The 110033-nt window shown below is 65.6% G+C and carries 113 protein-coding genes and 2 pseudogenes (2 of these 115 running past the window's edge); 51 read left to right on the top strand and 64 right to left on the bottom strand.

Annotation, left to right across the window (positions count from 1 at the left end; genetic code table 11):
- A protein-coding gene (locus BDOA9_RS20415) for a TetR/AcrR family transcriptional regulator C-terminal domain-containing protein (RefSeq protein ID WP_025035824.1) crosses the window boundary here: on the bottom strand, positions 1-331 show its start. It extends 374 nt beyond the left edge of the window; only the first 331 of its 705 coding nucleotides appear in the window; it begins with the start codon at positions 329-331; its stop codon lies off the left edge, out of view.
- Positions 332-668: 337 nt separating this feature from the next.
- Here BDOA9_RS20415 and rpsF point away from each other — a divergent pair, with 337 nt between their 5' ends.
- From rpsF to rplI, 4 genes are all read left to right on the top strand, one after another.
- Positions 669-1136 carry a 30S ribosomal protein S6 gene (rpsF, locus tag BDOA9_RS20410; RefSeq protein ID WP_025035823.1) on the top strand — a complete coding sequence of 156 codons (468 nt, stop codon included), beginning with the start codon at positions 669-671 and terminating at the stop codon, positions 1134-1136.
- A 5-nt stretch (positions 1137-1141) separates the two neighbouring features.
- Complete coding sequence (rpsR, locus tag BDOA9_RS20405; RefSeq protein ID WP_007592020.1) at positions 1142-1381, top strand: 30S ribosomal protein S18; 240 nt, start codon at positions 1142-1144, stop codon at positions 1379-1381.
- Between the two features lie 134 nt (positions 1382-1515).
- On the top strand, positions 1516-2493 hold the full coding sequence (locus BDOA9_RS20400; RefSeq protein ID WP_025035822.1) for a hypothetical protein: 978 nt from the start codon (positions 1516-1518) through the stop codon (positions 2491-2493).
- A gap of 50 nt (positions 2494-2543) precedes the next feature.
- Positions 2544-3143: a 50S ribosomal protein L9 gene (gene rplI, locus BDOA9_RS20395; RefSeq protein ID WP_025035821.1), complete on the top strand. Its 600-nt coding sequence runs from the start codon at positions 2544-2546 to the stop codon at positions 3141-3143.
- A gap of 35 nt (positions 3144-3178) precedes the next feature.
- On the opposite strand, the gene BDOA9_RS20390 is transcribed toward rplI, so the two are convergent.
- The 3 genes from BDOA9_RS20390 to BDOA9_RS20380 form a co-directional block, all read right to left on the bottom strand.
- On the bottom strand, positions 3179-3646 hold the full coding sequence (locus tag BDOA9_RS20390; RefSeq protein ID WP_025035820.1) for a PaaI family thioesterase: 468 nt from the start codon (positions 3644-3646) through the stop codon (positions 3179-3181).
- 11 nt (positions 3647-3657) lie between these two features.
- Entirely contained in the window at positions 3658-4254 is a 597-nt protein-coding gene (locus BDOA9_RS20385) for a TetR/AcrR family transcriptional regulator (protein ID WP_025035819.1), read from the bottom strand.
- 105 nt (positions 4255-4359) lie between these two features.
- The gene (locus BDOA9_RS20380) at positions 4360-5247 is read right to left on the bottom strand and encodes a hypothetical protein (protein WP_025035818.1); all 888 of its coding nucleotides are present in this window, start codon (positions 5245-5247) and stop codon (positions 4360-4362) included.
- A 276-nt stretch (positions 5248-5523) separates the two neighbouring features.
- Between BDOA9_RS20380 and BDOA9_RS20375 the strand changes: the two genes are divergently transcribed.
- The 3 genes from BDOA9_RS20375 (at position 5524) to alr (ending at position 10346) form a co-directional block, all read left to right on the top strand.
- Positions 5524-6774, top strand: a complete 1251-nt coding sequence (locus BDOA9_RS20375) for an SAM-dependent methyltransferase (protein WP_025035817.1) — start codon at positions 5524-5526, stop codon at positions 6772-6774.
- 767 nt (positions 6775-7541) lie between these two features.
- A complete protein-coding gene (locus tag BDOA9_RS20365) occupies positions 7542-9047 on the top strand; it encodes a replicative DNA helicase (protein WP_025035814.1) in 1506 nt (501 codons plus the stop codon).
- A 51-nt stretch (positions 9048-9098) separates the two neighbouring features.
- Positions 9099-10346 carry an alanine racemase gene (alr, locus tag BDOA9_RS20360; protein WP_025035813.1) on the top strand — a complete coding sequence of 416 codons (1248 nt, stop codon included), beginning with the start codon at positions 9099-9101 and terminating at the stop codon, positions 10344-10346.
- 11 nt (positions 10347-10357) lie between these two features.
- Here the strand turns inward: alr and BDOA9_RS20355 are convergent, their stop codons facing one another.
- Positions 10358-10573 (bottom strand): cysteine rich repeat-containing protein, encoded by a 216-nt coding sequence (locus tag BDOA9_RS20355; RefSeq protein ID WP_025035812.1) that lies wholly within the window; start codon positions 10571-10573, stop codon positions 10358-10360.
- 40 nt (positions 10574-10613) lie between these two features.
- Here BDOA9_RS20355 and BDOA9_RS20350 point away from each other — a divergent pair, with 40 nt between their 5' ends.
- The gene (locus BDOA9_RS20350; RefSeq protein WP_025035811.1) at positions 10614-11384 is read left to right on the top strand and encodes an exodeoxyribonuclease III; all 771 of its coding nucleotides are present in this window, start codon (positions 10614-10616) and stop codon (positions 11382-11384) included.
- A 252-nt stretch (positions 11385-11636) separates the two neighbouring features.
- On the opposite strand, the gene BDOA9_RS20345 is transcribed toward BDOA9_RS20350, so the two are convergent.
- Positions 11637-13046 carry an outer membrane protein gene (locus BDOA9_RS20345; RefSeq protein ID WP_025035810.1) on the bottom strand — a complete coding sequence of 470 codons (1410 nt, stop codon included), beginning with the start codon at positions 13044-13046 and terminating at the stop codon, positions 11637-11639.
- A gap of 227 nt (positions 13047-13273) precedes the next feature.
- Here BDOA9_RS20345 and BDOA9_RS20340 point away from each other — a divergent pair, with 227 nt between their 5' ends.
- Complete coding sequence (locus tag BDOA9_RS20340; protein ID WP_025035809.1) at positions 13274-13741, top strand: MarR family winged helix-turn-helix transcriptional regulator; 468 nt, start codon at positions 13274-13276, stop codon at positions 13739-13741.
- 108 nt (positions 13742-13849) lie between these two features.
- Positions 13850-14575 carry a sulfite exporter TauE/SafE family protein gene (locus BDOA9_RS20335; protein ID WP_025035808.1) on the top strand — a complete coding sequence of 242 codons (726 nt, stop codon included), beginning with the start codon at positions 13850-13852 and terminating at the stop codon, positions 14573-14575.
- A gap of 12 nt (positions 14576-14587) precedes the next feature.
- Here the strand turns inward: BDOA9_RS20335 and BDOA9_RS20330 are convergent, their stop codons facing one another.
- Together BDOA9_RS20330 and BDOA9_RS20325 are read right to left on the bottom strand one after the other, a co-directional pair.
- Positions 14588-16657, bottom strand: a complete 2070-nt coding sequence (locus BDOA9_RS20330) for a putative bifunctional diguanylate cyclase/phosphodiesterase (RefSeq protein ID WP_025035807.1) — start codon at positions 16655-16657, stop codon at positions 14588-14590.
- The gene (locus tag BDOA9_RS20325; RefSeq protein WP_042336274.1) at positions 16657-17820 is read right to left on the bottom strand and encodes an ABC transporter substrate-binding protein; all 1164 of its coding nucleotides are present in this window, start codon (positions 17818-17820) and stop codon (positions 16657-16659) included. Before BDOA9_RS20325 ends, BDOA9_RS20330 begins: the two co-directional genes overlap by 1 nt.
- Positions 17821-17996: 176 nt before the next feature.
- On the opposite strand from BDOA9_RS20325, the gene radA reads away from it, so the two are divergent.
- From radA to BDOA9_RS20300, 6 genes are all read left to right on the top strand, one after another.
- Complete coding sequence (gene radA / locus BDOA9_RS20320) at positions 17997-19442, top strand: DNA repair protein RadA (protein WP_025035805.1); 1446 nt, start codon at positions 17997-17999, stop codon at positions 19440-19442.
- Between the two features lie 169 nt (positions 19443-19611).
- Entirely contained in the window at positions 19612-20241 is a 630-nt protein-coding gene (locus tag BDOA9_RS20315) for a CvpA family protein (RefSeq protein ID WP_025035804.1), read from the top strand.
- 28 nt (positions 20242-20269) lie between these two features.
- Positions 20270-21781, top strand: coding sequence for an amidophosphoribosyltransferase (gene purF, locus BDOA9_RS20310; protein ID WP_025035803.1), 1512 nt, complete (start codon positions 20270-20272; stop codon positions 21779-21781).
- A gap of 15 nt (positions 21782-21796) precedes the next feature.
- Positions 21797-21940, top strand: coding sequence for a hypothetical protein (locus BDOA9_RS38910; RefSeq protein ID WP_192859588.1), 144 nt, complete (start codon positions 21797-21799; stop codon positions 21938-21940).
- Between the two features lie 69 nt (positions 21941-22009).
- On the top strand, positions 22010-22750 hold the full coding sequence (locus BDOA9_RS20305) for an SDR family NAD(P)-dependent oxidoreductase (protein ID WP_025035802.1): 741 nt from the start codon (positions 22010-22012) through the stop codon (positions 22748-22750).
- Between the two features lie 266 nt (positions 22751-23016).
- Positions 23017-24240, top strand: coding sequence for an ABC transporter substrate-binding protein (locus tag BDOA9_RS20300; protein ID WP_025035801.1), 1224 nt, complete (start codon positions 23017-23019; stop codon positions 24238-24240).
- 65 nt (positions 24241-24305) lie between these two features.
- Here the strand turns inward: BDOA9_RS20300 and BDOA9_RS20295 are convergent, their stop codons facing one another.
- The 9 genes from BDOA9_RS20295 to BDOA9_RS20255 all read right to left on the bottom strand — a co-directional run bounded on the left by BDOA9_RS20295 (position 24306) and on the right by BDOA9_RS20255 (position 34138).
- The gene (locus tag BDOA9_RS20295) at positions 24306-25559 is read right to left on the bottom strand and encodes a TCR/Tet family MFS transporter (RefSeq protein WP_025035800.1); all 1254 of its coding nucleotides are present in this window, start codon (positions 25557-25559) and stop codon (positions 24306-24308) included.
- Complete coding sequence (der, locus tag BDOA9_RS20290) at positions 25556-26938, bottom strand: ribosome biogenesis GTPase Der (protein WP_025035799.1); 1383 nt, start codon at positions 26936-26938, stop codon at positions 25556-25558. Before der ends, BDOA9_RS20295 begins: the two co-directional genes overlap by 4 nt.
- Before the next feature lie 125 nt (positions 26939-27063).
- Complete coding sequence (locus tag BDOA9_RS20285; RefSeq protein ID WP_025035798.1) at positions 27064-27600, bottom strand: hypothetical protein; 537 nt, start codon at positions 27598-27600, stop codon at positions 27064-27066.
- Positions 27601-27631: 31 nt separating this feature from the next.
- Positions 27632-28285: a tetratricopeptide repeat protein gene (locus BDOA9_RS20280; RefSeq protein WP_025035797.1), complete on the bottom strand. Its 654-nt coding sequence runs from the start codon at positions 28283-28285 to the stop codon at positions 27632-27634.
- A 165-nt stretch (positions 28286-28450) separates the two neighbouring features.
- Positions 28451-30043 (bottom strand): class I adenylate-forming enzyme family protein, encoded by a 1593-nt coding sequence (locus BDOA9_RS20275; RefSeq protein WP_025035796.1) that lies wholly within the window; start codon positions 30041-30043, stop codon positions 28451-28453.
- Between the two features lie 153 nt (positions 30044-30196).
- A complete protein-coding gene (locus BDOA9_RS20270; protein ID WP_025035795.1) occupies positions 30197-30781 on the bottom strand; it encodes an NnrU family protein in 585 nt (194 codons plus the stop codon).
- Positions 30782-30851: 70 nt separating this feature from the next.
- Complete coding sequence (locus BDOA9_RS20265; protein ID WP_025035794.1) at positions 30852-31427, bottom strand: hypothetical protein; 576 nt, start codon at positions 31425-31427, stop codon at positions 30852-30854.
- A gap of 63 nt (positions 31428-31490) precedes the next feature.
- Positions 31491-32468: an ABC transporter substrate-binding protein gene (locus tag BDOA9_RS20260; protein WP_025035793.1), complete on the bottom strand. Its 978-nt coding sequence runs from the start codon at positions 32466-32468 to the stop codon at positions 31491-31493.
- Positions 32469-32515: 47 nt separating this feature from the next.
- On the bottom strand, positions 32516-34138 hold the full coding sequence (locus tag BDOA9_RS20255; RefSeq protein WP_025035792.1) for a peptide chain release factor 3: 1623 nt from the start codon (positions 34136-34138) through the stop codon (positions 32516-32518).
- Positions 34139-34293: 155 nt separating this feature from the next.
- On the opposite strand from BDOA9_RS20255, the gene sugE reads away from it, so the two are divergent.
- The gene (gene sugE / locus BDOA9_RS20250; protein ID WP_025035791.1) at positions 34294-34608 is read left to right on the top strand and encodes a quaternary ammonium compound efflux SMR transporter SugE; all 315 of its coding nucleotides are present in this window, start codon (positions 34294-34296) and stop codon (positions 34606-34608) included.
- Here the strand turns inward: sugE and BDOA9_RS20245 are convergent.
- The 7 genes from BDOA9_RS20245 to BDOA9_RS20215 all read right to left on the bottom strand — a co-directional run bounded on the left by BDOA9_RS20245 (position 34601) and on the right by BDOA9_RS20215 (position 41183).
- Entirely contained in the window at positions 34601-35605 is a 1005-nt protein-coding gene (locus tag BDOA9_RS20245; RefSeq protein ID WP_025035790.1) for an inorganic phosphate transporter, read from the bottom strand. The two genes, sugE and BDOA9_RS20245, sit on opposite strands and share 8 nt — an antisense overlap.
- Before the next feature lie 98 nt (positions 35606-35703).
- Complete coding sequence (locus BDOA9_RS20240; protein ID WP_008551979.1) at positions 35704-36348, bottom strand: DUF47 domain-containing protein; 645 nt, start codon at positions 36346-36348, stop codon at positions 35704-35706.
- A gap of 156 nt (positions 36349-36504) precedes the next feature.
- On the bottom strand, positions 36505-37473 hold the full coding sequence (locus tag BDOA9_RS20235) for a branched-chain amino acid ABC transporter permease (protein ID WP_025035789.1): 969 nt from the start codon (positions 37471-37473) through the stop codon (positions 36505-36507).
- A 2-nt stretch (positions 37474-37475) separates the two neighbouring features.
- Positions 37476-38339 carry a branched-chain amino acid ABC transporter permease gene (locus BDOA9_RS20230; protein ID WP_025035788.1) on the bottom strand — a complete coding sequence of 288 codons (864 nt, stop codon included), beginning with the start codon at positions 38337-38339 and terminating at the stop codon, positions 37476-37478.
- Between the two features lie 73 nt (positions 38340-38412).
- Positions 38413-39633: an ABC transporter substrate-binding protein gene (locus tag BDOA9_RS20225; protein WP_025035787.1), complete on the bottom strand. Its 1221-nt coding sequence runs from the start codon at positions 39631-39633 to the stop codon at positions 38413-38415.
- A 55-nt stretch (positions 39634-39688) separates the two neighbouring features.
- Positions 39689-40435, bottom strand: coding sequence for an ABC transporter ATP-binding protein (locus tag BDOA9_RS20220; RefSeq protein ID WP_025035786.1), 747 nt, complete (start codon positions 40433-40435; stop codon positions 39689-39691).
- Positions 40428-41183 (bottom strand): ABC transporter ATP-binding protein, encoded by a 756-nt coding sequence (locus tag BDOA9_RS20215; RefSeq protein ID WP_025035785.1) that lies wholly within the window; start codon positions 41181-41183, stop codon positions 40428-40430. Before BDOA9_RS20215 ends, BDOA9_RS20220 begins: the two co-directional genes overlap by 8 nt.
- Positions 41184-41519: 336 nt before the next feature.
- Here BDOA9_RS20215 and BDOA9_RS20210 point away from each other — a divergent pair, with 336 nt between their 5' ends.
- Positions 41520-42167 carry a PAS domain-containing protein gene (locus BDOA9_RS20210; RefSeq protein ID WP_025035784.1) on the top strand — a complete coding sequence of 216 codons (648 nt, stop codon included), beginning with the start codon at positions 41520-41522 and terminating at the stop codon, positions 42165-42167.
- Between the two features lie 3 nt (positions 42168-42170).
- Here BDOA9_RS20210 and BDOA9_RS20205 read toward each other — a convergent pair whose 3' ends face one another.
- Complete coding sequence (locus tag BDOA9_RS20205) at positions 42171-42530, bottom strand: ArsC family reductase (protein WP_025035783.1); 360 nt, start codon at positions 42528-42530, stop codon at positions 42171-42173.
- A gap of 100 nt (positions 42531-42630) precedes the next feature.
- On the opposite strand from BDOA9_RS20205, the gene BDOA9_RS20200 reads away from it, so the two are divergent.
- Positions 42631-43002: a tRNA-binding protein gene (locus BDOA9_RS20200; RefSeq protein ID WP_025035782.1), complete on the top strand. Its 372-nt coding sequence runs from the start codon at positions 42631-42633 to the stop codon at positions 43000-43002.
- 92 nt (positions 43003-43094) lie between these two features.
- Here the strand turns inward: BDOA9_RS20200 and BDOA9_RS20195 are convergent, their stop codons facing one another.
- Positions 43095-43799, bottom strand: coding sequence for a glutathione S-transferase family protein (locus tag BDOA9_RS20195; protein WP_025035781.1), 705 nt, complete (start codon positions 43797-43799; stop codon positions 43095-43097).
- Between the two features lie 391 nt (positions 43800-44190).
- Here BDOA9_RS20195 and BDOA9_RS20190 point away from each other — a divergent pair, with 391 nt between their 5' ends.
- Complete coding sequence (locus BDOA9_RS20190) at positions 44191-44394, top strand: hypothetical protein (protein WP_025035780.1); 204 nt, start codon at positions 44191-44193, stop codon at positions 44392-44394.
- A 6-nt stretch (positions 44395-44400) separates the two neighbouring features.
- Here BDOA9_RS20190 and BDOA9_RS20185 read toward each other — a convergent pair whose 3' ends face one another.
- Entirely contained in the window at positions 44401-45072 is a 672-nt protein-coding gene (locus BDOA9_RS20185) for a DUF429 domain-containing protein (RefSeq protein ID WP_025035779.1), read from the bottom strand.
- 1172 nt (positions 45073-46244) lie between these two features.
- Here BDOA9_RS20185 and BDOA9_RS20180 point away from each other — a divergent pair.
- A complete protein-coding gene (locus tag BDOA9_RS20180; protein ID WP_025035778.1) occupies positions 46245-47570 on the top strand; it encodes a TROVE domain-containing protein in 1326 nt (441 codons plus the stop codon).
- A gap of 110 nt (positions 47571-47680) precedes the next feature.
- Positions 47681-49021 (top strand): RtcB family protein, encoded by a 1341-nt coding sequence (locus BDOA9_RS20175; protein ID WP_025035777.1) that lies wholly within the window; start codon positions 47681-47683, stop codon positions 49019-49021.
- Between the two features lie 53 nt (positions 49022-49074).
- On the opposite strand, the gene BDOA9_RS20170 is transcribed toward BDOA9_RS20175, so the two are convergent.
- The 7 genes and pseudogenes from BDOA9_RS20170 to BDOA9_RS20145 form a co-directional block, all read right to left on the bottom strand.
- Positions 49075-49596 carry an RNA polymerase sigma factor gene (locus BDOA9_RS20170; RefSeq protein WP_025035776.1) on the bottom strand — a complete coding sequence of 174 codons (522 nt, stop codon included), beginning with the start codon at positions 49594-49596 and terminating at the stop codon, positions 49075-49077.
- Entirely contained in the window at positions 49593-49802 is a 210-nt protein-coding gene (locus BDOA9_RS20165; RefSeq protein ID WP_025035775.1) for a YgaP family membrane protein, read from the bottom strand. Before BDOA9_RS20165 ends, BDOA9_RS20170 begins: the two co-directional genes overlap by 4 nt.
- A 94-nt stretch (positions 49803-49896) precedes the next feature.
- A pseudogene (locus BDOA9_RS40035) lies at positions 49897-50037 on the bottom strand (penicillin-binding protein); the annotation flags it as partial.
- Positions 50038-50095: 58 nt separating this feature from the next.
- Positions 50096-50788 carry a GNAT family N-acetyltransferase gene (locus BDOA9_RS20160; RefSeq protein WP_025035774.1) on the bottom strand — a complete coding sequence of 231 codons (693 nt, stop codon included), beginning with the start codon at positions 50786-50788 and terminating at the stop codon, positions 50096-50098.
- Positions 50789-50792: 4 nt separating this feature from the next.
- Positions 50793-51140 (bottom strand): Lin0512 family protein, encoded by a 348-nt coding sequence (locus BDOA9_RS20155; protein WP_025035773.1) that lies wholly within the window; start codon positions 51138-51140, stop codon positions 50793-50795.
- A 208-nt stretch (positions 51141-51348) separates the two neighbouring features.
- The gene (locus BDOA9_RS20150) at positions 51349-53013 is read right to left on the bottom strand and encodes an acetolactate synthase large subunit (RefSeq protein WP_025035772.1); all 1665 of its coding nucleotides are present in this window, start codon (positions 53011-53013) and stop codon (positions 51349-51351) included.
- Between the two features lie 128 nt (positions 53014-53141).
- Entirely contained in the window at positions 53142-53600 is a 459-nt protein-coding gene (locus BDOA9_RS20145; protein WP_025035771.1) for a MarR family winged helix-turn-helix transcriptional regulator, read from the bottom strand.
- 147 nt (positions 53601-53747) lie between these two features.
- Here BDOA9_RS20145 and BDOA9_RS20140 point away from each other — a divergent pair, with 147 nt between their 5' ends.
- From BDOA9_RS20140 to BDOA9_RS20125, 4 genes are all read left to right on the top strand, one after another.
- Positions 53748-54149 (top strand): Ohr family peroxiredoxin, encoded by a 402-nt coding sequence (locus BDOA9_RS20140; protein WP_025035770.1) that lies wholly within the window; start codon positions 53748-53750, stop codon positions 54147-54149.
- Positions 54150-54226: 77 nt separating this feature from the next.
- Positions 54227-54640 (top strand): cupin domain-containing protein, encoded by a 414-nt coding sequence (locus BDOA9_RS20135; protein ID WP_025035769.1) that lies wholly within the window; start codon positions 54227-54229, stop codon positions 54638-54640.
- Between the two features lie 51 nt (positions 54641-54691).
- The gene (locus BDOA9_RS20130) at positions 54692-55564 is read left to right on the top strand and encodes a bifunctional helix-turn-helix transcriptional regulator/GNAT family N-acetyltransferase (RefSeq protein WP_025035768.1); all 873 of its coding nucleotides are present in this window, start codon (positions 54692-54694) and stop codon (positions 55562-55564) included.
- A gap of 99 nt (positions 55565-55663) precedes the next feature.
- Positions 55664-56050 (top strand): ester cyclase, encoded by a 387-nt coding sequence (locus BDOA9_RS20125; RefSeq protein WP_025035767.1) that lies wholly within the window; start codon positions 55664-55666, stop codon positions 56048-56050.
- Between the two features lie 21 nt (positions 56051-56071).
- On the opposite strand, the gene BDOA9_RS20120 is transcribed toward BDOA9_RS20125, so the two are convergent.
- Positions 56072-57292 carry an MFS transporter gene (locus BDOA9_RS20120; RefSeq protein ID WP_025035766.1) on the bottom strand — a complete coding sequence of 407 codons (1221 nt, stop codon included), beginning with the start codon at positions 57290-57292 and terminating at the stop codon, positions 56072-56074.
- A gap of 286 nt (positions 57293-57578) precedes the next feature.
- Between BDOA9_RS20120 and BDOA9_RS20115 the strand changes: the two genes are divergently transcribed.
- A complete protein-coding gene (locus BDOA9_RS20115) occupies positions 57579-58034 on the top strand; it encodes a cupin domain-containing protein (protein WP_025035765.1) in 456 nt (151 codons plus the stop codon).
- Positions 58035-58047: 13 nt separating this feature from the next.
- Here the strand turns inward: BDOA9_RS20115 and BDOA9_RS20110 are convergent, their stop codons facing one another.
- Positions 58048-58623: a DUF308 domain-containing protein gene (locus BDOA9_RS20110; RefSeq protein WP_025035764.1), complete on the bottom strand. Its 576-nt coding sequence runs from the start codon at positions 58621-58623 to the stop codon at positions 58048-58050.
- A 76-nt stretch (positions 58624-58699) separates the two neighbouring features.
- Positions 58700-59284 carry a TetR/AcrR family transcriptional regulator gene (locus tag BDOA9_RS20105; RefSeq protein WP_025035763.1) on the bottom strand — a complete coding sequence of 195 codons (585 nt, stop codon included), beginning with the start codon at positions 59282-59284 and terminating at the stop codon, positions 58700-58702.
- Positions 59285-59363: 79 nt separating this feature from the next.
- On the opposite strand from BDOA9_RS20105, the gene BDOA9_RS20100 reads away from it, so the two are divergent.
- Positions 59364-59864, top strand: coding sequence for a peptide deformylase (locus BDOA9_RS20100; RefSeq protein WP_025035762.1), 501 nt, complete (start codon positions 59364-59366; stop codon positions 59862-59864).
- A 122-nt stretch (positions 59865-59986) separates the two neighbouring features.
- On the opposite strand, the gene BDOA9_RS20095 is transcribed toward BDOA9_RS20100, so the two are convergent.
- Complete coding sequence (locus BDOA9_RS20095) at positions 59987-60349, bottom strand: ArsR/SmtB family transcription factor (RefSeq protein WP_025035761.1); 363 nt, start codon at positions 60347-60349, stop codon at positions 59987-59989.
- A complete protein-coding gene (locus tag BDOA9_RS20090; protein ID WP_025035760.1) occupies positions 60349-61011 on the bottom strand; it encodes an SRPBCC family protein in 663 nt (220 codons plus the stop codon). The genes BDOA9_RS20095 and BDOA9_RS20090 overlap by 1 nt, the downstream gene beginning before the upstream one ends.
- A 180-nt stretch (positions 61012-61191) precedes the next feature.
- On the opposite strand from BDOA9_RS20090, the gene BDOA9_RS20085 reads away from it, so the two are divergent.
- The gene (locus BDOA9_RS20085; RefSeq protein WP_025035759.1) at positions 61192-61536 is read left to right on the top strand and encodes an AraC family ligand binding domain-containing protein; all 345 of its coding nucleotides are present in this window, start codon (positions 61192-61194) and stop codon (positions 61534-61536) included.
- Between the two features lie 185 nt (positions 61537-61721).
- Here the strand turns inward: BDOA9_RS20085 and BDOA9_RS20080 are convergent, their stop codons facing one another.
- From BDOA9_RS20080 to guaA, 5 genes are all read right to left on the bottom strand, one after another.
- Positions 61722-62603: an AraC family transcriptional regulator gene (locus tag BDOA9_RS20080; protein WP_025035758.1), complete on the bottom strand. Its 882-nt coding sequence runs from the start codon at positions 62601-62603 to the stop codon at positions 61722-61724.
- A 177-nt stretch (positions 62604-62780) separates the two neighbouring features.
- Positions 62781-64019 (bottom strand): serine hydrolase domain-containing protein, encoded by a 1239-nt coding sequence (locus BDOA9_RS20075; protein ID WP_025035757.1) that lies wholly within the window; start codon positions 64017-64019, stop codon positions 62781-62783.
- Positions 64020-64120: 101 nt separating this feature from the next.
- Positions 64121-64363: a type II toxin-antitoxin system Phd/YefM family antitoxin gene (locus BDOA9_RS20070; RefSeq protein WP_025035756.1), complete on the bottom strand. Its 243-nt coding sequence runs from the start codon at positions 64361-64363 to the stop codon at positions 64121-64123.
- 124 nt (positions 64364-64487) lie between these two features.
- Entirely contained in the window at positions 64488-65003 is a 516-nt protein-coding gene (locus tag BDOA9_RS39475; protein WP_244521500.1) for an antibiotic biosynthesis monooxygenase family protein, read from the bottom strand.
- Between the two features lie 77 nt (positions 65004-65080).
- Positions 65081-66679, bottom strand: coding sequence for a glutamine-hydrolyzing GMP synthase (gene guaA, locus BDOA9_RS20060; RefSeq protein WP_025035754.1), 1599 nt, complete (start codon positions 66677-66679; stop codon positions 65081-65083).
- A gap of 262 nt (positions 66680-66941) precedes the next feature.
- Between guaA and BDOA9_RS20055 the strand changes: the two genes are divergently transcribed.
- Together BDOA9_RS20055 and BDOA9_RS20050 are read left to right on the top strand one after the other, a co-directional pair.
- On the top strand, positions 66942-67274 hold the full coding sequence (locus BDOA9_RS20055) for a DHCW motif cupin fold protein (protein ID WP_025035753.1): 333 nt from the start codon (positions 66942-66944) through the stop codon (positions 67272-67274).
- A 262-nt stretch (positions 67275-67536) separates the two neighbouring features.
- Positions 67537-67746 (top strand): cold-shock protein, encoded by a 210-nt coding sequence (locus BDOA9_RS20050; protein ID WP_015686739.1) that lies wholly within the window; start codon positions 67537-67539, stop codon positions 67744-67746.
- 153 nt (positions 67747-67899) lie between these two features.
- Here BDOA9_RS20050 and BDOA9_RS20045 read toward each other — a convergent pair whose 3' ends face one another.
- Genes BDOA9_RS20045 through BDOA9_RS20035 form a run of 3 tightly spaced genes read right to left on the bottom strand, consistent with a single transcriptional unit; the run spans position 67900 to position 70374 of the window.
- Complete coding sequence (locus tag BDOA9_RS20045; RefSeq protein WP_025035752.1) at positions 67900-69201, bottom strand: RsmB/NOP family class I SAM-dependent RNA methyltransferase; 1302 nt, start codon at positions 69199-69201, stop codon at positions 67900-67902.
- Positions 69202-69236: 35 nt separating this feature from the next.
- Complete coding sequence (locus tag BDOA9_RS20040; RefSeq protein ID WP_025035751.1) at positions 69237-69659, bottom strand: MAPEG family protein; 423 nt, start codon at positions 69657-69659, stop codon at positions 69237-69239.
- Between the two features lie 49 nt (positions 69660-69708).
- Positions 69709-70374: an NUDIX hydrolase gene (locus BDOA9_RS20035; RefSeq protein ID WP_052363097.1), complete on the bottom strand. Its 666-nt coding sequence runs from the start codon at positions 70372-70374 to the stop codon at positions 69709-69711.
- A 129-nt stretch (positions 70375-70503) separates the two neighbouring features.
- Between BDOA9_RS20035 and BDOA9_RS20030 the strand changes: the two genes are divergently transcribed.
- From BDOA9_RS20030 to BDOA9_RS19980, 11 genes are all read left to right on the top strand, one after another.
- Entirely contained in the window at positions 70504-71508 is a 1005-nt protein-coding gene (locus BDOA9_RS20030) for a radical SAM protein (protein ID WP_025035749.1), read from the top strand.
- A gap of 152 nt (positions 71509-71660) precedes the next feature.
- The gene (locus BDOA9_RS20025) at positions 71661-72275 is read left to right on the top strand and encodes a hypothetical protein (protein WP_025035748.1); all 615 of its coding nucleotides are present in this window, start codon (positions 71661-71663) and stop codon (positions 72273-72275) included.
- A 69-nt stretch (positions 72276-72344) separates the two neighbouring features.
- A complete protein-coding gene (locus tag BDOA9_RS20020) occupies positions 72345-73187 on the top strand; it encodes a metallophosphoesterase family protein (RefSeq protein ID WP_025035747.1) in 843 nt (280 codons plus the stop codon).
- A gap of 141 nt (positions 73188-73328) precedes the next feature.
- Positions 73329-74624 (top strand): alanine racemase, encoded by a 1296-nt coding sequence (locus BDOA9_RS20015; protein WP_025035746.1) that lies wholly within the window; start codon positions 73329-73331, stop codon positions 74622-74624.
- Between the two features lie 10 nt (positions 74625-74634).
- Entirely contained in the window at positions 74635-75294 is a 660-nt protein-coding gene (locus tag BDOA9_RS20010; RefSeq protein WP_025035745.1) for an amino acid ABC transporter permease, read from the top strand.
- 11 nt (positions 75295-75305) lie between these two features.
- Positions 75306-75956, top strand: coding sequence for an amino acid ABC transporter permease (locus BDOA9_RS20005; RefSeq protein ID WP_025035744.1), 651 nt, complete (start codon positions 75306-75308; stop codon positions 75954-75956).
- A complete protein-coding gene (locus BDOA9_RS20000; RefSeq protein ID WP_025035743.1) occupies positions 75943-76671 on the top strand; it encodes an amino acid ABC transporter ATP-binding protein in 729 nt (242 codons plus the stop codon). Before BDOA9_RS20005 ends, BDOA9_RS20000 begins: the two co-directional genes overlap by 14 nt.
- 41 nt (positions 76672-76712) lie before the next feature.
- Positions 76713-77507 (top strand): transporter substrate-binding domain-containing protein, encoded by a 795-nt coding sequence (locus BDOA9_RS19995; protein ID WP_025035742.1) that lies wholly within the window; start codon positions 76713-76715, stop codon positions 77505-77507.
- Between the two features lie 54 nt (positions 77508-77561).
- Positions 77562-77906, top strand: a complete 345-nt coding sequence (locus tag BDOA9_RS19990; RefSeq protein WP_025035741.1) for a RidA family protein — start codon at positions 77562-77564, stop codon at positions 77904-77906.
- 268 nt (positions 77907-78174) lie between these two features.
- Positions 78175-79203 carry a succinylglutamate desuccinylase/aspartoacylase family protein gene (locus tag BDOA9_RS19985; protein WP_025035740.1) on the top strand — a complete coding sequence of 343 codons (1029 nt, stop codon included), beginning with the start codon at positions 78175-78177 and terminating at the stop codon, positions 79201-79203.
- A gap of 40 nt (positions 79204-79243) precedes the next feature.
- The gene (locus tag BDOA9_RS19980; protein ID WP_025035739.1) at positions 79244-80308 is read left to right on the top strand and encodes a LacI family DNA-binding transcriptional regulator; all 1065 of its coding nucleotides are present in this window, start codon (positions 79244-79246) and stop codon (positions 80306-80308) included.
- 10 nt (positions 80309-80318) lie between these two features.
- Here BDOA9_RS19980 and BDOA9_RS19975 read toward each other — a convergent pair whose 3' ends face one another.
- The 3 genes from BDOA9_RS19975 to guaB all read right to left on the bottom strand — a co-directional run bounded on the left by BDOA9_RS19975 (position 80319) and on the right by guaB (position 83559).
- Positions 80319-80612 carry a hypothetical protein gene (locus BDOA9_RS19975; RefSeq protein WP_025035738.1) on the bottom strand — a complete coding sequence of 98 codons (294 nt, stop codon included), beginning with the start codon at positions 80610-80612 and terminating at the stop codon, positions 80319-80321.
- 183 nt (positions 80613-80795) lie between these two features.
- Positions 80796-81818 carry an NADP-dependent oxidoreductase gene (locus tag BDOA9_RS19970; RefSeq protein WP_025035737.1) on the bottom strand — a complete coding sequence of 341 codons (1023 nt, stop codon included), beginning with the start codon at positions 81816-81818 and terminating at the stop codon, positions 80796-80798.
- Positions 81819-82065: 247 nt separating this feature from the next.
- Positions 82066-83559 (bottom strand): IMP dehydrogenase, encoded by a 1494-nt coding sequence (gene guaB / locus BDOA9_RS19965; protein ID WP_025035736.1) that lies wholly within the window; start codon positions 83557-83559, stop codon positions 82066-82068.
- Positions 83560-83919: 360 nt separating this feature from the next.
- Here guaB and BDOA9_RS19960 point away from each other — a divergent pair, with 360 nt between their 5' ends.
- Positions 83920-85410: an MFS transporter gene (locus BDOA9_RS19960; protein ID WP_025035735.1), complete on the top strand. Its 1491-nt coding sequence runs from the start codon at positions 83920-83922 to the stop codon at positions 85408-85410.
- A 23-nt stretch (positions 85411-85433) separates the two neighbouring features.
- Here the strand turns inward: BDOA9_RS19960 and BDOA9_RS19955 are convergent, their stop codons facing one another.
- Together BDOA9_RS19955 and BDOA9_RS19950 are read right to left on the bottom strand one after the other, a co-directional pair.
- Positions 85434-86120 (bottom strand): RlmE family RNA methyltransferase, encoded by a 687-nt coding sequence (locus tag BDOA9_RS19955; RefSeq protein WP_025035734.1) that lies wholly within the window; start codon positions 86118-86120, stop codon positions 85434-85436.
- Between the two features lie 2 nt (positions 86121-86122).
- Positions 86123-87196 (bottom strand): Ppx/GppA phosphatase family protein, encoded by a 1074-nt coding sequence (locus BDOA9_RS19950; protein ID WP_025035733.1) that lies wholly within the window; start codon positions 87194-87196, stop codon positions 86123-86125.
- A 210-nt stretch (positions 87197-87406) separates the two neighbouring features.
- Between BDOA9_RS19950 and BDOA9_RS19945 the strand changes: the two genes are divergently transcribed.
- Positions 87407-89779, top strand: a complete 2373-nt coding sequence (locus BDOA9_RS19945) for a xanthine dehydrogenase family protein molybdopterin-binding subunit (RefSeq protein ID WP_025035732.1) — start codon at positions 87407-87409, stop codon at positions 89777-89779.
- Positions 89780-89960: 181 nt separating this feature from the next.
- On the opposite strand, the gene BDOA9_RS19940 is transcribed toward BDOA9_RS19945, so the two are convergent.
- The gene (locus tag BDOA9_RS19940) at positions 89961-90761 is read right to left on the bottom strand and encodes a hypothetical protein (protein ID WP_025035731.1); all 801 of its coding nucleotides are present in this window, start codon (positions 90759-90761) and stop codon (positions 89961-89963) included.
- Positions 90762-90868: 107 nt separating this feature from the next.
- Between BDOA9_RS19940 and BDOA9_RS19935 the strand changes: the two genes are divergently transcribed.
- The 3 genes from BDOA9_RS19935 to BDOA9_RS19925 are packed head-to-tail and all read left to right on the top strand — an operon-like array spanning position 90869 to position 94257.
- Positions 90869-91360 carry a YaiI/YqxD family protein gene (locus BDOA9_RS19935; RefSeq protein WP_025035730.1) on the top strand — a complete coding sequence of 164 codons (492 nt, stop codon included), beginning with the start codon at positions 90869-90871 and terminating at the stop codon, positions 91358-91360.
- Positions 91361-91362: 2 nt separating this feature from the next.
- Positions 91363-93174, top strand: a complete 1812-nt coding sequence (locus BDOA9_RS19930; protein WP_025035729.1) for an ABC-F family ATP-binding cassette domain-containing protein — start codon at positions 91363-91365, stop codon at positions 93172-93174.
- Positions 93175-93177: 3 nt separating this feature from the next.
- Entirely contained in the window at positions 93178-94257 is a 1080-nt protein-coding gene (locus BDOA9_RS19925) for a D-TA family PLP-dependent enzyme (RefSeq protein WP_025035728.1), read from the top strand.
- Positions 94258-94361: 104 nt separating this feature from the next.
- Here BDOA9_RS19925 and BDOA9_RS19920 read toward each other — a convergent pair whose 3' ends face one another.
- From BDOA9_RS19920 to BDOA9_RS19885, 8 genes and pseudogenes are all read right to left on the bottom strand, one after another.
- Positions 94362-95591 (bottom strand): NAD(P)/FAD-dependent oxidoreductase, encoded by a 1230-nt coding sequence (locus BDOA9_RS19920; RefSeq protein WP_082847925.1) that lies wholly within the window; start codon positions 95589-95591, stop codon positions 94362-94364.
- On the bottom strand, positions 95588-96505 hold the full coding sequence (locus BDOA9_RS19915; RefSeq protein ID WP_025035726.1) for an SDR family NAD(P)-dependent oxidoreductase: 918 nt from the start codon (positions 96503-96505) through the stop codon (positions 95588-95590). Before BDOA9_RS19915 ends, BDOA9_RS19920 begins: the two co-directional genes overlap by 4 nt.
- 120 nt (positions 96506-96625) lie before the next feature.
- The gene (locus BDOA9_RS19910) at positions 96626-97105 is read right to left on the bottom strand and encodes a MaoC family dehydratase (RefSeq protein WP_025035725.1); all 480 of its coding nucleotides are present in this window, start codon (positions 97103-97105) and stop codon (positions 96626-96628) included.
- Entirely contained in the window at positions 97106-98824 is a 1719-nt protein-coding gene (locus tag BDOA9_RS19905; protein WP_025035724.1) for an AMP-binding protein, read from the bottom strand. It lies immediately after the preceding gene.
- Positions 98824-99726 (bottom strand): annotated as a pseudogene (gene mmsB / locus BDOA9_RS19900) (3-hydroxyisobutyrate dehydrogenase); the annotation flags it as partial. The pseudogene mmsB and the gene BDOA9_RS19905, both read right to left, overlap by 1 nt.
- A gap of 13 nt (positions 99727-99739) precedes the next feature.
- Positions 99740-100807, bottom strand: a complete 1068-nt coding sequence (locus BDOA9_RS19895) for an enoyl-CoA hydratase/isomerase family protein (RefSeq protein WP_025035722.1) — start codon at positions 100805-100807, stop codon at positions 99740-99742.
- Positions 100804-101949 carry an isobutyryl-CoA dehydrogenase gene (locus tag BDOA9_RS19890; protein WP_025035721.1) on the bottom strand — a complete coding sequence of 382 codons (1146 nt, stop codon included), beginning with the start codon at positions 101947-101949 and terminating at the stop codon, positions 100804-100806. Before BDOA9_RS19890 ends, BDOA9_RS19895 begins: the two co-directional genes overlap by 4 nt.
- Positions 101950-102067: 118 nt before the next feature.
- Positions 102068-103564, bottom strand: coding sequence for a CoA-acylating methylmalonate-semialdehyde dehydrogenase (locus BDOA9_RS19885; protein ID WP_025035720.1), 1497 nt, complete (start codon positions 103562-103564; stop codon positions 102068-102070).
- Positions 103565-103666: 102 nt separating this feature from the next.
- Here BDOA9_RS19885 and BDOA9_RS19880 point away from each other — a divergent pair, with 102 nt between their 5' ends.
- Complete coding sequence (locus BDOA9_RS19880) at positions 103667-104575, top strand: LysR family transcriptional regulator (RefSeq protein ID WP_025035719.1); 909 nt, start codon at positions 103667-103669, stop codon at positions 104573-104575.
- A gap of 3 nt (positions 104576-104578) precedes the next feature.
- Here the strand turns inward: BDOA9_RS19880 and BDOA9_RS19875 are convergent, their stop codons facing one another.
- The gene (locus tag BDOA9_RS19875) at positions 104579-105196 is read right to left on the bottom strand and encodes a TetR/AcrR family transcriptional regulator (protein ID WP_025035718.1); all 618 of its coding nucleotides are present in this window, start codon (positions 105194-105196) and stop codon (positions 104579-104581) included.
- A gap of 69 nt (positions 105197-105265) precedes the next feature.
- Positions 105266-105796, bottom strand: a complete 531-nt coding sequence (locus BDOA9_RS19870; RefSeq protein WP_025035717.1) for a PaaI family thioesterase — start codon at positions 105794-105796, stop codon at positions 105266-105268.
- A gap of 156 nt (positions 105797-105952) precedes the next feature.
- On the opposite strand from BDOA9_RS19870, the gene BDOA9_RS19865 reads away from it, so the two are divergent.
- The 3 genes from BDOA9_RS19865 to BDOA9_RS19855 all read left to right on the top strand — a co-directional run bounded on the left by BDOA9_RS19865 (position 105953) and on the right by BDOA9_RS19855 (position 109583).
- Positions 105953-106723: an enoyl-CoA hydratase gene (locus BDOA9_RS19865; protein ID WP_025035716.1), complete on the top strand. Its 771-nt coding sequence runs from the start codon at positions 105953-105955 to the stop codon at positions 106721-106723.
- Positions 106724-106987: 264 nt separating this feature from the next.
- Positions 106988-108184 (top strand): acetyl-CoA C-acyltransferase, encoded by a 1197-nt coding sequence (locus BDOA9_RS19860; protein WP_025035715.1) that lies wholly within the window; start codon positions 106988-106990, stop codon positions 108182-108184.
- Positions 108185-108293: 109 nt separating this feature from the next.
- The gene (locus BDOA9_RS19855) at positions 108294-109583 is read left to right on the top strand and encodes an MFS transporter (protein WP_025035714.1); all 1290 of its coding nucleotides are present in this window, start codon (positions 108294-108296) and stop codon (positions 109581-109583) included.
- A 185-nt stretch (positions 109584-109768) separates the two neighbouring features.
- Here the strand turns inward: BDOA9_RS19855 and BDOA9_RS19850 are convergent, their stop codons facing one another.
- Positions 109769-110033: the 3' portion of a hypothetical protein gene (locus BDOA9_RS19850; RefSeq protein ID WP_244521498.1), read on the bottom strand. The gene runs 203 nt beyond the window's last position; only the last 265 of its 468 coding nucleotides appear in the window; its start codon lies off the right edge, out of view — the gene reads right to left on this strand; it ends in the stop codon at positions 109769-109771.

Genomic DNA, 110033 nt, shown 5'->3' with positions numbered 1-110033 from the left:
CCAGCGCATGCACGTAGTCCCGTGGCGTGCGCGCCTTCAGCGCCGCCTGCTCGGTCGCACGCGCCAGATACAAGAGGTCGCGGCAGGCGCATTCGACGAACAGCGCCTCCTTGGTGCGGAAGTAATAGGTGATCTGGCTCGGGAACGCGTCCGCCGCGGCCGCGATGTCGGCGATCGCCGTACCCGACAGCCCCCGCTCCCGGAATAGCGGGCTCGCCGCGTCCAGCAGCAGCGAACGCATCTTGCGCCCGGCCGACCGTGTGGCCCGCGCAGCGTGCTTCGGGTCGCCCGCCGACGCCCCAAAAGGAGCCTGGCCCGATTCACCCGTCATCAGCTATCTCCCGACCCCTTATTTGTATGACATACAAACAAATAGGTCAAGCTGGTACGGGAGGGTGGTTTGGACACCCCTGTCAGCACTGCCTGCCCGAAAACGAGACGCTCCAACCTTGCAAAGCCGGCCAAAATCCGTATAAGGCGCCCATCCGCAGACCCCGGCCGGGAGCTGAACGGACGGTCTCAGCAAATCATTCGTGATTTTGGTGTGGCAGGGCCAGTCGGCCCGTCGTCCCGTGTTTCCGCCTTCTGAGCTTGATCCCAGAGTCCTTTCCGAAGGCCTCTTAAGGGTTTGACGCCGGGCGATGCGCCAACATGAGGAAAGGACGACCATGCCTCTTTACGAGCATGTTTTTCTCGCGCGTCAGGACGCGAGCCCGCAGCAGGTCGAAGAGCTGACTGCGCAGATGACCGGTATCGTCGAAGGTCTCGGCGGCAAGATCACCAAGACCGAGAATTGGGGCGTGCGCTCCCTCACCTACCGCATGAACAAGAACCGCAAGGCGCACTTCGTGCTGCTCAACATCGACGCGCCGTCCGCTGCGATCGCCGAGATCGAGCGCCAGGAGCGCATCAGCGAGGACGTGATCCGCTATCTCAGCGTCCGTGTCGAGGAGCTCGAGGAAGGCCCGTCCGCGATGATGCGCAAGGCCGATCGCGACCGCGAGCGTGACGACCGTGGCGGCGGCTTCCGCGGTGAGCGCGAAGGCGGCTTCCGTGGCGACCGCGAGGGCGGTTTCCGCGGCGATCGCGGTCCGCGTCGCCCGCGCGACGAAGCTGAAACGACGGATGGGGAGTAAGAATCATGGCTGAAGCTGGTGCACGCCGCCCGTTTTTCCGTCGTCGCAAGAGCTGCCCGTTCACGGGCGCCAATGCTCCGAAGATCGACTACAAGGATTCCAAGCTCTTGATGCGTTACGTCTCCGAGCGCGGCAAGATCGTGCCGAGCCGCATCACCGCGGTGTCCGCGAAGAAGCAGCGTGAGCTCGCCCGCGCCATCAAGCGCGCGCGCTTCCTGGGCCTGCTGCCCTACGTTATTCGCTGACACGAGCAATTCGGCCGGCGGCGGTTAGCGCCGCCGGTCGCGACGTTTCGAACTCATAAGGCTTCCGGGTCGTCCGGTCGCCGATGGTTGGGGCAGACGATGCCTCTAACCGCTCGAAGGGAGCGGGACAGCTGATGATGGCTTTTGGACTGATAGCCCTGATCGCCGGCGCCGCGTCGGCCCTGATGTTCGCCTCGATCATTTCGGGCGCGATGATCGCGCTCGTCCTGTTCTATCTCGCTCCGCTCCCTCTGATGGTCGCCGCGATCGGCTGGGGGCCGCTTTGCGCGAGCCTCGGCGGCATCGCTGCCGCGATCGGCCTTGGCGCCCTGTTCGGCCTGCCCTACTGCATCGCCTTCGCCGTCACCGTCGCATTGCCGGCCTGGTGGCTTGGCCATCTCGTCCTGCTCGGGCGGCAGGTGGGAAGCGCCACTCCTGCCACCGGCACCACGCCCGCCGCGGAGCCTGACATCGAGTGGTACCCGGTCGGCCGTATCCTGCTCTGGATTGCGGGCTTCGCGATGCTGACCACGATGGCCGCTCTGCTCACGCTTGGGACCGACGCGGAGACCATTACCGGCACGTTGCGCCGCGGCCTGATGCGCCTCCTGCGCTCGACCGACCCGCAAACTTCGGGCGAAGCCAGTCAGTTCATCGACGCGCTGGTGCGCATCGCTCCGGCCGCCGCCACGGTCGCCGCGACGATGACGCTCACTCTCAACCTCTGGCTCAGCGCCAAGGTGACCGCGACGTCGGGCCGGCTGCGCCGTCCCTGGCCGGATCTCAAGACCACCGAGCTGCCGCAGATGACGCTGGTGGTGCTGTGCATCTCCCTCGCCTTTTGCTTCACCGGGGGAATGCTTGCCATCGTGGCCCAGATCGCCACCGCCGCGCTGATGATGAGCTATGCGCTGGCCGGTTTCGCCGTGCTGCATACGCTGACGCTCGCGCTGAACGGCCGCACGTTCTGGCTCGGCTCGACCTACGCCGCCGTCATCGTGTTCGGCTGGCCCGTGATCGCGATGGTGATGCTCGGGCTTGCGGATGCCGTGTTCGGCTTGCGCGAACGCTTCCTGCGCAGCCGGCAGCCGCCACCACTGCCTACCCCTTGAGTTCAACCCGAAACTGAAACCTTACAGAGCACTTCAAAAGGAGAACGAATATGGAAGTCATTTTGCTGGAACGCGTCAACAAGCTCGGCCAGATGGGCGAAGTCGTGAAGGTTCGCGACGGCTACGCCCGCAATTTCCTGCTCAAGCGCGGCAAGGCGCTGCGCGCCACCGCCGACAACCGCGCCAAGTATGACGGCATGAAGGCCGAGCTCGAAGCGCGCAACCTCGCCTCGAAGGCCGAGGCGTCCAAGGTCGCCGAGAAGATCGAAGGCAAGAACATCATCGTGATCCGTCAGGCCTCCGAAGCCGGCCAGCTGTTCGGCTCGGTCAACGTGCGTGACATCGTGATCGCGTTCGAAGCCGACGGCGTTGCGCTCGCCCGTCCGCAGATCCAGCTCGACGCGCCGATCAAGACCATCGGCAAGCACTCGATCACCGTTGCCGTTCATCCCGAGGTCGAGGTCGAGATCACCGTGACGGTCGCGCGCAGCCAGGACGAGGCCGAGCGCATCAACCGCGGCGAGGACATCTCGACCCGCAACGAGGATCGCGACGCGGCCGCCGAGGCGATCGCCGCCGCCGGCGAGTTCTTCGATCCGGAAGCCCGGCTCGACGAGGTCGAGCCGGCGCCGGCTGCGGAAGAGAAGTAAGCCTCGCGTCATGCGCGAAGCGAAGCCCGGTCGCCTCAGGCGGCCGGGCTTTTCGTTTTTGCAGCGACGTCATCGCTCAGCATCGCGATCGAGGCCAGCGCAGTGGCCGTATGCTTCTCGACACCATCGCTGACGCAGAACACGTCGGCCGCGACCACCGCGACCTGACGGCCCGGCTTGATCACCCGGGCGCGGCAGATCAGCTTCTCGCCGACCGCGGGCGACAACAGATTGAGCTTGTATTCGGCCGTCAGCGCCGGCTGGCCGCGCGAGGTGGCGGCTGCGATCGTGGTGGCGTTGTCGACCAGGAAGGCGGTGACGCCGCCATGGAAGAAGCCGTGCTGCTGCAACAGCTCCGGCCGGCGCTCCACGGCAATGGTGCAGTTGCCGCGCGACAATTCGGAGAGTCTTGCGCCGACCAGATTCATGAAACCCTGCCGGCCGATATTGGCGTGGATGCGCTCGGCAATCGGCGCAAATTCCGGATCAGCGTCGGCCCGCATGCGGTCTCCCCTTATTGCTCGTTGATGCGATCGAACGGCCTCAGCGCACGATTGGCGCAGGCAATCAGCGTGTCCGCCTCGATGCGCGGATCGGTGCGGTCGCGCCCCGACAGGAAGGCGCGGCAGAAGATCTGCGCCGGACCGATCAGCTGGCTGATGAACATCACCGGCGGCATCGGCAGAAGCGCGCCGCTTGCGACCAGCGGCGCGCGCCAGCGCTCGATGCCGTCGGCAAGCCGCGCATTCTGCGCCCGCTGGGCGTCACGCACGTCCTCGCCCCATTCGCTGCGCGATATCTCGAAGAGGTAGCGCGCCTCGCGCCGGCAGGTAACGACCCAGTCGAGATGCGCCCGGATCAGGCGATCGATGCCCTGCTCGGCGTCGGGGACGGGATCGAGCGCGGCCAGCACCGCGGAATGATAGTGCCGCAAGACCTCCAGAAACAACGCGCCGGCGAGCTCCTTCTTCGAGCCGAAGACGTGGAAGAAGCTGCCATTGGAGGCGCGCGCGCGGGTGCGGATCGCGGCCACCGTCGCGGCCTCGAAGCCGACGCGGTCGAACACGGCAAGGCCGGCCGCCAACAAATCGTCCCGCACGCTCGCCGTCATGGCGCCTCCTAGAGTCCTACTCTAGAGCACCACTCTAATTGCGGTCAAGACGATGCAAAGGCCGCGGATGGGCGGCCTTCATCGTGATCGAAAAATTCGGGTGCCTTAGCGCGAGATCGGCGGGGCCGGCGGACCGGAGGACGCGGGCGGGGCTGCAGCGGTCGCGGGGGCCTGTTCCTGCGGCTTGGCCGCGGGCGCCGGCTCGGCGGGTTTGGGAGCAGCCTCTTCCACCGGCTTGGGCGCGGCCGGCTCAGCGGGCTTGGCGGCGGCTGGAGCTGCCGGCGTCACCTGCGGGACCGGATCGGGTCGCAGCGCCGGCGTCTCGCTGCTGCGCGGCTCGACCTTGGCGCTGCTATCCGGTTTCGGTTCGGCAGGCCTCTCGGACGCCTTGCCGCTGTCCGGCTCGGCCTTCGGGGTTTCGGGCCTCGCGGTCTCGCCCTTCTTGTCGTCGGTCGCAGGTGCAGCGGCATCGACCTTCGGGGCTTCCTCAGTCCCGGGCTTGGCGCGCCGCTTGCTTTTGCGGGCCTCGGGCGCAGCCTGTTCATCTGGCTTCGTGCCGTCCTCGGCCGGCCGCGCAGCACGCTTCTGGCGCACGCCCTCGGCGGCAGGAGTAGCGCCCTCGCCCTCGGGCCTGGCGGCCTCCTGCGCGCGCGGGCGTCGGCCCTGCTGTTCAGGCGAGGCGCCGTCCTTCTTGGCGTCCTTGGCCTGGTAGCGGGTGTCGGTGGCACCGTTCGAGATCAGATAGGCGGAGAGGACGCCCGCCATGTCCGAGCTCGTGGTGTAGTGCTGGCGCAGGAAACCGGGCAGCGATCCGGGCGACACGGACTTCAGCAGTCCGCGCGGGCTCTTGTGGCAGGCATTGCAGGTCTGCGAGAACAGCTGGGACGGGGTCTTGCCGGCCTCGAGGTTCGTCGCCTGCGCAAGAACGGAATCGGCCGCACCGAAGCCGATCAGAAGCACCACCGTCGCGAGGCTGAGCGCTCGGCTCGACATTCCCATCATCTCCGTTGAATTTTACTGCGAAGCAGCCGGCATCCGGTGCGGCGGCGGTCACCTTTTAACCGATTGAGCCGCGAATGGAAGCAGGTCCACGCGCAAGGATGTGATTAAGCGGTTTTCGAATATCTACTTTGAATACAGTGCAATAGCGCAGCCGGAACCGGCTCGCTAGATTTAGATGCAAGCGCATAGGAACTGCTGCGGCGCCTGGGCGTCAGGTGTGAAGGCCGGGTAGTCGCATCTTTCGGGTTTGCCCCGAGAGGAGTGCCGATGGACCGTCTGTTGCGTCGATTCCTGTCTCAATTCATCCGCCGCGGGTCGCTGACGGTGACCGGCGCAAGCGGATCGAGGTTCACCGTCGGCGACGGCTCCGGCGAGCCGGTCGCAGTCCGCTTCGTTACCGCGGACGCCGAGCGGAAGGTCCTCATCAATCCCGAACTCGGGCTTGGCGAGGCCTACATGAACGGCGAGTTCGTGGTCGAGCGCGGCACCATAGCTGATGCCCTCGCGATCCTGCTCGATCAACCCGACCTATTGCCGCAGTGGGCAAAGCCGTGGTGGCGCCTGCGCTACCTGACGCGGCACCTCAAGCAGTTCAATCCCCGCCCCCGCTCCCGTCAAAATGTCGCGCATCACTACGATCTCGACGGCCGGCTCTATTCGCTCTTTCTCGATGCCGACAAGCAATACAGCTGCGCCTATTTCGAGACGCCTGAGATGTCGCTGGACGACGCGCAGCTTGCCAAGAAGCGGCACATCGCGGCGAAGCTTCTCGTCAGGAGTGGCCAGCGCGTGCTCGACATCGGCTCCGGCTGGGGTGGCCTCGGGCTCTATCTCGCCGAGATCGCGGGTGCCGACGTCACCGGCATCACGCTGTCGACCGAGCAGCTGCAGGTCGCCAATGCGCGCGCCGCCGAAAAGGGCCTGACGGGCTCGGCCAGATTCCAGCTCCAGGATTATCGCGACGTCGAAGGTACGTTCGACCGCATCGTCTCCGTCGGCATGTTCGAACATGTCGGGGCAAGGTTCTACGACGCCTACTTCCAGCGCTGCGCCGAGCTGCTGAAGGAAGACGGCGTCATGTTGCTGCATTCGATCGGCCGTTCGCAGGGCCCGGATTCGACCAATCCCTGGATCGCCAAATACATTTTCCCCGGCGGCTACATCCCCGCCCTCTCGGAGGTGCTGCCGGCGATCGAGCGCGCAGGCCTCTTGGTCTGCGACGTCGAGATTCTGCGCCTGCACTACGCCGAGACGCTGAAGGCCTGGCGCGAGCGCTTCATGGCACGGCGCGAGGAAGCCGTTCAGCTCTACGACGAGCGCTTCGCCCTGATGTGGGAATTTTACCTCGCGGCCTGCGAGATGACGTTCCGCAAGCAAGCCATGATGAACTTCCAGATCCAGATCACCCGTCGCCAGGGCGTGGTGCCGATGACCCGCGACTACATCCCGCGGGAGGAAACCCGGCTGCGGGCGCGGGAGGGCGCGGCCATGCCGAGGCTCAAGTTGGCTGGTGAATAAGTCTGAACTCTAATGACGAAGCGTCGAAATCCCGGACGTGCGGAAAGACGCCGTTAACGCCAATTGCGCCCGCAATTCCAGCATGATTTCGGGGGCGACCGGCTGGCGCCGCACCTCGGGCCGCTCCGCGTGCTTCATGGCCGCGATGAGCCCCGACAGCCAAAGCCGGCTGCCGGCATCGCTTCGCCAATTCTGGTGCTGCCGTTCTGGCTGCATCGCTCGCCTCGTATCCCTGTCGGCGGGGCTGAGATAACCCCCTGCCCATCTGCCTGTTCCGGCATGACCCCCGAAAGAATCCGGGGAGATGTGATCTGTTTCACATAAGTCCAGTCGGGCCTGGCTTAGACAGTCGCCATGAGCAAAGAGACCCAAACCTCATTCGACGTGCAGGACGACCTCCGCACCGATTACGCCCTGATGGTCACGGGCGTTGGGGCGGCCTTGGTTGCGCTGGTCTACCTCCTGCTGGTTTAGGGCCGAGCCCAATGCCAACAGCGTGCGTCATCTCGCGCGCCTCCCCATAGGTCTGCGCGCCAGCCCTCAGGGTTCACGGGTTTCAGGATTTTTCCATGGCGCGACCGCGGCCCCTTTGCGACGAGCGAGCTCCGCCAAAATCCAGTCAAGCGCGGCGCATGCTGCGGCTGCTAATCATCCACCATTTTAACTGAGCGGTTGATAGCGGTCAGCTTTTGCTTCCGCTTTGGCCTGCGGCGGCGCTTTATCCCGGCCCCGCATCCGCCCAAGAAAATTGCTAAGCACGTCCGACCATGGCCCTGACTGATTCGAACGTCCTCAAACTAACGCCCGATGCCGGAACTCCCGCCTATCGGAGCGCGCCGCACAATATCGAGGCGGAACAGAGCCTTCTGGGCGCGATCCTGGTCAACAACGACGCCTTTTACCGCGTCTCCGACTTCCTGGAGGCGAAGCACTTCTTCGAGCCGCTGCACCAGACCATCTTCGAGACCGCCGGCAGCCTGATCCGGATGGGCAAGATCGCGACCCCGGTCACGCTGAAGACGTTCCTGCCCGCCGATACCGATGTCGGCGGCATGACCATCGGCCAATATCTGGCGCGACTCGCGGCCGAAGCAACCACGATCATCAACGCCCAGGACTATGGCCGCACCATCTACGATCTGTCGTTGCGCCGCGACCTGATCGGCATCGGCGAGGACATGGTCAACGTCGCCTATGACGCGCCGGTCGACTTCCAGCCGCGGGCGCAGATCGAGGACGCCGAACGCAAGCTTTACGAGCTCGCGGAATCCGGCCGCTATGACGGCGGCTTCCAGAAATTCTCGCAGGCGCTGACGGTCGCGGTCGACCTTGCGGCGAAGGCGTTCCAGCGCGACGGAAAGCTGTCGGGCATCTCCACGGGCCTGCGCGATCTCGACACCAAGATGGGCGGCCTGCAGCACTCCGACCTCATCATCGTCGCGGGCCGCCCCGGCATGGGCAAGACCTCGCTGGCGACCAACATCGCCTACAACGTCGCGCAAGCCTACGTGCCGGAACTTCAGGCCGACGGCACCATGAAAGCCGCCAACGGCGGCGTGATCGGCTTCTTCTCCTGCGAAATGTCGGCCGACCAGCTCGCCACGCGTATCGTGGCCGAGCGCACCGGCATTCCCTCCTCCCACATCCGCCGCGGCGGCATTACGGAGGCCGATTTCGAGAAGATCCGGCAGGTCTCGATCGAGCTGCAATCGCTGCCGTTCTACGTCGACGCCACCGGCGGCCTCTCGATCGCACAGCTGATGGCGCGCGCGCGCCGGCTCAAGCGCCAGAAGGGTCTCGATCTCCTGGTGATCGACTACATCCAGTTGCTCTCGGGCTCGGGCAAACGCGCCAGCGACAGCCGCGTGCAGGAAATCACGGAGATCACGACCAGCCTGAAAGCGTTGGCCAAGGAGCTCAACGTTCCCGTGATCGCGCTCTCGCAGCTCTCGCGCCAGGTCGAATCCCGCGACGACAAACGGCCGCAGCTCTCGGACCTGCGTGAATCCGGCTCGATCGAGCAGGACGCCGACGTCGTGCTGTTCGTGTTCCGCGAGGAATATTACCTCGCCATGAAGGAGCCGCGTCCCGGCACCGAGGAGCACGCCAAATGGCAGGCCGACATGGAGCGCACGGTCGGCCGCGCCGAAGTCATCATCGGCAAGCAGCGCCACGGTCCGACCGGCACGGTCGAGCTGCATTTCGACGCCTCGGTCACGCGCTTCGGCGACCTCGCGCATGACGGGCAGCTGCCGGATCGCAGCGACTACTAAGTTCCCCGGGTTGAACGGGGCCGGCCTCTTGCGTAAAACGGCGCCATGACAATGGCGTCCGCTCCGAAGACAACCACCCAATCCGGCCCACTCTCCGCGGAGGCCAACCAGGCTGCCGCGCTCGCCGCCTTCGGCGGCGTGCTGACCGTCGATCTCGACGCGATCATCGCCAATTGGCGCAAGCTCGAGAAGACGGCGGTGCCGGCCGAATGTTCGGCGGTGATCAAGGCCGACGCCTATGGCTGCGGCGCCGAGCAGGTGTCGCGCGCCCTGAGCAAAGCCGGCTGCAAGACCTTCTTCGTCGCCACCATCGAGGAAGCGCGCAAGGTGCGCGCCGCCGTTCCCGAGCCCGCGATCTACGTGCTCGGCGGCTACTTCCAGAACACCGGCGAGCACTACGCCAGGATCAATTGCCGGCCGGTGATCGGCGATCTCAACGAGCTCGCCGAATGGGACGTGTTCTGCCGCCGCACCGGCTGGAACGGGGGCGCAGCCATTCACATCGATACCGGCATGAACCGGCTCGGGCTGACGCTGTCGGAGGCGCAGGCCATCATCCCCCGCATCAACGCCGGCGATCACGGCATCACGCTGGTGATGAGCCATCTGGTCGCGGCCGAGCAGCTCAACAGCCCGATCAATGCCCGACAGCTCGCGGCCTTCCGCAGCATCGCCAGCGAGTTCACAGGCGTGCCGGCGGCACTCTCCAACTCCTCCGGCATCTTCCTCGGCGCGCCGTTCCAGTTCGACCTGGTGCGGCCGGGAGCTGCGCTCTACGGCGTCAACCCGACGCCGGAGGCCGACAATCCCATGCAGCAGGTGGTCGACCTCAAGGCGCGCATCGTGCAGATCCGCAGCATCGATCGCGGCGAGACCGTCGGCTATGGCGGCACCTGGACCGCGCGGCGGCCGACCAAGCTGGCGATCATCGCGGTCGGCTATGCCGACGGCTATTTCCGTGCCGCCAGCTCCAATGACGGCACCCGCGGCGCCGAGGTCATCGTGGCCGGCAAGCGCTGCCCTGTCGCGGGCCGCATCTCCATGGACCTGATCGCAATCGACATCACCGATCTGCCGCCGAACACGACGCGGCGCGGCCACATGGTGACGCTGCTCGGCGAAGGCATCACCGTCGACGAGCTTGCGCATCATTTCGGCACGATCGGCTACGAGGTGCTGACCAGCCTCGGCCGGCGCTACGCGCGCGTCTACAAGGGCGGCATTGTGGAGGAGCCGCTGGTCAAGCCCGAGCCGGCGTCGAGTGCCGGGCAGCCGGCAGCCCCGCCGCTGCCGAGCTAAGCCACCCGCAGCTACTTCTTCTTCCGGCTGTCGAGTGCCGTCTTGCAGGTGGCGCTGAGCTGGTCGCGCTTGGCGTTGAGGCAGGCGACGATGCCGCTGCCCGGCGCGATGCCGGCGCAGAATTTGTCGTAGTCCGCCTTGCACGCGCCGCGCGTTTCGGCTGAGTGTGCCGTGGCCCCGGAGAACGCGACGACGAAGGCGATAGCGGCAAAGCTCAACTTGGACATTGTATCTCCGAGGACGGAAGGCAGGAGCCGGTAGCTCTACATGAAGATCGCGACGTTCAACATCAACAACATCAACCGCCGCCTGCCCAATCTCCTGGCATGGCTGCGCGCTGCGAAGCCCGATGTGGTCGCGCTTCAGGAGTTGAAGGCAAGTGATGGCGAATTTCCGGCGGCCGCGATCGAAAAGATCGGCTATGGCGCGGTCTGGCGTGGACAAAAAACCTGGAACGGCGTCGCCATCCTCGCCCGTAACGCCGAGCCCGTGCTGACGCGCGACCGGTTGCCGGGAAAACCTTCCGATCTCGAAGCGCGCTACATCGAGGCCGCCGTGCGCGGCGTCATCGTCACCAGCATCTACCTGCCCAACGGCAATCCGCAGCCGGGACCGAAATTCGACTACAAGCTCGACTGGTTCGCGCGGCTGCGGCGCCACGCCAAGACCTTCATCAAGCAGGACCTGCCGGTGGTGCTCGCCGGCGATTACAACGTCGCGCCAACCGAGATCGACATCTATCCGACGCGCTCATGGGACAAGGACGCGCTGATCCAGCCGAAGAGCCGCGCGGCCTTTGCCGCGCTGGTCGAGCAAGGCTGGTGCGACGCGATCCGCCAATTGCATCCGGACAAGCGCATCTACACCTTCTGGGACTACATGCGGAACCGCTGGCCGCGCGATGCGGGGCTGCGGCTCGATCATCTCCTGCTCAGCCCCGCCCTCGCCCCGCGTCTCGCCAAGGCCGGCGTCGACAAGAAGATCCGCGGCGAGGACGGCGCCAGCGACCACGCGCCGGCATGGGTGGTGTTGCGGTGAGCCTCACCACAAATTCCTGCCGTCGATCACGTTGACCGGCACGGAGTCGAGATCGACATTGTCGAACAGGCGCGCCTTGACGGCGGGATGCCCCACAACAAGAACATGAAAACAACCCCATGCACAGTAGCCCGCCTCCAGCCGATTCAACGGCTTAAGGAATCGCCCATGCGCCTTGCCATGGCGGACGAACGGACCGGCTCGTCATCGGGACACCCGCTCGCTGCCCAAAGCGGCAGCGGTTCGAGGAGCTCAATTCTTCGCCGCGACCAGCGGTGATGCGCCGAACCTGTAGTTCAAGCCGACGCGGTATAGGTTGTTGCTGATATCCGACTCGTATGTCGAGGCAACGATGCCGATATTGCCTTGAGAGCGAAACGTCCCGAGATTGATGTGCAGATATTCGAGCTTCGCGCTCCAGTTCTCGGCGATCGCGGCCTCGATACCGCCACCGACAACCCAGCCGCCGCGCTCAAAGCGGGCGGCAGAGAAGCTGCTAAGCGGTGGCGCAAATTGGCTGAGATTCTGCTCGACACGCCCAAAAGCACCGCCGCCCGTGACGTACAGCAGAGCGGGCCCAGCCCCGTAGCCGATGCGCGCACGCGCGGTCACCAACCACGGCAGTCGATGCTCGACAATGGACGTTCCAAACCCCGGCGTCGGCGGACAGCCACGGCAGATGCTGTCCTTCTGAGCGGACCACTGCACGTCCGCCTCCAAACCGGCAACAACGCGTCCGGCCTGCCAATTGAAACCGACCTGCCCGCCGCCGACCGCCCCGTCAGGCGCAACAACGCTGCGCAAGGTGGCCGCCGGGGTCGCCACGAGTTCCTGGGTCAAGGGAGTGCGCGCCGCCCCGAAACCGAGATTGACGCCGGCATAGGCGCCGGCCCAGTCGCGGGTCTGCGACCAGGAAGCCCCCGCAGTCTCTTGGCCAAATCGATAATTCACCCCGAGCCGCGCCAGATGGGCGTTAAACTCGCCACCCGCGCGCACAGCGTCCGGCGCGAACGGAGGCGCGAACGGCACCACCTGGAAAGCGGTCCCGAGATGGAGATACAGATACTCGGCTTTGACCGTCCAGTTGCCGCCAAGCGCGGCTTCGATGCCTGTTCCCGCCGTCCATCCCGTGCGGGTGGCCGCCAAATTCGAAACAAGCACCTGCCCGCCCACGCAGCAGTTCACGTCCACGCTAACGCGGCCGAATGCTGCGCCGGCCGTGCCGTAGAACAGCAGCGGCCCCGTGCCGAGCCCCGCGCGGCCGCGCACCGTCGCAATCCAGCTGACCCGCTGGGTCATTCCGCCGCCGGGATCGACCCCGCAATTGGTGCAGTAGAAATCGTCCGCGTCGGCTCCCTGCCAATCCGCCTCGACACCGAAGACCCAATGCGCAATCTGCTTGTTATAGCCGGCCTGAACACCGCCGATGGCACCGCGCGGCGCCAGCGTCATGCTTGCTCCCACCGGCGCGCTGTCCAGGGAATAATTGCTCGGATTGTGCCCAGTCAGATAACCGAGGTTGACGCCTGCATAAAAGCCGGTCCAGTCGTACACGGCAACCGTGCGCTGCGCTTTCACCGGCATGGCGTGATCTGCGGCGGACGCCGCGCTCATCCATCCTGCGATCGCGACGACGATCGGTCCGATCCGCCGCATGCTCATCCACCGTTCCATTCCCAGTGCCATTCCAAACATGTCAGGTGCGCCTGAAACGTGATCGCCAAGCACCTTGCTCGTGCGCCACATTGCCCCTCGAACTTTGCTTATGTGAAAATGTGGTAGCTGGATGTAGCAGGAGGGCCACGCTCGATGCCTGCCGGAGGTTGTATCTGCAACTTCCCACTCGACGGCTCTTGCGTTCCCACAACGGCCCAGCCGACATTGGCGACATGAAAAGGCAGAACGGCACGCGGACACTCCGCGAAGACGCGCAAACCGTGGTCGACAGCTGCGGCTCCCATCTGGCGCGGATCGCAGCCAGGCAGATCACGCGTTTCGTCGACCAGAAGATGCGGAAGACGGATCTGGCGATCGAGCAATTCACCCTGCTTGCGGTGATCGCGTCGGCAGAGGACGACAGCCTGTCCGCGATCGGCGAAGCCGCATGCCTCGACAAGTCGACCTTGTCGCGCAACCTTCGCGCACTCGAGAGTAAGGGTCTGGTCGAAATCGCCGCGAACCTCAGGGGCTCGCGGCGGCGGCTGGCGTGGTTGACGGAAGCCGGTGCCCGCAAGCTCGAAGAAGCCATGCCGGTGTGGCGCGCCGCCAACGCAGCCCTGAACCGGCATGTCGATCTCGTGGTCACGAAGAAGATTGCCGGCGAGGCGCGGCGGCTGAACCGAAACCGCAGTCCTTAAGCATCGGCTCTGGTGTGGGTTCCGGCCTCGTAGCCCCGGTCGGGTGGGACAGACATTCGCGCTCCGCGCCCGCTCCGGCTACACTCGATGATTCCCGGAGCGCGCCCCTTGGCCTTCCTGTTCGTCCTCACCGTCGGCCTCATTGCCGGCACCATCTCAGGCATCGTCGGCACCGGCTCGTCGATCATGCTGATGCCGGTGCTGGTCTACGCTTACGGGCCGAAGGAGGCCGTGCCGATCATGGCGGTGGCCTCGGTGATGGCGAACTTCTCGCGCATTTTGGCGTGGTGGCGCGAGGTCGACTGGCGGGCCTGTGCGGCCTATTCGGTCACGGGCATTCCAGCGGCCGCGCTCGGCGCGCGGACGCTGCTGGCGCTGCCCTCGCATGCCGTCGATCTCGCCATCGGCCTGTTCCTGATCGCGATGGTGCCGGTGCGGCACTTTCTGGCGCGGCACGACCTCAAGGCCAATCTCTGGCACCTTGCGATCGGCGGCGCGGTGATCGGCTATCTCACCGGCATCGTGGTCTCGACCGGGCCGCTCAGCGTGCCGCTGTTCCTGTTCTACGGCCTGTCCAAGGGCGCGTTCCTCGCCACCGAAGCGGCCGCCTCGCTCGGGCTCTATTTCGCGAAATCAGTGACCTTCGAGCGTTTCGGCGCGCTCACCGGCGAGGTCTTCATCAAGGGCCTGATCGCGGGCTCATCGCTGATGCTTGGTGCCTTCATCGCCAAACGCTTCGTGCTGCATCTGAGGCCGGATGTTTTCCGCCTCTTGATGGACGCGATCATGATCGCGGCCGGGGTCTCGATGCTCTGGACCGCAACGCAGCCGTAACCCGGCCGCGGCTCAGGCGGCGAATTCCGGGCTGATCGATGGGCTGTCAGCGACGACGCGGCCCGACACGGCCGGCTGGCCCTCGAGCCATTGCAGCACGGCCTCGAGCGGCTGCGGCCGCTGATAGAGGAAACCCTGCCCGAGCCTCACGCCCATCTCACGCATGGCCTCGGCCTGTTCGGCGCGCTCGATGCCTTCGGCGACCAATGTCAGCCCCAGCGTGGCGGCAAGCGATGCGATGACGCCGACGATGGCCTTGTCCTCCGCGCTGTCGGGGATTTCGCTGATGAACGCCTTGTCGATCTTCACCTTGTCGAGCGGAAACCGGCGCAGATGGGCAAGCGAAGAGTAGCCCGTGCCGAAATCGTCGAGCGCGATCGTGGCCCCCAGGCGCCGCAGGCGATGCAGCGTTTCGGAGGCGCTGGCGATGTTGTTGATCAGCGATCCTTCCGTGATCTCGAGCTCGAGCATCGATGCTGCGACGCCGAAGCGCGCGCAGGTCGCGCGCAACTCGGCGGCGAGCGAATGGTCGGCAAGCTCGGATGGCGGTAGATTGATGGCGACCCGGATCTGCGGCCTGCCCGCGGCAGCCAATTGCTGCAAAGCCCGGCAGGCATCGGTCAGCACGTAGCGCGTCAGCCGCGCATTATTGCCGCTGCGCTCGATCAGCGGCAGGAATTCGCCGGGGCCGATCACGCCGTGCTCGGGATGGCGCCAGCGGATCAGCGCTTCCAGACCGACCACCTCATGGCTGTCGAGATCGACCTGGCTCTGGTACCAGACCTCGAACTGGCCCTCGGCGAAGCCGGTGGGAATGGCGAGCTCGAGATCCCTGCGGCGGCGATAGTCGCGCTGGAGCGCTTCGTCCAGCACGGCGACCGTGCCGGGCGCCTTGCTCTTGGCGTGATAGAGCGCGATGTCGGCGAGCGTCGGCAGATGCGACAGCTCCGGATCGTCGGCGTGGCGCACGGCCAGGCCGATGCTGGCGCGCGGCACCACCTGCTTGTCGTGGAGGCGGATCGGTTCGGAAATGGCATCGAGCACGCGTTGAGCGAATGCATGCGCGGCCTGCTCGTTGCTCACCTCGGGGCGAATGACGACGAACTCGTCGCCGCCGAGCCGGGCGACCCAGTCCCCGGCTTCGACCGCGCGACGAAGACGCTGCGAAATCTGGACCAGGAACGCATCGCCGGCCTCGTGACCGAAGGTGTCGTTGATGCCCTTGAAGTCGTCGAGATCGATGAAGCAGAACGCGACCAGCGTATCCGGCGCGCCTCCATTCTGGCTCGTCACGGCGAGGCGCTCGGTCAGGGAGCGCCGGTTAGGCAGCCCAGTGAGCGGATCGTGGGTCGCCATGTGTCCGAGCCGGTCCAGCGCGCCCGAGGTCGTGTGCTGCATGGCATTGAATGCGCGCGCGAGCTGGCCGAATTCGTTCGAGGAGGTGACGTCGGCCGGATAAGCCCGGCCGTCCTGCTTGCTGCGCTGGATCGCCGACATCATGGCCGCGAGCGGCCTGCCGATGAAGATGTTGGCGGAGATCCGCATGGCTATCAGGGTCGCGAACGTTGCGAGCAGCCCGACGACGAGCAGCAGCAGCAGGCGGCTGCCCGCATCCGCGTACAGCGTCGCACGCGAATAGGCGATGGCGATGCGGCCGGCCTGAACGGCCATATTGCCGTTGCTGTAGTGGATCGGGTGCGAGACCTCGGCGACCGACTGGCCTTGGGGGCGCGCGACCACGCGGGCGATCGCAGCGCCGGTATCGTCATAGACGGCCGCCGCCGCAATGGTCTCGTCGTGCATGATCTCGTTGAGCACGCCCGTGACCTGGTCGTAGCGCATCTTCCAGAGCGGCTCGGCGATCAGCTCGGCCCGGCTTTCGGCGACGCGGGCCATGCGGGCGTCGAGTTGCCTGAGCTGCGACCAGAAGCTCGATGCCTCGACGCCGGCGGAGGCGAGCAATTGAACCAGCAGCAGAACGGGCACGGTGGCCCAGATCATCGCGTGGACGACCGAGCGCAAGCGCGGCGGCGCTGCCTGCACGCTGCGATCCGGATCGGTCATCGCCTCATCCTTGCGCATCAATCCGCCACGCCTTCGGCAACCGGCAGCGACGAGATGAGCGCATCGAGCGAGAAATCGTATTGGCCGCAGCGTCCGGCCTTCGCCCGGAACCGCGTGAAGTCGATCCGGTCGAACGCACGGGTCTTGATGAGGTCGCCGACAGACGCGAGATTGTCGCGCGTGATCGCCGAGGTCTTGACCTCGACGCGGGGCGAAACGGCTGCAAAATCGCAGCCATCGGCATAGTCGCGCAGCAGAACGACTGACCAGCCGCCGAGCAGGAAATGTCCGCCATCGGTCAGGAGCATGCGGCCCGCCTTGATCTCCCGCAGCGCATCCTCCGACCAGTTGAGGCCGACCACCTGGATGTTCTCGCCGGGCACGAGGCCGGCGGCGATCGCCGCGCGTACCGCGCCGAGCGCCATCGGATCGTTACCGGCCCAGATCCCGGCAGGCCGGATCTGCTTGCGCGCGGCCCAGCTCAGGTAGTTTGCCGTAACGCGCTCGGCCTCGGACTGCGTCCAGTTGGCGAACAGCATGCGGTCCACCACGACGTCGGACGCAGCATCCACCGCGCGCGTGAGGCCGGCGTTGCGGGCGATCGAAGCCGGCGTGGTCTCGTCGCCACCGATGCCGAGAATGTGGATCTTGCCGTCCGCGCTCTGCCATTTTTCGGCGCGCGCCGCCGTGATCAGCGCATTGGCCATCCGCGCGCCCGCGGTCTGAAGATCGGTCGTGATGTCGCCGAGCCATGTCTTGAGCTTTTGCCTCGGCGGTCCAAAGCGCACCGCGTCCTCGCCGATCAGCGTGTTCGAGAGCAGCAGCGTCTTGACGCCCGCGGCTTCGGCCGCCTCGAGGATGGGAACGGCGGCGGATTCCTCGTTCGACAGGATGAGGAAGTCGGGCTTGTCGGGACGGGCCACCACGCCGAAGCCGAGCTCCTGCATGGTGCGGTGGTTGCGTTCGCTGGTCAGCACCTCGACACGCGCGTCGAGCTTGCGGCCGGCGGCCTGCATGGCCTGCGCGACCATGTCCCAGTAGACCTCGCCGGCCTTGCCGGGATTGACGAAGACGATGTTGAGGGGCTTGGCAACGCTACCGCCAACGGACCCAAAAGCGCCGCAGACCATGCCCGCCGCGAGCAATATTCGCAGGAATCTCGTCAATTTCGCCGCCCCCATTGGGTTCCGAGATTGCACCCACGTCCGCTAAGAATTGGCAAAATCGCACCGGGCACAGCGGCGCAAGGCTAACGAAAGGTATATCTCGCCTGCCGAATTCAGATATTCGAAGCGCCGGCGATCGACCTGCCAATCCGTGCTATCAGCAGATCTGAAACCCGCGACTCGCTATCCTCATGGCCAAATCCACCCTCTCCTTCGTCTGCCAGAACTGTGGCGCGGCCTATAACCGCTGGCAGGGCAAGTGCGAGTCCTGCGGCGAGTGGAATACGCTCGCTGAGGAAGACACCAGCGGCAGTGTGCCGGTGTCGATCCGCTCCAAGCGTAAGGGCCGAACGTTCGCGCTGGAAAGCCTCGCCGGAAAAAGCCCGGATGCGCCGCGCCTGTCCTCAGGGATGAGCGAGCTCGACCGCGTCACCGGCGGCGGCTTCGTGCGCGGCTCGGTGCTGCTGGTCGGCGGCGATCCCGGCATCGGCAAGTCGACGCTGCTGACGCAGGCGACCAGCCTCTTGGCGCGGGCCGGCCACCGCGTCGTCTACATCTCCGGCGAAGAGGCGGTCGCGCAGGTGCGCCTGCGCGCCGAGCGGCTCGGGCTGTCGGACGCGCCGGTGCAGCTCGCCGCCGAGACCTCGGTCGAGGACATCGTCTCGACGCTGTCGGAGGGCGCGGTGCCCCGGCTGATCGTGATCGACTCGATCCAGACCATGTGGACCGACACGGTGGAATCGGCGCCCGGCACGGTGACGCAGGTGCGCGCCTCGGCGCAGGCGCTGATCCGCTTTGCCAAGAAGACCGGTGCGGCCATCATCCTGGTCGGCCACGTCACCAAGGACGGCCAGATCGCCGGCCCGCGCGTGGTCGAGCACATGGTCGATGCGGTGATGTCGTTCGAGGGCGAAGGCTCGCAGCAATTCCGCATCCTGCGCGCGGTGAAGAACCGCTTCGGCCCGACCGACGAGATCGGCGTGTTCGAGATGACCGGCCTTGGCCTCCGCGAGGTCACCAATCCTTCCGAGCTGTTCCTGTCCGAGCGCGATCTCGGCACGCCCGGCACCGCGGTCTTCGCCGGCATCGAGGGTACCAGGCCGGTTCTGGTCGAATTGCAGGCACTGGTGGCCCCGACCTCGCTCGGCACCCCGCGCCGGGCCGTGGTCGGCTGGGATCCGAGCCGGCTCTCGATGGTGCTGGCGGTGCTGGAGGCCCATTGCGGGGTCAAGCTGTCCGGCCACGACGTCTATCTGAACGTCGCTGGTGGCCTGCGCATCCACGAGCCGGCGGCCGACCTGGCCGCGGCCGCAGCGCTGGTGTCCTCGCTGGTTAATGCGCAGTTACCCACCGATGCCGTCTATTTCGGCGAAATCTCGCTGTCGGGCGTGGTGCGCCCGGTGGCGCAGACCCCGGCCCGGCTGAAGGAAGCGGCAAAGCTCGGTTTCCAGCGCGCCGTGCTGCCCGAATCGGCACGGGGCGATGCGGGCGGCGACGCCGGCCTGTCCCTGAACGCGGTGAACAGCCTGACGACATTGGTGGCCGAGATCGCAGCCAGGGGCTCCCGCCGGGGCGAATCCAGCGCGCAGCCAGAGAAAAATGCCACACCGGCAAGATTCCGCCGCGGAGAGGGTTAGGTGGAGGTGACGCCGGAGGCCCTCGCCGCTATACAGCCGTCACAAAAGCAGCATGGGATTGCGTGGTTGCGGCCTTGCCGGGAACGCCGTCTGCCCGTCTTTTAGGGCAGCGGCCAAGCACCGATTCGGCCAGAAGCACCTTTGAAGTACGAGCGGACCAGACCAGCCGATGCCAGTAACACTCCTCGACCTGATCCTGCTCGGTGTGATGCTGATTTCGGGCCTGCTCGCCATGGTCCGCGGCTTCATGCGCGAAATCCTGTCGATCGCGGCCTGGGGTGCGGCGGCAATCGTGACGCTGTATTCCTTCTCGAAGCTGCTGCCAACCGCCAAGACCTATTTCAACAACGACACGGTCGCGAGCGTCGTCGTGGTCGCGGGCGTGTTCATCGGCACCCTGGTCGTGGTCTCCGTCATCACGGTCCGGATCTCCGACATGATCCTGGATTCGCGCATTGGCGCGCTGGATCGCACCCTTGGCTTCCTGTTCGGCCTGGCTCGCGGGCTTTTGATCGTCGTGGTCGCGTTCCTGTTCTTCACCTGGCTGGTGCCGGACAAGCAGCGCCCCGACTGGGTCACCGGGGCCAAGTCCCGGGTCGTGCTCCAGGGAACCGGCGATTGGCTGATGGCCCTCTTGCCTGACGACCCCGAGAACACCATCTTGAAGAGATTCAAGAAAAACAAACCAGATGATGATCAAGCTGAATCCGAGCAGCAGCCTTCGGGCAGTGGCGACGGGTACAGTAAATCGGCTCGTGACGGCATGAAAAAGCTGATCGAGAAACCTGCGGCGCGTTGATTTGGCCCTAAAGAGAGGCGCGGACGAGATGCGACACCCTGACCAGGACGCCCACACTGAACGCGATCCCGGCTCGGCCGCGTTAGAGCTTCAGGACGACCTGGACGGAGACACGATCCGCGAGGAATGCGGCGTCTTCGGCATCTACGGCCATCCCGATGCGGCCGCCATCACCGCGCTCGGCCTTCACGCCCTGCAGCACCGCGGCCAGGAGGCCGCCGGCATCGTCTCCTACGACGGCAGCCGCTTCCATTCCGAACGCCGCCTCGGCCTCGTCGGCGACACCTTCTCCCGCCGCGAGGTGATCGACCGCCTGCCCGGCAATGTCGCGGTCGGCCATGTCCGCTACGCCACGACCGGCGCGACCATCCTGCGCAACGTGCAGCCGCTGTTCGCCGAGCTCAATGCCGGCGGTCTCGCCGTCGCCCACAACGGCAATCTCTCCAACGGCCTGACGCTGCGCCGCGAGCTCGTCAAGAGCGGCGCCATGATGCAGTCGACCTCCGACACCGAGGTGATCCTGCATCTGGTGGCGCGCTCGAGGCGCAGCCGTTTCATCGAGCGCTATATCGACGCGCTGCGCGAGATCGAGGGCGCTTATGCGCTGGTCTCGGTCACCAACAAGAAGCTGGTCGGCGCGCGCGATCCGCGTGGCATCCGCCCGCTGGTGCTCGGTGAGCTCGATGGCTGCCCGATCCTGACCTCCGAGACCTGCGCGCTCGACATCATCGGTGCACGCTTCGTGCGCGACATCGAGCCGGGCGAAGTCATCGTGTTCGACGAGAACGGCCAGGACATCCACAAGCCGTTCCCGCCGATGGCGCCGCGCCCCTGCATCTTCGAATACATCTACTTCTCGCGGCCGGATTCCATCGTCCACGGCCGCTCGGTCTACGAGGTGCGCAAGGCCTTCGGTGCGCAGCTCGCGCGCGAGAGCCATGTGCCCGTCGACGTCGTCGTGCCGGTGCCGGATTCCGGCGTGCCCGCGGCGGTCGGCTACAGCCAGCATTCGGGCGTGCCGTTCGAGCTCGGCATCATCCGCAACCATTATGTCGGCCGCACCTTCATCCAGCCGACGCAGGCGATCCGCGAATCCGGCGTGCGCATGAAGCACTCGGCCAACCGCGCCGCGATCGAAGGCAAGCGCATCATCCTGATCGACGATTCCCTGGTGCGCGGCACCACCTCGAAGAAGATCGTGCGCATGATGCGCGATGCCGGCGCCAAGGAGGTGCATTTCCGCCTCGCTTCGCCCCCGATCCTCTATCCTGACTATTACGGCATCGACCTGCCCGACCGCGGCGGCCTCCTGGCTGCGACGCATTCGCTGGAGGAGATGCGCGAGCTCATCGGCGCGGACTCGCTCGCCTTCCTGTCGATCGACGGCATGTACCGCGCCATGGGCGAGCCCGGCCGCGACCCCGCCAATCCGAAGTTCGCGGATCATTGTTTTACCGGGGCCTACCCGACCCACCTCACCGACCAGACCCAGACCGAGCCGCAGCCGCGGCAGCTGTCACTGCTGGCGGAGGCGAGCTGACGCGAGGCCGCGACCATGCAGCTGGCCATCGCCATCGTCTGCGGACTGGTGTTGATCGGCTTTATTGTGTTCGCCTTCAGGCAAGGCATGAAGGTCACCCCCGACGGCTCGGGAAACGGAACCAACAGCGACAATATTCAGTTGGGCGGCGGTAGCTAAAAGCTTGAGGGCCTAAATTCCGTCATGACCGGGCTTGTCCCGGCCATCCACGCCTGTAAAACCCCCGCCATGACCAAACCCCTCGCTGACCGTATCGCTCTCGTCACAGGCGCCTCGCGCGGCATCGGCTTCGCCACCGCTATCGCATTGGCGAAAGCCGGCGCGCACATTGTTGCGGTCGCGCGCACGCAAGGCGGGCTGGAGGAGCTCGACGACGAGATCCGCAAACTTGGCGGCAGCGCCACCCTGGTGCCGCTCAACCTCACCGATTCCGACGGCATCGCGCGGCTCGGCGCCGGCCTGCACGAGCGCTACGGCAAGCTCGACATCCTGGTCGGCAATGCCGGCGTGCTCGGCCCGTCCTCGCCGATCGGCCATATCGAGCTGAAGACCTTTAACGACGTGATGGCTGTGAACGTCTCCGCGAACTTCCAGCTGATCCGCTGCATGGAGCCGCTGCTGAAGCAGTCCGATGCCGGCCGCGCCGTGTTCATCACCTCGGGTGCCGCCAACAAGGCCACTGCTTACGTCAGCCCCTACGCCGCGTCCAAGGCGGCACTGGAGACGCTGGCGCGCGCCTGGGCGCAGGAAACCGCGAACATGAAGTTGCGCGTCAATTTGTTCAATCCCGGCCCGGTCCGCACCCGCATGCGCGCGACCCTGATGCCCGGCGAGGATCCCGAGACGCTCGACACGCCCGAGCAGGTCGCCGAATTCATCGTGCCGCTGTGCGCGCCCGACTGGACCGAGACCGGCAAGTTCTACGACTACAGGACCCGCACCCTGATGAGCTTCCGCGCGCCGGCCTGATTGCCATCGGACGCCATACCGGGGGTAACGTCTATACCGCCGTGTCGATACCGAAAAAACGCATTCAGAAATTCAAGCCGCATCGGACGCGCTGAATAGCGTCTCAAGGCATTTTGCCCAAAAGTTAACCGATGGATGACGCTAGGACGCAGCGTCATCCGGCTTTAGGTGCATTGCCGTCTGGCGTCGGACACGGTAGAGCGTCAATCGGAACAAGGCTCCCGAAGAGAGCCGTCCGCTTATTTGACAATGGAGGAAAGCCTTTTATGACGATGCCCTCACGCCGCACCGCGGCTCTTCTGGCCTGTGCCGCTTTCGGCTTTGCCACATCCGCGTTCGCGCAAGACAAGACCATCAAGATCGGCGTGCTCAACGACATGTCGAGCCTCTATGCCGACATCGGCGGCCCGAACTCGGTGGCGGCGGTGAAGATGGCGGTCGAGGATTCCGGCCTGAAAGCCAAGGGCTGGACCATCGAGGTGCTCTCCGGCGATCACCAGAACAAGCCCGACATCGGCGTCAACATCGCACGGCAATGGATCGATGCCGACAAGGTCGACGCCATCGCGGACACGCCGAGCTCCGGCGTCGCGCTCGCGGTGAGCAACCTCGTCAAGGAAAAGAATGCGGTGCTGCTCAATTCGGGTGCGGCCACCGCCGACCTCACCGGCAAGGCCTGCACGCCCAACACCGTCTCGTTCACCTACGACACCTACATGCTCGCCAACGGCACCGGCAAGGCGCTGACCAAGGCGGGCGGCGACAGCTGGTTCTTCCTCACCGCGGATTACGCGTTCGGCCATGCGCTGGAGCGTGACACCGGCGCCGTCGTCACCGCGACCGGCGGCAAGGTGCTCGGCGGCGTCAAGCATCCGTTGAACACGGCGGACTTCTCCTCCTTCCTGCTCCAGGCGCAGTCGTCCAAGGCGAAGATCATCGGCCTTGCCAATGCGGGCGGCGACACCACCAACGCGATCAAGCAGGCCGCCGAGTTCGGCATCGTCCAGGGCGGCCAGAAGCTCGCCGCGCTGCTGCTGTTCATCAACGACGTGCACTCGCTCGGCCTCAAGACCGCGCAGGGCCTGACCTTCACCGAGTCCTTCTATTGGGACCTCAACGACCAGACCCGCGAATGGTCGAAGCGCTTCCAGAAGGCCTCGCCCAAGGGCTCGATGCCCTCGATGACTGTTGCGGGCCTCTATGCCGAGATCCTGCATTACCTGAAGGCGATGGACGCGCTCGGCAGCAATCCGCGTGACGGCGCCAAGGTCGTCGCCAAGATGAAGGAGCTGCCGACCGACGATCCGCTGTTCGGCAAGGGTCCGTTGCGCCAGGACGGACGCCGCCTCATCCCGGCCTATCTGTTCGAGGTGAAGAAGCCCGAGGAATCGAAGGGACCGTGGGACTATTACAAGCTGGTCGCCACCATCGCGCCGGAAGATGCGGCCAAGCCGCTCAAGGACAGCGACTGCCCGCTGGTGAAGAAGTGACCGCGTAGCGGTTCTACAACGGTGTCGACGACGTCATGCCCGGGCTTGTCCCGGGCATTGGCGTTTCAGGCCGTCTTCGCGCCACCCAGCGACCGCACGGCGATCACCACGCACACCACCATCAGCACCGCCGCGAGCAGGAACGGCGCGCCGGGCAGATGCAGCGGCGCGCCGGCGCCGATGAAATAGGAAAACGTCAGCGTGAACAGGAACGGGCCGACGAGCTGCGACACGCTCTGCACGCTCGCGGTCGCGCCCTGCAGCTGGCCCTGCTGATCGGGCGCAACGAGCCGCGTCATCAGCGCTTGCGAAGCGGCCCCCGAGATGCCCCACAGCGCCAGAATGGGAATCCCGAGCCAAGACAGCGGTCCGGTCGGCGCAGCGCCGAGGACCACGAAGCCGACCGCGCCACAGCAGAGGCCGAGCAGCAGCGCGTTGCGCTCGCCGAGCGCATGCACGATGGGTCCGATCGCAAACCCCTGCACCACCATGGCGCAGATGCCGACCATCGCGAGCGTCAGGCCCACCGTCTTGGAATCCCAGCCATAGCGATAGGTCGCGTAGAGCACGAAGGTCGAGGGCAGCACGACGTGGGCGACCTGCGCGATGAAGTTGACGATCGACAACGCGGCCAGCACCGCGTTGGAACGCAGCAGCTGCAGCGCGCCGAGCGGATTGGCGCTGCGCCAGCGGAACGGGGCGCGCTTGTCGGGCGACAGCGACTCCGGCAGCACGAACAGGCCATAGAGCGCGTTGGCGAAGCTCAGGGCCGCCGCGGCCCAGAACGGCAGGCGCGGATCGACATCGCCGAGCAGGCCGCCGAGCGCCGGGCCCAAGATGAAGCCGGCGCCGAAGGCCGCACCAATCCGGCCGAAGACCGCCGCACGCCGCTCCGGCGGCGTGATGTCGGCGATATAGGCGAAGGCGGTCGAGATGCTCGCCGAGGTAATGCCGGAGATGACGCGGCCGATGAACAGCCACGCAAGCGACGGCGCCAGCGCCATCAAGACGTAATCGGCCGCGAGCCCGAAATTCGACAGCAGCACCACCGGCCGGCGTCCGAAACGATCCGACAGCGCCCCGAGCAGCGGCGAGAACACGAACTGCATCAAGGCCCAGGCGGTGCCGAACAGGCCGAAGATGCGCGCGGCATGTGCTGTGTCGTTGTCGACGAAGCTCTCGATCAGCTTCGGCAGGACCGGCATGATCACGCCGAGCGCGATCATGTCGAGCAGGATCGTGACGAAGATAAAGGCGACCGCGCCGCGCCGGACGGGCGCAGCGCCCTGCACCGCCGCCTCGCCGGCGCCGTCGCTCACGACGGCCGCTTGCGCTTGTGCGCGAAGGGATTGGCCTTCTCGCGCAGCGTGATGCGCACCGGCGTGCCCGGCAGCTCGAAGGTCTCGCGCATGGAATTGGTCAGGTAGCGCAAGTAAGACTGCGGCACGGCGTCCGCCCGCGAGCAGAAGAGAACAAAACTCGGCGGGCGCGCCTTGGTCTGAGTGATGTAGTTCAGCTTCAGCCTGCGGCCGGAGACCGCCGGCGGCGGGTTGGCCTGGATCGCCTGCTCGAACCAGCGATTGAGCGCGGCGGTCGGCACGCGCCGGTTCCAGATCGCATAGGCGTCCTGGATCGCCTGCATCAGGCGATCGATGCCCTCGCCCATCAGGCCGGAGACGGCGACGATGGGCACGCCCTTGAGCTGCGGCAGCCAATGGTCGGCGTCGCGGCGCAGGCCCGAGATCGCGCCGCCGCCCTTCGTCTCCATCAGGTCCCATTTGTTGACGGCGAGCACGACCGCCCGTCCCTCGCGCTCGATCAGGTCGGCGATGCGCAGATCCTGCTCCTCGAAGCGGTTCTGCGAATCCATCATCAGCACGACGACTTCGGCAAAGCGCACCGCGCGCAACGCGTCCGCGACCGAGAGCTTTTCCAGCTTCTCCTCGATGCGCGAGCGGCGGCGCAGGCCTGCGGTATCGAACACGCGGAAGTCGCGGCCCTTCCAGTTGATCTCGACCGCGATGGAATCGCGCGTGGTGCCGGCCTCGGGGCTGGTCAGCAGGCGCTCCTCGCCGAGCAGGTGGTTGATCAGTGTCGACTTGCCGGCATTGGGCCGGCCGACGATCGCGACCCGGATCGGGCGCGTCGCGGCCTCCTCCTCGGTGAGCGGCGCGTCGTCCTCATCCTCGTCTTCCTCGACGGGCTCGGGCATCAGCCCGGCGAGCGCGTCGTAAAGCTCGCCCATGCCCTCGCCGTGCTCGGCCGAGATCTGGATGGGATCGCCGAGGCCGAGCGCGAACGCTTCCATCGCGCCGGCATCGCCGTGCTTGCCTTCGCTCTTGTTGGCGACGAGCAGCACCGGCTTGTTGGCCTTGCGGGCGAAATCGGCGAAGGCGCGATCGGTCGGCGTCAGGCCGATACGGGCGTCGACGACGAAGAACAGCGCGTCGGCCTGTGCGATCGCGGTCTCGGTCTGCTCCTGCATGCGCGCGGTGAGCGAGCCCTTGGCGCCCTCGTCGAGGCCGGCGGTGTCGATGATGGTGAAGCGGAGATCGCCGAGCCTGGCCTCGCCTTCGCGGCGGTCGCGGGTGACGCCGGGCAGGTCATCGACGAGCGCGAGCTTCTGCCCAACCAGGCGGTTGAACAGCGTCGACTTGCCGACATTGGGCCGGCCGATGATGGCGATCGTGAAGGACATCGGTCATTCGTGCGCTGCCGGGGCTGCGCCTGTCAATGCAACGGGAAATATTGTTTGAGCATGATCTCTTCGGAAAACCGCCTCACACTTTGCGCTAACGCGGCCCTTCGGGTCCGGATCATGCTCTAGCGCGAGAAGCTGCCGCTCGGCAGTGGCGCCGGAAAGGCGCTCTGCGATTGCTGCTGCGTGGCGGGGGCGGGTTGCGCCTGCGGGGCCGGCTGATCCGGCGCGGTGGTGCGCCTGCGGACGATCTTGTGCTTGGGCGGCGGAGCGGAGGTCGCTGGTGCTGCCTCCGGTTGGGCCTCGCCGTCGACCTCGCCGGCGGGGGCTTCGGCCGGCGCGGCCGCCGTGGCGGGCTGCCTGGTCTGCTTTGCCTTGGCCCCCTTCGCCGGCTTGGCCGGCTCCGGCTCCGCAGGCAGAGCCGCGACAGCAGGTGCGTTCGGGTCGGGCTGCTGCTGCGCGCCCTTGTACAGATCCCTTGGCACGCCCTGCTCGAGCCCCGGCACGCCCTCGGGGAAGACCGGCTTACGGTCGCCCGGCAGCTTCTTCTTGGTGTCGAGGAAGTCGAGCAGGTCGCTCGGATCGAAGCTGGAGCAGCCGCCCAGGACGCCGGTGAAGGCGATCAGGACGGCGGCTGCGATCAAGCGTGGCGTGCGGCGCATCTTGGTGTCTCGTTACGTCAGAGAACCGTCGTCAGCTCTTGGCGACGGGTGGCAACAAAGCCTGGAGCGCCTCGGCGCGGGAGCGCAGGCCGGGCGGCGTTTCGCCGTCTCTGTCAATCGCCTCGAGCCATTTGCGGGCTGCAGTCATGTCGTTGTTACGCCAGGCCGACAGCGCCAGCATCTCGCGGGCGGTGTGGCGGAAGGTCGATTTCGGCGCGGCGGACGCCTCCAGCCGCTGCTGCATGTCGGCATAGCTGGCGCTGTCGAGCAGGAGGCCGGCGGCGCGGATCCTGGCCAGATCCTGCCACTCGCCGCCAATGCTGCGGTCGGCCGCGATATCGTCATACATCTTCGCGGCCGCCTTGGGATCGCGGCTCGCGGCCTCGGCCGCAGCACGCAGCCGCGCCAGGGTGCGATAGCCGGACGGCGCCTTGGCGGCGAGCTCGGTGAAGGCCTTCTCGGCGTCCTCGTGCTTGCCCTGCTCGGACAGCTCGGCGGCCTTCTCGAAAGCGGCACCTGCCTCGGCGGCCTTCTGGGCCTCGAAATATTGATGGGCGCGCCAGCCGCCGACGGCGACCACGATCAGCACCATCAGGGCGATGAAGTAGATCGAATACTTGTCCCACAGTCTCTTGAACTGTTCGCGACGGACTTCCTCGTCGACTTCGTCAAATAATTCAGACACTTATGCCAATCCCATGCCCGTCCGGGTGCGCGCGCCAAAGCGTTCGCGTCAGGAATCCCGTCCCCGTGTGGCGGCGAGGTAGCCTAACGATATGGCGGTGGCAAGGCAAAGCGAGCCCGATCAAGGCGTTAACCACCCGGGACAGCCCGGATGCCCCTGCCCGGCTCAAACTCCGAGCAGTTCCCGCAGCTGCCGCTTCAGCACCTTGCCGTTGGCGTTGCGCGGCAGCGGGTCTGCCGTGATCGCCATGGTTTCGGGAACCTTGTAGTCGGACAGGCGCTCGGCGCACCAGGCGCGCAGATCCGCATCGGCGACCGGCTGTCGCGTCACCACCACGGCATGGACGCGCTCGCCCAGCACCGGGCAGGCCTTGGCGATGATCGCGCTCTCGACCACGGCGGGATGACCGGCCAGCACGGATTCGACCTCGGCCGAATAGATCTTCAGGCCACCGCGGTTGATCATGTCCTTCTGCCGGTCGAACACGCGCACGAACCCGTCCGCATCGACAGAGCCGAGGTCGCCGGAGTGCCAGAATCCGCCGGTGAAGCTTTCGGCGGTGGCCTTCGGATTATTCCAGTAACCCTTGATGACGGAAGCGCTCTGGATCCAGAGCTCGCCGATCTCGCCGGGCGGCAGCTCGCGCCCGTCCGAATCTATTGCGACGATGCGCGCGCCCGGGCACGGCAGGCCGACGCTGTCGATATGGCTCTCGGTCAGCTCGCCCGGCATGATCGTCGAGGGCGAGGTCGTCTCGGTCGCGCCGTAGCAGTTCATCAGCTTCAGGCCCGGAATCTTCGCCTTGAGCTTCTCGATGGTAGCGACCGGCATCGGCGCGCCGCCGAAGCCGCCGATGCGCCAGCTCGACAGATCATAGACGTCGAAATCGGGCTGGAGCAGGCAGAGATTGTACATCGCCGGCACCATCACCGTGTAGGTGACGCGCTCGCGCGCGGCGAGCTTGAGGTAATCGGCGGCCTTGAACTCCGGCATGATGATCAGCGTCCCGCCGCAGCGGATCATGGTGGTGATGTTGGCGACGACGCCGGTGACATGGCCGAGCGGCACCGCCGCGATCGAGCGATCGGCCCCCGTCAATTGCAGGCAGGACGCGAACACCATCGAGGAATGCACGATGTTGCAATGGGCCAGCATCGCGCCCTTCGGCTTGCCCGTGGTGCCGGAGGTGTAGAGGATCATCGCGGTGTCCTCCTCGCTCACCTCGACCGGTGCCGATGCCGGAGCATTTTCGGCGAGCGAAGACAAGCACGATCGGGCGGGATCGTCATCGACGGCGATGCGATGGATCACATCGGGCACGTCCTTTGCGTCGGGCAGCCGCTCGGCGAGCGCGGCCTCGTGAATCAGGATCTTCGCGCCGCAATCGGCGAGCACATAGGCGATCTCCGTCTTCTGCTGGCGCGTGCTGAGCAGCACGGTGACCAGCCCCTCATGCGCGGCGGCGAACAGCAGCAGCGGAAATTCGATGCGGTTGCCGAGCAGGATGGCGAGGCGATCGCCGCGCTGTAATCCAAGCTTGCGAAACCCGGCCGCGATCCGCGCGGCCTGCTCCAGCGCTTGCCGCCAGCTCAGGCGGACGTTGCCGCAGATCAACGCCTCGCCATCGGCATTATGCTCGCGCGCCGCCGCGATCATCGCCCAGAGGCTCGCCGGCCGTTCCGAAAATGCCGGCACCACCCGATCGCCAAAGCGCGCCTCGAGCCGCATCGGCGGGATCTGAGATTGCGACCAGTCCATCGGGATGCCCTCGGCTTGTTGTTCTTGTTATCTTCCCCGCATGGACATCTGGGTTTCGTCTTGCGCTGACCGGCTGACTTTATTCTTGCGCATGATCTTATCGGAAAACCGCTGCACACTTTGCGCTGGGGCTGTTCGGGTCCGGATCATGCGCTAGACCCCGATCACGGGCACGCCGATCACCACCGGATGGAACGCGAACGCAAGGGCCAGATAGGCGACCACGCCGACCGCGACCGCGATCAGGTCGTTGCTGACGCCGCCGACCGGAATCGGCGGGCCACCGGCGTCGGTGCGAGCTTTGAGCGAGATGCGGTCAAACACCGCCCAGCCAAGGAACGAGCCAAACAGGATGATGGAGCCGAGATCGCCATTGGCCAAAAGATGCGCCGCCGCCCACAGCTTGATGCCGGCCAGCATCGGATGCTTCAGCGTCGCATAGATGCGGCCACGCATGTAGGACGCCACCACGAGGATGACTGCAGGCAGCATCAAGGCCAGCGTGATGTGCTTCATCGCTTTCGGCGGATACCAGACGTCGATCCAGCCGGAGCTGCGGTAATGGGCATAGCCCCAGACGATCAGCGCGAGGCCCGCCAGCGAGACCGCCGAATAGAGGATCTTGTAGGTCCCCTCGCCGAACTTCGCGATCGCCTGCGCGCGCGCCTCTCGTTTTGTTGTGAAAACATGGGCCGCAAAAAACAGCACCAGCCCCAGGATCATGACCAGCAGACCCACGACATCCTCCCCGCAAAGCAACCCCCGCCCCTGAGGTATCATCGATTGGCTGCCGCTCGCAACTCGCGCGCTATTTGCCGAGCTCCCGATTGTCGACATAACGGATGGCAATGGGTCGCCCGGCCAATGCCCCGCCGAGACCGCTGGTAAATTTCAACGGCAGGCAGGCCTTCAGCGATGCATTGATCGCGTTGAGATAGGTGGTTCGGATATCTGCCGGCACACCCGCGGTCGCGAAGGTCAGGCGCGGCGGGCCGATCAGGCCGCCGGTCTTGTTGAAGCTGAAGCGCACCGACATCTGCATGCCTGCGCGCGCATGGTCCGATGGCGGCGACCAGCAGCTGCGCAGCGCGGCAAAGAGGTCGCCGATCGTGTCGAGATCGTGATCGGGCCTCCGGTATTTGCCGCGGTCGGCCTCGGCAGGCACGCTCTCGATCGTGAGCTGGAGGTTCTGGCCATAAGGGTAATCCATCTCGGGAATGCAGGGGCCGGGCTCGAGCGGGCTGCAATAGGAGGGCGTGCAGGGCTCGCCGTCGAGCACGCTGCAAGGCTCGTGCGCGAACGGAATCGGGTTGATCTGGCGCGGCCGCGCATCGACGGCGATCGTCGATGCCAGCAAGGTAAGAGCAAGAATGCAGCGCCACATGTGCCGGGACCGCAATGGCATTTGCAACAGGTGGCGACGGTTATGAAAGGTTCAAGGCTGGCTTCACTCGACAATCTGATCCGCTTGCGCCACCAGCGTGGGCGGTAAACTCAGTCCCAACGCATTTGCTGTCTTGAGATTGAGCAGGAACTGGAATTCATTCGGCTGCTGGACTGGCAGGTCTGCGGGACGCGCTCCTCTCAAGACGCGGTCGACATAGTCCGCCGAGCGTCCGGCAAGGTGCGAAATCGAGACTCCGTACGACATCAGCCCGCCGTCGGTGACGAAGAACGGGAATGGATACATCGCCGGCAGACGGTGGGCGGCGGCCAAATCCAGAATCAATCTCCGGTGAACGATCGGAAATGCATCGGGAAAGATCAGCAGCCCGCCGTCTGGCTCCGCTGCAAAGCGGGAGATCGCCTGTTCGAGCTCGGCCGCGTCGTGCGCCGGCGCCGGAACGAGCTGGAGCTTGACGGCCGGAATGGCCGCCTCCACGGACGGCATCAAGATCATGGGCGCCGTCCGCGGATTGAAGACTGCGGCAACCCTTCGTATCGCAGGGGCCGCCTGCTTGAGCAGTTGCAGCCACTTGCCGGCCATTTCAGGCTCGAAAGTCGTGAAGCCCGTGATATTTCCGCCCGGCTTTCCCAGACCTTGAACGAAGCCGGCACCCACCGGATCGGCAACGACCGTGAAGATGATCGGCAAGCTCGGCGCGCGTCGCTTCAAGGCGTCCACGGACGGAGTGCTGATTGCCAGAAGCACATCCGGCCGCGACTCCACGAGCTCAGCCGCCAGAGTATCGGCGAGATTCCGATCGCCGCCCCACCAGCGATACTCGATATGGATGTTGCGTCCCTGTTCCCAACCAAGCTCACCCAGACGCTGTATCACTTTCTGGTAGCTGGCCTGACTCTCCGGATCGCCGGCCCTGCCTCCCGCCAACACACCGATCCGCCGTACATTCCCCTGCGCGGATGCGCTCAGCGGATAGGCCGCCGCGCCTGCAGCGAGCATGATGAATTCGCGCCGCCTCATGACCGTCGACCTCACTGTCCTGCATCACGGAAAAGGTCTGGGAAACATTACCCCTTTTTCTTGACGTCCTTGACGTTGCTGAACTCGATGCCCTCGGCGCGCTCCCTGGTGTAGCCGAGATAGAACTCGTTCCGCGCCAGATACACGGGATCGCCGTCGACGTCGTCGGCGATGCTGGAGGTGTTGGCGGCGATGAAGGTGTCGAGCTTCTTGCGGTCCTCCGAAGACACCCAGCGCGCCAGCTGGAACTCGCTGATTTCGAACTCGACCGGCAGCGAATATTCCGCCTCCAGCCGCGCCTTGAGCACGTCGAGCTGCAGCGCGCCGACCACGCCGACCAGTGCCGGGGCGCCGTCGCGCGGGCGGAACACCTGCACGACGCCCTCTTCCGACATCTGCTGCAGCGCTTCCTTCAGCTTCTTCGCCTTCATCGCGTCGGTGAGCCGCACGCGGCGGACGATTTCGGGCGCAAAGCTCGGCACGCCGACGAAGTTGAAATCCTCGCCCTCGGTCAGCGTGTCGCCGATGCGCAGCGTGCCGTGGTTGGGGATGCCGACGACGTCGCCGGCGAAGGCCTCGTCCGCAACCGAGCGGTCCTGCGCGAAGAAGAATTGCGGGCTCGACAGCGGCATGCTCTTGCCGGTGCGCACGAGCTTGGCCTTCATGCCGCGGCTGAGCTTGCCGGAGCAGAGCCGCGCGAACGCGATGCGGTCGCGGTGGTTCGGATCCATGTTGGCCTGGATCTTGAACACGAAGGCGCTCATGCGGGGATCGGTGGCCTCGACCTTGCGCTGGTCGCTGTCCTGCGCGCGCGGCTCGGGAGCGAACTTGCCGAGGCCCTCCAGGAGGTCGCCGACGCCGAAATTGCGCAGCGCGCTGCCGAAATAGACCGGCGTCAGATGGCCTTCGCGGAAGGCTTCGAGCTCGAACGGCTTCGAGGCCTCGGTGACCAGCTCGAGCTCGTCCTTCACGGCGGAGACGTCGAGATTGGCGTTGAGCTTGGCCAGCTCCTCGATCGCGATCTGCTGCGCCGCGCCGGTCTTGGCGCCGCCGCCTTCGAGCAGGCGCACGCCGCCATTGACGACGTCATAGGTGCCGAGGAAATCGCGGCCGCGGCCGACCGGCCAGGTCATCGGCGTGGTGTCGAGCGCCAGCGTCTTCTCGATCTCGTCGAGCAGCTCGAACACGTCGCGGCTCTCGCGGTCCATCTTGTTGATGAAGGTGATGATCGGGATGTCGCGCAGGCGGCACACCTCGAACAGCTTGCGGGTGCGCGCCTCGATGCCCTTGGCGGCGTCGATCACCATCACGGCGGAATCGACTGCCGTCAGCGTGCGATAGGTGTCTTCCGAAAAGTCCTCGTGGCCCGGCGTGTCCAGCAGGTTGAAGACGAGGCCTTCGAATTCGAAGGTCATCACCGAGGTCACGACCGAGATGCCGCGCTCGCGCTCGATCTTCATCCAGTCGGAACGGGTGTTGCGCCGCTCGCCCTTGGCCTTGACCTGGCCGGCGAGATTGATGGCGCCGCCGAACAGCAGCAGCTTTTCGGTCAGCGTGGTCTTGCCGGCGTCGGGATGGGAGATGATCGCAAAGGTCCGCCGCCGCGCCACCTCAGCGGCAAGCGGAGAACGGGCCGGCGATTCGGCTGTGGTGGTGGCGATGTCGGACATGGCGGGAGCGTGTGGCAGGGAAAACGGGCCTGATCAAGCCTCATTTGGTGATTGCAGGGCCTTCCGGCCAGCCCCATATCGGCCTTCGGGAGGGACGACCTTCCCGTTTCTCAGCACTTCAGCGGGGACGACCCTGCCTTGAATGGAGGGTCGTCATGGCCTGGAGCATCCTGTTCGTCGCCGGTCTTCTCGAGATCACCTGGGCGATCGGCCTGAAATACACCGAGGGTTTCAGCAAGCTTGTTCCGTCCGCGGTCACGCTTGCGGCCATGGCCGGCAGCGTCATCCTGCTCGGGCTTGCGCTCAAATCCCTGCCCGTCGGAACCGCCTATGCGGTCTGGACCGGCATCGGCGCGGTCGGCACCGCGACGCTCGGCATGGTCCTGTTCGGCGAGCCGGCCACGGCCTTCCGGCTTGCCAGCATCGGCCTGATCGTCGCCGGCATCATCGGGCTGAAGCTCGTCACCTGACGAGCTGGACCACCCACCAAGTCAGCGCGGCGACGATGGCCGAGGCCGGGATCGTGATCACCCAGGCATAGACGATGGAGCTGGCGACGTTCCAGCGCACCGCCGAGACGCGGCGGGCGGCGCCGACGCCGACGATGGCGCCGGTGATGGTGTGGGTGGTCGAGACGGGAACCCCGAGATAGGTCGCCATGAACAGCGTCGCAGCTCCCCCCGTCTCGGCGCAAAAGCCCTGCATCGGCGTCAATTTCGTGATGCGCAGGCCCATGGTGCGGACGATGCGCCAGCCGCCCATCAGCGTGCCCAGCGCCATCGCCGCCTGGCAGGACAGCACCACCCAGAACGGCACCGAGAACTCGCTGCCGAGATGGCCCTGCGAATAGAGCAGCACCGCGATGATGCCCATGGTCTTCTGCGCGTCGTTGCCGCCATGGCCGAGCGAATAGAGCGAGGCGGAGGCGAATTGCAGGATGCGGAAGGCGCGGTCGACCGCGAACGGCGTCGAGCGCACCGAGGCCCAGGACACGATCGCCACCAGCAACATGGCGAGCAGGAAGCCGACCAGGGGCGACAGCACGATCGCCAGCACGGTCTTGGACAGGCCGCTCCACACCGCGGCCGAGATTCCCGCCTTGGCCATGCCGCCGCCGACGAGCCCGCCGATCAGCGCGTGCGAGGACGAGGACGGAATGCCGAGCCCCCAGGTCACGAGGTTCCAGACGATGGCGCCAACGAGCGCTGCGAAGATCACCTGGGCGTCGACGACCGCGGGATCGATGATGCCGGTGCCGATGGTCTGGGCGACGTGCAGCCCGAACACCAGGAAGGCGATGAAATTGAAGAAGGCGGCCCAGAACACCGCGAATTGCGGCCGCAGCACGCGGGTCGAGACGATGGTCGCGATCGAATTGGCGGCGTCATGCAGGCCGTTCAGGAAATCGAACAGCAGCGCGACGGCGATCAAGCCGACCAGGATGGGAAGACCCAACGCGGCATCCACGACGAGGCCCTGCCCTAAAGCTTGCGCATGATCTTCGCGCAAACGCGTTCCACGTTTGTCGCGAAGGAAAACCGCTGCACACTTTTCCGGATCATGCGCTACACTTGCTCGATGACGATGCTGTTGATCTCGTTCGCAACGTCATCGAAGCGGTCGGCCACCTTCTCCAGATGATCGTAGATCTCGACGCCGACGATGAAATCCATCGCATTGCCGTCGCGGTGCTTGAGGAACAGCTCCTTCAGGCCGATGTCATGGAGGTCGTCGACACGGCCTTCCAGCTTGCCGAGCTCCTCGGTGATCGCGGTCAGCATGGCGACGTTCGGGCCGATCGACTGCATCAAGGGCAGCGCGCGTCCGACCAGATTGGCGCATTCGATCAGGAGCCCGCCGATCTCGCGCATCGGCGGCTCGAATGTGCGAACCTCGAACAGCATCACGGCCTTGGCCGTCTGCTGCATCTGGTCGATTGCATCGTCCAGCGAGGTGATCAGGTTCTTGATGTCGCCGCGGTCGAACGGGGTGATGAAGGTGCGGCGCACCGCCGTCAGCACCTCGCGGGTGATGTTATCGGCGTCGTTCTCGAACTGGTTGACGCGCTGGCAATAGACCGGCGTCTCCTCGCCCCCGTTGAGCATGCCCTGGAGCGCGATTGCGCCCTGGATCACTGTCTGGGCATGCCGATCGAACAGGTCGAAGAACCGTTCTTCCTTGGGCAGGAACGCACGAAACCATCGCATCATGGGGATAGGCTACCGGTTGGAAATGGTCGGGCCCGCGAGGGCTGTCACAAAACTGTCATAGACCATTTTCGATCCGCGCGCGTGTCGTCTCACGCCCGCGGAGCCGGATCATCCACCGCTTTCATGCATCAATGAAATTGATGCAATATCAGCCACTTAAAGCGACCGCCGGAAGTAATGCGCGATTTCGCCGATGACGCCGCGGCGGAAGGTGAGCACGCAGACCACGAAGATCGCGCCCTGGATCACCGTCACCCACTGGCCGAAGCCCGCCAGATATTGCTGCATGGCGATGATCACGAAGGCGCCGACCACGGGACCGAAAATGGTGCCCAGCCCCCCGACCAAGGTCATCAGCACGACCTCGCCCGACATCGTCCAGTGCACGTCGGTGAGCGAAGCGTTCTGCGCCACGAACACTTTCAGCGCGCCGGCAAAGCCGGCGAGCGTCCCCGACAGGACGAAGGCCAAGAACTTGTACTGGTCGGTGCGGTAGCCGAGCGAGATCGCGCGCTGCTCGTTCTCGCGGATCGATTTCAGCACCTCGCCGAACGGCGAGTTGATGATGCGGAAGATCAGCAGGAAGCCGGCGAGGAAGCCGACCAGCACGACATAGTACAGCACCGTCGGCTTGGACAGATCGAGCAGGCCGAACATGCGTCCCTGCGGGATGCCCTGAATGCCGTCCTCGCCATGGGTGAACGGGGCCTGGAGATAGATGAAGTACAGGAGCTGCGACAGCGCCAGCGTGATCATCGAGAAATAGATGCCTTGGCGGCGGATCGAGATGTAGCCGGTGATGATCGAGAGCACGAAAGCCGCAGCAATGCCAACGAGAATGCCGAGCTCGGGCGGCAGCGCCCACACTTTCAGCGCATGCGCGCTGCAATAGCCGGCTGTGCCCAGAAACATCGCGTGGCCGAACGACAGCAAGCCGCCATAGCCGATCAGCAGATTGAAGGCGCAGGCGAGCAGCGCAAAGCACAGCGCCTGCATCACGAAGAACGGGTAGACGCCCGTGAACGGCACCGCCGCGAGCAGCAGCGCCATCAGCACGAATACGATCATCTCGTCGCGCATCGCGCGCTGGGTCACAGGGAGCGTGTCGTCCGTCAGGGTTGTCATCTTTAGGCCGCCCTTCCCGTCAATCCCGTCGGCTTCACCAGGAGCACCAGCACCATCAGCACGAACACAACGGTGTTGGACGCCTCGGGGTAGAAATACTTGGTCAGCCCCTCGATCACGCCGAGCGCAAAGCCGGTGATGATGGAGCCCATGATCGAACCCATGCCGCCGATCACGACCACCGCGAACACGACGATGATGAGGTCGGCGCCCATCAGCGGGCGCACCTGGTTGATCGGTGCGGAGAGCACGCCGGCGAGCGCGGCAAGGCCGACGCCCAGACCGTAAGTGAGTGTGATCATGCGCGGCACGTTGATGCCGAAGGCCCGCACCAGGGTCGGGTTTTCGGTAGCGGCGCGCAGGTAGGCGCCGAGCTGCGTCTTCTCGATCAGGAACCAGGTCGCAAGGCACACCGCCAACGAGAACACGACGACCCAGCCGCGGTAGACGGGTAAGAACATGAAGCCGAGATTCATGCCGCCCCTGAGCTGGTCCGGAATCGCGTAAGGCAGGCCGGATGAGCCGAAATAGTTCTGGAAGACGCCCTGCACGATCAGCGCGATGCCGAAGGTCAGGAGCAGGCCGTAGAGATGATCGAGCCCGGTCAGCCATTGCAGCATGGTCCGTTCCAGGATCATGCCGAAAATGCCGACGATGATCGGCGCCAGCAGCAGCGCCCACCAATAATTGATGCCGCCGAGGTTCAACAGGAAATAGGCGACGAAGGCGCCCATCATGTAGAGCGCGCCATGGGCGAAATTGATGATGTTGAGCATGCCGAAGATGACGGCAAGCCCGAGACTGAGCAGCGCGTAGAACGAGCCGTTGATCAGTCCCACCAGTAGCTGAGCGTAGAGAGCCTGCATCGATCCCGCACCCGGTCCCTTCTATTCCTCAACAACAGGCCGGCGCCGTTGCGCACCGGCCTGCATCGTTCAGTTACTTCTTCACCAGGGGACAGGCGCTTTCCGACAGCGGCCGGAAGGCCTGGTCGCCGGGGGTCGTGCCGATCAGCTTGTAATAGTCCCAGGGCGCCTTGGATTCCTCGGGCTTCTTGACCTCGAAGAGATAGGCCGGATGCAGCTTGCGACCGTCCGCACGGATCGTTCCCTTGCCGAACAGCGGATCGTCGGTCGGCATCTCCTTCATCTTGGCGACCACCTTGGCCCCGTCATGCGGGTTGCCGCCCATCGCCTCCAGCGCCTTGAAATAGTGCAGCAGACCCGAGTAGACGCCGGCCTGCACCATCGAGGGCATCGCCTTGTTCTTCATGCGCTCGGAGAAGCGCTTGGAGAACGCGCGCGTGCCGTCGTTCATGTCCCAATAGAAGGTCTCGGTGAAGTTCAACCCCTGCGCCACCTTCAGACCGAGCGAGTGCACGTCGGTGATGAAGAGCAGCAGGCCCGCAAGCTTCTGGCCGCCCGAGACGATGCCGAACTCGGCCGCCTGCTTGATGGTGTTGGTGGTGTCGCCGCCGGCATTGGCCATGCCGATGATCTTGGCCTTGGAGGCCTGCGCCTGCAGCAGGAAGGACGAGAAGTCGGCAGTATTCAGGGGATGCTTGACGTTGCCGATCACCTTGCCGCCCGACTTCACCACGACCGCGGCGGTGTCGCGCTCGAGGGCATGACCGAAGGCGTAGTCCGCGGTGAGGAAATACCAGGTGTCGCCGCCCGCCTTCACCAGCGCCTGCCCGGTGCTGTTGGCCAGCATATAGGTATCATAGACCCAGTGGACCGTGTTCGGCGAGCATTGCGCGTTGGTGAGATCCGACGTCGCCGCGCCTGTGTTGATCAGGATGGAATTCTTCTCCTTGACGATGTTGTTCACCGCCAGCGCAACGCCGGAGTTGAGGACATCCATGAAGATGTCGACCTTCTCGACGTCGATCCATTGCCGGGCAATCGTGGAGCCGATGTCGGGCTTGTTCTGATGGTCGGCGGAGATCAGGTCGAGCTTCCAGCCCTTGGCTGCGAGCCCGGAATCCTCGATCGCCATCTGTGCGGCGACGGTCGAGCCAGCGCCACCGAGATCGGCATAAAGTCCCGAATTGTCGGTCAGCACGCCGATCTTGATGTTCTTGTCCTGCGCGACCGCGCCGCCCGCCGCACCGAGCGCCAGGGCCGTCCCGAGCAACATTGCCGAAATGCCGTGCTTCATAATCAGCCTCCCAATATTCCTTTGATAGTTGCTCTCGATCGTCCGGCCTGCACGGCTACACACCGAGATAGGTGTGCAGCTTGTCCATGTTGGCGGCAAGCTCGGAATTGGAAAATCCGTCAATGATCTTGCCGTGCTCGACCACGTAATAGCGGTCGGCGACGGTGGAGGCGAAGCGGAAATTCTGCTCGACCAAAAGGATCGTGAAACCTTCCTTCTTGAGCCGCGCAATGGTGTGGCCGATCTGCTGGATGATGACGGGGGCAAGGCCCTCGGTCGGCTCGTCCAGCATCAGGAAGCTCGCGCCGGTGCGCAGGATGCGCGCGATCGCCAGCATCTGCTGCTCGCCGCCGGACAGCTTGGTGCCCTGGCTGTTCAGCCGCTCCTTCAGGTTCGGGAACAGTTCGAAGATCTGCTCGAGCGACAATCCGCCTTCGCGGATCACCGGCGGCAGCATCAGATTCTCGCGGACGTCGAGGCTGGAGAATATGCCCCGCTCTTCCGGGCAGAAGGCGATGCCCATGCGTGCGATCCTGTCGGAGGTCGCGCGGATGATCTCCTGGTTGTTGAACTTCACCGAGCCGGTGCGCTTGCCGATGATGCCCATGATCGACTTCAGCGTGGTCGTCTTGCCGGCGCCGTTGCGCCCGAGCAGGGTGACGACCTCGCCTGCGTTCACGTCGAAGTTGATCCCGTGCAGGATGTGGGACTCGCCATACCAGGCTTCCAGGTTGCGGACTTGCAGGATATTCCCGCCGGTCGCGCTCTTGGCCGGAGCCTCGGCGATCGCAGTGTCAGGCATGACCGGCTCCCAGGTAAGCTTCCTTGACGCGCTCGTCCTTGGTGAGCTCGGAATAATGGCCCTGCGCGAGCACCTGCCCGCGCGTCAGCACGGTGATGATGTCGGAGAGGTTGGCCACGACGCTTAAGTTATGCTCGACCATCAGGATGGTGTATTTCGCGGAGATGCGCTTGATCAGCGCCGCGATCTTGTCGATGTCCTCGTGGCCCATGCCGGCCATCGGCTCGTCCAGCAGCATCATCTCCGGGTCTAGCGCCAGCGTGGTCGCGATCTCGAGCGCGCGCTTGCGCCCATAGGGCATCTCGACCGCCGGCGTGTTGGCGAACTCGCTGAGGCCGACGTCGTTCAAGAGCTCGCGGGCGCGATCGTTGAAGCGGTTGAGCACCGACTTGGAGCGCCAGAAATCGAACGAGGAGCCATGCTGACGCTGCAGCGCGACACGGACGTTTTCCAGCGCGGAAAGATGAGGAAACACCGCCGAAATCTGGAACGAACGGACCAGACCCATGCGGGCCACATCCGCCGGCGCCATCGCCGTGATGTCCTGTCCCTTGTACAGGATTTTCCCGGCCGACGGCTTGAGGAACTTGGTCAAAAGATTGAAGCAGGTCGTCTTGCCGGCCCCGTTCGGGCCGATCAACGCATGAATGCTCCCACGGCGAACCTTGAGCGCAACGTCGCGGACGGCGAAGAAGCCCGCGAACTCCTTGGTCAAGCCTTCCGTTTCGAGAATGAACTCATCGGCCAAACAGTTTTCCCCCTGCCCGCGCGCGGCGCGTGGCTGTGCTTGTTGCTTCGGCTGTCCGGAGGACCTGCGGCCCACCGGAGCGCCGCCTCCGGGCGCGGAATATGCCGGAGGTGACGGGGGTTAGGCAAGGCGGAAAGCTGAGCAGGTCAGGCCTCCGGCCGGGGTGCAAATGCTCCCTTGGTCGGAGACGTTCGATGTGCCTGCCCGGCCACCCGGTTCGCAAGGCACCGGCCATCAAGCCGTCGTTAACGGTCTTTCGTTTCCCGCGCCAGCCTTCATCAAAAATTTCCCCACGTGCCCGATCATGCGCGGGTTTTCACCTGCGGAGAGTATTGTTTGGATTTTGCAAGCGCGGCTCCCTCCGTCGTCAAGTCGATCCGGCAGCGCGATCTCCTCAACACGTGGCTGCGACTTTATGCGCGCCAGCAGATCGCTCCGGCGATCTGGGAGTATCAGCCCGCGCGGCTCGAGGAGGAGCTGTCGGATCTGATCTACTATACGGTGGAGCTTTCGACGCCGACGCCGCGTCTCGTCATCCAGAGCGAAGGCACGCGCGTCTCGCGCGCCTATGGGCATACCGGCAAGGGCGTTTCGCTCGCTGATTACGTCGGACCTCGGCTCGCGCCCTACGTGGTGCCGATCTATCATGAATGCGTCGCGCGCGGGCTTCCGGTCTACAGCGTTGCCGACGTCGACGACATCTATGGCCGCATCGTCGCCTATGAGCGGCTGCTGCTGCCGTTCCAAACCGACGGCAGGGTCAGCCACGTCATCGCGTCGGTAAAGACCTTCTGCGAGGACGGCGGATTCGAGATCAAGGACCTGATGCGCGGAAATGACGCGCTGCCGCGCCCGAAGCTGCGGGCCGTGATCGATCGCGAGCTGTTTCATCACGTCCCCGGCCGCATCGCACCCGCCGAGCCGGTCGAGTTCTCGGGCCAGCCGGGCTCTGCCATCACTACCGAGATCATCGAGCTGAACTAGCCGTCAGCGCGCCTTGCCGCCGACCTCCTTGGCATAGATATCCGGCTTGAAGCCGACCAGCAGCTTGCTGCCGATTTCGAGCACCGGCCGCTTGATCATCGATGGTTGCGCTAGCATCAAGGCCAGCGCCTTCTTCTCGGTGAGGCTTTCCTTGTCGGAGTCGGGCAGCTTCTTGAATGTCGTCCCGGCGCGATTGAGCAGGGTCTCCCAACCGACCTTGCCGCTCCAACGCTCGAGCCTGTCCTTCTCCACCCCCGCCGCCTTGTAGTCGTGAAACGCGTAAGCCACGCCATGGGCATCGAGCCAGGCGCGGGCCTTCTTCATGGTGTCGCAGTTCTTGATGCCGTAGATGATGGTGGGCAAGACAGTCCTCGGGCATGGCGTATCGATGATGTGCGTTGTACGAAACTCCGGCTCGCGCGACAATATTGCGACACGCGCCAACTCTCCGGACGGATACCTCATGCACGTCACTCACGATCCCGCCGCGGCCCCCGCACCGAGCATCGACTTCGACACTTTCCTTGCGGTCGATGTCCGCGTCGGCACCATCGTCGACGCAAAGCCGTTTCCGGAAGCGCGCAAGCCGGCCTGGCGGCTGTGGATCGATTTCGGCCCCGCCATCGGCGTGCGCAAGAGCTCGGCCCAGATCACCGAAAACCACCCGCTCGAAAGTCTCGTCGGGCAACAGGTCGCGGCCGTCGTCAACTTCCCGCCGCGCCAGATCGGCCCGGTCGTCTCCGAGGTGCTGACGCTCGGCTTCCCGGATGCCGACGGCAAGGTCGTTCTGGTGCAGCCGAGCAAGCCGGTGCCGAACGGCGGACGGCTGTTCTAAAGCGCGATGCGATCGCGCTTTAGGTCTTTGTTTGAGCATGATCTTTTCGGAAAACCGCTACGCACTTTTCCGGATCATGCTCTAGGAATGGCTCACGGCCGCTGCGGAATGTTCAGCCCGCGCTGCACGGCCGGACGCGCAAGGCCGCGCTCGAGCCAGGCGCCGACCGATTGGAAGTGGGCGAATTCGACGAGATCGCCGGCGCCGTAGAAGCCGATGAGATTGCGCACCCAGCCGAGCATGGAAATGTCGGCGATGGTGTAGTCGTCGTCCATGAACCATTGCCGGCCGGCGAGATGCGCATCCATCACGCCGAGCAGGCGCCTGGACTCGCCCACGTAGCGTTCCAGCGGCCGCTTGTCCTCGTAATCCTTGCCGGCGAATTTGTGGAAGAAGCCGACCTGGCCGAACATCGGCCCGACGCCGCCCATCTGGAAGTGCAGCCATTGCAGCGTCTGGTAGCGCGGCGCGGCATCCTGCGGCAGCAGCTTGCCGGTCTTCTCCGCGAGGTATTGCAGGATCGCCCCGGATTCGAACAGCGGCAGCGGCCTGCCGCCGGGGCCGTTCGGATCGAGGATCGCCGGGATCTTGCCGTTCGGATTGAGCGAGAGGAATTCGGCCGTCTTCTGATCGTCCTTGCCAAAATCGACGAGATGGACTTCGTAAGGAAGCCCGATCTCCTCCAGCATGATCGAGACTTTGACGCCGTTGGGCGTCGGCAACGAATAGAGCTGGAGCAGTTCGGGATGCTTGGCGGGCCAACGCCTGGTGATGGGGAAGACGGACAGATCGGGCATCGGGACCTTGGGTGCATGGACTGACGCGCGCTCAATCTAGGCAAGATGCCATACCGTGCAAGTCACTTCCGGCTGTGTGCTCAGGGCGGCAGCGTCGCCATCGCTACGATCGGAGGCGTTGCTCCGTGCTGCAGCCGAGACTCGATGAACTGTTGACCCGTGATCAAAAGCAGAGCCGTAAAGGCGATCGCGAGAATCGCGGTCGCCAATTGGCACACGTCGTACATGGTATTATGTCCCTCGACAGCCTCTGGCTTAGAACGTCGGCTCAGGCGCGACGTTCCAGGCGGCACTGAAATATTGCTATTTTCTCCCGATGCCGCTGCGCAGCGATCGTGCTGTTCCGGCGGCTTGCGCAGGGACCAATGGCCCCCTCGCGCGTTGTCGCTCGATGAACATCGAGAAACGCGCTCTGCTGGACCACGCCGAACGCTGTCGCCGCGTCGCGAAGGACCTCACTCACAGCAAAGCCGCACAACGGTTGCGGACGATGGCCGACGAGTACGAAGCGCGAGCAACGAGACTGGACCACGAGGGTCGCTCGCATCCCGGCCACAACATCCGCGGTCACCACGAAGGCGAGGTCGAGGGCTGATCGCCTTTAGAAGTTGATCTCCATCCGCAGTCCGCGCGGATCGGTCCTGCCGTCGCCAACGGATTGCACGCTGTCGCGCGCTGCGACGGCACACGCGCAGGCGTCGATGAGATCGTCGCGACCGATGCCCGTGCCGTGGCGCAGCTTGAGCCATCTCTCGACCTCGGTGAAGCCGCGCTCTCTCAGCAACGCGATACGCTGCTCTCGACCCCGCGGCGAGGTCTTCGGCTCGAGCCGCACGCGCCCTGCCAGATTCCAGAAGATCAATTCCGGATGCGCCTCGCCGATCGTCGCCTGCCGCGCCGGCGTCATGGCCTCATCAACCTCCCTCATCTTGTCCCTGATATTCCAGAGCTGCGCCGACACGCCCCTGCCCTTGCCTTCATGCTTCCAGTAATGGCGATTGGCCGCCGCCATGTCCGGAAATGTCCAGAGGTCGCGGCGCGCGCCGAGAAACACGGCAGGGCCGATCAGCTCACGTGCGCGCAAATCGCAAGCGCGATAACCGCTCAGGTCCAGTCCGATCGGCATGTCGATCATCGCACGGGCGTGCGGCAGCGCGAGCAGGCGCGTCAGGCTAGGTGAATAATCGAAGCCGTGATCGCCACGCTCGTCGATCCACGCGGCGACCCAGCCGAAACGAAATCCGTCGACCCCCAAATAGTTTTTGCAAGCCATGCGTCCGTCAATTTCATTTTCCGCGCCCCGCCGCGCTTGACATCCGCAAGTTGCGGGCGTATGTCCCGCGCCCTCGCAGACACTTCCGTTTGCGCCAGACACCATGAACCGAGCGATGTCGTACCGCTACGAAAGAATTGTCCGCATGCCGAATAGCCCCAAGCTATTCGATTGCGCATGCCCGGCTCATGGGAGCGATCTTGCCTGACCGCAAGATCGACAGTCCGCTTCTCACGGACCCTCCCGAGCCTGCCGCTCCGGAGGGTTTTTTGTTGCCCGCCGCGCGGCCCAACCGAACAACCCGGCAATGGCCGGAACGGGAGACCCGGATCCCGGGGCTCGCGCTGAGAAGGCGCGTGCCCAAGTGCGCGGGGCCTGCCGGAGGGAACGAGGCGATGAGCCGGACACCGATGGCAGAGCGAACCCTTCAGGGTTCGCAAAGTGCGGCGCGTCGACAGCGCCGCGATCGAATTTCTGTAACTCGGTTTGCCGTGAGAGATCGCGGCTCAACCGACGCTGGTGGTGAGGATATCGAATACTTCACACGATGGAAGAGCGGGCTCGAATTTCGCCTCTGACTTACGCGCTCTGCGCCGCGTCAGCGGTGGAAGGACACTTGGTTGCCATCCCAACAAGGCGATATCGTCCGTTCCCCAGCGTACCCATCAACGGCCGGTGTCAAAGCGCCGGCCCTGGCGGTGGTGAAGATGTCTGTTACTTCGCGGTGAAGGCGCGAAAGCGCCGAGCAGGTTCGAACCCTGCGCGCCGAAAGGCGGATCGCCCGCAAGGGCAGCAACAGCATCGATCGTTCCCCGCCAACCCCATCACGGTCCGTGGTGAAGATTTCTGTTACTTCGCCTGCAACGCGAGAGGTCGCGGGTTCGAATCCCGCCCGGTGTCCCATGCACCGGTAGCTCAGTGGATAGAGCGCTTTCCGGCGGCTTCGGCTCGCTGGGTACAGCAATCGCCTGTTCCCGGATCGTGTCCCATTAGCCACCGCCGGTGGTGAAGAGTGCTGTTACTTCGTGAATCACACTGTCGAAGGTTCGACTCCTTCCGGACGAAAGTCCGTAGCTCAGCGGTAGAGCATGTGGAGCCCCTCGTGGGCAGAGCAGCCTCGCCTGTTCCCCGGCACCCGTTTCATGTCCCCGTCAACCCAAGAGGAGGCCGTCATGGTCAGGCTCAACAAGATCGTTCGCGCCCTCACGCGGGAGGGCGCGCGCGCAAGGCGCTTCACGCCCGAGATGGAGCTGAAACGGGCGCTGATGAACTGCCTCCTGTGGGAGGACCAGTTCTATGAGGACGGCGTTGCGATCGCCGACCGCATCAAGGCCCTCGTGCCCAAGGTGGCGCCGCAGCGCGTGGCGCAGCTTGCGATCGAGGCGCGCGAGGTGATGAAGCTGCGGCACGCGCCGCTGCTCGTCATCCGCGAGATGGCGCGGAACGAGAAGCACCGCGCCCTCGTCGCCGACACGCTTCACAAGGTGATCCAGCGCCCCGACGAGATGACGGAGCTGCTCGCGATCTACTGGGCGGATGCGCTGGGGCCGATGCAGCAGCGCAAGCGTCAGCCGGTCTCGGCGCAGGTGAAGAAGGGTCTTGCCCGGGCGCTGACCAAGTTCGACGCCTATCAGCTCGCCAAGTGGGACCGCGACGGCGCGGTGCGGATCAGGGACGTGTTGTTCCTGGTGCACGCCAAGCCGAAGGATGCCGAGCAGGAGAAGGTCTGGAAGCAGCTCGTCGACGGCGAGCTCGCCTCCCCCGACACCTGGGAGGTTTCGCTGTCGGCCGGCAAGAACAAGCGCGAGACCTTCGAGCGGCTGATCGCCGAGCGGAAGCTCGGCGGCCTGGCACTGCTGCGCAATCTGCGCCTGATGCAGAACGCGCAGGTCCCGCGCGAGACCATCGCAGGCGCGATCGAGGCGATGCGGACGGATCGTATCCTGCCCTATCGCTTCATCACGGCGGCGCGCTACGCGCCGGACTTCGAGCCCGAGCTCGAGGCTGCGATGCTCAAGTCGATCAAGGACCATGTGCGGCTTCCGGGCCGCACCCGGCTCCTGATCGACGTATCGGGATCGATGTTCGCGACGCTCTCCGCGCAGTCGGAAATGACGCGCGCGGAGGCGGCGTGTGGCCTTGCCATCCTCGCGCGCGAGATCTGCGACGAGGTCGAGATCTTCACCTTCTCCAATGAGGTCGTGAAGGTCCCGCCCCGCCGCGGTTTCGCGCTTCGGGACGCGATCATCAACTCGCAGCCGCATGGCGGAACGTATCTCGGCAAGGCCGTGACGGAGATCGACCGCAAGGGCGACCGCCTGATCGTCTTCACCGACGAGCAGAGCCACGACCAGGTGCCCGAGCCCAGGGCGCACGGCACCATGGTGAACGTGGCCTCGTATCAGCACGGGGTCGGTCACGTCGCCTGGACCCGCGTCAACGGCTTCTCCGAGGCCGTGGTCGCGTGGATCGCGGCGTCCGAGACGGCGTTGAACTGATGCGCAACGACAACGGCCCCGGACGCGAGCCGCGCCCGGGGTCAGCAAAATCTCAGAAATGATCCGCCCGCCTCGCTATGATGCGCGCGGAATGACAAGGACCTGCGACCATGCGACGACCCGATTCCTACATGGAACGCGCCCGCGAGCTCTGCCTCGCCGCCGGTATCGATCCCGACTCGCGCGTCGGCGAAGGACGCGGCCAGCCCGCCTGGTGCCTGTACAAGGATGCCGCGCGCAAGGAGCATCTTGCCCGCGAGGCCAATGCGACCGCGAGCTCGATCGCCGAGTTCCGGACGCAGGACGCCCGCTTCCAGAATGCGCCGCTCAAGGTGTTCGGCCCGCACGAGGACGCGACGATCGCGCAGATGCGCAATTGCATGGCGATCGGCAACGTCGTCTCCGGCGTGATCTGCGCCGACGGCCATCTCGGCTACGCCCAGCCGGTCGGCGGCGTCATCGCCTATGAGAAGCAGATCAGCATCTCCGGCGTCGGCTTCGACATCGGCTGCGGCAACATGGCGGCGCGGCTCGACACCCGCTTCGACGACATTGCGGAGATCGCTCCCACGATCATCCGCGACGTCGCCAAGGTGATCTCGTTCGGCGTCGGACGTGCCAACGCGGAGCGGGCCGAGCACGACCTGTTCGACGACGGCGACGCCTGGCGCGAAAGCGACATGGAAGACTACCGTCAGAAGGCGGTGAAGCAGCTCGGCACGGTCGGCTCGGGCAACCACTATGTCGACCTCATGCGCGACGAGGAAGGCTTCGTCTGGATCGGCGTCCATTTCGGAAGCCGCGGCCTCGGACACACCTCCGCGACGCGCTACCTCAAGGCCGCCGGCGGCAAAGACGGCATGAACGTCCCGCCCGCCGTGGTTGACGAGGATAGCGAGCTCGGCCGCCGCTACATCGCGGCGATGCAGCTCGCCGGGCGTTACGCCTATGCGGGCCGCGAGTGGGTCGTCGAGCGCGTCCGCCGGATCATCGGCGGCAGCGTCACCGAGAGCGTGCACAACCACCACAATTATGCCTGGCGCGAGACCCACGACGGCAAGGATTTGTGGGTGGTGCGCAAGGGCGCGACCCCGGCGTTCCCCGGCCAGAAGGGTTTCGTCGGCGGCTCCATGGGCGACGACGCCGTCATCCTCGAAGGCGTCGACAGCCCGGAAGCCAGGGCCTCGCTCTACTCGACCGTGCACGGCGCCGGCCGCCTGTTCGGACGACGGGAGGCCAAGCGGCGCTTCTCGCGCGACGAGATGGACCGCTGGCTGAACGAGCGCGGCGTCACCTTGATCGGTGCCGACCTCGACGAGAGCCCGATGGCCTATCGCCGCCTGCCGGACGTGCTGGCGCAGCACGCCGGCACGGTGCGCGTACTGCACACGCTGCGGCCGTTCGCCGTCGCCATGGCCGGCGAAGGCGAGTTCGATCCGTGGAAGGACTGACGCGAATTGCAGGCGAGAGGCCAAACCTCTCGCCTGCATCCTCTATGCTTCCCTCATCTCGTCAGATATTCGCGCATCAACGCGCGGGCGCGATGCAGCCGCGCCTTCACGGTCTGCCTGGTCGCGCCGAGCGCGGCGGCAATCTCATCGATCGTCATCTCCTTGACGTCGCGCATCAGCGCGACATCGCGATAGTGCGGCGGCAGCGCCTCGAAGGCCGCGGCGAGGTCGAGCCGCAGATCGGCCTCGGGGCGCAACAGCAGGGCAGCCTCCGCCTCGCCGTCATCGACAGCCGGCACAAGGCCGGACCGGCGCGCGAGCCGCAGGCATTCGCGCCGGACGACGCTGAACAACCAGGCCGAAAATGCCAGCAGCGAGCGGATCGTGCCGACATGCCGGAACAGGATCCACAGTGCTTCCTGCGTCGCATCCTCGGCATCCGCCGAGCTGCGGCAGGTCGCGCGCGCGTAGCGACGGATATCCGGCTGCGCCGTCTCGAGCAGGCGTGCGATCGCCTCGGCATCGCCGAGCCGCGCGGCCTCGAACAGATTTGGCGAGATCGCCGCCGCGCTCACGACATCTCTCCCTTGCCGATGCCCGCCATCGCGCACATCGGGCAATAGCCGACGAGACCGGTCAGCGCGAACCCGGCACCACCGAGCGCGACCAGCCATGCCGGGGCGCCGGCCAGATAAACAAACGCCGCAGCCGCGACTGCAATACCCAGGACGACCCGCACCGCCTGATGCAGTCCGCCGATGTTCTTTCTGTAGAATCCCATCACATCCTCCGATATGGGCCGAGACCGATTGCCTCGACCGTCAAGAGGACGCGACGGCCAGAAAGGATTCGCGCGGACAGAAGATTCTTTGCGCTCAGCCTCCGACGGCCTGATAGGCCAGCCGCTTGAACTCGAAGAAGAACAGATTCCAGAAGCCCACGTAGCGCTGCGCCATCAGGGAGCCCGCCGTATTGGCTTCCGGACATGTCCACCAATGGGTCCCGGCCAGGCCGCCCCCACTGGTTACAATCGATATAGCGCGATTTCGCAGGATATGAAGCCCACCGCGCGGCTCATCCCTGCTTCGTCAGCACGGTGACCTGTAGGCGGCGCCGAATCCGCATGCCCTGCCGCTGGTACAGCGCAATCGCAGACGTATTGCTCGAGAACACGTGCAGGAACGGTATTTCCCCGCGCGTCTCGATCTGGCGCGCGATGGCGGCGAGCAACGCCTGAGCATAGCCGCGACCGCGATGATCGGGATGCACGCAGACCGCCGTCATCTCGGTGAAATTGCCGGGCTTCATCCGCTCGCCGGCCATGGCGACCAGCTCGCCACGAGCACGGATGCCGAGGAAGGTGCCGAGCTCGTGCGTCCGCGCCGCGAACGGCCCGGGCTTGGTCAGCTCGGTCAGCGCTGTCATGGCGGGAACGTCGGTCGCGCCGAGGCGGACGATCTCGGCATCACGAAGCGAAGTGTCGGCGGGCGAGCCGATCAACTGCTCGCCGGGCTCGGCGAGCAGCACCTTGAAGCCGGCGGGAATTTCGACCGGCTCGGGCGTGAACAGCACCGCGACTTGCGAGCCCGACATGAGATCGCCGAGCGCCGCAAAACTTGCCGCGGACGTGTCGACCATGTCGGCAAACGGCGTCATGTCGACGGGATAGCGCAGAGCCCGCGGGCCGCCCTCGGCCAGATGCTTCTGGCTTGTCGTCAACGCGTTCCAGATCGGGCGATCCAGCAGCGCCTCATCGCTCGCAGACATCGGCCTAGTTCTTGTCGAAGCTGACGATGACGGCGGCATTGGCAATCAGGATGGGATCGTTGGCCACTTCCGTGGCCGAGGGGATCTCCAGCCCGCCCTTGACCGCGGTGACGGTCACGGTGCCGTAAGGCAGCTCCTTGGCGACAGCCTCCTTGTCGACGGCTTCAGGATTCGGCACCCCGATCGTGACGTCCACGAACATGTCGTTCGCGGTCTTGCCGATCATCCGGAAGAAGCCGAGGCTCGAATGCCTGATGGCATCGGAGACCGCGCGCGTGGCCGCCTTGGTGGCGTCCCGGCCGTGGACGTCGACGCCCATGCCCATCTCGGTGACACAACGAATGCGGGTCATTTCATTTTCCTGTGGTTGGTTGGATCGAGTGATTGTGAGTGTCGGCGATCGGGCGACGCGAGAAAAGTTGTCAGATCGATGGAGGATCTCCGCCACAGTCTCCGTCATTGCGAGCGCAGCGAAGCAATCCAGACTGCCACCGCGGAAAGATTCTGGATTGCTTCGCTGCGCTCGCAATGACGAGTGTGGACAGAGCTCGCATCGTCAATCACGCCTTCGCCTTCTCGTGCGCGCGCAGCTCGTCCACCAGCACGCGCACGTTCTCCGAATAGTCGATCGGGATCGAGACCAGATGCACGCCGCCCTCCCTGAAAGCAGCGTCGAGCGTCGGGACAAAGCTGTCGATGCGCTCTATGCGATGACCCTTGGCGCCATAAGCCTTGGCGTACAGTGCAAAATCCGGATTGCCAAAGGTCATGCCGTAATCAGCGAAATGATCCACCGCCTGCTTCCAGCGGATCATGCCGTAGGCGTTGTCCTCCAGCACCAGCACGACCAGGTTGAGCTTGAGGCGGACCGCCGTCTCCATCTCCTGGCTGTTCATCATGAAGCCGCCGTCGCCGGCAACCGCAAGCACGCGGCGGTCGGGATGGAGCATCGCGGCCATCATCGCCGACGGCAGGCCGGCGCCCATGGTCGCCAGCGCATTGTCGAGCAGCAGCGTGTTGGCGAGCCGGGTGCGGTAGTTGCGCGCGAACCAGATCTTGTACATGCCGTTGTCGAGCGCGACGATGCCGTTCTCGGGGATCACCTGGCGGATGTCGTGCACGATGCGCTGCGGCGTCGGCGGCCAGCGCGCCTCGGTGGCACGGTCGGCGATGTGCTTCAGGATCCCTTCGCGCAGCGGCAGCAGCGCCGTGGCTTGCGGCAGCTTGCCTTCGAGCCGGTCCGCCAGCAGCTCCAGGCTCGGACCGACGTCCCCGACGACCTCGGCATCGGGGAAATAGACCTGCTCGACGCTCGCCGGTGTGTAACTGACGTGAATGACCTTCGGCCCCTTGGGGCCCATGATGAAAGGCGGCTTCTCGATCGGGTCGTGACCGATTGCGATGATCAAATCGGCGGCATCGATCGCATCATGGACATAGTCGCGTTCCGACAGCGCGGCGGTCCCCATGTAGAGATTGGTGCCGCCGGGCACGGTGCCCTTGCCCATCTGCGTCGTGAAGAACGGAATGCCGGTCCGCCGCACGAAATTTGCGATGCCGTGCGTCGACCGCGGCCGGCTGGTCGCCGCGCCCATCATCACCAGCGGACGCCTTGCGGCCATGATCATCCCGGCGGCGCGGTCGAGCGCGGCGCGATGGGCGACCGGGATTTCGATCGGATGGACGGGGATTACCGGCACGTCAGACACCTCGTCACCGGCGATGTCCTCGGGCAGTTCGAGATGCACCGGCCCGGGGCGCTCCTCCATCGCAACGCGAAAGGCGTCGCGCACCACGGTCGGAATGCTCGAGGCGCTGACGATCTGCCGCGACAGCTTGGTCAGCGGCTTCATGGTCGCGACCACGTCCACGATCTGGAAGCGCGCCTGCCGGCTGCTCATGATCGGCTTTTGACCGGTGATCAGGATCATCGGCATCGCGCCGAGATGCGCATAGGCGGCGCCCGTCGACAGGTTGAGAGCACCGGGGCCAAGCGTCGACAGACAGACGCCGGGCTTGCCGGTCAGTCGCCCATGCGTGGCGGCCATGAAGGCGGCAGCCTGCTCGTGCCGGGTCAGGACCAGTTCGATCCTGGACGCGCGCAGCGATTCGACCAGATCGAGATTCTCTTCGCCGGGAATGCCGAAGATGCGGTCGACACCTTCATTCTCCAGGGCCGCGACGAACAGGTCCGATCCCTTCGCTTTGCGATCCATCCCGCCCAACGCCGCCTCCCACTATGCCTGCTCCCGCGTTCCACGGCAGCAGCCGAATGGTAACGCTCCGCGGCGCGGGCACAATTCACAAAGAGAGGCGCGACGGCATCAACTTCGCCGCTTAAAGCCTCGATGCGCTAGTCATCGGCCTTGGTCGCACGCAGCAGATTGTCGCGTAGCCTGCTCACCGTCTTCTGCACGACGGCAAAATCGTCGCCAAGGCCTGTCGCCTCCCTCAGCGACCCGCCGAGATCCTGCTCGATCAGCTTGCGCCCCGCGGGCGTCAGGCTCAGGCGCACCTGCCGCTCGTCGGCGGGATCGCGGTGGCGCTTGATCAGCGCCATCTGCTCGAGCTTCTTCAGGATCGGCGTCAGGGTGTTGGATTCCAGGAACAGCTTCTCCCCCAGCGTGCCGACGGTCTGCTCGTCTTCATCCGAGAGCGCCACCAGGGCGATGTACTGCGTGTAGGTCAGGCCGACCTTGTCCAACAGGGGCTTATAGGCACGGCCGAAGGCGAGATTGGCCGAATAGATCGCAAAGCAAAGGAAATTCGACAGTTTCCGGCCTTTGCCGGCTGATTTTGGAGAACGGGCCACGGGAACCTCCGCAATTCGTGATCTATCCGGCCATATAAATCGCATCCGATTAAATCGGAAGGGCTTGACCCGACCACTCAGCGGGATTATTCCAGACGCATCCGATTAGATCGGATACGATTTATAATCCAACCGAAGGATACGGCCATGACATCCGCTGCAAAGGTTCTCTTCACCGGCAAGACCCACGTCACCTCGGGCGCCGACGGCGCTGCGCGGTCCAGCGACGGCTTCCTGAACGTCCAGCTGGCCCAGCCGCACCCGGCCGCCGAAAACCTGTTCGCCGCCGCGTGGTCGGCCTGCTATCTCGGCGCACTCGGACTCGCCGCTGCGCAGCGCAAGCTCAAGCTGCCGAGCGAGCCGTCGGTCGACACCGCGATCGACCTGAACAACGCCGGCGGCGCCTTCTTCCTGCGCGCTCGTCTCGACGTCAGCGTTCCCGGCGTCGACCGCGCGGTGGCACAGGAACTGATCGAGGCCGCTCACGGCATCTGCCCCTACTCCAAGGCGGTGCACGGCAATATCGAGGTGACCACCACCCTCGTCTGAAGCGCCACCACGCGGACCGGCCGGCATCGGCCGGGCCCGCGCGGCGCGGACAATCTCGAGACCACAAGGAGCCGACCATGAGCCAACATCATCTTCGAACCCTGCGCGTGCTGTCGAGCGCGGTCCTGCTCGCGGCAAACCTGTTCACACTGCCGGCCGCGGCGGCGCAGGCCGGCGTCACACGCACCGACCTCCAGCGCCACGATCTCGGCTCGCCCGGGCGCGAGGTTGTGCAGGTACGCGTCGACCTTGCCCCGGGCGTGGCGTTCGGCCGGCACACCCATCCGGGCGAAGAGATCATCTACGTGCTGGCGGGTGCCATCGAATACGAGGTCGACGGCAAGCCGCCGATCACGCTGAAAGCCGGCGACGTGCTGTTCATCCCTGCCGGCGCGGTGCATGCAGCAAAGAACGTGGGCGGTGAGACCGCCAGCGAACTTGCCACCTACATCGTAGCCAAGGACAAGCCGCTTCTGATGCTGGCGGAGTGAGGCCGGCGATCCCGATTGACAGCCCCCGATATCTGACTAAAGTCAGACATCATGCTCGACCCCGTCTCCCGCGTCCGCCGCTTCAACCGTGCCGTCACCTCGGCCGTCGGAGCACTCGATACGTCGTTTCTCGGGCGCGGCCGGCCGCTCGGGGCGGCGCGCGTGCTCAATGCGATCGGGCACGGCCGCTCGGACGTGGCGGAAATCCGCGACTATCTCGGTCTTGATTCCGGGCTGATGAGCCGGCTGCTCCGCAGCCTCGAGGACGAAGGGCTGATCGAGACCACCGCACGCGAGGATGATGCGCGGCGGCGCATGGCAAAGCTCACGCGGGCGGGCCGGCGCGAATTCGCAGCCTACGAGGCGCTGTCGAACGCGCAGGCCGAAGGCTTCCTCGCTCAGAATTCGCAAGGCGAGGCCTTGCTCGCGGCGATGGACCTGATCGCATCCGCCTTGACGCGAGAGCGCGTTTCGCTGGACGAAATCGACCCGCAATCCGAACAGGCACGCTATTGTCTCGGCGAGTACTATGCCGAACTCAGCCGCCGCTTCAAACAAGGCTTTGACGTCTCGCTGTCACGCGATCCCGACGCCAAGGACATGCGCCGGCCGCGCGGCACCTTCCTCGTCGCGATGTCGGACACGCTGCCGATCGGCTGCGTGGGCTTGAAGGGAACCGATCACGGCTATGCCGAGATCAAGCGGCTCTGGGTCGCCCCGGCCGCGCGCGGGCTGCGCCTCGGCCGGCGCCTGATGGATGCGGCGGAGAGCGCTGCGCGCGAGCTCGGCATCACGCTGTTGCGGCTCGACACCAACAGCGCGCTGCCCGAGGCCGCCCAGCTCTACCGCAGCACCGGATGGCGCGAGATCCCGCGCTTCAACGACGATCCCTATCCGGACCTGTTCTTCGAAAAGCGGCTCTGATGCTGGACCGGTTGCGCTGCTCGCGCGTTAGGTCGAAGCCGTGTTAGTCGAAGTCTTGTTAGTCGAAGGCTTGTTAGTCGAAGTCTTGGGAGCTTCGGTATGACGAGAGACGACCTCGCCGACATCTACCGCGCCTACATCGCCTGCCTGAACCGGCGGAATTGGCCGGCACTCGGACAATTCGTGCATGATGAAGTCGCTCACAACGCGCGGCCCCTCGGGCTTGCGGGCTATCGCGCGATGCTGGAACAGGACGTTCGGGATATCCCCGATCTTAAGTTCCAGATCGAGATGTTGATCTGCGATCCTCCCCGCATCGCCGCCCGATTGAAGTTCGACTGCGCACCCGTCGGGACATTCCTCGGTCTTGCGGTCAACGGGAAGCACGTGTCCTTCTGCGAGAACGTGTTCTACGAATTTCACGACGGCAAGATCCGGCAGGTCTGGTCGGTGATCGACAAGGCCGCGATCGAGGCGCAGCTCTGACGCCGCGCCTCGATCTCGAACTCACGCCGCCGCCGGCGCCACCTCGCCTTGCGGCTTGGCGAAGGGGCGGAACGTCATCGCCATCAGGAAGGCCCCTAAGCCCATCGCCCAGGAGGCGATGTAGAGCCAGGCGTAGCTGGAGAAGGCATCATAGATCAGGCCGCCGGCGAGCGGGCCGGTGGCCATGCCGAGGCTGCCGGCCATCGCCGTGCCGCCGATCACCGTGCCCATCATCTTGAGCGGGAAGTTCTCGCGGATCAGCACGGCGTAGAGCGGCATGGTGCCGGCATAGATGAAGCCGAAGATCGCGCCGACCGCATAGAACGTCGTGAGCTGATGCGCGAAGACATAAGCGAGCGCGCCGAACGCCTGCAGCAGCAGGCCCGAAACCAGCACGCGCTTGGCGCCGAAGCGGTCGCCCATCAGGCCGAAGGCGATGCGCCCGCCGAGGCCGGCAAACCCCTCGATGCTGTAGATCGTCACCGCCGCGACCAGCGGGATGCCGCAGCTCACGGCATAGCTGACGGTGTGGATGATCGGGCCGGAATGGGTCGCGCAGCAGAAGAAGTTGGTGGCGAGCAGGATCATGAATTGCGGCGAGCGCAGCGCCTCGCCCATCGACATCTCGTTTTGGCCGGCGGCTTCGTTCACCGGCGCCGCCGCAGCCCGCGCAAGCGCCGGCGGACGGCGCACCAGGAACGAGACCGGGATCATGATGGCGCCGACCACGAGCGCGATGATCTGCATCGAGGTGCGCCAGTCGTGGCCGGAGACGAGCCAGGCCGCCAGCGGCGACATCGTCATCGGCGCCATGCCCATGCCGGCGGAGACCAGCGACACCGCAAGGCCGCGATTGGTGTCGAACCAGCCGGTGACAGTCGCCATCATCGGCGCGAAGATCGCGGCGCAGGCGGCGCCGACCAGCAGGCCGAACACGACCTGGAACACGAGAAGCGAGGTGGCGTGGCTCGCGGCGAACAGGCTGAGCGCCAGCACGGTCGATCCGCTCAGCACCACCGGCAGCGGCCCGAACCGGTCCGACAGCGTGCCCCAGGCCATGCTGGTGAAGGCCATCGCCAGGAAGCCGATCGTCATTGCGCTGGAGATGCCAGTCACCGACCAGCCGGTGTCCTTGGTGATCGGCTGCAGGAACACCGGCAGCGAGAACATGCCGCCGATCGCGACGCAGCCAAGCAGGCCGCCGGCGGCGACGATCACCCAGCGATAGTTGGAAGCAGTCATTTCAGTCTCCCGTCAGGTCTGTCTCGCGTGGAAGACGAACGGGAACTGCGCCGGCCGACAGGCTGGCGTCATTTTTGCCCCACGCTTTCGTGAGCTGCCGACAAAACTCGAAAAACAACCCCATGCACAGTAGCCGGCGCCAGCGGGATCAACGGCTTACATCAGGAACCACCAACTTGGCGCCTCCCCTCGTCGACGGCCCACATCATCACCCGACCGGTTGACACGTCGGGCAAAACAGCCCGCTGTGCTTCACGGTCAATTGTGTATTGCAGGAATCTCCTCCATGCCAAAGATCGACGTCGCCACCGTGCCGGCCCGCAAGGGCTCCGGCTATCCGGCCCCCTTCAACGCCCCCTGCGCCGAGCGCATCCGCAAACGGCTCGGTGATGCCGGAGGCCTGTCGGATTTCGGCGTCAACCTGATGCGGCTGCCGCCGGGCGCCTGGTCGAGCCAGCGGCACTGGCACTCGCACGAAGACGAGTTCGTCTACATTCTCGAAGGCGAAGTGACGCTGATCGAGGATGGCGGCGAAACCGTGCTGCGCGCCGGCGATTGCGCCGCCTTCCCCAAGGCCAGCGGCAACGGCCATCACATGATCAACAGGTCGAGCGTGACGGCGGTGTACCTCGAGGTCGGCTCGCGCTCGCAAGCCGACCTCATCACCTGCTCCGACATCGACATGATGAGCCCGGCATCGGACGGCCGTTTCCTGCACAAGGACGGCACGCCTTATCCGTAGGTGACATGGCCGTTCACAGGGCCGCGTTGCGCCGCCAGCTGCCGATCGCAAGCCAGACCGCTGAGACCAGGAAGTAGATCGCGCCGACCGCAGCATAGCCCGCGACATTCGCAATCGACGGCACCGCAGGCATTGTGGCCTGAAAGATGAAGAAGCCGCCCGCCAGGGCCGACTGGCCACCGCTGAGCACCATGGCCCATTGCGCGCCGAAACGCTTCCAGCGCCGCACCGCCGTGCCGAGCTGGAGCAATCCGGACAGGATCGCCCAGGCTCCGAAGATTCCGAGCACCCAGTTCATGCTAGCCTGCAAGGCCAGGATGACCGCAATGGTGGTCGCCAGGCTGACCAGGACGTTGAGGCCCTGCGTGCGGTTCTGGTTCAGGCCGCCGCTCCAGAGCGCATCGAGATAATTGGCGGCCGCGTCCCAGGCCGGATAGGCGACCAGCAACGTTGCTGCGATCACTGCCGATGACGGCGCGATCGTGAAGGCCGCAATGACCCAGGCGGTGGAGAACGCCGCACGCACGAAGTAGTACTGCTTCAGCCATTGCGCCTGGTCGGCGCCCAAAGCCATTTCGCTGTTTCTCATCTTCTGCTCCTTACCTACTAGTTGGTAGTTTACATGCGACGCCAAAGCACCGCCCTGCCGGTCTGTGCCGATCTCGTCAGTGCCTGGTGGAAAGCCGCTCCAGTAGCGGCCGGGTGATGGTGCCGAAGATTTTTGGATCGCCATAAGCGCGCGCCGACAGCATCGCGCCGTGAACGGTTGCCATGAATCCCTCCGCCTCGGCCCGAGCCGTACCGGAGAGATGGAGCCGGCCTTGCCGCTTGCCGCGCTCCATCACCGACGCCAGCCACGACGACAGGAAGCGGAAATGCGCGCGGACTTCGAGCGCCACCTCCTCGGGCAGGAGCGGAAGCTCGCTGGCAAGGAGCGCGCAGACGCAGAAGGGAGCGGTCGCATCCTTGATGCACGCCTCCCAATAGGCGATGTAGCTTTTGAGCTGCTCGGCGGGGTCGGCGACATTGCGCTCGAGCGCGGCCAGTCCCGCCTGAGCCTCCTCTCGATAGCGCGCCACGAGGGTGCGGACCAGATCGACCTTGCTGGCAAAATGGTGGTGGATGCTCGGCTTGCGGATGCCGACGACATCGGCGATGTCGGCGTAACTGAAGCCGTTATAGCCGCCGGCGATGATCAGCGTGCGGGCGCAGGCGAGAATGTCGTCGGCGGTCGAGGAAACAGTGCTCATGGCGTTTAACTACCTTCCAGTAGGTAGACGGTCAAGCCGCAATGCTTCAATGATCCGTGAGCGAGTGGTAGGAGGCAGCATGACCATCCGCCCGATCGTCCGCTACCCCGACCGCCGGCTCGCGCTGCCGGCCCGGCCCGTCACCGCGTTCGACGGCACCTTGCGCGAGCTCGCGCAGGATCTGCTCGACACGATGCGCGCCGCGCCCGGCATCGGCATCACCGCGCCGCATATCGGCGTGCCCTTGCGCGTCGTGGTGCTGGAGCTCGACGCGAAGGACGGCGCGCGGACCTACGTCAATCCGGAGATCACATGGGCCTCGCCGGAGATGATCATGCATCGCGAAGGCAGCGTCTCGATGCCGGGGGTCAACGACGAGGTGCAGCGCCATGCGCGGGTGCGCATCAGCTACCGGGATGTCGAGGGCAATGTGCAAAGGGAGGAATCGGACGGCTTGCGCGCCGTCTGCCACCAGCACGAGATCGACCAGCTCGACGGCATGTTCTGGATCCAGCGGCTGTCGCGGCTGAAGCGGGAGCGGCTGGTGAAGAAGTATGAAAAGATGTCGAGGAGTTCGTAACTTTGTAGGGTGGACTAGCGAAGCGTAATCCACCATCCGAGCCGGCTTAGCGAGTGGTGGATTACGCCGCCCGCCGCGCTTCGCGCAGCGGTCTGCTAATCCACCCTACGCGTACCCTATCCTCACGCCCTCTTCCCGCCGCGCTTGGCGATCGGCGCCTTGCGGCGCTCTCGCTTGCCCCGCGCGATCTCGGTGGCGAGTGCGTCGAGCTTCGGCTCCCAGAAGGTCCTGAACTGGCCGACCCAGGCATCGACCGCCTGCAGCCCGGCGGCGTCGACCGAATAGAGGCGCCTTTGCGCCTCGGCCCGGACGCTCGCAAAGCCGCTCTCGCGCAGCACCTTGAGATGCTGCGAGACCGCCGCCTGGGTGATGCCGAACTCGGCGCCGATGACTTCGACGACCTCGCCGGAGGCCATCTCACCGGGCGCCAGCAGCTCGAGGATGCGGCGGCGCACGGGATCGGCGAGAACTTCGAAGGCGTGCATCAGCTTCCAGTGCCGGGATGAACGATGTCGGGCGGCATCTCGCCGCGATAGAACGCGATGGTGCGGTCCGAGCGCTCCTTCGCCGTGGCCGGATCGACCCCGCTTGCGACATGCGCCGCACGCCAATATTCGCCGCTCGTCGTCATGAAGTCCTTGCCCTCCGGCGAGACCATCCAGGCCTCCGCCGTCTCATGATCGACCGATGCCCCGGTCGCAAGATATCGCTCCAGCCCCGCAAGCGCGAGGTCCCAACCGATTCCGACCGCACCCGGGCCGAACTGATTCCAATGATCCTCGATGATCGCGGTGTGCTCAAGCGTCAAGCGCGCCTGGCTTCGCTCGGCTGTCAGGCTGACGTCGATCCAGCTCGTGGCGCCGCCGAATTCCCAGGTCGCAGCGAAATGGGTCGGCGGAGTACAGGACGTGATGGTGCCGCCCGCATTGCCCTTGACCTGGTAGCGTCCGCCGAGCCGGAGGTCGCCCTCGACCGGCGCAAACCAGCGCGGGATCCGCTCCCTGCTGGTCACCGCGTCCCAGAGATCATCGAGGCCGGTGTCGTAAAGACGCGTCAGGGTCACGACGCTCGCCGGTTTCCCATCCTTGTCGAAATTCCTCACCGAGCGTGTCACGAGCCCGAGGACCCGGGCGACGTCGATCTCCATTTGCGCTTCTCCCTGTCGCTTTCGCGTAAGGCACGGAATATCGGTCATAACTAATATAAGTCAATGCTTATAAACGCATGCCCGCTGCGTCAAACCGCCTCGCGGGAAGATGCGAAACCAAACGCCTGCCCGGGGCGTCTATCGGTGCTCCCACAACCCCGCCCAAAACGGAAGGAACTCATGAAAGTTCGCAAATTCGCCATCGCCGATGCTTCGCTCGAACGCTCGCCGGGACAGGACGGCGACATCTTCGCCGGCAACGTGATCGACCAGCGCCACGGCGGACCGATCACGATCGGCTTCGGCCGCTACGCGCCGAACCAGACTCTCGACGAGACGATGAAAGTCGACGATGTCATGATCGTGCTGGAGGGGAAGCTTTCGGTCACGAGCAACGGCAGCACCGCGACCGCGGGCCCCGGCGAGATCGTCCACATGCCGAAGGGCGAGACGGTCACCATCCGCTCGCACGAGCAAGGCGCCCTCACCGCCTACGTCACCTACCCGCATTGGCAGGAGGCGTGACGGCTGAGGCGCGATGTAATTCCGCTGTGGCCATCCTTCGAGACGCCCGCCTTGCGGCGGGCCCTCAGGATGAGGACGGAGTGCATGGCGGCGTTCCGACGGGCGCAGGTGCCGCTTAGCCTCATCCTGAGGGACGCGAAGCGGTCGTCTCGAAGGACGAGGCGTGCGCGCCGAGCGAGGAAGCGCTACTTCAGCGGCAGGAAGATCTCGGCCACCGTCTCGTTCTCCGGAACCTCCGGGAAGAAGCTCAGCCGCTGGCAATAGATCGGGAAGTCGCGCGCCTCCTCGCCGCTGGCCGGAAGCCAGTCGCGATAGAGATAGAGCGCGGCGGGCTCCAGATTGTCGGTGTAGCCGACGACGCGCAGCACGGCGCAGCGTCCGCCGGGGATCTCACCGGCTTTGATGCCCTCGTCGCATCCCGCGATCGGCCGGTCTGTGCCGACGCAAAGGTCTATGCTGTAGTCGGCGGGGCGCGCAGGACGTCGCTCGGACCGCCAGATGTTGAAGGTCGGGTTCGTGCTGGGGTGCAGGCCGGCTGCCTTGCGCCAGGCGATGAAGCGCTGGATGGTGGCGGGGAGCGTCGACGGGTCGCCCCGATGCTCCATGATCGCCACCTTGGTGGTGGGCACGTTTCGGATGGTCACGTCGTCGCTGGTAAAAGTTCTCTGCATGAGCTTGCTCCTCGCGATATCGAGAGGCCCGAAGGCCGCAAGCCACGGCTCCCAATCGGGAGAATTCCGGAACGAGGACGGCGATTGCCCGAACCGTTGCCGAAAGGCGCGGGCGAAGGCGTCAGGTGCCTCGTAACCAGCCTCCATCGCAATGTCGGTGACGCTTTGTGCGTCGAAATAGGCGAGCTGATGCGATGCGCGCTTCAGGCGTGCCAGCTGGACATAGCGATGCACTGATAGCCCGAAGGTCGCCGTGAACTGCCGGTGGAAATGGAATTTCGAGAAGGCCGCGACAGCGCTCAAGCTTTCCAGGTCCAGATCGTCGTCGAGATGCCGGTCGATATGCTCCAGCACCCGCCGCATACGCTCCTGGTAATTCCGCAGCGCCGCCGTCATCGTCCCTCCTCCGTGGCGGCTCCAGTTAGCGGCTGACGGTCGTGGCGTGCTCGACCGATCTTGCGGTTCTGGCAGGAAAGAACGCGCAGGATGGGTAGAGCGCAGCGAAACCCATCAGCTTCTTCGAGGAAGGCACGATGGTGGGTTTCGCTTCGCTCTACCCATCCTGCGACGCCCCTACCCGCCCGCCATCAGCGCCTTCGCCAGCGCCATGTAGGCCGGCAGCGTCACGGGATCGTTGGCGGCGTTGCCGGCCATGGGATGCGAGGCGTAGCGGGCGATCACCATCTCGGCCATGGGGTCGATGTAGATGCCCTGGCCGTAGACGCCGCGCGCCATGTAGGCGCCGTGTTCGTTGTGCGTCACCCACCATTGATTGCGGTAGGAGGCGCCCGGCAGCGTGGTGTAGCCGGCCGGCTTGAATTTTTCGGGGTCGCCGCCGCGCGCGATGTCTTCGACCACCTGCGACGGCACGATCTGGCGGCCGTTGAAACGGCCGTGATTGCGCATGGCCTCGCCGAAGCGGGCGAGATCGCGCAGTGTCGTGGAGAGACCGCCGCCGCCGCTTTCGGTGCCGATGCGGTCGACGTGATAATGCGCGTCCTCCTCCGCACCCATCTTCTGCCAGATGCGCTCGGAGAGGAGATCGGACAGCGCCAGGCCGCTGGCACGCCTGATGATCCACGCCAGCACGTCGGTGTTGACCGTCTTGTAGGCAAAGGCCTTGCCGTGCTCGCCCTGCTTCTTCTGCGCGATGAGGAAATCGAAGATGGTGGTCGGGCCGTCATAGCCCTGAGGGATCGGCGCCATGCCGTTGGCGCGCCTGAGGCCCCACACGTCCGAATTCTTGTCGGTGTAGACCTCGGTGTAGGCGAGCCCCGTGGTCATATCCATGACCTCGTGCACGCGCGCGTCGCCAAACGCGCTCGGCTTCAGCTCCGGCACGTAGTCCGCGACGAGTGCTTGCGGATCGATCCTGCCCTCGGCGACCAGAATGCCTGCGAGCACGCCGGTGAACGACTTCGTCACGGACATGCCGATGTGCGGCTTGTGCGGCTTCAGCGCGCCGAAATAGCGCTCATAGATCAGCCTGCCCCGATGCAGCACCGCGATGCCGTCGGTGTAGGTCTCCTCCAGCATCTTGTCGAAGGTCATGGGCCGGCCGTCCATCGTGGTCGAGGCCACGCCGCCGATGTCCTGCTCCGCGCGCGGCAGAGGCGACGCCGGCCCAGCTCCGCGCCAGACGTTCACCGTCGGCACCAGCTGGCGGATGTTGCTCCAGGCCCAGCGGAGCTCGGGGAAGCTGCGGAAGGAGCCGTCCTGGAAGGTGATGGTGCGGTCGGGAGATGGCGGGAAGCCGCGCATATAGCCGAGGGATTCGGGGTCGGTGGTGGTGGCGGAAGGTTGGGCGGACATCGGCACTGGCTCCGGAAGGGCGATGCTGAGGTCCTAGCATGGGGCCGCGCAGCGCACATCCGACGCAAGCGCTGGGGCACATGCACGATAGTGTGGTGGGATCAGAAGTTGATCTTGCGCAACCTTGCTCGATTGCGAGCGGGACTATCGCCTGCACTCAAAAGCGACGACATGAGCAAGCGCCCGATGCTCGGGACTTTCGAGAGCCGTAGCCATTCGTCATAACTTAGGACCACCGCCTGCTTCTTGCCGTGACGCACGATCAGCACGGGCTTGCCGTCGATCGCATCATCGACGATCGCTGAGAGATTGGTCTTTGCATCACGGAGTTGAACTTGGCGCACGGCGCGCCTCACTCGCGGTTGTAGAACGGATAGAGCGGAAGCGAAACCCATCAATCGCTTTCGGACGCGATGGGTTTCGCTGCGCTCTCCCCATCCTACGGGCTGCTGCTCAAATGAGAAAGGCTTATGATGCCCGGTCTTTCTCGCCGCTCTCGTCGGGGAAGAAGCTCTGCACAATTTCATAGACTCCGGGATCGAACGTGGCGAACGTGAGCGCCTCCCTGAAAAGCGCGAGAGGACCAGGATCCCGACGCATGACTTCATAGTCCTCCATACTGCGCCATTGGGCGCACATCGTCACCTTCGAGCCATCGAGACTGCGGTGAAGCGTCGAAGAGAGAAAGCCGGGCGCCCGGCAAACGTGTCCGTTCGTGGCGCGGGCAAGCAAATCCAGTAATCGCTTCTGGTTGGCCGGCTCGACAGTGAAGACGTTGATCATCGTGATCATGGTGCAGACCTTCGCAAAAATGTTCATCGCACGATTAGAAGGCGTCGCGAGCCGCGAAACGCCGGAAACCGCACACTCGACTTGATATTGGGTGGCAGTGGCGGCTCTGCAATCAGGTCGTTCGCTTGGCCGATTTCCGCAGTCCCAGCGTAGATGACGCGTGCGCCAAACGCAGCGCAGCTTGGACGCCATCTTCCAGGATCTGCTCCGCCTCGGCGGCATTCGGCACGGCCCGCGCGAGTTGGAGTCCCCCAGGGTATCCTATACCCTCACTCCCACTCGATCGTCCCGGGCGGCTTGCTGGTCACGTCGTACACCACCCGGTTCACGCCCTTCACCTCGTTGATGATGCGCGTCGCCGTCTCCCCTAAGAACTTCATGTCGAACTGATAGAAGTCCGCGGTCATGCCGTCGGTCGATGTCACCGCGCGGAGGCCGACCACATAGTCATAGGTGCGGCCGTCGCCCATGACGCCGACGGTCTTCACCGGGAGCAGCACGGCAAAAGCCTGCCAGATCTCGTCGTAGAGGCCGTGCTTCCGGATCTGGTCGATGTAGACGGCGTCCGCCTTGCGCAGGATGTCGAGCTTGTCTTTGGTGATCTCGCCGGGGCAGCGGATGGCGAGGCCCGGGCCCGGGAACGGATGGCGGCCGACGAAGATTTCGGGAAGGCCGAGCTCGCGCCCGAGCTTGCGCACCTCGTCCTTGAACAGCTCGCGCAGCGGCTCGACGAGCTTCATGTTCATGCGCTCGGGCAGGCCGCCGACATTGTGGTGCGACTTGATCGTGACCGACGGGCCGCCGGTGAAGGAGACGCTCTCGATCACGTCGGGGTAGAGCGTGCCTTGCGCCAGGAAATCGGCGCCGCCGATCTTCTTGGCCTCGGCCTCGAACACCTCGATGAAGAGGCGGCCGATGGTCTTGCGCTTGGCTTCGGGGTCGGTGACGCCTTCGAGCTCGCCCAAGAACTGTTTCGAGGCATCCACGTGCACGAGCGGGATGTTGTAGTGGTGGCGGAACAGGTCGACGACCTGCTCGGCCTCGTTGAGGCGCATCAGGCCGTGATCGACGAAGACGCAGGTGAGCTGGTCGCCGATGGCTTCGTGGATCAGGACGGCCGCAACGGCCGAATCGACGCCGCCGGAGAGGCCGCAGATCACCCTGCCCTTGCCGACCTGCGCGCGGATCTTGGCGATCTCCTCCTCGCGGAAGGCGCGCATGGTCCAGTCGCCGGAGAGGCCGGCGATCTTGCGCACGAAGTTGCGGATGAGCTTGGCGCCGTCGGGCGTGTGCACCACTTCGGGGTGGAACATCAGGCCGTAATATTTGCGCGTCTCGTCCTGGATGATCGCGAACGGCGCATTCGGCGAGGTGCCGGCGACGGAGAAGCCCGGCGGCATCCTGGTGATGCGGTCGCCATGGCTCATCCAGACCTGGTTCTTGGTGCCTGACGACCAGACGTCCGCGAACAGCTGGCTGTCGGCCTTCACCTCGACATCGGCGCGGCCGAATTCGCGGTGATGGCCGCCCTCGACCTCGCCCCCTAACTGGGCTGCCATGGTCATCTGGCCGTAGCAGATGCCCATCACGGGCACGCCGGAATCGAAGATGAGCTGAGGGGCGCGGGGCGAGCCGGCCTCGTGCACCGATTCCGGGCCGCCAGAGAGGATCACCGCCTTCGGCTTCATCTCGTTGAAGGCCTCTTCGGCCTTGTTGAACGGGACGATCTCGCAATAGACGCCGTCCTCGCGCACGCGACGCGCAATCAGCTGCGTCACCTGGCTGCCGAAGTCGACGATGAGAATCTTGTCGTGCGCCGAGGCCACCGGGGGCGTCGACGCGGAGCGGTCGTTCTGTGCTGCTGTCATGGCCAGCAGATACGCTGGCGCGGCCCGGGCCGCAACCGCGGCAGCAGTGCGCCCACATGCTTCTTTGGGCATGGACAGGAAGCACTTGGGTAAGTAATCTTTACCTAATTTGCTTGCCGACTTGGGCGTCGCGCAACGCGATCGAACGCTCCAGGCAGAAGCGGCCACACCGAGCCGGACGATCCACGCATCTCGGCCGGGATGACCGAGGCAACGGCGTGCGCTAACAGACGCGGCGCCGGCTCTGAGACAGGATTCCCCCATGAAACTCCCCACCTCCCCCTTCACCGTCACCGACTGGAGCAAGGTCGAGCCGACCACGCATGCCGGCGAGAGCGGCGAGGCCACATGGCGCACACTCAACATCGGCGAGCTCCGGGTGCGGATGGTGGAGTACTCGCCGGGCTATCTGGCCGATCATTGGTGCGACCGCGGCCACGTGCTCTACGTGCTGAAGGGCGAGCTCGATTCCGAGCTGCGCGACGGGCGCAAATTCAAGCTCAGTGCGGGCATGAGCTACCAGGTGTCGGACTTCGGCGACGCCGCCCACCGGTCCTCGACGACGACGGGCGCCACGCTCTTCATCGTCGACTGAGACGCCGAGAGCGCGGTCAATTTGCACCGCAAAATAGCAAAGTCGCGCGACGTTTCGGGCCACGGGTAGTGCCTTGAAGTAGCCCCAAATTCTCGCTATATTGTGATCATCGATACTTGGCCGAACGACTGGGCCGCTTCGCTTCGTTACAGACGGGCGCGCACGCTTCAGATGACTTCTCCAAACATCGACTGAACAGGATCAAGGGCGCAGCGACGCGTACCGGTCCGCGTGCGTACCCTCTCTAACAAAGGAAATTCCCATGGCTATGGGCACCGTGAAGTGGTTCAACACCCAAAAGGGTTATGGTTTCATCCAGCCGGACGACGGCCAGAAGGACGTGTTCGTGCACATCAGCGCCGTCGAGCGCGCCGGCCTCTCCACCCTCAACGAGGGCCAGAAGGTCTCGTTCGACATCGTCGCCGATCGTCGCAGCGGCAAGTCCTCGGCTGACAATCTCCGCGTCGGCTAACGCCTGCGCACCGTTCTGACCGCGGACGTACCGGCAGAACGTCAGAGCTCGAAAGCCCCGCGACCGGGACCGGTCTGCGGGGCTTTTGTTTGTGGGCCCCAGTCATCGTCATTCCGGGGCGCGCGAAGCGACAGCCCGGAATGACAACGTGGATCAGCCCGCCTTCTTCAGCACCGAGACGAAGAACCCATCCGTCCCGGTCCGCCGCGGCGTCATCAGCCAGCCCTCGGCTGACTGCAGCGCGGCCGCGCCAAAGGCCTCCGCCTTGTCCCAAAGCACGCTCGCGGTCTGCTCTGGCGGCACCACTGCAAACTCGCCATGGCGGCTGACGAACGCCCTCACCTGCTCGCCGTTCTCCTCCGCCAGCACCGAGCAGGTGATATAGGCGATGCGGCCGCCCGGCTTGACCAGCGGAACCGCACGCTCGAGCACCTCGGCCTGGTCGCGCAGGCGTATCTCCAGCGCGCCGGGGCGCATGCGCCATTTGGCATCGGGGTTGCGGCGCCAGGTGCCGGTTCCCGTGCAGGGGGCGTCGATCACGACGAGATCGGCGGTGCTGCGGATGTCCGAGAGCGGATCGGCCTCGCCCTTGGGCGTGCGGATGTCAGCGTTGTGGACACCGGCGCGCGACAGCCGCTCATGGATCGGCGCAAGCTGGCGCTTGTCGCGGTCGGTTGCGATCAGCCGGCCCTTGCCCTGCATCAGGGCGGCCAGCGCCAGCGTCTTGCCGCCGGCGCCGGCGCAGAGATCGATCACCTGCTCGCCGGGTTTTGCCGCGGTGAACTGGGCCGCAAGCTGCGATCCCTCATCCTGCACTTCAATTGCGCCCTTGATGAAATCCTCCTCCGCCTGGATGCCGGGGTTGCGCGCATCGGCGGAAAGCTCGATGCGCAGGCCGGTTGCGGACCAGGGCGTCGGTTTCGCATGAAGATGAGAAAGCGCCTTCAGCACCTTGTCGCGATTGGATTTTAGCGTGTTGACGCGCAAATCCAGCGGCGCCCGGCTCGCCATCGCGGCCGCCTCTGCGGCGCGGTCCTCGCCGAACACTTTTGCAAGGTGCGGGTCGAGCCACTCCGGATAGTCGCCGGCGACGGCGGCCGGTGCGTCCTGGAGGGAGCGCGAGGCGAGCGCAGCCTCTTCCGCCTCGGTCAGCGGCGCCGGCGCAAAGCGGCTGCCGTCGAACAAGGCACCCATGGTCGCCGTGTCCATGTTGCGCTCGAGGCGGAGCATGCCGATCAGCCGCGCCCGCGCGGTATCGGAATCCATCAGCCAGGCGCTCGAGGCGTAGCGGCGCAGCACGTCCCAGACGAGGCCGGCGATGGCGGCGCGATCGCCCGAGCCGGCGAAACGGTGCGCGGTGCCCCACTCCTTCAGCGCCTTCGCCGCGGGCACGCGGTCTCTCTCGATGGTGTCGATCAGTTCGATGGCTGCGGACAGCCGGGCAGCGGGGGTCATTTCAAGTCTTTCAGATTGGATCCGGCGCGTCAGGCTCAGATCAGCAACAGCAGCTTCAGCGCGAAGTAGATCCACATCGCGAGCAACACCAAGACGCCGGCGAGCCAGACCGTGGAGCGGCGGCCGAGATCGTTGGAGGAGACGAACACGCCGGCATGGGCAAAACGCGTCACCACGAACACCCAGGACATCAGCACGATGAAGAGGTCGGCCCGGCGCAAGGGCAATGCCAGCGCGATCAGGACGTAGAACAGTACCGGCAGCTCGAACTGGTTGCGGTAGCAATTGGCGATTTGCGTGGCGCCCTTCGGCCAGTTCGGCTCGCCGAGCGCAATGTCGCGGATCCTGGTCTCGCCGGAGACCAGGGTCTTGCGGCGCGCCAGGACCATGCCGATCAGTAGCGCGAAGGTGAGAGCGACCTGCACGAAGACCGGCAGCAGGACCATTTGAACGGACATCGGAACTTTCCCGAACTGAGGCACGAACGGTCGCTCGCGCAAGCAACCGCTACACGGTGCGATCGAATTCGACAACGTTCGCTTTCGTCAGGCGGAACAATTGCGCCGGTCGCGCCGTCACCTTGCTGAGGGAACCCGCGACCGGCTCGATCATCCGGAGCTCGTCGATCTTGCGGCGAAAGGCGCTGTCGTTGAGGGAGCGGCCGAGCGCGGCCTCATAAGCGCGCCGCAGCTCCGGCAGCGTGAATTCCGGCGGCAACAGGAAGGCCGGCAGCGACGAATAGGCCGCACGGCGCCGACACCGCTGTATCGCGCCGGCCACGATCGCATCGTGATCGAACGGCAGCCCCTTCGCTTCGGCAACCGGCAGCATCCTCAGCGAGGCATCGCCCCGCGCGGCGAAATCCCGGTGCGGCAACAGCGCGTAATACGCGACCGACGCCGACCAGCCGCGCGGATCGCGGCTTCCGCCGGAAAACGTCATCAATTGCTCGAGCACGCGGACCGAGAGGCCAGCCTTGCCCCTCAGCACGCGCGCCGCAGCGGTCTGCGTGGACGGATCCTCCTCGGGGTGAACATAGCCGCCGATCAGCGCGAGCTGGCCGGCATGCGGGGCCTTTTCGCGCGCCTGGAGCACGACTTGGATGCGGTCGTCGTGCAGGGTGAGAAGCACGACATCGACGGTCAGGATCGGACGGATCAGCTCGGTGGCCATAACCCCAAGCTATCTCACACAAATAGCAAATTGCAAATAACAAGTTGCAATAGAGAGGCAGCGAGCCCAGGCTTGAATAAGGCGATGGCAATCATCGTCTGAGACAGTGAGGCAAAGAGAGAGGCCAACATGATCGTCGTCTGGCGTGTCGTGGACAGTTGCAACCTCGCCTGCGGATTCTGCGCGTATGACAAGCGGCTCGGCTTTCCGCGCAGCCAGGCTGCCCCGGCGGACGTCCTCCGCTTCGCCGCGGTGCTGGCCGAGCACCAGGCGGAGACCGGCGACCGGGTGCTCCTGAGCTGGCTCGGCGGCGAGCCGCTGCGCTGGCAGCAGTTGCAGGCGCTGACTCACGCTGTACGCGGGCTCGGTCTCGAAGTGAGCGCGACCACCAACGGCACTACCCTCGGAAGCCCGGCGCTGCGCCAGCATCTGTGCGAGACCTACAAGGAGCTGACCATCAGCGTCGACGGCTTTGCCGCCTTCCATGATCCTTCGCGCGGCTGGGCCGGCGGCTTCGAGAAGCTGCGCCGCTGGGTCCCTCAGCTCAAGACCGAGGCGCACGCGCTCGGCTCCAAGCTGAAGCTGCGCGCCAATGTCGTACTGATGCGCCAGAACGTCCGTGACTTCGCCGCGCTGTGCGAAGAGCTCACCGATTGGGGCATCGTCGAGATCACCTACAACCAGCTCGGTGGCCGCGACCGCCCGGAATTCTATCCGCAGCACCGCCTCACCCGCGCCGACGTCGACGCGCTGGAACAGGCGCTGCCGGCGATCCGCAAAAACCTCGCAGCACGCGGCGCCATGCTGGTCGGCGGGGAGCAATATCTGGCACGGATCCGGGCGAGCACGCTGGGCGAACGGATGCCGGTGGCCAATTGCGATCCGGGCGAGAGCTTCCTCTTCATCGACGAGAAGGGCCAGGTCTCGCCCTGCAGCTTCACGACGGAAGACTACGGCATCGATATCGGCAGCCTGCGCAGCGCCGCCGATCTCGCCGCCCTGCCCGGCCGCTTCCGCCTCTTGCAACAGGCCGCGCGTTCGCGGCAATGCGACGACTGCCTCAGCACGCAGGTGTGCGGCAAATTCAACGCCGCGAACCGCCGCCCGACCCCAGTATTGGCCGCCGCGGAATAGCGTTTCGGATACCGCCGGCACGCAGCAGCGCCGGCGTCTTTCGCGGGATTGCTGCCGTCGCCCGCGAGCAAGTTGAACCGGCGTTCCCGCCCTTGCGACCAACCACAGATTGTTGAGGCGATTTCGGCCACTCGGGCCCGCGAGACAACGCCATGAATTCCTTGTCCAGCTTCTTCAGCGAAGCCGCCGATGGCCAGCTCGGCCTCCTGATGTCGGCGCTGTCGGGGATTGCAGCAGCGCTCGCGGTCGCGCTGGCCATGACGGTCTACTTCCGCCTCAGCTATCGAACCTGGCGCGACGTCATCAGGCATGGCCTGGCCGGCTTGGCCGCGCTCGCGTTGTTCGCCTTTGCCGCCTACGACATGCGCCACGCTGCGCTCGCCTATCTCGGTCTCAATCCCTCCAAGCCTGCCGTCGAGTTCGAGATCCGCATGCCCCGGGAGATGCTGGCGGCGGCGAACGACAGCCAGATCGAGCTGCACACCGATCGCAACCAGACATTGGCGCTGCTGGACGGCGTGCGCGACCTCTCGGACGGCCGGGCCGTGCTGCGCGGCGCAGTGGCGCTCAACCACCGCACGGCCGATCGCGTTCTGGTCGTGAACCTCTCAGGCAAGGGCATCTTCGAGTTTCGCCTCCGCCTGCCGGCCGAGCCGCATCGCTCCGCCCAGTTCGGCCCCTGGCACCTCGCCGACCGCATCGCCGCCCCGCTCGCCGGTGCCGTCGCCCCGCAGGACGGCTACACCATCCGCTACCGCGTGCTTTAAACTTTGTTCGTTGCGATCCATGCCCGCGCCGTCATCGTTCCGACGCGCGGCGACGGGTAGGATGATCGCATGTCCGAATTTCGTCTCACGCAGATTTCCGACACCCATCTCGGCCAGCGTTTCCCCGGCCTGATCGCCAACTTCCATCGCATCAGCGAGCACATCGACGCCAGCAGGCCCGACCTCGTCGTCAACACCGGCGACGTCTCGTTCGACGGGCCGACCAGCCGCAACGACGTCGAATTCGCCAAAGGCCTGCACGACGCGCTGCCCGTCACCTGCCGCTACATCCCCGGCAATCACGACATCGGCGACAATCCGACCGCGATCGGGCCGGCGCCGAAGCCGCCGGTCAGCGAGACGCACCGCCGGCAGTTCTGCAACATCATCGGCGAAGACCATTGGGCGTTCGAGGCCGCGGGCTGGCGCTTCATCGGCCTCAATTCGCTGGTGATGAATTCGGGCCTCGCCTTCGAGGCGGAGCAACTCGACTGGCTGTCTCAAGAAATCTCGCGCACGAACGGCCGGCCGGTCGCGCTGTTCCTGCACAAGCCGCTGTTTCTCAACCTGCCCGACGACGCCGAGACGCCGGAGACGTCGATCCGCTACGTGCCGCAGCCGGCGCGGGCGCGGATGATCGAGATGTTCGGCAAGGTCGACCTGCGTCTCGTCGCCAGCGGCCACGTGCATCAGCGCCGCGACTTCACCTTCCGCCACACCCGCCACGTCTGGGCGCCGTCAGCGGGCTTTGTCATCAACGATTCCCGCCAGGACCGGATCGCGATCAAGGAAGTCGGCCTCGTCGAATACCGCTTCGGGCCCGACAGCGTCGAGGTCCGCCACGTCAGGGCCGCCGGCCAGGTCGATGTCGACATCGAGGAGCTGCTCATCCAGATGGGCGGCGGGCATTAGCCTACTCCACGGCAGAGCTCCCTACCTTAATACCTAGATTCATCAAATTCGGCCTCAGATTGGCTAAAATCCGCTAATGACAACGTTGTCACTAGAACGTATCGTTTCTTGCCGCGGTCGAGAGCCGCTGAGGGAGCGATGATGCAGTTCTTGTCCCGGTGGGATCGCCAACGCCTGTCGACGACGATAAGGGGCATTCCCCTGGTCGATGGCGTGACCATCGAGGACATCGGCAACCAGCGCTGGTCCCCTGCGCGCGGCGATCTCGCCCTGCCCGTCCTCACCCTGGATGAAGCCGCCTTCGCGGCCAACCGTGACCTCTTCCTGAAATGGTGCGCGAGCGCAGGCGTTGCCGTCGCTCCGCACGCCAAGACCCCGATGTCGCCGGAGCTCGCCCATTCGCTGCGCGCGGCCGGCGCCTGGGGCACGACAATTGCCAACGTCCAGCAGGCCGCCGTGCTGCTTGCGAGCGGCGAGCGGCGCCTGCTGCTGGCCAACGAGATCGGCGGGCTCGCCGCCGGCCAGCGGCTCGGCGCGCTCCTGAGCGCCTATCCCGACGTCGAGTTTCACGCCTTCGCGGATTCCCCGGCCGCGGTGGCTGCGCTCGCCGAGAGCGCGCGGATTGCAGAACGCCGGGATCTGTCCGTATTGGCCGAGCTCGGCGCCGGCCGCGCCGGCGCGCGCGACCGCGCCGCGGCCGAGGCGACGATCGCAGCCGTGCGCGCCGCCGACCGGCTCGTGCTCGGCGGCGTCGCCACTTACGAAGGCGCCGCTGCAACGTCCGATACCAACGAGACGATGCGCGCGATCGCCGCGCTGCTGGAGCGCACCGTCGAGACATTTGCGCTGGTGCGCGCCGCCGCCCCGAAGCGGCCGTTGATCATCAGTGCCGGCGGCTCGGCCTATTTCGACATCGTCGCACGCGCCCTTGCGCCGGTGGCGCGGGCCGACGGCAACGCCACCGTCCTGCTGCGCTCCGGCGCGCTGTTCTTCGCCGATCACGGCATCTATGCCCGCGCCTTCGCTGAAATCGACCGGCGCGGCGGCCTCGTCATCGACGGGCTGCACCACTCCGCCATGGAGAGCTTTCGGCCCGCGCTGACGCTCTGGGCCGAGGTGCTGTCGCGTCCCGAGGACGGACTTGCGATCGCCGGCTTCGGCATGCGCGACGCTTCCTTCGACCAGGGACTGCCCGTGCCCTTGCGCGTGGTCCGGGACGGCGTCGAGCAGCTAGGCCTCGCCGCCGCGCTCACCGTGACGCGCCTGAACGACCAGCATGCATTCCTCTCGATCGCATCCGAAGCCGCGCTTGCGGTCGGCGACATCATCGCCTTCGGCATCTCGCATCCCTGCACCTGCCTCGACCGCTGGCGCGTCATCTTCGGCCTCGATGCCGACGGCGTCGTGACGCGCGCCCTCCCCACCCAGTTCGGCTGAGAACGGCGCGATGAACTTCCTGCCGCTCTGGCGCTACCAGAACCAGCTCATCGACGGGGCCATCGTCACGCTGGAGCTGACGGTGATCTCGGCACTCGCCGGGCTCGTGATCGGCATCGCCGGTGCGGTCGCGCTGAACGGACGCATCACGTCGCTGCGCTGGCTGGTGCGCGGCTACATCGAGCTGTTCCGCAACACGCCGTCGCTGATCCAGATCTTCATCGTGTTCTTCGTGCTGCCGAACTTCGGCCTGAAGCTGCCGGCCCTCGAGGCTGCGGCCGTCGCGCTGTCGCTCTATTTCGGCGCTTATTCCGTCGAGATCATCCGCGCCGGTCTCGATTCCATTCCGCGCAGCCAGGTCGAGGCCGGCCAGTGCCTGGGGTTGTCAGGCTGGCAGGTGTTTCGCCACATCATTCTGCCGCCGGCGCTGCGCAACGCCTATCCGGCCGTGACCAGCCAGTTCGTGCTCTTGCTGCTCGGCACCTCGCTCGCCTCGCAGGTCGCCACTGATGAGCTGTTTCACGTCGCCGGCTTCATCGAGAGCCGCACCTATCGCAGCTTCGAGGTCTACGCCGTGATCTGCGCGGTCTATTTTGCGATGGCGATGTCGTTCAAGGCGCTGTTTGCAATCATCGGCCTGGCCGCCTTCCGCTGGCCGCGGCGGCGCTGAGGGGCGAAGCGATGCGATCCTTCTCCCTCATCGACTTCGTCTCCCTGTTCGCGGCGCTGCGCTGGACCGTCGCCCTCGTCGTGCTCGCGCTTCTCTTCGGTGCGCCGCTGGCGCTCGGGCTCGCGCTCGGCCGCATCAGCCGGTTCGCGAGCCTGCGCTGGGCCATGGCGGCGTGCATCCAGGTGATCCAGAGCGTGCCGCTGCTCGGGCTGTTGTTCTTTTTCTATTTCGGCATGCCGGTTTTCCTCGGCATCCAGGTGCCGGCGCTCGTCGCCGTGACCGTCGCCTACACGCTCTACACGGCCGCCTTCCTCGGTGAGATCTGGCGCGGCGGCTTAGAGGCCGTGAAGCAGGCGCAATGGGAGGCGGGCGCCTGCCTCGGCCTCTCCGCCTGGCAGCAGTTCCGCCACATCATCGCGCCGCAGGCGCTGCGGCTGTCGCTGCCGCCGACCGTCGGCTTCCTGGTGCAGCTGATCAAAGGCACCTCGCTCGCCTCGATCCTCGGCTTCGTCGAGCTCGCCCGCGCCGGACAGGTGGTGAGCGCGGCGACGTTCCAGCCGCTGCTCACCTACGCGCTGGTCGCCGCGATCTATTTCGCGCTGTGCCTGCCGCTCACGCTCTGGTCCCGCTCCCTGGAGGCCCGCCTCGATGGCTCTCGTTGAAATCCGCGACGTGCGCAAGACATTCGGCAAGGTCGAGGTGCTCAAGGGTGTCTCGCTCGACGTCGAGGAAGGCGAGATCGTCACCATCATCGGCCGCTCCGGCTCGGGCAAGTCGACCCTGCTCCGCTGCATCAACGCGCTGGAGAGCGTCGATTCCGGCGAGATCTGGGTCGAGGGCCAGAAGGTTCACGCCAAGATGTCCGACCTGAAAAAATTCCGTCAGCGCGTCGGCATCGTGTTCCAGGCTTTCAACCTGTTTCCGCATCTGAAGGTCGAGCGCAACATCACGCTCGCTCCGCTGCTCACCGGCCGCATCGAGAAAGCGAAAGCGCGGGCGCTGGCCGAGGACGTGCTGACCCGCGTCGGGCTCGCCGACAAGATCGATGCCTGGCCCGAGCAGCTCTCCGGCGGCCAGCAGCAGCGCGTCGCTATTGCCCGCTGCCTCGCCATGGCGCCTCACCTGATGCTGTTTGACGAGGTGACCTCGGCGCTCGACCCCGAACTCGTCGGCGAAGTCCTGAAAGTGATGGAAGCGATGGCGGAACAGGGCATGACCATGATCCTGGTCACCCACGAGATGGGCTTTGCCCGCAACGTCGCCGACCGCATCGTCTTCATGCATCAGGGCCGCGTCTGGGAACAGGGGCCACCGGCAAAACTGTTCGCCAACCCTGAGACCCCCGAGCTCGCAAGCTTCATCGCATCTGCCAAATGAAATCTTCAAAGTGTGAAACCTTCCCCTGCAAGGAGAGAGTCATGAGACCATTGAAGTCCCTCGTCACCATTGCGGCGGCCCTCGCCGTCCTCGCCGCACCGAGCCTTGCCAAGGCCGACAAGCTGCAGGACGTGCTCGGCGCCGGCAAGATTCGCGTCGGCATTCTCACCGATGCCGCGCCTTGGGGCTTCAAGGACGACAAGGGCGAGATCGCCGGCCTCGATGCCGATCTCGCAAAACTGATCGCCGCCGACATGGGCGTGAAGCTCGAGCTCGTCCCGGTGACGGGCGCCGCGCGTATCCCAAGCCTGCTCTCGGACAAGCTCGACATCTTGATCGCCGGTCTCGGCGCCACGCCCGAGCGCGCCCAGCAGGTGATGTTCTCGCAGCCCTATGCCGTGGTGAATCTCGGCGTCTACGGCGCAAAGTCGCTGCCCTCCGCCGCCGGCAAGAAGCCGGACAATCTCGACGGCCGCAGCGTTGCGGTGGCCAAGGGCTCGACGCTCGACGTCTGGCTCACCGACAACGCGCCGAAGGTGAAGCTGGTGCGCTTCGAGGACACGCCGGCGGCGATTGCGGCCTATCTCGCCGGACAGGCCGACACGTTCGCGGAGAACAGCGCCATCGCGCTGAAGGTGCAGGACCAGAACCCGACCAAGGAGGTCGAGCTGAAGTTCCTGATCCGCCAGTCGCCGGCCCATGTCGGCGTCCGCCAGGGCGAGCAGAACCTGCTCAACTGGATCAACACCGACATCTTCTTCAACAAGCTCAACGGCAAGCTCGGCGCGCTTCAGCTGAAATGGTTCAAGGAAGAGCAGTCGTTGCCGACGCTATGAGTTTTGGACGGGCTCTTGCATCATGCGAGAGCCAGCTTCCCGAGGAGAATTGAGATGATCAAACGTTACGTCGTGGGATCGCGCATGAGCCAGGCCGTCGCCGCTGGCGGAATGGTGCACATCGCAGGCCAGGTTGCCGATGACCGCAAGGCCGGCATCGTGTCGCAGACGCAGCAGGTGCTCGCCAAGATCGACGCGCTGCTCAAGGAGGCCGGCTCCGACCGCTCCAAGCTGATCGCAGTCAACGTCTTCCTGCCGCATATCACCGACTTCGACAGCATGAACTCGGTTTATGATGCCTGGATCGATCCAGCCAATCCGCCGGCGCGCGCCTGCGTCGAGGCCCGTCTCGCCGATCCAGATCTGCGCGTCGAGATGACCGCGGTGGCGTTGCTGTAGAGCGAGATCCGTCGTGGTTGAATCGATGCGCGCCCGGAACTCGAGTCACCTCTCCCGCAGGGAGAGGTCGGATCGCATCGAAGATGTGATCCGGGTGAGGGGTTCAGGTCTCACCAAATGTTGCGGCCCCTCACCCGGATTGCTCGGGCGCGCAATTGCGCGCCTGAGCAATCCGACCTCTCCCCGCTGGGGAGAGGTGGACCGCAAAGCGCCGCCCTTCCTTTAATTTTCGGCCGGCTTCGGCGACGACGCGGCCTCGAGGCAAGCCATGCATACCGGACTTTTCCACGAGATCGATTTCGACAAGGACCAGAAATGGTCCGGCCATCTCGGCATTCCCTTCTCGATCGACCGCTCGCCCTACTACCAGCTCAAGATCCCGATCTTCCGGATCAAGAACGGCGCCGGGCCGAAGCTGCTGCTGATGGCCGGCAATCACGGCGACGAATATGAGGGCGAGATCACGCTGACGCGGCTGTATCGCCGGTTGGATGCGAAGGACGTCAAGGGCGAGATCACCATCCTGCCCTTCGCCAATTGGCCGGCCGTGATGGCGGCGCGCCGCCGCTCGCCGCTCGACGAAGGCAATCTCAACCGCGCCTTTCCCGGCGATGAAGCGGGCACGCCGACATTCCGCCTGGCGCATTTCCTCGAGCACGAGCTGTTTCCGCGCCACGACGTCGTCTTCGACATCCATTCCGGCGGCACGTCGATGGCGCACGTGCCTTGCGCGTTGATCGAGCGGCAGGGACCGCCCGAAATGTTCGGCCAGGCGTTGCGCCTGATGGAAGGGCTCGGCATGCCCTTCGCCTTCGTCGCCGAGAACGGCGCCGCGGCGCCGACCTCGATGGCCGCTGCCGCGCGCGCCGGCGCGATCGGGCTTTCCGGCGAATTCGGCGGCGGCGGCACGGTGACGCCGCAGACGATGGCGTTCACCGCGCGCGCGGTCGACCGATTGCTGCTCGCGCTCGGCCTCGTCCAGGCGCCCGTGCTGGGGCCGCATGCGCCGGTCGAGCGTGCCACCGAGCTGTTGGCGTTGCAGAGCCATGCCCAAGCGGTGTTCGCGACGCGCCGCGGCTGGTTCGAGCCCGCGGTCACCGTGGGCGCGCGGGTCAAGGCCGGCGATATCGCCGGCTGGTATCACGATTTCGAGCGCCCGGAGCTTGCCGAAGAGGTGCTGCGCTTCCCCGCCGACGGCATCGTGATCTCGCAGCGCCTGCACACCGACAGCCAGAGCGGCGACTGCCTGGTGCAGGTCGGCCGCGTGCTGAAGCGTGAGGAGTTGCCTGCACGCTGAACTTTGGCGACGATGCCGACCGCGGTAACTTCAGGATTCGATGACAGATCCGGCAAAGCCAGGCTATGACGACGTCGTGCGCATTCCGGCGCCGCCCGGCCGCAGCAACGCGACCGGGCGGCCGCCGCGCATCGAGGAGGTCGCCGAGCGCGCCGGCGTCGCGCCGATCACGGTGTCGCGGGTGCTGCGCCACCCCGAGAAGGTCAATCGACAGACCCGCGAGCGCATCCTCGAGGTGATCGAGGCGACGGGCTATGCCTCCAACCCGCATGCGCGCGCGCTGCGCTCGGGCCGGTCCAACGTGGTCGTGGCCTTCGTCTCCAACATCCTCAGCCAGCAGTTTGGCCTTGCGGTGCGCAGCTTTGCCGCGACGCTGGAGCCGGGAGGCTTCGAGGTGCTGGTCGGCCAGACCTCCTACTCCTATGCCAAGGAGGTCGCGATGATCCAGTCGCTGCGCGGCATCCGTCCCGCCGCGGTGATGTTCACCGGCGTGATCGAGCTCGAGGAGAACCGCACGGCGCTGGCCGAGCTCGGTATTCCCGTGATCGAGACCTGGGCGTTTCCGCGCGATCCCATCGACATGCTGGTCGGCCTGCCCAATGCGGATGCCGGCGCGATGGCGGCGAAAAGGCTGGCGCAGGCCGGGCATCGCCGCGTGGCCTTCGTCGGCCGCAGCAGCGGCCGTGGCGCGCTCCGCCGCGACGGCTTTCGCGCCGCCGCCGCACTGCTCGGGCTCGAGATCGTCCACGAGATCGGTGTCGGCGAGATCACGGGCCTCGTCGACGGCCGTGCCGCGTTCACCGCCCTGCTCGACCGCGGCGACAAGGTCGATGCCGTGTTCTGCGCCAACGATCTGCTTGCGACCGGTGCGCTGATCGAGGCTCGCGCCCGCGGCCTGTCGGTGCCGCGCGATCTGGCCGTGCTGGGCTTCGGTGACAACGACGTCGCCGATCAGATCACGCCCGGCCTCACGACCATCTCGTTCGACGCGGCGGCTTTGGGACGTCTCGCGGGCGAACTGCTTTTGGCGCGGCTCTCGGGCACGCCGCTCGCCGAGCAGCGGCTCGCGGTGGATCTGTTCCTGGTCGAGCGCGGCAGCGTCTGAGCGTTGCGGCTTACGCGACGCTCTTGAGATCCTGCTGGATGGCCGCGAGCAGCGATTGCAGCGCGGCGCTGTTCACCGGCTTGGCCTCGGTGCCGGCTGGCTGAACAAAGGCGGGCTGCGCAGCTTTCACCGGTCGCTTCGGGAATGGCGGTGGAGCAGGCCTTGTGGCCGGCGTGAATTCGCCGTCGTCCTCGGCGTGAACGAACTTGCCATGGATGACGTCGTCGCGACGGCCCATGATGAACATGGTCGCCCAATAGCCGGCGGCCAGCAGGATGACGCTGAAAATACCAATCTCTAACATCGCAGCACCTAAAATATGCGCGATGATTCAACGCCTTCGCTGGGCCGTCAATGAACAGCCGGTTACACCTGCGGCTTTTGCGGGCAGGTGTGACCATTTGGTGACTCTTTGTTAACTATCCCCACGCGGCGTGTGGCCAGAGGGCCACGTGAGTCCCATTCCCTGTCGCGCTAGGCCTTGCAGCTAAGCCTTATCTTGCCCGACCCTGACCAGTTGCTTGCCGAAATTGGCGCCCTTCAGCAGGCCCATGAACGCGCCGGGCGCGCTCTCCAGGCCCTCGGTGACGAACTCCTTGTACTTGACCTTGCCCTCGCGAACCCAGGCGGACATGTCGCGCAGGAAGTCGCCGTGGCGGGCCGCGAAGTCGGACACGATGAAGCCGCGGAAGGTCAGGCGCTTGGTCAGCGTCGCGAACATCAGGCGGCTGGCCCATTTCGGCGGATTGGCCTCGGTGTCGTTGTAATGGGCGATCAGGCCGCAAACGGGCACGCGCGCGAACGGATTGAGCAGCGGGAACACGGCCTCGAACACGGCACCGCCGACATTCTCGAAATAGACGTCGATGCCTTTCGGGCAGGCGTCCTTCAGCTTGGCGGCCAGATCTGGGTCGCGGTGATCGATGCAGGCATCGAAGCCGAGCTCCTTCACCACGTAGTCGCACTTGTCCTTGCCGCCAGCGATACCGACCGCGCGGGCGCCCTTGATCCTGGCGATCTGCCCCACCGCCGAGCCGACCGCGCCCGAAGCACCGGCCACGACGACGGTCTCGCCCGGTTGCGGCTTGCCGATGTCGAGCAGGCCCGTATAGGCGGTCATGCCGGGCATGCCGAGCACCCCGATCGAGGTCGAGATCGGCCCGAGCGCGGGATCGACCTTGATCAGGCCCTTGCCGTTCGAGATCGCATGCGACTGCCAGCCGGTGCGGCCGCGCACGATCGCGCCCACCGCGAAATCGGGATTGTTGGAAGCCGCGACCTCGCTGACCGCCTCGCCTTCCATCACGCCGCCGACGGGCACCGGAGCTGCGTAGGACGGCCCCTCGTTCATGCGCCCGCGCATATAGGGATCGAGCGACAGCCAGATCGTGCGCAGCAGGACTTCGCCCTGCCCGGGTGTCGGCACGGCGAATTCCTCCAAACGGAAATCAGACGGCTTGGGTTCGCCGACGGGACGCGCGGCGAGAACGATGCGTTTGGCTTGGGCCATGGCTTCCTCCACTTTTCTGTCATTGCGAGCGAAGCGAAGCAATCCAGCCGCGTCAACACAAAAGGACTGGATTGCTTCGCGGAGCCTGTCATCGGGCCGCGCTTCGCGCGGACCCGTTGGCTCGCAATGACGAGATGGAGAGGCTTGTCCCGGGCATCCACGAGCCGCAGAGCGTGCCATCAGACGTGGATGGCCGGGACAAGCCCGGCCATGACGAACGAGTGAGCGGAGAGAACGACCGAAGTGACTAACCCCCGCCCGGATAGTTCGGGCTCTCGCGCGTGATCGTGACGTCGTGGACGTGGCTTTCGCGCAAGCCCGCGCCGGTGATGCGGACGAACTGGGCCTTGTCGTGCAGCTCCTTCATGTCGCGTGCGCCGACATAGCCCATCGCGGCGCGCAGGCCGCCGGCGAGCTGGTGCATGACGTTGCCGACCGGGCCCTTGTAGGGCACCTGGCCCTCGATACCCTCGGGCACGAGCTTGAGCGTGTCCTTGATGTCCTGCTGGAAGTAGCGGTCGGCCGATCCGCGCGCCATCGCGCCGACCGAGCCCATGCCGCGATAGGCCTTGTAGGAACGGCCCTGCCACAGGAACACTTCGCCGGGCGTCTCGTCGGTGCCGGCCAGCAGCGACCCGACCATGGCGATGTCGGCGCCGGCGGCGAGCGCCTTGGCGAGATCGCCGGAGAACTTGATGCCGCCGTCGGCGATGACGGGGATGTCGGCCTTCTTCGCCGCGTCCACCGCGTCCATAATCGCGGTGAGCTGGGGCACGCCGACGCCGGCGACGATGCGCGTGGTGCAGATCGAGCCCGGGCCGATGCCGACCTTGATGCAATCCGCGCCTGCGTCGATGAGCGCCTGGGCGCCTTCGGTGGTGGCGACGTTGCCGGCGACGACCTGCACCGAGTTCGACAGGCGCTTGATGCGGTTCACCGCCTGCAGGACGTGACGGGAATGGCCGTGCGCGGTGTCGACGACGACGAGATCGACGCCGGCATCGATCAGCCGCTCGGTGCGCTCGAAGCCGGTGTCGCCCACCGTAGTGGCGGCGGCGACGCGCAGCCGCCCCTGCGCGTCCTTGCAGGCGAGCGGATGGGCGACCGCCTTCTCCATGTCCTTCACGGTGATGAGACCGACGCAGCGATACTGATCGTCGACGACGAGCAGCTTCTCGATGCGGTGCTGGTGCAGCATCCGCCGCGCCTCGTCCTGGTTGACGTTCTCACGGACCGTGACGAGCCCCTCATGCGTCATCAGCTCGGAGACTTTTTGCCGGCGGTCGGTGGCAAAGCGGACGTCGCGGTTGGTGAGGATGCCGACCAGCTTGCCGGGCGTGTTCTTGCCGGCGCCGGTGACGACGGGAATGCCGGAGATGCCGTGATCGCTCATCAGCTTGAGCGCGTCGTCGAGCGTGGCGTCGGGGCTGATGGTGAGCGGGTTCACCACCATGCCGGACTCGTAGCGCTTGACCTGCCGCACCTGGGCGGCCTGCCCTTCCGGATCGAAATTGCGGTGGATGACGCCGAGGCCGCCGGCCTGCGCCATGGCGATCGCCATGCGGGCCTCGGTGACGGTGTCCATGGCGGAGGCCATGATCGGGATGTTGAGCGGGATGGCGCGGGTGACGCGGGAACGGATGTCGACCTCGCCCGGCATGACGTCCGAAAGGCCCGGCTTCAACAGCACGTCGTCGAACGTAAAGGCTTCGCGGATGCCCTGAAGTTGCACCGTGGCCATCTGCCAACTCCTTCCTGCGGCCTTGCCGCAAATGCTAATGGATGAGCGCCGCCCTCGGCGTCCCTTGCGGCAACGCCTTGAGAATCGGAGCCCATCGGTGGGGTTGACGCGGGTCGATAGCACGGCCGCGTGACGAATCAAAGCAATTCGGGCCGCTGGCCAGCCATGCACAGGGTTTTTTGGCTGGATTCAGCCGGGCGGCGGCCTGCCGGCCGTCAGTCCGGACCCCGCGCCGGAATGGCGGAGAGGGTCACACCGTTGTTACGCAGCATTTAGGTGCCATGCGTCGATCCGCAATGGTCGGCGGCGGATGGCGGTGTTAAGCCGCAACTCCATCCCTCCTTCCGATTTCATACCCTCATGGTCGACAAGCAACGCGTCATTCCGCTGATCGTGGCCACGGCTCTGTTCATGGAGAACATGGATTCCACCGTGATCGCCACCTCGCTGCCGGCGATCGCGGCCGACATCGGCACCAGCCCGCTGACGCTGAAGCTCGCGATCACGTCCTATTTGCTCTCGCTTGCGGTGTTCATTCCGGCGAGCGGCTGGACCGCCGACCGCTTCGGCGCGCGCATGGTTTTCGCGATCGCCGTCGGCGTGTTCATGGTCGGCTCGGTCGGCTGCGCGCTCTCGACCTCGGTCACCGATTTCGTGTTCGCACGCATCCTGCAAGGCATGGGCGGGGCCATGATGACGCCGGTCGGACGCCTCGTGCTGCTGCGCTCGGTCGACAAGAGCGCGCTGGTCAACGCCATGGCCTGGGTCACCGTCCCTGCCCTGATCGGCCCGGTGATCGGACCGCCGCTCGGCGGCTTCATCACGACCTATGCGTCCTGGCACTGGATCTTCCTGATCAACATCCCGATCGGGCTTCTCGGCATCTTCATGGCGCTGAAGTTCATCGATCCGATCAAGAGCGAGGCGCAGGAGCCGTTCGATCTCTACGGCATGGTGCTCGCCGGGCTGGGGCTCGCAGGCATCGCCTTTGGCCTGTCGGTCGCCGGGCTAAACCTGCTGCCGTGGAGCACGGTTGCCGCGCTGGTCGCAGGCGGCGCGATCTCGATGACGCTGTACGTCATCCACGCGCGGCGGACCGGATCGCCCGTCCTTGACTTCTCGCTCCTGAGGCTGCCGACGCTGCGCGCAGCCGTGTTCGGCGGCTTCCTGTTCCGGCTCGGCATCGGCGCGCTGCCGTTCCTGCTGCCGCTCCTGATGCAGATCGGCTTCGGCCTGTCGCCGTTCCATTCCGGCCTCGTCACCTTTGCCTCCTCGCTCGGGGCGATGGGCATGAAGACGCTGGCGGCGAGGATCATCCGCACCTTCGGCTTCCGCAATTTGATGACGGCGAACGCGATCGTCAGCGCGTTCTTTCTCGGCGTCTGCGCGCTGTTCACGGTGACGACGCCGCTGCTCATCATCATGGTCATCCTGGTGGTCGGCGGCTTCTTCCGCTCGCTGGAGTTCACCGCGATCAACACCGTCGCCTATGCCGACGTCGAGACCGCGCAGATGAGCCGCGCCACCACCCTCGTCAGCGTCAACCAGCAGCTCGCGATCTCGGCCGGCGTCGCCGTCGGCGCGGCCTGTGTCGAAACGACGATGTGGTTCAGCCATGTCAGCGAGCTCAACGCCAGCGTGTTCGCACCGGCTTTCGTCGTGGTCGCGCTGACCTCGGCGGCCTCGAGCTGGTTCTTCTGGCAGATGCCCGCCGATGCCGGCAACGAGATTTCGGGCCGCAAGGCGGTGGAGATCGCGAGCCGCAAGGGAGCCGGCAAGGGTGCGGAGAAGGCCGCGGTCAAGGCAGCGTCCGAGGATACGCAGGACGTGCGGGATCAGCGGCTGGGGTAGTGTCTCTTTGACGGAGTGGGTGGCTATTCCTCCGCCCCGCCGCGAAACCCTGTCGCCAGCACGTAGCGCTCCGAGGAATCCTGCCGGCTCGCGGCGGGCTTCACATGCCGCACCGTGGCGAAGTCGCGCTTGAGCTGGGCGAGCAGCTCGGCATCGGCGCCGCTCTGGAACGTTTTCGCCAGGAACGTGCCACTGGGCTTGAGCACGTCGCAGGCGAACGCAGCCGCGGTCTCGACCAGGCCGACGATGCGGAGCTGGTCGGTCTTGCGGTGGCCGGTGGTGTTGGCGGCCATGTCGGACATCACGACGTCGGCCTTGCCGCCCAGCATCGCGGTGAGCTTTTCGGGGGCGTCGTTGTCCATGAAGTCGAGCTGCGCGAAATCGACGCCGGGAATCTCGGGCATCTCCAACAGATCGATGGCGACGACTTTGCCCTTGCCTTCCAATGATCCGACGCGCTTCGCTGCAATCTGGCTCCAGCCGCCGGGCGCCGCGCCGAGATCGACCACGGCCATGCCCGGTTTCAAGAGCCGGAACTTGTCGTCCATCTCCAGGAGCTTGAACGCGGCGCGCGAGCGATAGCCCGCCGCCTTGGCTTTCGCGACATAGGGATCGTTGAGCTGCCGCTCCAGCCACAGCTTCGACGACAATTTGCGCTTGCCGCCGGTCTTGACCTGAACGTGCAAGCGGCCGGTGGTGTCCTTGGCCATACTCACCAGCTCCTGAGCGCACCGTCCTCGCGCATCATCTCGACCAGCATGCCCTCGCGCAGGCCGCGGTCGGCGACGCGCAGGCGCGGCAGCGGAAAGGCGCGGCGGATAGCATCGAGGATGGCGCAGCCCGCCAGCACGAGATCGGCACGCTCGACGCTGATGCAGCTGTTGTTCGCGCGCTCCTCGTAGCTCATGCCGAGCAGCTTGTTGATGGTCGCGGTGATGTCGGCGTCGTTCAGCCAGATGCTGTCGATGCGGCGGCGGTCGTAGCGCGCCAGATTGAGATGAATCCCGGCGAGCGTCGTCACCGTGCCCGACGTGCCGAGCAGATGCATGCCGGCGAGATCGCGGCCGTGCTCTTCCGCGAACGGCACGACGTGGCTTGCGACCTCCCGCTCCATCGCCGCATAGATCTCCGGCGTCACGTCGCGGCCGCCGAACTGCTCGGCGAGCGTGACCACGCCATACGGGATCGACATCCAGGCTTTGATGCGCGGCTCCGGGTTTTCCGGATCGCGCTCGATCCGCACCAGCTCGGTCGAGCCGCCGCCGATGTCGAACAGGATTGCGCCGCGTCCCCTGGGGTCGACCAGCGGCGAGCAGCCGAGCACCGCGAGCGCGGCCTCGGTCTCGCGGTCGATCACCTCGAGCTCGATGCCGGTCTCGGCCGCAACGCGGCTGCGGAAACCTTCCGCGTTCGAAGCCGCGCGGCAGGCTTCGGTCGCGATCAGCCGCAGCCGCCGCGCCTTCCGCAGATTGATCTTGTCGCGGCAGATGCTGAGCGCGGCAATGGCGCGCTCGATCGCGGCCTCGCTGATCGAGCCCGTCGCCGAGACGCCCTCGCCGAGCCGGATGATGCGCGAGAAGGAATCGACCACGCGAAAGCCGTCCTGGGTCGGACAGGCGATCAGCAGCCTGCAATTGTTGGTGCCGAGGTCCAGCGCCGCATAGACGCCGGTTCCCGGCGCCTGCGCGCCGACGGGTGGATCGGTGGCCAACGCCACCGCCGCCATCGACCCCTCCAGCTCACCGTGCGGCAGATGGCCGTCGCGGAGCCGCGTGTGGTCATTCATACAAACTGTCTTTCCGCGGCCGGTCGGGCCGGTCTGGAATTGATTATTCACCTGAAACATTAGCAGCGCGGCAGGCCTGCGCAACAACGCATCACATGGGACCATGTCCAATCGTGCGTTGTCGTGAACGGGGGTGGTGGGTTATTTGAGGGAGTCCGGTGCTCCGCTGCCGCGAAAATGCGCAAATACCGGCTTTTCAGGTCAATTCCCATGCAAGAACACACCAAATCGTCGACGCTCGAGAACGCTATTGCACTGCAAAAATACGGCGTCGGGCAACCGGTCCGCCGCAAGGAGGACGACACGCTGGTGCGCGGCAAGGGCCGCTATACCGACGATTTCAACCTCCCGAACCAGGCCTATGCCGTGGTCGTCCGTTCCAGCCATGCCCATGGCCTCATTCGGGGCATCGGCCTCGATGCCGCCAAGGCGATGCCGGGCGTGCTGGGTGCGTGGACCGGGAAGGATCTCGATGCGGCCGGCTATGGCCCCTTCACCTGCGGCCTGCCGCTGAAGAGCCGTGACGGTTCGCCCCTGCTCCAGACCAACCGCCAGCCGCTGGCGACCGACAAGGTCCGCTTCGTCGGCGATCCCGTCGCCTTCGTGGTGGCGGAGACCCTGGCCCAGGCGCGCGACGCGGCCGAGGCGGTCGAGCTCGACATCGAGCCGCTGCCGGCGGTGACCGACCCCGAGGACGCCGCCAAGCCCGGCGCGCCGCAGCTCTATGACCACATTCCGAACAACGTCGCGCTCGACTACCACTATGGCGATATGGACAAGGTCAACGCGGCCTTCGCCAGCGCCGCCCATGTGACCAAGCTCGACATCGAGAACACCCGCGTCGCCGTGGTCTCGATGGAGCCGCGCGTCGGGCTTGCCTCCTACGACAAGAAGACCGAGCGCTACACGCTTCAGGTGCCGACGCAGGGCGTTGCCGGCAACCGCGCCAATCTCGCCAAGAACCTGAAGGTGCCGAACGAGAAGGTGCGCATTCTCACCGCCAATGTCGGCGGCTCCTTCGGCATGAAGAACATCAACTATCCCGAGTATATGTGCATCCTGTATGCGGCGAAGGCGTTGGGACGGCCGGTGAAGTGGCTGGACGAACGCTCGACCGCCTTCCTCTCCGACAGCCACGGCCGCGCGCAGAAGATCCATGCCGAGCTCGCGCTCGATGCCGAGGGGCACTTCCTCGCGGCCAAGCTGTCCGGCTACGGCAATCTCGGTGCCTACATCACCGGCGTCGCGCCGGGGCCGCTTTCGCTCAACACCGGCAAGAACTTCTCCAGCGTGTACCGCACGCCGCTGATGGCGGTCGACATCAAGACTGTGCTCACCAACACCACGCTGATGGGCGCCTATCGCGGCGCGGGCCGGCCCGAGGCGAACTATTACATGGAGCGGCTGATCGACCGCGCCGCCGACGAGATGGGCATCAACCGGCTCACCTTGCGCAAGCGCAATTTTATCAAGCCGAACCAGATCCCGTTCGCGGCCTCCTCCGGCGTCACCTATGACAGCGGCGACTTCCAGGCCGTGTTCAACAAGGCGCTCGAAATCTCCGACCACGAGAACTTCGCCAAGCGCAAGAAGGAGAGCAGGAAGGCCGGCAAGCTCCGGGGCATTGCCGTCGGCTCCTATCTCGAGGTCACCGCGCCGCCGAGCCCCGAGCTCGGCAAGATCGTGTTCGACCCCGACGGCACCGTGCAGCTCATCACCGGCACGCTGGATTACGGCCAGGGCCATGCCACGCCGTTCGCGCAGGTGCTGTGCGAGCAGCTCGGCGTCCCCTTCGACAGCGTCAAGCTCGTGCAGGGCGACAGCGACATCGTCCACACCGGCAACGGCACCGGCGGCTCGCGCTCGATCACTGCGACGGGCCAGGCCATCGTGGGGGCTGCGAAGCTCGTCATCGAGAAGGGCAAGCGCGCCGCGGCGCATATGCTGGAGGCGTCCGAGGCCGACATCGAGTTCGAAGGCGGCAGCTTCACGATCGCCGGCACCGACCGCAGCATCGACATCATGGAGCTCGCGAAGAAGCTGCATGACGGCAAGGTGCCGGAGGGCGTGCCTGATACGCTCGATGTCGACCACACCAGCGAGCCGGTCGCATCGGCGTTCCCGAACGGCTGCCACGTCGCCGAGGTCGAGATCGACCCGGAGACCGGCGTGGTGCAGATCGTGCGCTACAGCGCCGTCAACGATTTCGGCACGGTGATCAACCCGATGCTGGTCGCGGGCCAGCTCCATGGCGGCGTGGTCCAGGGCATCGGCCAGGCGCTGATGGAGCACATCCGCTACGACGACAATGGCCAGCCGATCACGGGCTCGCTGATGGACTACGCCCTGCCCCGCGCGGAGGACGTCCCGAACATGACGGTCGGCGACCACCCGGTGCCCGCGACCACCAATCCGCTCGGCAGCAAGGGCTGCGGCGAAGCCGGCTGCGCCGGCAGCCTCTCGACGGTGGTGAACGCGGTGCTCGATGCGCTGTCGGAATACGGCATCAAGCACATTGACATGCCGCTGACCCCCGAGCGGGTCTGGCGCGCGATCCAGGACGCGAAGGCCAAGGCGGCGTAGGGGGCTCTTTCGCAGACGGTCATTCCCCCGCGTCTACAGGCACAACTGTCATCGCCCGACTTGATCGGGCGATCCAGTACTCCGAGGCGGCAGCGATTGACCGAGAAGCTGCGGCGTACTGGATTCCCCGCCTCCGCGGGGAATGACACCGTCTTTGGAGCGGCGGCTTTTGCCTTCCCGCCTACGCCGCCGCCTGCTCGCGCGGCTGGTAGATTGCCGTGTGCTGGCAATGGGCGAGCGGCGTCGTGCCGTTGGCGACCACCAGCGCGTCGAGCTCGACGAAGCGGTGGCCCTTCTTCTCGTAGTTCGCAATGACTTTTGCCCGCGCGGTGATCTCGTCGCCGGCGCGCGCGGCGGATAGCAGCTGCATGCGGCTGCCGACGTGGATCCACGGACCCAGGATGGTGTTGTCGACGAGGACGCGATTCATCACCCGCTGGATCAGGCCGGGATGGCCGAGACCCTCGCGCGCGAAGATCGGATCGGTCTCCCTGATGTCGGCGAGGTAGTCGGCCGCATCCTGCCCGGCCCAGCGGCGGGGCGTGGTGCCCAGCCATTTGCCCGTCTCGAACGTCGCGGGACTGACCGGCTTGCGTTCGGCGACTGCGGGCACCGCGACATAGTCGTTCAGCGACACCGCCGGCGCCGCCGCCGGCAGCGAGGCCGTCCCAGTCGCACAGAGTTCGGTCCGGCTGAACACCTCGATGGTCAGCAGCCCGTTGTGCTCGGTGGCATCGACATCGGCGGTCTCGCCGTCATAGACCGGCTTGATGAAGCGGGCCTCGACCAGTCCACGGGAGAGGAAGTCACGCCCCCAGCGCGCGATCGGCACGTGCATCATGTAGGCGAACACGTCGACGCCGGGGACCAGCCCGCCGGAAAAGCCGAAGCGGCGGGCCACATTGTCATCGTGCATCTTGTTTTCGGACTGTTTGGCGGTGTTGTAGGCCTCGACGCGCCAGGTTTCGAGCCGGTTCGGCATGGCTTGGCTTTCCCATATTCTTATTGTTTCAGGAGCGATCGTAGGGCCTGAGGAACCACGGTCAATCCCCTCGCCTTTGCCGCCCGAATGCGGTACCACGCGGCGGAATGACCGAGACCCCGACCCGCATCTATGTCGACGCCGACGCCTGCCCTGTGAAGGACGAGATCTACCGCGTCGCGATCCGGCATGGCGTGCCCGTGAGCGTCGTCGCCGGCAATTTCATCCGCGTGCCGCAGGACCCGCTGATCGAGCGCATCGCGGCCGGCGCCGGCATGGATGCGGCCGACGACTGGATCGCCGAGCGCGCCAGGCCGGGCGACGTGGTCGTGACCTCGGACATCCCGCTGGCGAGCCGCTGCGTGAAGGCGGGCGCCGACGTGATCGCGCCGAATGGCAAGCCGTTCACCGAAGAGTCGATCGGGATGACGCTGGCGGTGCGCAATCTGATGACGGATCTGCGCTCGGCCGGCGAAGTCACCGGCGGCCCGCGATCGTTCGCGCCGCGCGACCGCTCCGCCTTCCTGTCCGCGCTCGACCAGACGCTGCGGCGGATCGCACGGCGTCGCGCTGATGCGGCCGCAACGAGTCAGGGCTGAGCATGGCGCCGCCGCTGATCCAACTCAAAGACATCAGGCTGACCTTCGGCGGCACGCCACTGCTGTCAGGCGTCGAGCTCAATGTCGCGCCATCCGAGCGGGTCTGCCTGATCGGCCGCAACGGCTCCGGCAAGTCGACCCTGCTGAAGATCGCAGCCGGCCTGGTCGAGCCGGATTCCGGCACGCGCTTCGTGCAGCCTGGCGCAACGGTGCGCTACCTGCCGCAGGAGCCGGATTTCGGCGCGCACAAGACCACGCTCGCCTACGTCGAGTCCGGGCTCGCGCCCGGCGACGACCAGCACCAGGCGCGCTATCTCCTGGAGCAGCTTGGCCTCACCGGCGAGGAGAACCCGCACGACCTCTCGGGCGGCGAGGCGCGCCGCGCGGCGCTGGCCTTTGTGCTGGCGCCCTCGCCCGACATTCTGCTGCTGGACGAGCCGACCAACCATCTCGATCTCGCCACCATCGAATGGCTGGAACAGGAGCTCGACTCCAGGCGCAGCGCACTCGTCATCATCAGCCACGACCGCCGCTTCCTCACCAATCTCTCGCGCTCCACCGCCTGGCTCGACCGCGGCAGGATCAGGCAGATCGACCGCGGCTTCGCCTCGTTCGAAAGCTGGCGCGACGAGGTGCTCGCGGAAGAGGAGCGCGACCAGCACAAGCTCGACCGCAAGATCGTCGACGAGGAGCACTGGCTGCGCCACGGCGTCTCGGGCCGGCGCAAGCGCAACGTCAAGCGGCTCGCCAATCTGCATGCACTGCGCGACCAGCGCCGCAATTATCGCGGCACGGCCGGCACCGCCAGCCTCGCAGCCAGCGAAGCCGAGCAGTCCGGCAAGCTCGTGATCGAGGCCAAGGGCATCAGCAAAGCCTACGGCGAGCGCAAGATCGTCGAAAATTTCTCCACCCGGATCCAGCGCGGCGACCGCCTCGGCATCATCGGCCCGAACGGCGCCGGCAAGACCACGCTGGTCAACCTGCTCACCGGCGGCATGCAGCCGGATTCCGGGACGATACGTCTCGGCGCCAATCTGGAGACGGCCACGCTCGACCAGCATCGCGAAAGCCTCGATCCCAAATCGACGCTGGCCGAGGCCCTGACCGGCGGCCGCGGCGATCAGATCATGGTCGGCGGCAAGCCGAAGCACGTCGTCGGCTACATGAAAGACTTCCTGTTCGCGCAGGAGCAACGCGGCACGCCGGTGGAGGTGCTCTCCGGCGGCGAGCGGGGCCGGCTGATGCTGGCGCGCGCGCTGGCAAAGCCGTCGAACCTGTTGGTGCTGGACGAGCCGACCAACGATCTCGATCTCGAGACGCTCGACGTGCTCGAGGAGATGCTCGGCGATTACGAGGGCACGGTGATCCTGATCAGCCACGACCGCGACTTCCTCGACCGCGTCGTCACCGCCGTGATCGCGCCGGAGGGTAACGGCAAGTGGATCGAATATGCCGGCGGCTACAGCGACATGCTGGCGCAGCGCGGCGCGGATCTCAAGCGCGAGACGGCGAAGGCGCAAGCGCCAGTGGAGAAGAAAGAGGAGCGCGCCGCCGCTCCCTCCTCGGCACCCAAGCGCAAGCTCAGCTTCAACGAGAAGCATGCGCTGGAAACGCTGCCGAAGAAGATGGAAACGTTGCAGGTCGACATCGCGAGGCTGCAGCGCTTGCTCGACGATCCCAATCTCTATGCAAAAGATCGCAAGAAATTCGACGACACGTCAGCCGCGATCGCCAAGGCGCACGAAGAACTGTCTGCCGCCGAAGAGCGCTGGCTCGAACTTGAAATGCTCCGTGAAGAGATTGAACAGGCATAACTCATGACAACAACTCTTGCCGCCAAGATCGCCCGCGAATACGGCACGCCCTGCGCCGTCATCGACATGGACCGGGTCGAACGCAACATCGCGCGGATCCAGAAGGCCTGCGACGAGGCGGGAATTGCCAATCGCCCCCACATCAAGACGCACAAGAACCCGACAATCGCCAAGATGCAGGTCGCGGCCGGCGCCAAGGGCATCACCTGCCAGAAGCTCGGCGAAGCCGAGATCATGGCCAATGCCGGCATCGACGACATCCTGATCAGCTATAATCTTCTCGGCGAAGAGAAGATGGCCCGGCTCGGCGCGCTGCAGGCGAAGGCCAACATGACAGTGGCCGCCGACAATTCCACCGTCGTCGCGGGGTTGCCGAAGGCGGCCGCGGCGTCAGGCCGCCCGCTCTCGGTCGTGGTCGAATGCGACACCGGGCGCAAGCGCGCGGGCGTCGAGACGCCGGCCGAAGCGATTGCGCTGGCGCGCGAGATCGCTTCGTCCAACGGGCTCGAATTCGCCGGCTTCATGCTCTACCCCACCGAGACCGGCTGGGCGGATGCGCAAAAATTCTACGACGAGGCGCTGGCCGGCGTGCGCGCGCACGGGCTCGATGCAAAGATCGTCTCGACCGGCGGCACGCCGAACCTCGTCAACATCGGCAAGCTCAAGGGCGGCACCGAACATCGCTTCGGTACCTACATCTATAACGACCGCATGCAGGTCGCCGCGGGCTCGGCGACCTGGGACGATTGCGCGCTGCACATCTATTCGACCGTGGTGAGCCGCGCCGCGCCCGAGCGCGGGATCCTCGACGCCGGCTCGAAGACGCTGACCACCGATACCGGCGGGCTCGACGGCCACGGCCTGATCCTGGAGCATCCCGAGGCCAAGATCGCCAAGTTCGCCGAGGAGCACGGCTTCCTCGACCTCTCCCGCAGCAACACAAGGCCGAATGTCGGCGACGTCGTCCGCATCGTGCCGAACCATGTCTGCGTCGTCGTCAACATGATGGACGAAGTCGTCATGGTCCGCGGCGAGGAGATCATCGGTACGCTGCCGGTGGCTGCGCGTGGGAAGTTGCGGTAACGGCGGGCACGCTGCCGTAGGGTGGGCAAAGCGAAGCGTGCCCACGACTTTCCCGTCGTACCGGCGAAAGATCGTGGGCACGGCGCTTCGCGCCTTTGCCCACCCTACGATTTCTGCGATTGGTCGAGCCACCCCAGCACGCCCCTGCCCGCCGCAGCCCCCGTCGCGAACGAGGCCTGCAGCAGATAGCCGCCCGTGGGCGCTTCCCAGTCCAGCATCTCGCCGGCCGCGAACACACCGGGCAGCTTGCGCAACATGAAGTGCTCGTCGAGCTCGTCGAAAGTGATCCCGCCCGCGGTCGAGATCGCGCGATCGATCGGCGCTACTCCGGTGAGCTGAACCGGAACAGCGTTGACCAGATGCGCCAGCTCGGCCGCCGAGAACGCGGCCAGCGGCCGTCCCGATGCAATGGCGGCCTCCTGCATCAGGCCGATGCCGACCGGCGAAAGCTGCGCCGCCTTGCGCAGGAAGTTCGCCAGCGATTGTTTTCCGCGGGTGCCTGACAGCCGTGTCGTCAGCGCAGCAACGTCGAGATCGGGCCGCAACGCGATCATGAGCGTCGCCTGCCCAAGCCCCAGCACGGCCTCCCGCAGCTCCGCCGACAACGCGTAGATCGCGCCGCCTTCGATGCCGCTACGCGTGATCATGGCTTCGCCGCGCACCGTATGCGCGCCGATCGTCAACGCCACGCCCTTGAGCGGCTGGCCCTCGAAACGGTCGCGGAACACATCGGACCACGCGACCGTGAAGCCGGAATTGGCCGGCCGCAGCTTCGAGACGGCAACGCCTTTGGCAGCGAGGAGCTCGACCCAGCCGCCATCCGAGCCCAGGCGCGGCCAGCTTGCGCCGCCGAGCGCCAGCACCGTCGCACTGGCCCCGATAGCATGTGCGCCTTCCGGTGTTTGAAACGCCAAACGCCCTTCCCCGTCCCATCCGGTCCAGCGATGGCGGAAGGCAAACCGCACACCGCCCGCATCGAGGCGCCGCAACCAAGCGCGCAGCAAGGGCGAGGCCTTGAACGCCTTGGGAAACACGCGTCCGCTGCTGCCGACGAAGGTGGTCTCGCCCAGCGTTTCGCTCCAGGCCCGCAGCGCATCCGGCGGAAATGCCTCGACCGCCGCTTGCAGCTTCGGTGCAGCCTCGCGATAGCGCGCCATGAACTGCGGCAGCGGTTCGCTGTGGGTGAGATTGAGCCCGCCGCGGCCCGCCATCAGGAATTTGCGCCCCGCGGATGGCATCGCGTCGTACACGGTGACACGGGCGCCGCCTTGCGCCAGCACTTCCGCCGCCATCAGCCCGGCGGGACCGGCACCGATGACGGCGACGTCGGTCAGAGCTTGATCCCCGCCCGCGCTGCGGCCTGCGCGACGTATTTCTGCGTCTGCTCGAACGCGCCCTGCAGCGCCCTCGCCTTCGACATGTCGCTGATCTCGGCGAAATGCGCGGCGATCGCATCCGGCGTCCACTCCGACTCCGGCAAGTTGATGCCTTCGCTCTCCAGGATCTTGATCACCGCAAACGAGCCGGCCCCCGCGCCCATGATGGTGCGGGTCGGCGCATCCTCGCTCAGCATGTACTCGACAGCGGGCGTGATCGCGTTCGGCTTCATCAGCTGCAGCGCCTGCGGCGGCAACAGCTCCTCGGTCATGCGGGTCGCCGCCGTCGGCGAGATGATGTTGACGCGGATGTCGTTCTTGCGGCCCTCCTCGGCGAGCACGTTCATCAGGCCGACCATGCCGGTTTTCGCGGCGCCGTAATTGGCCTGGCCGAAATTGCCGTAGAGACCGGAGGACGACGTCGTCAGCACGATGCGGCCGTAATTGCGGTCGCGCATGCCGGCCCAGGCCGCCTTGCAGCAATAGAAGGTGCCGACGAGATGCACGTCCAGCACCTTCTGGAAATCGGCGACCTCCATCTTGCCGAACGACTTGTCGCGCAGGATGCCGGCATTGGCGCACAAGAGGTCGACGCTGCCCCACTCCTTGGTGGCGCGCTCGACCATGGCGGTGACCTGCTCGAAATTGGAGACATCGGCGCCGTCGGCCATCGCGGTGCCGCCGGCCTTGCGGATCTCCTCGACCACCGCTTCGGCCGGCGACAGCGAGCCGCCGGTGCCGTCGCGCGCGCCGCCGAAATCGTTGACCACCACCTTCGCGCCGCGGCTGGCCAGCCCCAGCGCATGCGCGCGTCCGAGACCATTGCCTGCGCCGGTGACGATGGCGACGCGTCCGTCGAACCTGATTGCCATGAGTGCGTTTCCCAGATGTTAGCCGTCATGGTCGGGCTTGATCCGGCCATCCATCAAAATCGACAGGCTTTTGAGCAGCGATGGGTTGCCGGGTCAAGCCCGGCAACGACAGCGCGGGCCTTACGCGAAATAGATCAGGCCGAGCCAGTCGGCGACGAGCGCCGGCTTGTCCTCGCCTTCGATCTCCACGGTGACGTTGGTGCGGGACTGCAGCTCGTTCGGCTTGCGCAGCTTGGCCTCCGTCAGCACGAAGCGGCCGCGGACGCGCTTGCCTGATCGCACCGGCGAGATGAAGCGCAGCTTGTCGAAGCCGTAATTCACGCCCATCGTGGTGCCGGCGATGACGGGCATCACCTCGTAGGACATGATCGACAGCAGCGACATCGTGAGAAAGCCGTGCGCGATGGTGGTGCCGAAGGCGGTTTCCTTCTTCGCGCGGTCCGGATCGACGTGGATGAACTGGTGATCCTCGATCACGTCGGCATAGCTGTCGATGCGGGGCTGGTCGATCAGGTGCCATGAGGACACGCCGATCTCCTTGCCGACCATGGCCTGATAGGCCTGAAGCGTAACAGGCGGCTTCTTCCAGACTTCGTTCACTTAGGTCTCACTCCGTGTCTTCGCCAGCTCCGGAAAATCCTCCTCACGGAATTCCCGGCCGCGCAGCGGATCGTTGCGATCGTTGTCGCGTTCGAGCCGTCGTAGCTGGACGCGGCGGATCTTGCCAGAGATCGTCTTCGGCAGCTCGGTGACGATTTCGAGGCGGCGGATGCGCTTGAACGGCGCCAGACGCGCGTGCAGGTGCTTGAAGATCGACAGCGCAGTCTCCGGCGTCCGTTCCGCGCCTGCGGTCAGCAGCACGAACGCCTTGGGGATCGCGAGCCGGATTGGATCCGGGCTCGGCACCACCGCAGCTTCCGCGACGAGCTCATGCTCGAGCAGCACGCTCTCCAGCTCGAACGGGCTGATGCGGTAGTCCGACGACTTGAACACGTCGTCGGATCGGCCGACGAAGGTCAGGTAGCCGTCCTCATCCGCGAATACGACGTCACCACTGCGATAGAGCGCGCCTTCGGCGCCGGACAATTTGCCATCGTCGCCCTGATAGCCCTGCATCAAGCCCGCGGGTCGGTCATCGCCGAGCACCAGCGTCACCTCGCCCTCTTTCGCCGGGTTACCGTCGGCGTCGCTGATCTGCACGCGATAGCCCGGCAGCGGGCGGCCCATTGAGCCGATTTTGATGGGCTGGCCCGGCGAGTTGCCGGCGAGCGCCGTGGTCTCGGTCTGGCCGTAGCCGTCGCGAATGGTAAGGCCCCAGGCGGCCTGCACCTGGTCGATCACTTCAGGATTGAGCGGCTCGCCAGCACCGCAGACTTCGCGCAGGGCCACCTTGAACGAGGCCAGGTTCTCCTGGATGAACAGCCGCCACACGGTCGGCGGCGCGCACAGCGTGGTGACGCCGCAGCGGCCGATGGTGGCGAGCAGGCCTTTCGCGTCGAAGCGCGGCTGGTTGACCACGAACACGGTCGCACCTGCATTCCACGGCGCGAAGAAGCAGCTCCAGGCATGCTTGGCCCAGCCGGGCGATGAGATGTTGAGATGGACGTCGCCGGGCTTGAGGCCGATCCAGTACATGGTGGAGAGATGGCCGACGGGATAGCTGCGCTGGCTGTGCCGGACGAGCTTTGGTTTTGCCGTCGTGCCCGAGGTGAAATAGAGCAGCATCGGGTCGTCGGCATTGGTCGGACCATCAGGCGCAAAACTTTCGGAAGCTTTTGCTGCTTCGTCATAGGCAAGCCAACCATCGGAAGGCACGCCGACGACGATACGGACGATATTCTCCGCACCGAGGCTTGCGAATTTTGCGACCTGGTCTTGCGCGGCGACCACCGCCCTCGCCTTGCCGCGATCGAGCCGGTCGCGCAGCTCGTCAGCGGTCAGCAGCGTCGTGGCGGGAATGACGACTACGCCGAGCTTCATCGCGGCAAGCATCGTCTCCCACAGCGGAACCACGTTGCCGAGCAGCAGCAGGAGATGATCACCGCGCTTCAGGCCCTGCGCGCGGAGGAAGTTCGCGACCTGGTTGGAGCGGCGCGACAGCGCCGCGAAGGACAGCTTCGTCTGCTTGTCCTGCGCAGCGTCGACGATCCAGAGCGCGGGCCGATCCTTGCTGTCCGCAAGGGCCGCGAGCTCGGCGTCGAACCAGTCGAGCGCCCAGTTGAAAGGAACCGGATCGGGCCAGCGGAAACCCTTGACCGCGGCCTCGTAATCCGTGCGGTGTTGCAGAAGGAACGCGCGTGCTTCCTGGAATGTGGTCATCAAGCTTTCCCGGCTAAACTCCTAACGTGCTTGATAATTCCGGAAAAATCCACCCCGCCCTGGCCGGCTGCGTCGAAAGACTGATAGATCTCCTGGGCATGCTTGCCGAGCGGCGTCGCCGCGCCCGCGGCCTTCGCCGCATCCTGCGCCAGGGTGAGATCCTTCACCATCAGCGCGGAAGCAAAACCCGGCTTGTAGTCGTTGTTGGCGGGCGAAGTCGGCACCGGGCCCGGTACCGGGCAATAGGTCGTCAACGACCAGCACTGGCCTGACGAGGTCGAGGCGACGTCGAACAGCGCCTGATGCGAGAGCCCGAGCTTTTCGCCGAGCGCGAAGGCCTCGCTCACCGCGATCATGGAAATGCCGAGGATCATGTTGTTGCAGATCTTGGCGGCCTGGCCCGCACCGGCGCCGCCGCAATGCACGATCTTCTTGCCCATGTTCTCGAGCACGGGCTTTGCCGCGGCAAATGCCCTCTCCTCCCCGCCGCACATGAAGGTGAGCGTCGCGCCCTTGGCGCCGCCCGTGCCGCCGGAGACCGGCGCATCAACCGAGAGTACGCCGTGCTTGGCGGCGAGCGCATGCGCGGCCCGCGCGCTTTCGACGTCGATGGTGGAGCTGTCGATGATCAGCGCACCCTTGGCCATGGCGGGCACGACCTCGTTCCAGACGCCGAGCACGTGCTTGCCGGCGGGCAGCATGGTGACGACGACGTCGGCGCCCTTCACCGCGGCGGGCGCGCTGTCGGCGATGCCGGCGCCATCGGCCTTGGCCTGATTGCGCGAGGCCTCGACCAGGTCGAACGCCACCACCTTGTGGCCGGCCTTGACGAGGTTGGCCGCCATCGGGCCGCCCATGTTGCCGAGACCGATGAATGCGATCGTGGCCATTGTCGTTTCCTCCGCTGTCGCGTTGTTAGTTGAACTTCAGCTCGTCGGCGCCGATCTCGGCGAGATACGGCGCAAGCATCTGTGGCGTCACGTCCTCGATCCGTGGTGGCGACCAGGTCGGGTTGCGGTCCTTGTCGATCACGGCGGCGCGCACGCCCTCGCGAAAATCGTCGCTGCGGAAGACTTCCAGCGCGGCGCGATACTCGCGCACCAGGCACTCCTCCAGGCTCGATGAAGCGCGCGCGAGCCGCAGCAGCTTGAGTGTCACCACCATGCCGCGCGGCGATTTTTCGTTGAGCGTCTTCAGCGTCGCCAGCGGGAAGTCGGAGCCGTCGCGCGTCAGCGCCGCGAAGATGTCCTCCATGCGGTCGAAGCCGAACAGCGCGTCAATAATCGGCTCCTTCGCAGCCACCGGCCCCGCGGTCTCGCCAGTCGCGAAGCGGCCGATGAGCTTGCCGATGTCCGTGGCGGTCGCGCCGGAACGGACCTTGGTGAGCGCCTCGCGCAGCTCCGGCAAACTCGCCGCCGGCACCACCCAATCGGCAAACTTCGCGTGGATCGCATCCGGCCCGTTCATGGTCTGGCCGGTGAGCCCGAAATAGGTGCCGATCTCGCCCGGCGAATGCGACAGCAGGTAGGTGCCGCCGACATCGGGGAAGAATCCGAGCCCGACCTCCGGCATCGCCAGCTTCGTTCGGTCCGTGACGACGCGATGGCTGGCATGGGCGGACAGACCGACGCCGCCGCCCATGACGATGCCGTCCATGAAGGCGACATAGGGTTTTGGAAACTTCTTGATCCGGGCATTGAGGATGTATTCCTCGCGCCACAGGATCTTGCCGAGGTCGCCGCCAGCCTTCGAGCTTTCCCAGAGCGTGCGGATGTCGCCGCCGGCGCAGAGGCCACGCTCGCCGGCGCCTTCGAGCAGGATCACGCTGACTGCGGGATCCGCTTCGAAGCGATCGAGCGCCTTGTCGATGTCGCGAAACATCTCCAGCGTGACGGCGTTGATGGCCTTGGGACGGTTGAGCCTGATGATGCCGGCCGCGCCTTCGACGCGCGCGATCAGATCGCCCTCTTCCGCTCCGCTCATCGCGCGCCCTCGATCAGTTTGCGCGCCACGATGAGCCGCATGATTTCATTGGTGCCTTCGAGGATCTGGTGCACCCGCAAGTCGCGCACGATCTTCTCGATGCCGTACTCGCTGAGGTAGCCATAGCCGCCGTGAAGCTGCAGCGCATGGTTGGCGACCTCGAAGCCGATATCGGTGCCGAAACGTTTCGCCATGGCGCAGAGCATGGTGGCGTCGGGGTCCTTGCGATCGAGCGCCGCGGCGGCGCGCCACAGGAAGGTGCGCGCAGCCTCGAGCTCGATCGCCATGTCGGCGAGACGGAACTGCAGGGCCTGGAATTCGTCGAGCCGTTTTCCGAACGCCTTCCGTTCCTTCATGTAGCTGCGCGCCTTGTCGAGCGCGGCCTGCGCGCCGCCGAGCGAGCACGCGGTGATGTTGAGACGGCCGCCGTCCAGGCCTGCCATCGCGATCTTGAAGCCTGTGCCCTCCTCGCTCAGGCGATTGGCCACAGGCACGCGGGCGTTCTCGAATATCACCGCGCGGGTCGGCTGCGCGTTCCAGCCCATCTTGCGCTCATTGGCGCCGAACGAGACGCCGGGTGTCTTGCCGTCGATCACGAGGGTCGAGATGCCGCCGGGGCCATCGCCGCCGGTCCTGACCATCGCGACCAGCAGATCGGTGCCGCCTGCGCCGGAGATGAACTGCTTCTGGCCGTTGAGGACGTAGTGGTCACCGTCGCGCACCGCGCGGGTGCGCAAGGCTGCCGCGTCCGAGCCGGCGCCAGGCTCGGTCAGGCAGTAGCTCGCGATCAGCTCCATGGTGCAGAGCTTCGGCAGCCATTGGTGGCGCTGGGTGTCGCTGCCGAAGGCATCGATCATCCAGCTCGCCATGTTGTGGATGGAGATGAAGGCCGAAGTGGTCGGGCAGCCCGTCGCCAGCGCCTCGAAGATCAGCGCCGCATCGAACCGCGTCATGGCAGAGCCGCCGACATCCGCGCGGATGTAGATGCCGCCCATGCCGAGCGTTGCGGCCTCGCGCATCACGTCGACGGGGAAATGCTTCTCCTCGTCCCAGCGCAGCGCGTGCGGCGCGATCTTTTCCGCCGCAAACGCCAGCGCCATGTCGCGAATTGCGATCTGATCCTCGTTCAGAGCGAACTGCATGCTGCCGCTTACCTTCTTCCCGTCATTGCGAGCGCAGCGAAGCAATCCAGACTGTCTCTGCGGAAAGACCCTGGATTGCTTCGTCGCAAGGGCTCCTCGCAATGACGGCTGAGGGAGTTTACTTCATCAGCGGGATCGAGAACTCCGCACCTTCCTTGACGCCGGACGGCCAGCGCGAGGTCACCGTCTTGGTCTTGGTGTAGAAGCGGATCGAGTCCGGGCCGTGCTGGTTGAGGTCGCCGAAGCCGGACTTCTTCCAGCCGCCGAAGGTGTAATAGGCGATCGGCACCGGGATCGGCACGTTGATGCCGACCATGCCGACATTGACCTTGGCCGCGAAGTCGCGCGCGGCGTCGCCGTCGCGGGTGAAGATCGCAACGCCGTTGCCGTAATCATGCTCGGACGGCAGCGCCAACGCTTCCTTGTAGTCGTGCGCGCGCACGACCGAGAGCACGGGCCCGAAGATCTCTTCCTTGTAGATCCGCATGTCCTTGGTGACGTTGTCGAACAGCGAGCCGCCAAGATAGAAGCCCTTCTCGTAGCCCTGCATCTTGAAGCCGCGACCGTCGACCGCCAGCGTCGCACCTTCCTTGATGCCGATGTCGATGTAGCTCTTGACCTTCTCGACCGCCTCGCGCGTGACCAGCGGACCGTAATCGGCCGACGGATCGATCGAGGTGCCGATCTTCAAGGATTCGACGCGCGGGATCAGCTTCTCCATCAGGCGGTCGGCGGTGGACTTGCCGACGGGAACCGCGACGGAGACGGCCATGCAGCGCTCGCCGGCTGAGCCGTAACCTGCGCCGATCAGCGCGTCGACGGCCTGGTCCATGTCGGCGTCGGGCATGACGATGGCGTGGTTCTTGGCGCCGCCGAAACACTGGCAGCGCTTGCCGGTCTGGGCGGCGCGCTCATAGATGTACTGAGCGATCGGCGTGGAGCCGACGAAGCCGATGGCCTTGATGTCGGGGTCGTCGAGGATGGCGTCGACCGCTTCCTTGTCGCCGTTGACGACGTTGAGGATGCCGGCTGGCAGGCCCGCTTCCATCATGAGCTCAGCGAGCAGCATCGGCACACCGGGATCGCGCTCCGACGGCTTCAGGATGAAGGCGTTGCCGCAAGCGATCGCGGGGGCAAACTTCCACATCGGGATCATGGCCGGGAAGTTGAACGGCGTGATGCCGGCGACGACGCCGAGCGGCTGGCGCATCGAATAGATGTCGATGCCGGGGCCGGCACCTTCGGTGTACTCGCCCTTCATCAGGTGCGGAATGCCGCAAGCGAATTCCGCGACCTCGAGGCCGCGCTGGATGTCGCCCTTGGCATCGGGCACGGTCTTGCCGTGCTCGCGCGCGAGCAGCTCGGCGAGCTTGTCGTAGTCGCGCTGAACCAGCTCGACGAATTTCATCATGACGCGGGCACGGCGCTGCGGGTTGGTCGCGGCCCATTCGGGCTGCGCGGCGCGGGCGTTCTCGACGGCGGCGCGAACCTCGGCCTTGGACGCCAGCGCCACCTTGGCCTGCACGTCACCGGTCATCGGCTCGAAAACGTCGGCGGTGCGGCCAGAGGTGCCCTTGACCTCCTTGCCACCGATGAAATGTCCGATTGAACGCATTGAATGGTCTCCTTCAGGCCGAGCGTGGTCGCTTTGACAAATCCTATCGACCTGCATTTTATAGGATTCAAGTCTGAGATAATGCACCATAGATGTGCGAAAATGCTGGATCAAGGCGCTATCGATTGGGACGACTTCCGCTTCGTGCTGGCCATCGTGCGGGGCGGCTCGGTCTCGGCTGCGGCAAAACAGCTGGGGGTCGACCATGCCACGGTGATCCGCCGCGTCGACCGGCTGGAGAAGCACCTCTCGGCCAAGCTGTTTGACCGGCGCAAGACCGGCTACCTCCTGACCGAGGCCGGCCAGCGCGTCGCCGACAGCGCCGAAGCCATGGAATCCACCATCGTGGCCAACCAGGAGCAGGTCGGCGGCTCCGTCGCCCGGCTGACCGGGACGGTGCGGATCGGCGCACCCGACGGGTTCGGCACCGCCTTCCTGGCGCCGCGGCTGGCGCCGTTCGCGGACCGCTATCCCGATCTCGATCTGCAACTTGTGGCCACCGCGCGGCTGTTCAGCCTCTCCAAGCGCGAGGCCGACATTGCCATCAGCCTGACCATGCCGAAAGAAGGCCGCATCGTTGGCCGCAAGCTGCTGGATTACCGTCTCGGCCTCTATGCCGCCCCCGCCTATCTCGACCGCTTTCCGAAGATCGCCTCACGTGAGGTGCTGCCGCAGCACCGCTTCGTCGGCTATATCGAGGAGCTCCTGTTCACGCCGGAGCTCGACTATCTGCCGCAGGTGTCGCCGCGGATCTCGGCGCGGTTTCGCAGCGCCAATCTGATCGCCCAGCTCAACGCCACGCTCTCAGGCTTCGGCATCGCGGTGCTGCCGCATTTCATGGCCAGCGACTATCCGCAGCTCAAAGCCGTGCTGCCGGAGGAGATTTCGATCACGCGAACGTTCTGGATGCTGATGCACGCCGACAGCAAGGATCTGGCGCGGATCAGGGCCGTGGCGGATTACATCAGCGAGATTGTCGAGCGCGAGCGGGCGTTGTTTGCAGGGCGATAGCGCCTAGTTCTTCGCCTTCTTCGCGGCGGCAATCTTCGGTTCACGCTTTGCGCCCTCGAGCGCGTGGTCCCGGCCGGCCTTCAGCATCTCGTCGGACAATTCGCTCGAGCCGGCGATGCGCGCCAGCAGCATGGTGCCGGCCATCGTCGCCAGCGTCGCGATCGCCTGCTTGCGTGCCGCCTTGCGCGGCATGTTCGGGATGGTGTCGGTCAGGGTCTCGATCATCTCATCCAGCTTGCCGGCAAAGGCCTTGCGTGTCTTCGGGCTCTCGCGGGCGATCTCGGCTCCCAGCGCGGGAATCGAGCAGCCGTGACCGGGATTGTCGCGATGCAGCGTGGACAGATAGCTTTCCGCGATCAGCGCCAGCCGTTTTTCGGGCGCGGCCTCGCCGGTGAGCTTGCGCCAGTGTTCCATCGAACGGTCCATGGCGTAGGCAAAGGCCTCGATCACCAGCGCCTCGCGGGAATCGAAATGGGCGTAAAAGCCGCCGTGGGTCAGCCCCGCCTCCTTCATGAGGTCGGCGACGCCGATACCGTGGGCGCCCTTCTCCCGCAGCCGCACCGAGGCCTTCTTCACGATGCGATCGTGGGTTTCCTGCTTGTGTTCCCGGGAATAGCGCATGCGGAGCTCATTGGATGTCGAAGATCATCTCATAGCACGCAAATGACGAAATGGGTGCATTAATTCATGTTAAGTTGTTGCGCTGATCATGGAAAAGGTTGCAGTTGCATGGACCGCCAGGGCCCCCTTGCCGTCGCGCACGAAACCCTCGGTGTAGCTGGTCTGGCGTCCCAGCTTGATCACCTTGCCTTCGGCCGAGATCAAGCCGGAGCGGACCGACAGCGGGCGCAGGAAGGTCATCTTCAGGTCGAGGGTCACCGAACTCTGCCCGGCTTCCAACCGGGTCGAGATCGCGCATCCCATCGCAGTATCGATCAGTGCCGCCGCGGTCGCGCCGTGCAGAAGGCCGATGGTATTCTCGAGATCCTCGCGCGGCTCCAGCTCCATGACGATCCGCCCCGGCTCGACCACGGCCATGATGAAGCCGATCAGCTTGGCGAAGGGCGGCGGCGGCAGCCGGCCGTCGCGGATGCCCAGCATCGCCTCCATGCCGGACAACCCCCTGGCCGCCCGCGCGACCGGCGCAGGCACCTGCCAGTCCACCACGCGTTCGCGCCGGTGCGTGGGCGAAAACAGGTCGAGTTGATCATTACCGGTCATGGCAGCCTCTTTAAATGATATACATCATACTATGCCACGGACTTCGCGCTGGCAACTCCGCTGCCCTGCCCGCTTGACAAGCCGGGGGTTTCGGCCCGGAAGTGATCCGGACCGGCGCACCTCGCGCATGTCCACGAAACCTTTCGAGATCCCACGATGGAAATGCTCAACCAACACTGCGGCATCACGCGCGATGCTCGCGGCGTCGTTCACGTCGCCATCTGCAACGCCGGCCCGCTCAACATTCTCGGCTCGCCCGTGACTGACGCCGTGCGCGAAGGCCTGCAGCAGCTCGCATCCGACCGCGACATCCGCGTCGTGGTGCTGCGCGGCCAAAGCGAGAAGAGCCTGATCGGCGGGGCCGACATCAAGGAGATGGCCGGACTCGACCAGACTTCCGCCGAGGCCTTCATCAGCCGCCTGCGCGATCTGTGCGAGGCCGTGCGCCAGTTCCCGGCCCCGATTATCGCACGCATGCCCGGCTGGTGCCTCGGCGGCGGGCTCGAAGTGGCGGCAGCCTGCGACTTCCGCATCGCCGCGCATGATGCCCATTTCGGCATGCCGGAGGTGCGCGTCGGCATCCCCTCGGTGATCCATGCCGCGCTGTTGCCGCGCCTGATCGGCTGGGCCCGTGCGCGCTGGCTGGTGATGACGGCGGAGAACATCGATGCCCCGACGGCACTCGCCTGGGGGCTGATCGACAAGGTCGCCGCTCCCGGCGAGTTGGATGCCGAGGTCGAGCACGTCGTCACCGCACTGCTCGCATGCGGCCCCGAGGCGCTGCGCTCGCAAAAGGCGCTGCTGCGGCAGTGGGAAGAGCTGCCGTTGACGGAGTCGGTGAATTTGAGCGTGAAGGTGTTCGGCGAGTCGTTCCTGACGGACGAGCCGACGCGGCTGATGGGCGCGTTTGTGACCCGGAAGCGGTAGGTGCTCCAAAGACGGTGTCATGCCCCGCGTAGGCGGGGGCATCCAGTACGCCGCTGCCCATCGGTTTAATTACGCTCGTCTCTGGAATACTGGATCACTCGCCTTCGCGGGTGACGACAGTGTACCGTGGGGTAAGCACCTCCGCCACCGCCCAACAAATCTCATCCGACCCACGACATTTTCTCATCCCCGCCGCGGTTGCATTTTTTGCGCCGCATCATATGATGATCGTCATCTTACCCGCCATCGCCAGGGAGTTCCATCATGGCCGAAGCCGCCGATCCCGTCGTCATCGTCTCTGCCGCACGCACCCCGCTCGGCCGCTTCATGGGCGAATTGTCGCCGCTGGCCGCGCACAAGCTCGGCTCACACGTGATCGGGGCGGCGCTGGAGCGCGCCAGGCTTGCGCCCGAGAAGGTCGACGAGGTCTTCATGGGCTGCGTGCTGCCGGCAGGGCAAGGCCAGGCGCCGGCGCGGCAGGCGGCACGCGCAGCGGGTCTGCCCGATGCGACCGGCGCGACCACCGTCAACAAGGTCTGCGGTTCCGGCATGAAAGCGACCATGCTGGCGCACGACATCATCCGCGCCGGCTCCGCCGAGATCGTCGTCTCCGGCGGCATGGAGAGCATGAGCAACGCGCCCTATCTGCTGGCCAAGGCACGGGGCGGCTATCGCGTCGGCCATGACCGCATAATCGACCACATGATGATGGACGGCCTTGAGGACGCCTACGAGACCGGCCGCTCCATGGGCGACTTCGGCGAGGCGACCGCAGAGGCCTATCAGTTCACCCGCAAGGACCAGGACGCCTATGCGATGGAGACGCTGAGCCGCGCCCGCAAGGCCGTCGAGGGCGGCGCGTTCAAGGCCGAGATCGCGCCGATCACGCTGACGGAAAAAGCCGGGCCGCGCGTGATCGCCAATGACGAGCATCCGCTCAAGGTCGACCCTGCCAAGATCCCCGGATTGAAGCCGGCGTTCCGCGCCAACGGCACCATCACCCCGGCCGCCTCTTCCGCCAATGCCGACGGCGCCGCCGCGCTGGTGCTGACGAAGCGCTCGCTCGCCGATCGCGGCGGCCTGCCCGTTCTCGCCGAGATCAAGGGCCACGCCACCCACAGCCAGGAGCCGCAATGGTTCACCACGGCGCCGATCCCGGCAATCCGCAAGCTGCTCGACAAGGTCGGCTGGGCTGCGCCCGATGTCGACCTGTTCGAGATCAACGAGGCCTTCGCGGTGGTGGCGATGGCGGCGCAGCGCGACCTCGGCATTCCCCGCGACAAGCTCAACGTCAATGGCGGCGCCTGCGCGCTGGGCCATCCCATCGGCGCCACCGGCGCGCGGCTGATCGTGACGCTGCTGCATGCGCTGGAGGCCAACAACCTCAAGCGCGGCATCGCCGCACTCTGCATCGGCGGCGGCGAAGCCACGGCGATCGCGGTGGAACGACCCGCCCACTGATGCAGAGTCCTGAAACGAGGGAACTCTGTCATTTGCGACAGACTCATCCCGTGTCATTCTCCAGACTGACGCAGGTCTGTTGCGGCCTGCCCATCAACGTTGAGGCCCAATGATCTCGAACTGGCTCGCGGCAGCACTGTCCCGCCGCAACATTCATTATGGCTGGGTGATGGTCGGCGTGACCTTCCTCGCCGCGCTGATCAGCGCCGGCACGGTCGGCGCGCCCGGCGTCTTCATCGTTCCCCTGCAAAAGGAGTTCGGCTGGAGCACGGCGGAAATCTCGTCCGCGCTGTCGATCCGCTTCATCCTGTTCGGGTTGATGGCGCCGTTCGCGGCCGCCCTGCTCAACCGCTATGGCCTGCGCAACGTCACGCTGGCGGCACAGCTGATCGTGGTCTCGGCGCTCGTGCTCTCGCTCGGCATGACGGAAGTCTGGCAGCTCATTGCCCTCTGGGGCGTGGTGATCGGCATCGGCACGGGCATGACCGCCTTGGTGCTCGGCGCGACCATCGCCACGCGCTGGTTCGCTGCACGGCGCGGCCTCGTGATCGGCATCATGACGGCGAGCGTCGCGACCGGCCAGCTGGTGTTCCTGCCGCTGCTGGCGAGCCTCACCGAACGCTACGGCTGGCGTCTCGCGCTCGGCCTGGTCTGCATCATGCTCGCTATTTCGTCGCTGGCGGTGCTGCTTGCTATGAGCGACCGGCCGAGCGATGTCGGCCTGCGGCCGTTCGGCGACGAGGGCACCGAGCCCCTGCCCGCGCCGCCGGTCAGCCACGGTTCGATCACGGGCGTTGCGCTCGGCACGCTGCGCGACGCCTCGACGTCGATGGCGTTCTGGATCCTGTTTGCGACCTTCTTCGTCTGCGGAGCCTCCACCAACGGGCTCGTGCAGGTGCACCTCATCCCGATGTGCCTCGATTTCGGCATCCCGCAGGTGCAAGCGGCGAGCCTGCTCGCCGCGATGGGCATCTTCGACTTCTTCGGCACCATCATGTCGGGCTGGCTGTCGGACCGCTACGACAATCGCTGGCTCCTGTTCTGGTACTACGGCCTGCGCGGGCTTTCGCTGATCTTCCTGCCGTTCAGCGATTTCTCGTTCTACGGCCTCTCGGTGTTCGCGATGTTCTATGGTCTCGACTGGATCGCGACGGTGCCGCCGACGGTGCGTCTCACCGCGCAAAAGTTCGGGCCCGAGCGCGCCAATCTGGTGTTCGGCTGGATCTTCGCCGGCCATCAGCTCGGCGCCGGCGCGGCGGCGTTCGGCGCCGGGTTCTCGCGCACCGCCTACCAGAGCTACCTGCCCGCCTTCTTCATCGCCGGTGCGCTCTGCGTTTTCGCGGCCTTGATCGTGCTGGCGCTGTCGCGGCAGCCGAAACTGCAGCCGGCTGCGGCCTAGCACCTGATGGTGAGAGGACCGCCGCCAAGCACTCGGGGGTGTCAACATCCACGTGCAAGGCGGCGGTCCTCAGGCGCGAGAACTTGGGGAGTTCTAGGGCCTGAAGGAAGGATAGCGGTGGCGATACCCTGCCACCAGCGGAGAACAATTGCTGCTTATGGAAAATTGTTACGGATGAAGCGCGGTCACCTGGTTTCCTTCTTCAGTTCGATCGCGACCTCCGACATCCAGGAACCCGGTGCCTCCATCAGGAAGGACTGGCGATTGCTCTGGGTCTTGATCGTCACCAGCGCGGCTACCGTGTTTCCCTCAATACGCGCTTCGATCAGGCCGTCGTTGTTCGTGCCAGAGACCTTGCCGCCTTGCCGGTATTCGCTCTCGAACCAGTTGCCGGAAAGCTCCGTCCCGCTCTGCTCGATATTCGCGGACAGGACCATCTTGTAGGCATCG

The sequence above is a fragment of the Bradyrhizobium sp. DOA9 genome, from assembly GCF_000617845.2.
Taxonomy (GTDB): Bacteria; Pseudomonadota; Alphaproteobacteria; order Rhizobiales; family Xanthobacteraceae; genus Bradyrhizobium.
This window is presented reverse-complemented; position numbering and strand designations above follow the sequence as displayed.

What these genes read in the sequence shown, in the direction of transcription:
- BDOA9_RS20350 (WP_025035811.1), top strand. Translation starts at nt 10,614, where the DNA reads ATGAAGATCGCGACGTTCAACATCAACAACATCAACCGCCGCCTGCCC.
- BDOA9_RS20305 (WP_025035802.1), top strand. Translation starts at nt 22,010, where the DNA reads ATGACCAAACCCCTCGCTGACCGTATCGCTCTCGTCACAGGCGCCTCG.
- BDOA9_RS39475 (WP_244521500.1), bottom strand. Translation starts at nt 65,003, where the DNA reads ATGGCGTCCAAGCTGCGCTGCGTTTGGCGCACGCGTCATCTACGCTGG.
- BDOA9_RS20380 (WP_025035818.1), bottom strand. Translation starts at nt 5,247, where the DNA reads ATGTCGAGCCGAGCGCTCAGCCTCGCGACGGTGGTGCTTCTGATCGGC.
- purF (WP_025035803.1), top strand. Translation starts at nt 20,270, where the DNA reads ATGCGACACCCTGACCAGGACGCCCACACTGAACGCGATCCCGGCTCG.
- BDOA9_RS20050 (WP_015686739.1), top strand. Translation starts at nt 67,537, where the DNA reads ATGGCTATGGGCACCGTGAAGTGGTTCAACACCCAAAAGGGTTATGGT.
- BDOA9_RS19855 (WP_025035714.1), top strand. Translation starts at nt 108,294, where the DNA reads ATGATCTCGAACTGGCTCGCGGCAGCACTGTCCCGCCGCAACATTCAT.
- BDOA9_RS19890 (WP_025035721.1), bottom strand. Translation starts at nt 101,949, where the DNA reads ATGCAGTTCGCTCTGAACGAGGATCAGATCGCAATTCGCGACATGGCG.
- BDOA9_RS20400 (WP_025035822.1), top strand. Translation starts at nt 1,516, where the DNA reads ATGATGGCTTTTGGACTGATAGCCCTGATCGCCGGCGCCGCGTCGGCC.
- BDOA9_RS20315 (WP_025035804.1), top strand. Translation starts at nt 19,612, where the DNA reads ATGCCAGTAACACTCCTCGACCTGATCCTGCTCGGTGTGATGCTGATT.
- BDOA9_RS20265 (WP_025035794.1), bottom strand. Translation starts at nt 31,427, where the DNA reads ATGTGGCGCTGCATTCTTGCTCTTACCTTGCTGGCATCGACGATCGCC.
- rpsF (WP_025035823.1), top strand. Translation starts at nt 669, where the DNA reads ATGCCTCTTTACGAGCATGTTTTTCTCGCGCGTCAGGACGCGAGCCCG.
- BDOA9_RS19990 (WP_025035741.1), top strand. Translation starts at nt 77,562, where the DNA reads ATGATCAAACGTTACGTCGTGGGATCGCGCATGAGCCAGGCCGTCGCC.
- BDOA9_RS19905 (WP_025035724.1), bottom strand. Translation starts at nt 98,824, where the DNA reads ATGACCACATTCCAGGAAGCACGCGCGTTCCTTCTGCAACACCGCACG.
- BDOA9_RS20105 (WP_025035763.1), bottom strand. Translation starts at nt 59,284, where the DNA reads ATGAGCACTGTTTCCTCGACCGCCGACGACATTCTCGCCTGCGCCCGC.
- BDOA9_RS20175 (WP_025035777.1), top strand. Translation starts at nt 47,681, where the DNA reads ATGCGACGACCCGATTCCTACATGGAACGCGCCCGCGAGCTCTGCCTC.
- BDOA9_RS20115 (WP_025035765.1), top strand. Translation starts at nt 57,579, where the DNA reads ATGCCAAAGATCGACGTCGCCACCGTGCCGGCCCGCAAGGGCTCCGGC.
- BDOA9_RS20345 (WP_025035810.1), bottom strand. Translation starts at nt 13,046, where the DNA reads ATGAGCATGCGGCGGATCGGACCGATCGTCGTCGCGATCGCAGGATGG.
- guaB (WP_025035736.1), bottom strand. Translation starts at nt 83,559, where the DNA reads ATGGCCACGGTGCAACTTCAGGGCATCCGCGAAGCCTTTACGTTCGAC.
- BDOA9_RS19985 (WP_025035740.1), top strand. Translation starts at nt 78,175, where the DNA reads ATGCATACCGGACTTTTCCACGAGATCGATTTCGACAAGGACCAGAAA.
- BDOA9_RS20090 (WP_025035760.1), bottom strand. Translation starts at nt 61,011, where the DNA reads ATGGAGATCGACGTCGCCCGGGTCCTCGGGCTCGTGACACGCTCGGTG.
- BDOA9_RS20225 (WP_025035787.1), bottom strand. Translation starts at nt 39,633, where the DNA reads ATGAAGCACGGCATTTCGGCAATGTTGCTCGGGACGGCCCTGGCGCTC.
- BDOA9_RS20035 (WP_052363097.1), bottom strand. Translation starts at nt 70,374, where the DNA reads ATGGCCACCGAGCTGATCCGTCCGATCCTGACCGTCGATGTCGTGCTT.
- BDOA9_RS19885 (WP_025035720.1), bottom strand. Translation starts at nt 103,564, where the DNA reads ATGCGTTCAATCGGACATTTCATCGGTGGCAAGGAGGTCAAGGGCACC.
- alr (WP_025035813.1), top strand. Translation starts at nt 9,099, where the DNA reads ATGGCGTCCGCTCCGAAGACAACCACCCAATCCGGCCCACTCTCCGCG.
- BDOA9_RS20200 (WP_025035782.1), top strand. Translation starts at nt 42,631, where the DNA reads ATGCACGTCACTCACGATCCCGCCGCGGCCCCCGCACCGAGCATCGAC.
- BDOA9_RS20005 (WP_025035744.1), top strand. Translation starts at nt 75,306, where the DNA reads ATGCGATCCTTCTCCCTCATCGACTTCGTCTCCCTGTTCGCGGCGCTG.
- BDOA9_RS20040 (WP_025035751.1), bottom strand. Translation starts at nt 69,659, where the DNA reads ATGTCCGTTCAAATGGTCCTGCTGCCGGTCTTCGTGCAGGTCGCTCTC.
- BDOA9_RS20160 (WP_025035774.1), bottom strand. Translation starts at nt 50,788, where the DNA reads ATGTCTGCGAGCGATGAGGCGCTGCTGGATCGCCCGATCTGGAACGCG.
- BDOA9_RS20015 (WP_025035746.1), top strand. Translation starts at nt 73,329, where the DNA reads ATGCAGTTCTTGTCCCGGTGGGATCGCCAACGCCTGTCGACGACGATA.
- BDOA9_RS20025 (WP_025035748.1), top strand. Translation starts at nt 71,661, where the DNA reads ATGAATTCCTTGTCCAGCTTCTTCAGCGAAGCCGCCGATGGCCAGCTC.
- rpsR (WP_007592020.1), top strand. Translation starts at nt 1,142, where the DNA reads ATGGCTGAAGCTGGTGCACGCCGCCCGTTTTTCCGTCGTCGCAAGAGC.
- BDOA9_RS20110 (WP_025035764.1), bottom strand. Translation starts at nt 58,623, where the DNA reads ATGAGAAACAGCGAAATGGCTTTGGGCGCCGACCAGGCGCAATGGCTG.
- BDOA9_RS20385 (WP_025035819.1), bottom strand. Translation starts at nt 4,254, where the DNA reads ATGACGGCGAGCGTGCGGGACGATTTGTTGGCGGCCGGCCTTGCCGTG.
- BDOA9_RS19975 (WP_025035738.1), bottom strand. Translation starts at nt 80,612, where the DNA reads ATGTTAGAGATTGGTATTTTCAGCGTCATCCTGCTGGCCGCCGGCTAT.
- BDOA9_RS19925 (WP_025035728.1), top strand. Translation starts at nt 93,178, where the DNA reads ATGACAACAACTCTTGCCGCCAAGATCGCCCGCGAATACGGCACGCCC.
- BDOA9_RS20045 (WP_025035752.1), bottom strand. Translation starts at nt 69,201, where the DNA reads ATGACCCCCGCTGCCCGGCTGTCCGCAGCCATCGAACTGATCGACACC.
- BDOA9_RS19980 (WP_025035739.1), top strand. Translation starts at nt 79,244, where the DNA reads ATGACAGATCCGGCAAAGCCAGGCTATGACGACGTCGTGCGCATTCCG.
- BDOA9_RS20300 (WP_025035801.1), top strand. Translation starts at nt 23,017, where the DNA reads ATGACGATGCCCTCACGCCGCACCGCGGCTCTTCTGGCCTGTGCCGCT.
- BDOA9_RS20190 (WP_025035780.1), top strand. Translation starts at nt 44,191, where the DNA reads ATGAACATCGAGAAACGCGCTCTGCTGGACCACGCCGAACGCTGTCGC.
- BDOA9_RS20365 (WP_025035814.1), top strand. Translation starts at nt 7,542, where the DNA reads ATGGCCCTGACTGATTCGAACGTCCTCAAACTAACGCCCGATGCCGGA.
- BDOA9_RS20000 (WP_025035743.1), top strand. Translation starts at nt 75,943, where the DNA reads ATGGCTCTCGTTGAAATCCGCGACGTGCGCAAGACATTCGGCAAGGTC.
- BDOA9_RS19955 (WP_025035734.1), bottom strand. Translation starts at nt 86,120, where the DNA reads ATGGCCAAGGACACCACCGGCCGCTTGCACGTTCAGGTCAAGACCGGC.
- BDOA9_RS20185 (WP_025035779.1), bottom strand. Translation starts at nt 45,072, where the DNA reads ATGGCTTGCAAAAACTATTTGGGGGTCGACGGATTTCGTTTCGGCTGG.
- guaA (WP_025035754.1), bottom strand. Translation starts at nt 66,679, where the DNA reads ATGACAGCAGCACAGAACGACCGCTCCGCGTCGACGCCCCCGGTGGCC.
- BDOA9_RS19970 (WP_025035737.1), bottom strand. Translation starts at nt 81,818, where the DNA reads ATGGCCCAAGCCAAACGCATCGTTCTCGCCGCGCGTCCCGTCGGCGAA.
- BDOA9_RS20030 (WP_025035749.1), top strand. Translation starts at nt 70,504, where the DNA reads ATGATCGTCGTCTGGCGTGTCGTGGACAGTTGCAACCTCGCCTGCGGA.
- BDOA9_RS19935 (WP_025035730.1), top strand. Translation starts at nt 90,869, where the DNA reads ATGACCGAGACCCCGACCCGCATCTATGTCGACGCCGACGCCTGCCCT.
- BDOA9_RS20085 (WP_025035759.1), top strand. Translation starts at nt 61,192, where the DNA reads ATGAAAGTTCGCAAATTCGCCATCGCCGATGCTTCGCTCGAACGCTCG.
- BDOA9_RS20165 (WP_025035775.1), bottom strand. Translation starts at nt 49,802, where the DNA reads ATGGGATTCTACAGAAAGAACATCGGCGGACTGCATCAGGCGGTGCGG.
- BDOA9_RS20275 (WP_025035796.1), bottom strand. Translation starts at nt 30,043, where the DNA reads ATGGACTGGTCGCAATCTCAGATCCCGCCGATGCGGCTCGAGGCGCGC.
- BDOA9_RS20240 (WP_008551979.1), bottom strand. Translation starts at nt 36,348, where the DNA reads ATGATGCGATGGTTTCGTGCGTTCCTGCCCAAGGAAGAACGGTTCTTC.
- BDOA9_RS20330 (WP_025035807.1), bottom strand. Translation starts at nt 16,657, where the DNA reads ATGCGCAAGGATGAGGCGATGACCGATCCGGATCGCAGCGTGCAGGCA.
- BDOA9_RS20120 (WP_025035766.1), bottom strand. Translation starts at nt 57,292, where the DNA reads ATGACTGCTTCCAACTATCGCTGGGTGATCGTCGCCGCCGGCGGCCTG.
- BDOA9_RS20140 (WP_025035770.1), top strand. Translation starts at nt 53,748, where the DNA reads ATGACATCCGCTGCAAAGGTTCTCTTCACCGGCAAGACCCACGTCACC.
- BDOA9_RS20020 (WP_025035747.1), top strand. Translation starts at nt 72,345, where the DNA reads ATGTCCGAATTTCGTCTCACGCAGATTTCCGACACCCATCTCGGCCAG.
- BDOA9_RS20135 (WP_025035769.1), top strand. Translation starts at nt 54,227, where the DNA reads ATGAGCCAACATCATCTTCGAACCCTGCGCGTGCTGTCGAGCGCGGTC.
- BDOA9_RS20390 (WP_025035820.1), bottom strand. Translation starts at nt 3,646, where the DNA reads ATGCGGGCCGACGCTGATCCGGAATTTGCGCCGATTGCCGAGCGCATC.
- BDOA9_RS20340 (WP_025035809.1), top strand. Translation starts at nt 13,274, where the DNA reads ATGAAAAGGCAGAACGGCACGCGGACACTCCGCGAAGACGCGCAAACC.
- BDOA9_RS20100 (WP_025035762.1), top strand. Translation starts at nt 59,364, where the DNA reads ATGACCATCCGCCCGATCGTCCGCTACCCCGACCGCCGGCTCGCGCTG.
- BDOA9_RS20080 (WP_025035758.1), bottom strand. Translation starts at nt 62,603, where the DNA reads ATGACGGCGGCGCTGCGGAATTACCAGGAGCGTATGCGGCGGGTGCTG.
- BDOA9_RS20155 (WP_025035773.1), bottom strand. Translation starts at nt 51,140, where the DNA reads ATGACCCGCATTCGTTGTGTCACCGAGATGGGCATGGGCGTCGACGTC.
- BDOA9_RS20235 (WP_025035789.1), bottom strand. Translation starts at nt 37,473, where the DNA reads ATGACAACCCTGACGGACGACACGCTCCCTGTGACCCAGCGCGCGATG.
- BDOA9_RS20220 (WP_025035786.1), bottom strand. Translation starts at nt 40,435, where the DNA reads ATGCCTGACACTGCGATCGCCGAGGCTCCGGCCAAGAGCGCGACCGGC.
- BDOA9_RS19995 (WP_025035742.1), top strand. Translation starts at nt 76,713, where the DNA reads ATGAGACCATTGAAGTCCCTCGTCACCATTGCGGCGGCCCTCGCCGTC.
- BDOA9_RS20075 (WP_025035757.1), bottom strand. Translation starts at nt 64,019, where the DNA reads ATGTCCGCCCAACCTTCCGCCACCACCACCGACCCCGAATCCCTCGGC.
- BDOA9_RS19930 (WP_025035729.1), top strand. Translation starts at nt 91,363, where the DNA reads ATGGCGCCGCCGCTGATCCAACTCAAAGACATCAGGCTGACCTTCGGC.
- BDOA9_RS20260 (WP_025035793.1), bottom strand. Translation starts at nt 32,468, where the DNA reads ATGAGGCGGCGCGAATTCATCATGCTCGCTGCAGGCGCGGCGGCCTAT.
- BDOA9_RS20010 (WP_025035745.1), top strand. Translation starts at nt 74,635, where the DNA reads ATGAACTTCCTGCCGCTCTGGCGCTACCAGAACCAGCTCATCGACGGG.
- radA (WP_025035805.1), top strand. Translation starts at nt 17,997, where the DNA reads ATGGCCAAATCCACCCTCTCCTTCGTCTGCCAGAACTGTGGCGCGGCC.
- BDOA9_RS19880 (WP_025035719.1), top strand. Translation starts at nt 103,667, where the DNA reads ATGCTGGATCAAGGCGCTATCGATTGGGACGACTTCCGCTTCGTGCTG.
- BDOA9_RS19960 (WP_025035735.1), top strand. Translation starts at nt 83,920, where the DNA reads ATGGTCGACAAGCAACGCGTCATTCCGCTGATCGTGGCCACGGCTCTG.
- BDOA9_RS20375 (WP_025035817.1), top strand. Translation starts at nt 5,524, where the DNA reads ATGGACCGTCTGTTGCGTCGATTCCTGTCTCAATTCATCCGCCGCGGG.
- rplI (WP_025035821.1), top strand. Translation starts at nt 2,544, where the DNA reads ATGGAAGTCATTTTGCTGGAACGCGTCAACAAGCTCGGCCAGATGGGC.
- BDOA9_RS20230 (WP_025035788.1), bottom strand. Translation starts at nt 38,339, where the DNA reads ATGCAGGCTCTCTACGCTCAGCTACTGGTGGGACTGATCAACGGCTCG.
- BDOA9_RS20180 (WP_025035778.1), top strand. Translation starts at nt 46,245, where the DNA reads ATGGTCAGGCTCAACAAGATCGTTCGCGCCCTCACGCGGGAGGGCGCG.
- sugE (WP_025035791.1), top strand. Translation starts at nt 34,294, where the DNA reads ATGGCCTGGAGCATCCTGTTCGTCGCCGGTCTTCTCGAGATCACCTGG.
- BDOA9_RS20285 (WP_025035798.1), bottom strand. Translation starts at nt 27,600, where the DNA reads ATGCGCCGCACGCCACGCTTGATCGCAGCCGCCGTCCTGATCGCCTTC.
- BDOA9_RS19950 (WP_025035733.1), bottom strand. Translation starts at nt 87,196, where the DNA reads ATGAATGACCACACGCGGCTCCGCGACGGCCATCTGCCGCACGGTGAG.
- BDOA9_RS20130 (WP_025035768.1), top strand. Translation starts at nt 54,692, where the DNA reads ATGCTCGACCCCGTCTCCCGCGTCCGCCGCTTCAACCGTGCCGTCACC.
- BDOA9_RS20255 (WP_025035792.1), bottom strand. Translation starts at nt 34,138, where the DNA reads ATGTCCGACATCGCCACCACCACAGCCGAATCGCCGGCCCGTTCTCCG.
- BDOA9_RS20195 (WP_025035781.1), bottom strand. Translation starts at nt 43,799, where the DNA reads ATGCCCGATCTGTCCGTCTTCCCCATCACCAGGCGTTGGCCCGCCAAG.
- BDOA9_RS19945 (WP_025035732.1), top strand. Translation starts at nt 87,407, where the DNA reads ATGCAAGAACACACCAAATCGTCGACGCTCGAGAACGCTATTGCACTG.
- BDOA9_RS20325 (WP_042336274.1), bottom strand. Translation starts at nt 17,820, where the DNA reads ATGGGGGCGGCGAAATTGACGAGATTCCTGCGAATATTGCTCGCGGCG.
- BDOA9_RS19915 (WP_025035726.1), bottom strand. Translation starts at nt 96,505, where the DNA reads ATGGCAATCAGGTTCGACGGACGCGTCGCCATCGTCACCGGCGCAGGC.
- BDOA9_RS19870 (WP_025035717.1), bottom strand. Translation starts at nt 105,796, where the DNA reads ATGACCGGTAATGATCAACTCGACCTGTTTTCGCCCACGCACCGGCGC.
- BDOA9_RS20355 (WP_025035812.1), bottom strand. Translation starts at nt 10,573, where the DNA reads ATGTCCAAGTTGAGCTTTGCCGCTATCGCCTTCGTCGTCGCGTTCTCC.
- BDOA9_RS19875 (WP_025035718.1), bottom strand. Translation starts at nt 105,196, where the DNA reads ATGCGCTATTCCCGGGAACACAAGCAGGAAACCCACGATCGCATCGTG.
- BDOA9_RS20095 (WP_025035761.1), bottom strand. Translation starts at nt 60,349, where the DNA reads ATGCACGCCTTCGAAGTTCTCGCCGATCCCGTGCGCCGCCGCATCCTC.
- BDOA9_RS19940 (WP_025035731.1), bottom strand. Translation starts at nt 90,761, where the DNA reads ATGCCGAACCGGCTCGAAACCTGGCGCGTCGAGGCCTACAACACCGCC.
- BDOA9_RS19865 (WP_025035716.1), top strand. Translation starts at nt 105,953, where the DNA reads ATGGAAATGCTCAACCAACACTGCGGCATCACGCGCGATGCTCGCGGC.
- der (WP_025035799.1), bottom strand. Translation starts at nt 26,938, where the DNA reads ATGTCCTTCACGATCGCCATCATCGGCCGGCCCAATGTCGGCAAGTCG.
- BDOA9_RS38910 (WP_192859588.1), top strand. Translation starts at nt 21,797, where the DNA reads ATGCAGCTGGCCATCGCCATCGTCTGCGGACTGGTGTTGATCGGCTTT.
- BDOA9_RS20125 (WP_025035767.1), top strand. Translation starts at nt 55,664, where the DNA reads ATGACGAGAGACGACCTCGCCGACATCTACCGCGCCTACATCGCCTGC.
- BDOA9_RS19860 (WP_025035715.1), top strand. Translation starts at nt 106,988, where the DNA reads ATGGCCGAAGCCGCCGATCCCGTCGTCATCGTCTCTGCCGCACGCACC.
- BDOA9_RS20055 (WP_025035753.1), top strand. Translation starts at nt 66,942, where the DNA reads ATGAAACTCCCCACCTCCCCCTTCACCGTCACCGACTGGAGCAAGGTC.
- BDOA9_RS19895 (WP_025035722.1), bottom strand. Translation starts at nt 100,807, where the DNA reads ATGAGCGGAGCGGAAGAGGGCGATCTGATCGCGCGCGTCGAAGGCGCG.